General features: G+C 41.0%; 100 protein-coding genes, 19 pseudogenes and 3 other annotated features (1 of these 122 running past the window's edge). Of the genes and pseudogenes, 51 read left to right on the top strand and 68 right to left on the bottom strand.

The genetic code is table 11. The features are described from left to right. Window positions 1–236 carry the start of a response regulator transcription factor gene (locus tag FTU87_RS12125; protein WP_005093734.1) on the bottom strand. 439 nt of this gene lie to the left of the window's left edge, so 236 of the gene's 675 nt are visible here — the first part of the coding sequence; it begins with the start codon at window positions 234–236; the stop codon falls past the left edge of the window. A gap of 108 nt (window positions 237–344) precedes the next feature. Between FTU87_RS12125 and dsbD the strand changes: the two genes are divergently transcribed. The 4 genes and pseudogenes from dsbD to FTU87_RS15245 all read left to right on the top strand — a co-directional run bounded on the left by dsbD (window position 345) and on the right by FTU87_RS15245 (window position 4,263). After that, on the top strand, window positions 345–2,282 hold the full coding sequence (dsbD, locus tag FTU87_RS12120) for a protein-disulfide reductase DsbD (RefSeq protein WP_180097499.1): 1,938 nt from the start codon (window positions 345–347) through the stop codon (window positions 2,280–2,282). Then, window positions 2,279–3,127: a TlpA disulfide reductase family protein gene (locus tag FTU87_RS12115; RefSeq protein WP_180097497.1), complete on the top strand. Its 849-nt coding sequence runs from the start codon at window positions 2,279–2,281 to the stop codon at window positions 3,125–3,127. Before dsbD ends, FTU87_RS12115 begins: the two co-directional genes overlap by 4 nt. Before the next feature lie 19 nt (window positions 3,128–3,146). Next, entirely contained in the window at window positions 3,147–3,887 is a 741-nt protein-coding gene (gene dsbG, locus FTU87_RS12110) for a thiol:disulfide interchange protein DsbG (protein WP_016659404.1), read from the top strand. A 64-nt stretch (window positions 3,888–3,951) separates the two neighbouring features. Then, window positions 3,952–4,263 (top strand): annotated as a pseudogene (locus FTU87_RS15245) (DUF202 domain-containing protein). 8 nt (window positions 4,264–4,271) lie between these two features. Here the strand turns inward: FTU87_RS15245 and FTU87_RS12100 are convergent. Continuing rightward, window positions 4,272–4,580 carry a metalloregulator ArsR/SmtB family transcription factor gene (locus tag FTU87_RS12100; RefSeq protein WP_005247061.1) on the bottom strand — a complete coding sequence of 103 codons (309 nt, stop codon included), beginning with the start codon at window positions 4,578–4,580 and terminating at the stop codon, window positions 4,272–4,274. A 120-nt stretch (window positions 4,581–4,700) separates the two neighbouring features. Between FTU87_RS12100 and FTU87_RS12095 the strand changes: the two genes are divergently transcribed. From FTU87_RS12095 to pnuC, 11 genes are all read left to right on the top strand, one after another. Continuing rightward, entirely contained in the window at window positions 4,701–5,117 is a 417-nt protein-coding gene (locus FTU87_RS12095; RefSeq protein WP_016659403.1) for a YeeE/YedE family protein, read from the top strand. Window position 5,118: 1 nt separating this feature from the next. Further along, a complete protein-coding gene (locus FTU87_RS12090; RefSeq protein WP_053579073.1) occupies window positions 5,119–5,535 on the top strand; it encodes a DUF6691 family protein in 417 nt (138 codons plus the stop codon). A gap of 2 nt (window positions 5,536–5,537) precedes the next feature. Beyond that, window positions 5,538–6,410: an MBL fold metallo-hydrolase gene (locus FTU87_RS12085; protein WP_074382696.1), complete on the top strand. Its 873-nt coding sequence runs from the start codon at window positions 5,538–5,540 to the stop codon at window positions 6,408–6,410. Between the two features lie 68 nt (window positions 6,411–6,478). Further along, the gene (locus FTU87_RS12080; RefSeq protein ID WP_074382697.1) at window positions 6,479–7,261 is read left to right on the top strand and encodes a sulfite exporter TauE/SafE family protein; all 783 of its coding nucleotides are present in this window, start codon (window positions 6,479–6,481) and stop codon (window positions 7,259–7,261) included. Window positions 7,262–7,360: 99 nt separating this feature from the next. Further along, window positions 7,361–7,756 carry a rhodanese-like domain-containing protein gene (locus FTU87_RS12075; RefSeq protein ID WP_035337430.1) on the top strand — a complete coding sequence of 132 codons (396 nt, stop codon included), beginning with the start codon at window positions 7,361–7,363 and terminating at the stop codon, window positions 7,754–7,756. Between the two features lie 49 nt (window positions 7,757–7,805). Beyond that, window positions 7,806–8,141: a carboxymuconolactone decarboxylase family protein gene (locus FTU87_RS12070; RefSeq protein WP_005093752.1), complete on the top strand. Its 336-nt coding sequence runs from the start codon at window positions 7,806–7,808 to the stop codon at window positions 8,139–8,141. 28 nt (window positions 8,142–8,169) lie between these two features. Continuing rightward, window positions 8,170–8,790 (top strand): class I SAM-dependent methyltransferase, encoded by a 621-nt coding sequence (locus FTU87_RS12065; RefSeq protein WP_005093755.1) that lies wholly within the window; start codon window positions 8,170–8,172, stop codon window positions 8,788–8,790. 207 nt (window positions 8,791–8,997) lie between these two features. Further along, a complete protein-coding gene (locus tag FTU87_RS12060; RefSeq protein ID WP_005093757.1) occupies window positions 8,998–9,687 on the top strand; it encodes a GntR family transcriptional regulator in 690 nt (229 codons plus the stop codon). Window positions 9,688–9,948: 261 nt separating this feature from the next. Then, window positions 9,949–11,142 carry a phosphotransferase enzyme family protein gene (locus tag FTU87_RS12055; RefSeq protein WP_005093759.1) on the top strand — a complete coding sequence of 398 codons (1,194 nt, stop codon included), beginning with the start codon at window positions 9,949–9,951 and terminating at the stop codon, window positions 11,140–11,142. Between the two features lie 51 nt (window positions 11,143–11,193). Continuing rightward, complete coding sequence (locus FTU87_RS12050) at window positions 11,194–13,383, top strand: TonB-dependent siderophore receptor (RefSeq protein ID WP_180097495.1); 2,190 nt, start codon at window positions 11,194–11,196, stop codon at window positions 13,381–13,383. A gap of 28 nt (window positions 13,384–13,411) precedes the next feature. Further along, window positions 13,412–13,981, top strand: a complete 570-nt coding sequence (pnuC, locus tag FTU87_RS12045; protein ID WP_004281962.1) for a nicotinamide riboside transporter PnuC — start codon at window positions 13,412–13,414, stop codon at window positions 13,979–13,981. 177 nt (window positions 13,982–14,158) lie between these two features. Here pnuC and FTU87_RS12040 read toward each other — a convergent pair whose 3' ends face one another. Further along, the gene (locus FTU87_RS12040; protein WP_005093765.1) at window positions 14,159–15,670 is read right to left on the bottom strand and encodes an aldehyde dehydrogenase family protein; all 1,512 of its coding nucleotides are present in this window, start codon (window positions 15,668–15,670) and stop codon (window positions 14,159–14,161) included. Window positions 15,671–15,871: 201 nt separating this feature from the next. Here FTU87_RS12040 and FTU87_RS12035 point away from each other — a divergent pair, with 201 nt between their 5' ends. After that, window positions 15,872–17,053: a hypothetical protein gene (locus tag FTU87_RS12035; RefSeq protein ID WP_004647792.1), complete on the top strand. Its 1,182-nt coding sequence runs from the start codon at window positions 15,872–15,874 to the stop codon at window positions 17,051–17,053. Between the two features lie 505 nt (window positions 17,054–17,558). On the opposite strand, the gene FTU87_RS12030 is transcribed toward FTU87_RS12035, so the two are convergent. The 7 genes and pseudogenes from FTU87_RS12030 to FTU87_RS12005 all read right to left on the bottom strand — a co-directional run. Further along, window positions 17,559–18,731 (bottom strand): iron-containing alcohol dehydrogenase, encoded by a 1,173-nt coding sequence (locus tag FTU87_RS12030; RefSeq protein WP_004733137.1) that lies wholly within the window; start codon window positions 18,729–18,731, stop codon window positions 17,559–17,561. Between the two features lie 255 nt (window positions 18,732–18,986). Next, the gene (locus FTU87_RS15240; RefSeq protein WP_100358270.1) at window positions 18,987–19,259 is read right to left on the bottom strand and encodes a hypothetical protein; all 273 of its coding nucleotides are present in this window, start codon (window positions 19,257–19,259) and stop codon (window positions 18,987–18,989) included. Next, the gene (locus FTU87_RS12025; protein WP_004733135.1) at window positions 19,256–20,815 is read right to left on the bottom strand and encodes a PepSY domain-containing protein; all 1,560 of its coding nucleotides are present in this window, start codon (window positions 20,813–20,815) and stop codon (window positions 19,256–19,258) included. Before FTU87_RS12025 ends, FTU87_RS15240 begins: the two co-directional genes overlap by 4 nt. 3 nt (window positions 20,816–20,818) lie before the next feature. Continuing rightward, a complete protein-coding gene (locus FTU87_RS12020; RefSeq protein ID WP_004281957.1) occupies window positions 20,819–21,100 on the bottom strand; it encodes a hypothetical protein in 282 nt (93 codons plus the stop codon). A gap of 42 nt (window positions 21,101–21,142) precedes the next feature. Continuing rightward, complete coding sequence (locus FTU87_RS12015; RefSeq protein ID WP_005093768.1) at window positions 21,143–21,754, bottom strand: DUF4198 domain-containing protein; 612 nt, start codon at window positions 21,752–21,754, stop codon at window positions 21,143–21,145. A 71-nt stretch (window positions 21,755–21,825) separates the two neighbouring features. After that, the gene (locus tag FTU87_RS12010; RefSeq protein WP_180097493.1) at window positions 21,826–23,982 is read right to left on the bottom strand and encodes a TonB-dependent siderophore receptor; all 2,157 of its coding nucleotides are present in this window, start codon (window positions 23,980–23,982) and stop codon (window positions 21,826–21,828) included. 312 nt (window positions 23,983–24,294) lie between these two features. Beyond that, a pseudogene (locus tag FTU87_RS12005) lies at window positions 24,295–24,585 on the bottom strand (IS481 family transposase); the annotation flags it as partial. 522 nt (window positions 24,586–25,107) lie between these two features. Here FTU87_RS12005 and FTU87_RS12000 point away from each other — a divergent pair. The 4 genes and pseudogenes from FTU87_RS12000 to FTU87_RS11985 all read left to right on the top strand — a co-directional run bounded on the left by FTU87_RS12000 (window position 25,108) and on the right by FTU87_RS11985 (window position 28,619). Continuing rightward, on the top strand, window positions 25,108–26,091 hold the full coding sequence (locus FTU87_RS12000; RefSeq protein WP_159138861.1) for a putative oxygenase MesX: 984 nt from the start codon (window positions 25,108–25,110) through the stop codon (window positions 26,089–26,091). 50 nt (window positions 26,092–26,141) lie between these two features. Further along, window positions 26,142–27,185, top strand: a complete 1,044-nt coding sequence (locus FTU87_RS11995; RefSeq protein WP_180097490.1) for a methionine synthase — start codon at window positions 26,142–26,144, stop codon at window positions 27,183–27,185. 98 nt (window positions 27,186–27,283) lie between these two features. Beyond that, window positions 27,284–27,778: a flavin reductase gene (locus tag FTU87_RS11990; RefSeq protein WP_005093807.1), complete on the top strand. Its 495-nt coding sequence runs from the start codon at window positions 27,284–27,286 to the stop codon at window positions 27,776–27,778. Window positions 27,779–27,819: 41 nt separating this feature from the next. Beyond that, window positions 27,820–28,619 (top strand): annotated as a pseudogene (locus tag FTU87_RS11985) (sulfite exporter TauE/SafE family protein). A gap of 198 nt (window positions 28,620–28,817) precedes the next feature. Here FTU87_RS11985 and FTU87_RS11980 read toward each other — a convergent pair. The 6 genes and pseudogenes from FTU87_RS11980 to FTU87_RS11955 all read right to left on the bottom strand — a co-directional run bounded on the left by FTU87_RS11980 (window position 28,818) and on the right by FTU87_RS11955 (window position 33,412). Then, window positions 28,818–30,037, bottom strand: a protein-coding gene (locus FTU87_RS11980) for an IS3 family transposase (RefSeq protein WP_180097487.1) whose coding sequence is annotated in 2 segments (ribosomal slippage) — window positions 28,818–29,761 and window positions 29,761–30,037 — 1,221 coding nt in all. Because the reading frame shifts where the segments join, the coding sequence is not laid out codon by codon here. Next, window positions 29,646–29,762 (bottom strand) — a sequence feature (AL1L pseudoknot). It overlaps the preceding gene by 117 nt. Further along, a complete protein-coding gene (locus FTU87_RS11975; protein ID WP_373684777.1) occupies window positions 30,012–30,308 on the bottom strand; it encodes a LysR substrate-binding domain-containing protein in 297 nt (98 codons plus the stop codon). The genes FTU87_RS11980 and FTU87_RS11975 overlap by 26 nt, the downstream gene beginning before the upstream one ends. Before the next feature lie 704 nt (window positions 30,309–31,012). Then, window positions 31,013–31,474: a DIP1984 family protein gene (locus tag FTU87_RS11970; protein ID WP_004733111.1), complete on the bottom strand. Its 462-nt coding sequence runs from the start codon at window positions 31,472–31,474 to the stop codon at window positions 31,013–31,015. Between the two features lie 195 nt (window positions 31,475–31,669). Further along, window positions 31,670–32,033: pseudogene (locus FTU87_RS11965) on the bottom strand (IS3 family transposase); the annotation flags it as partial. Then, window positions 32,027–32,308: pseudogene (locus tag FTU87_RS11960) on the bottom strand (helix-turn-helix domain-containing protein); the annotation flags it as partial. The pseudogenes FTU87_RS11960 and FTU87_RS11965, both read right to left, overlap by 7 nt. A gap of 132 nt (window positions 32,309–32,440) precedes the next feature. Beyond that, window positions 32,441–33,412, bottom strand: a complete 972-nt coding sequence (locus FTU87_RS11955) for a GlxA family transcriptional regulator (RefSeq protein ID WP_004733159.1) — start codon at window positions 33,410–33,412, stop codon at window positions 32,441–32,443. Between the two features lie 132 nt (window positions 33,413–33,544). Between FTU87_RS11955 and FTU87_RS11950 the strand changes: the two genes are divergently transcribed. From FTU87_RS11950 to FTU87_RS11940, 3 genes are all read left to right on the top strand, one after another. Beyond that, window positions 33,545–34,429: an MBL fold metallo-hydrolase gene (locus tag FTU87_RS11950; RefSeq protein ID WP_180097484.1), complete on the top strand. Its 885-nt coding sequence runs from the start codon at window positions 33,545–33,547 to the stop codon at window positions 34,427–34,429. Between the two features lie 84 nt (window positions 34,430–34,513). Next, the gene (locus FTU87_RS11945) at window positions 34,514–35,056 is read left to right on the top strand and encodes a cysteine hydrolase family protein (RefSeq protein ID WP_005176773.1); all 543 of its coding nucleotides are present in this window, start codon (window positions 34,514–34,516) and stop codon (window positions 35,054–35,056) included. Between the two features lie 142 nt (window positions 35,057–35,198). Further along, window positions 35,199–36,533 carry an ISNCY family transposase gene (locus FTU87_RS11940; RefSeq protein ID WP_180097481.1) on the top strand — a complete coding sequence of 445 codons (1,335 nt, stop codon included), beginning with the start codon at window positions 35,199–35,201 and terminating at the stop codon, window positions 36,531–36,533. A gap of 489 nt (window positions 36,534–37,022) precedes the next feature. On the opposite strand, the gene FTU87_RS11935 is transcribed toward FTU87_RS11940, so the two are convergent. The 4 genes from FTU87_RS11935 to FTU87_RS11920 all read right to left on the bottom strand — a co-directional run bounded on the left by FTU87_RS11935 (window position 37,023) and on the right by FTU87_RS11920 (window position 40,292). Next, window positions 37,023–38,225 carry a 3-oxoadipyl-CoA thiolase gene (locus FTU87_RS11935; RefSeq protein ID WP_180097478.1) on the bottom strand — a complete coding sequence of 401 codons (1,203 nt, stop codon included), beginning with the start codon at window positions 38,223–38,225 and terminating at the stop codon, window positions 37,023–37,025. Between the two features lie 97 nt (window positions 38,226–38,322). Next, window positions 38,323–38,934: a glutathione S-transferase family protein gene (locus FTU87_RS11930; protein ID WP_180097475.1), complete on the bottom strand. Its 612-nt coding sequence runs from the start codon at window positions 38,932–38,934 to the stop codon at window positions 38,323–38,325. Between the two features lie 14 nt (window positions 38,935–38,948). Next, window positions 38,949–39,701, bottom strand: a complete 753-nt coding sequence (locus FTU87_RS11925) for an IclR family transcriptional regulator (protein WP_180097473.1) — start codon at window positions 39,699–39,701, stop codon at window positions 38,949–38,951. A 12-nt stretch (window positions 39,702–39,713) separates the two neighbouring features. After that, window positions 39,714–40,292 (bottom strand): VOC family protein, encoded by a 579-nt coding sequence (locus tag FTU87_RS11920; RefSeq protein WP_370982491.1) that lies wholly within the window; start codon window positions 40,290–40,292, stop codon window positions 39,714–39,716. A 78-nt stretch (window positions 40,293–40,370) separates the two neighbouring features. On the opposite strand from FTU87_RS11920, the gene FTU87_RS11915 reads away from it, so the two are divergent. The 6 genes from FTU87_RS11915 (at window position 40,371) to FTU87_RS11890 (ending at window position 46,813) form a co-directional block, all read left to right on the top strand. Then, the gene (locus FTU87_RS11915; RefSeq protein ID WP_180097470.1) at window positions 40,371–41,222 is read left to right on the top strand and encodes a fumarylacetoacetate hydrolase family protein; all 852 of its coding nucleotides are present in this window, start codon (window positions 40,371–40,373) and stop codon (window positions 41,220–41,222) included. 62 nt (window positions 41,223–41,284) lie between these two features. Beyond that, complete coding sequence (locus FTU87_RS11910; RefSeq protein WP_180097467.1) at window positions 41,285–42,769, top strand: bifunctional 3-(3-hydroxy-phenyl)propionate/3-hydroxycinnamic acid hydroxylase; 1,485 nt, start codon at window positions 41,285–41,287, stop codon at window positions 42,767–42,769. Between the two features lie 54 nt (window positions 42,770–42,823). Then, entirely contained in the window at window positions 42,824–44,188 is a 1,365-nt protein-coding gene (locus FTU87_RS11905; protein WP_180097465.1) for an MFS transporter, read from the top strand. Further along, a complete protein-coding gene (locus FTU87_RS11900; RefSeq protein WP_370982490.1) occupies window positions 44,181–44,864 on the top strand; it encodes a 3-oxoacid CoA-transferase subunit A in 684 nt (227 codons plus the stop codon). Before FTU87_RS11905 ends, FTU87_RS11900 begins: the two co-directional genes overlap by 8 nt. Window positions 44,865–44,866: 2 nt before the next feature. Beyond that, a complete protein-coding gene (locus tag FTU87_RS11895) occupies window positions 44,867–45,514 on the top strand; it encodes a 3-oxoacid CoA-transferase subunit B (protein ID WP_180097459.1) in 648 nt (215 codons plus the stop codon). Window positions 45,515–45,589: 75 nt separating this feature from the next. Continuing rightward, entirely contained in the window at window positions 45,590–46,813 is a 1,224-nt protein-coding gene (locus FTU87_RS11890; protein ID WP_180097456.1) for an OprD family outer membrane porin, read from the top strand. A 501-nt stretch (window positions 46,814–47,314) separates the two neighbouring features. Here the strand turns inward: FTU87_RS11890 and FTU87_RS11885 are convergent. From FTU87_RS11885 to FTU87_RS11835, 11 genes and pseudogenes are all read right to left on the bottom strand, one after another. Next, window positions 47,315–48,001: pseudogene (locus FTU87_RS11885) on the bottom strand (LysR substrate-binding domain-containing protein); the annotation flags it as partial. Between the two features lie 38 nt (window positions 48,002–48,039). Beyond that, window positions 48,040–48,603 (bottom strand): recombinase family protein, encoded by a 564-nt coding sequence (locus tag FTU87_RS11880; protein ID WP_180097454.1) that lies wholly within the window; start codon window positions 48,601–48,603, stop codon window positions 48,040–48,042. 183 nt (window positions 48,604–48,786) lie between these two features. Continuing rightward, entirely contained in the window at window positions 48,787–49,686 is a 900-nt protein-coding gene (locus FTU87_RS11875; protein WP_005028603.1) for a cation diffusion facilitator family transporter, read from the bottom strand. Window positions 49,687–49,772: 86 nt separating this feature from the next. Next, window positions 49,773–52,913 carry an efflux RND transporter permease subunit gene (locus tag FTU87_RS11870; protein WP_096902762.1) on the bottom strand — a complete coding sequence of 1,047 codons (3,141 nt, stop codon included), beginning with the start codon at window positions 52,911–52,913 and terminating at the stop codon, window positions 49,773–49,775. Further along, entirely contained in the window at window positions 52,903–54,132 is a 1,230-nt protein-coding gene (locus FTU87_RS11865; protein ID WP_180097451.1) for an efflux RND transporter periplasmic adaptor subunit, read from the bottom strand. The genes FTU87_RS11870 and FTU87_RS11865 overlap by 11 nt, the downstream gene beginning before the upstream one ends. Before the next feature lies 1 nt (window position 54,133). Continuing rightward, complete coding sequence (locus tag FTU87_RS11860) at window positions 54,134–55,459, bottom strand: TolC family protein (RefSeq protein ID WP_035269736.1); 1,326 nt, start codon at window positions 55,457–55,459, stop codon at window positions 54,134–54,136. A gap of 48 nt (window positions 55,460–55,507) precedes the next feature. Next, window positions 55,508–55,918 (bottom strand): cation efflux protein, CzcI-like, encoded by a 411-nt coding sequence (locus FTU87_RS11855; RefSeq protein ID WP_197704863.1) that lies wholly within the window; start codon window positions 55,916–55,918, stop codon window positions 55,508–55,510. Window positions 55,919–56,054: 136 nt separating this feature from the next. After that, window positions 56,055–56,318 carry a hypothetical protein gene (locus FTU87_RS11850; protein ID WP_180097448.1) on the bottom strand — a complete coding sequence of 88 codons (264 nt, stop codon included), beginning with the start codon at window positions 56,316–56,318 and terminating at the stop codon, window positions 56,055–56,057. A 609-nt stretch (window positions 56,319–56,927) separates the two neighbouring features. Beyond that, window positions 56,928–57,539: a recombinase family protein gene (locus tag FTU87_RS11845; protein ID WP_148334749.1), complete on the bottom strand. Its 612-nt coding sequence runs from the start codon at window positions 57,537–57,539 to the stop codon at window positions 56,928–56,930. A gap of 283 nt (window positions 57,540–57,822) precedes the next feature. Continuing rightward, window positions 57,823–58,524, bottom strand: a complete 702-nt coding sequence (locus FTU87_RS11840) for a VIT family protein (RefSeq protein ID WP_002058850.1) — start codon at window positions 58,522–58,524, stop codon at window positions 57,823–57,825. A 581-nt stretch (window positions 58,525–59,105) separates the two neighbouring features. Continuing rightward, the gene (locus FTU87_RS11835; RefSeq protein WP_180097445.1) at window positions 59,106–59,471 is read right to left on the bottom strand and encodes a MerR family transcriptional regulator; all 366 of its coding nucleotides are present in this window, start codon (window positions 59,469–59,471) and stop codon (window positions 59,106–59,108) included. 86 nt (window positions 59,472–59,557) lie between these two features. On the opposite strand from FTU87_RS11835, the gene FTU87_RS11830 reads away from it, so the two are divergent. The 6 genes from FTU87_RS11830 to FTU87_RS11805 all read left to right on the top strand — a co-directional run bounded on the left by FTU87_RS11830 (window position 59,558) and on the right by FTU87_RS11805 (window position 63,419). Further along, on the top strand, window positions 59,558–60,436 hold the full coding sequence (locus FTU87_RS11830) for an alpha/beta fold hydrolase (RefSeq protein ID WP_004282179.1): 879 nt from the start codon (window positions 59,558–59,560) through the stop codon (window positions 60,434–60,436). Continuing rightward, a complete protein-coding gene (locus FTU87_RS11825) occupies window positions 60,411–60,806 on the top strand; it encodes a hypothetical protein (protein ID WP_004282178.1) in 396 nt (131 codons plus the stop codon). The genes FTU87_RS11830 and FTU87_RS11825 overlap by 26 nt, the downstream gene beginning before the upstream one ends. 74 nt (window positions 60,807–60,880) lie before the next feature. Further along, complete coding sequence (locus FTU87_RS11820; protein WP_100358188.1) at window positions 60,881–61,405, top strand: PaaI family thioesterase; 525 nt, start codon at window positions 60,881–60,883, stop codon at window positions 61,403–61,405. A gap of 303 nt (window positions 61,406–61,708) precedes the next feature. After that, on the top strand, window positions 61,709–62,236 hold the full coding sequence (locus tag FTU87_RS11815) for a plasmid pRiA4b ORF-3 family protein (protein WP_000537573.1): 528 nt from the start codon (window positions 61,709–61,711) through the stop codon (window positions 62,234–62,236). A 531-nt stretch (window positions 62,237–62,767) separates the two neighbouring features. Next, a complete protein-coding gene (locus FTU87_RS11810) occupies window positions 62,768–63,124 on the top strand; it encodes a type II toxin-antitoxin system RelE/ParE family toxin (RefSeq protein ID WP_004668307.1) in 357 nt (118 codons plus the stop codon). Then, window positions 63,117–63,419 (top strand): helix-turn-helix domain-containing protein, encoded by a 303-nt coding sequence (locus tag FTU87_RS11805; RefSeq protein WP_001140620.1) that lies wholly within the window; start codon window positions 63,117–63,119, stop codon window positions 63,417–63,419. The genes FTU87_RS11810 and FTU87_RS11805 overlap by 8 nt, the downstream gene beginning before the upstream one ends. A 41-nt stretch (window positions 63,420–63,460) precedes the next feature. Here the strand turns inward: FTU87_RS11805 and FTU87_RS11800 are convergent. Both FTU87_RS11800 and cadR read right to left on the bottom strand, forming a co-directional pair. Further along, window positions 63,461–63,622 (bottom strand): annotated as a pseudogene (locus tag FTU87_RS11800) (IS6 family transposase); the annotation flags it as partial. A 93-nt stretch (window positions 63,623–63,715) separates the two neighbouring features. Next, window positions 63,716–64,108 carry a Cd(II)/Pb(II)-responsive transcriptional regulator gene (gene cadR, locus FTU87_RS11795; RefSeq protein WP_000550240.1) on the bottom strand — a complete coding sequence of 131 codons (393 nt, stop codon included), beginning with the start codon at window positions 64,106–64,108 and terminating at the stop codon, window positions 63,716–63,718. Between the two features lie 89 nt (window positions 64,109–64,197). On the opposite strand from cadR, the gene FTU87_RS11790 reads away from it, so the two are divergent. After that, window positions 64,198–65,478: a cation transporter gene (locus FTU87_RS11790; protein WP_004668302.1), complete on the top strand. Its 1,281-nt coding sequence runs from the start codon at window positions 64,198–64,200 to the stop codon at window positions 65,476–65,478. Window positions 65,479–66,093: 615 nt separating this feature from the next. Here the strand turns inward: FTU87_RS11790 and nadS are convergent. The 11 genes and pseudogenes from nadS to FTU87_RS11740 form a co-directional block, all read right to left on the bottom strand. Next, a complete protein-coding gene (gene nadS / locus FTU87_RS11785) occupies window positions 66,094–66,366 on the bottom strand; it encodes a NadS family protein (protein ID WP_180075627.1) in 273 nt (90 codons plus the stop codon). Between the two features lie 216 nt (window positions 66,367–66,582). Further along, the gene (locus FTU87_RS11780; RefSeq protein ID WP_180075626.1) at window positions 66,583–66,771 is read right to left on the bottom strand and encodes a YqaE/Pmp3 family membrane protein; all 189 of its coding nucleotides are present in this window, start codon (window positions 66,769–66,771) and stop codon (window positions 66,583–66,585) included. Between the two features lie 456 nt (window positions 66,772–67,227). Further along, window positions 67,228–67,425, bottom strand: coding sequence for a hypothetical protein (locus FTU87_RS15185; RefSeq protein WP_257220488.1), 198 nt, complete (start codon window positions 67,423–67,425; stop codon window positions 67,228–67,230). A gap of 171 nt (window positions 67,426–67,596) precedes the next feature. Beyond that, window positions 67,597–67,908 (bottom strand): annotated as a pseudogene (locus tag FTU87_RS11775) (S16 family serine protease); the annotation flags it as partial. 52 nt (window positions 67,909–67,960) lie between these two features. Then, window positions 67,961–68,665, bottom strand: a complete 705-nt coding sequence (locus FTU87_RS11770; RefSeq protein WP_166138368.1) for an IS6-like element IS1006 family transposase — start codon at window positions 68,663–68,665, stop codon at window positions 67,961–67,963. A gap of 97 nt (window positions 68,666–68,762) precedes the next feature. Further along, window positions 68,763–69,382, bottom strand: a pseudogene (locus tag FTU87_RS11765) (IS5 family transposase); the annotation flags it as partial. A 539-nt stretch (window positions 69,383–69,921) separates the two neighbouring features. Next, the gene (locus FTU87_RS11760; RefSeq protein ID WP_306669805.1) at window positions 69,922–70,281 is read right to left on the bottom strand and encodes a monooxygenase; all 360 of its coding nucleotides are present in this window, start codon (window positions 70,279–70,281) and stop codon (window positions 69,922–69,924) included. 102 nt (window positions 70,282–70,383) lie between these two features. Continuing rightward, window positions 70,384–70,494, bottom strand: a pseudogene (locus FTU87_RS11755) (IS5/IS1182 family transposase); the annotation flags it as partial. Between the two features lie 75 nt (window positions 70,495–70,569). Continuing rightward, the gene (locus tag FTU87_RS11750; protein WP_180000747.1) at window positions 70,570–71,019 is read right to left on the bottom strand and encodes a universal stress protein; all 450 of its coding nucleotides are present in this window, start codon (window positions 71,017–71,019) and stop codon (window positions 70,570–70,572) included. A gap of 165 nt (window positions 71,020–71,184) precedes the next feature. Beyond that, window positions 71,185–74,634, bottom strand: coding sequence for an MASE3 domain-containing protein (locus FTU87_RS11745; RefSeq protein WP_180097442.1), 3,450 nt, complete (start codon window positions 74,632–74,634; stop codon window positions 71,185–71,187). Window positions 74,635–74,829: 195 nt separating this feature from the next. Next, window positions 74,830–76,323 carry a sensor domain-containing diguanylate cyclase gene (locus tag FTU87_RS11740; RefSeq protein ID WP_286380590.1) on the bottom strand — a complete coding sequence of 498 codons (1,494 nt, stop codon included), beginning with the start codon at window positions 76,321–76,323 and terminating at the stop codon, window positions 74,830–74,832. A gap of 1,493 nt (window positions 76,324–77,816) precedes the next feature. On the opposite strand from FTU87_RS11740, the gene FTU87_RS11735 reads away from it, so the two are divergent. Genes FTU87_RS11735 through FTU87_RS11725 form a run of 3 tightly spaced genes read left to right on the top strand, consistent with a single transcriptional unit; the run spans window position 77,817 to window position 79,563 of the window. Then, complete coding sequence (locus tag FTU87_RS11735) at window positions 77,817–78,389, top strand: nuclear transport factor 2 family protein (RefSeq protein ID WP_071852190.1); 573 nt, start codon at window positions 77,817–77,819, stop codon at window positions 78,387–78,389. Continuing rightward, on the top strand, window positions 78,365–78,865 hold the full coding sequence (locus FTU87_RS11730; protein WP_071852189.1) for a chalcone isomerase family protein: 501 nt from the start codon (window positions 78,365–78,367) through the stop codon (window positions 78,863–78,865). Before FTU87_RS11735 ends, FTU87_RS11730 begins: the two co-directional genes overlap by 25 nt. Window positions 78,866–78,876: 11 nt before the next feature. Then, entirely contained in the window at window positions 78,877–79,563 is a 687-nt protein-coding gene (locus tag FTU87_RS11725) for a response regulator transcription factor (protein ID WP_071852188.1), read from the top strand. Window positions 79,564–79,586: 23 nt separating this feature from the next. Here FTU87_RS11725 and FTU87_RS11720 read toward each other — a convergent pair whose 3' ends face one another. The 9 genes from FTU87_RS11720 to nudC form a co-directional block, all read right to left on the bottom strand. Beyond that, window positions 79,587–80,909 (bottom strand): HAMP domain-containing sensor histidine kinase, encoded by a 1,323-nt coding sequence (locus FTU87_RS11720; protein ID WP_180075623.1) that lies wholly within the window; start codon window positions 80,907–80,909, stop codon window positions 79,587–79,589. A gap of 39 nt (window positions 80,910–80,948) precedes the next feature. Further along, window positions 80,949–81,998: a cyclopropane-fatty-acyl-phospholipid synthase family protein gene (locus tag FTU87_RS11715; RefSeq protein WP_071852186.1), complete on the bottom strand. Its 1,050-nt coding sequence runs from the start codon at window positions 81,996–81,998 to the stop codon at window positions 80,949–80,951. Between the two features lie 8 nt (window positions 81,999–82,006). Continuing rightward, the gene (locus FTU87_RS11710) at window positions 82,007–82,786 is read right to left on the bottom strand and encodes a DUF1295 domain-containing protein (protein WP_180075622.1); all 780 of its coding nucleotides are present in this window, start codon (window positions 82,784–82,786) and stop codon (window positions 82,007–82,009) included. A gap of 25 nt (window positions 82,787–82,811) precedes the next feature. Then, window positions 82,812–84,008 (bottom strand): cyclopropane-fatty-acyl-phospholipid synthase family protein, encoded by a 1,197-nt coding sequence (locus FTU87_RS11705; protein ID WP_100535551.1) that lies wholly within the window; start codon window positions 84,006–84,008, stop codon window positions 82,812–82,814. Further along, entirely contained in the window at window positions 84,005–84,799 is a 795-nt protein-coding gene (locus FTU87_RS11700) for a DUF1365 domain-containing protein (RefSeq protein WP_100535552.1), read from the bottom strand. Before FTU87_RS11700 ends, FTU87_RS11705 begins: the two co-directional genes overlap by 4 nt. A gap of 9 nt (window positions 84,800–84,808) precedes the next feature. After that, on the bottom strand, window positions 84,809–86,092 hold the full coding sequence (locus tag FTU87_RS11695; RefSeq protein ID WP_100535553.1) for an NAD(P)/FAD-dependent oxidoreductase: 1,284 nt from the start codon (window positions 86,090–86,092) through the stop codon (window positions 84,809–84,811). After that, window positions 86,089–87,075: an acyl-CoA desaturase gene (locus FTU87_RS11690; protein ID WP_071852181.1), complete on the bottom strand. Its 987-nt coding sequence runs from the start codon at window positions 87,073–87,075 to the stop codon at window positions 86,089–86,091. Before FTU87_RS11690 ends, FTU87_RS11695 begins: the two co-directional genes overlap by 4 nt. Window positions 87,076–87,205: 130 nt before the next feature. Then, a complete protein-coding gene (locus FTU87_RS11685) occupies window positions 87,206–87,754 on the bottom strand; it encodes a lipocalin family protein (RefSeq protein ID WP_100535594.1) in 549 nt (182 codons plus the stop codon). A 119-nt stretch (window positions 87,755–87,873) separates the two neighbouring features. Further along, the gene (gene nudC / locus FTU87_RS11680; protein WP_100535554.1) at window positions 87,874–88,647 is read right to left on the bottom strand and encodes an NAD(+) diphosphatase; all 774 of its coding nucleotides are present in this window, start codon (window positions 88,645–88,647) and stop codon (window positions 87,874–87,876) included. A gap of 356 nt (window positions 88,648–89,003) precedes the next feature. Here nudC and FTU87_RS11675 point away from each other — a divergent pair, with 356 nt between their 5' ends. Further along, a complete protein-coding gene (locus tag FTU87_RS11675) occupies window positions 89,004–89,156 on the top strand; it encodes a DUF2256 domain-containing protein (protein ID WP_159138906.1) in 153 nt (50 codons plus the stop codon). Here FTU87_RS11675 and FTU87_RS11670 read toward each other — a convergent pair. The 3 genes from FTU87_RS11670 to FTU87_RS11660 form a co-directional block, all read right to left on the bottom strand. After that, window positions 89,153–89,404: a TIGR03643 family protein gene (locus FTU87_RS11670; protein ID WP_373683532.1), complete on the bottom strand. Its 252-nt coding sequence runs from the start codon at window positions 89,402–89,404 to the stop codon at window positions 89,153–89,155. The genes FTU87_RS11675 and FTU87_RS11670 overlap by 4 nt on opposite strands. 407 nt (window positions 89,405–89,811) lie before the next feature. Continuing rightward, window positions 89,812–91,116, bottom strand: a complete 1,305-nt coding sequence (locus FTU87_RS11665) for an RNA-guided endonuclease TnpB family protein (protein WP_159138905.1) — start codon at window positions 91,114–91,116, stop codon at window positions 89,812–89,814. Window positions 91,117–91,309: 193 nt separating this feature from the next. Then, window positions 91,310–92,185, bottom strand: coding sequence for a LysR substrate-binding domain-containing protein (locus FTU87_RS11660; protein ID WP_100535557.1), 876 nt, complete (start codon window positions 92,183–92,185; stop codon window positions 91,310–91,312). 102 nt (window positions 92,186–92,287) lie between these two features. Between FTU87_RS11660 and trpB the strand changes: the two genes are divergently transcribed. Together trpB and trpA are read left to right on the top strand one after the other, a co-directional pair. Beyond that, window positions 92,288–93,499: a tryptophan synthase subunit beta gene (trpB, locus tag FTU87_RS11655; RefSeq protein WP_100535558.1), complete on the top strand. Its 1,212-nt coding sequence runs from the start codon at window positions 92,288–92,290 to the stop codon at window positions 93,497–93,499. Further along, window positions 93,496–94,281 (top strand): tryptophan synthase subunit alpha, encoded by a 786-nt coding sequence (gene trpA, locus FTU87_RS11650; RefSeq protein WP_180000711.1) that lies wholly within the window; start codon window positions 93,496–93,498, stop codon window positions 94,279–94,281. The genes trpB and trpA overlap by 4 nt, the downstream gene beginning before the upstream one ends. A gap of 115 nt (window positions 94,282–94,396) precedes the next feature. Here the strand turns inward: trpA and FTU87_RS11645 are convergent, their stop codons facing one another. Then, window positions 94,397–95,917: a catalase gene (locus FTU87_RS11645; protein WP_159138987.1), complete on the bottom strand. Its 1,521-nt coding sequence runs from the start codon at window positions 95,915–95,917 to the stop codon at window positions 94,397–94,399. A 141-nt stretch (window positions 95,918–96,058) separates the two neighbouring features. On the opposite strand from FTU87_RS11645, the gene FTU87_RS11640 reads away from it, so the two are divergent. The 3 genes from FTU87_RS11640 (at window position 96,059) to FTU87_RS11630 (ending at window position 99,005) form a co-directional block, all read left to right on the top strand. Further along, complete coding sequence (locus FTU87_RS11640) at window positions 96,059–96,823, top strand: AraC family transcriptional regulator (RefSeq protein WP_100535561.1); 765 nt, start codon at window positions 96,059–96,061, stop codon at window positions 96,821–96,823. Window positions 96,824–97,014: 191 nt separating this feature from the next. Then, complete coding sequence (locus tag FTU87_RS11635; RefSeq protein WP_100535562.1) at window positions 97,015–97,926, top strand: LysR family transcriptional regulator; 912 nt, start codon at window positions 97,015–97,017, stop codon at window positions 97,924–97,926. A gap of 86 nt (window positions 97,927–98,012) precedes the next feature. Then, on the top strand, window positions 98,013–99,005 hold the full coding sequence (locus tag FTU87_RS11630; protein WP_180097438.1) for a zinc-dependent alcohol dehydrogenase family protein: 993 nt from the start codon (window positions 98,013–98,015) through the stop codon (window positions 99,003–99,005). A gap of 368 nt (window positions 99,006–99,373) precedes the next feature. On the opposite strand, the gene FTU87_RS11625 is transcribed toward FTU87_RS11630, so the two are convergent. Then, entirely contained in the window at window positions 99,374–100,576 is a 1,203-nt protein-coding gene (locus FTU87_RS11625) for an integrase arm-type DNA-binding domain-containing protein (protein WP_159138989.1), read from the bottom strand. A gap of 335 nt (window positions 100,577–100,911) precedes the next feature. Between FTU87_RS11625 and FTU87_RS11620 the strand changes: the two are divergent. After that, window positions 100,912–101,336: pseudogene (locus tag FTU87_RS11620) on the top strand (transposase); the annotation flags it as partial. Continuing rightward, window positions 101,187–101,303, top strand: a sequence feature (AL1L pseudoknot). Its footprint overlaps the pseudogene before it by 117 nt. A 296-nt stretch (window positions 101,337–101,632) precedes the next feature. On the opposite strand, the gene FTU87_RS11615 reads toward FTU87_RS11620, so the two are convergent. Continuing rightward, entirely contained in the window at window positions 101,633–102,205 is a 573-nt protein-coding gene (locus FTU87_RS11615; protein WP_159139015.1) for an HdeD family acid-resistance protein, read from the bottom strand. Window positions 102,206–102,397: 192 nt separating this feature from the next. Then, window positions 102,398–102,832, bottom strand: a pseudogene (locus tag FTU87_RS11610) (transposase); the annotation flags it as partial. A gap of 39 nt (window positions 102,833–102,871) precedes the next feature. On the opposite strand from FTU87_RS11610, the pseudogene FTU87_RS11605 reads away from it, so the two are divergent. Next, window positions 102,872–103,812 (top strand): annotated as a pseudogene (locus FTU87_RS11605) (IS5 family transposase). Between the two features lie 27 nt (window positions 103,813–103,839). Here the strand turns inward: FTU87_RS11605 and FTU87_RS11600 are convergent. From FTU87_RS11600 to FTU87_RS11580, 5 genes and pseudogenes are all read right to left on the bottom strand, one after another. Further along, window positions 103,840–104,118 (bottom strand): annotated as a pseudogene (locus tag FTU87_RS11600) (IS66 family transposase); the annotation flags it as partial. A gap of 74 nt (window positions 104,119–104,192) precedes the next feature. Next, entirely contained in the window at window positions 104,193–104,528 is a 336-nt protein-coding gene (tnpB, locus tag FTU87_RS11595) for an IS66 family insertion sequence element accessory protein TnpB (protein WP_157799610.1), read from the bottom strand. Then, on the bottom strand, window positions 104,525–104,926 hold the full coding sequence (locus FTU87_RS15180; RefSeq protein WP_074382684.1) for a transposase: 402 nt from the start codon (window positions 104,924–104,926) through the stop codon (window positions 104,525–104,527). Before FTU87_RS15180 ends, tnpB begins: the two co-directional genes overlap by 4 nt. Before the next feature lie 75 nt (window positions 104,927–105,001). Then, the gene (locus FTU87_RS11585) at window positions 105,002–106,360 is read right to left on the bottom strand and encodes an NAD(P)-binding domain-containing protein (protein ID WP_074382685.1); all 1,359 of its coding nucleotides are present in this window, start codon (window positions 106,358–106,360) and stop codon (window positions 105,002–105,004) included. A 447-nt stretch (window positions 106,361–106,807) separates the two neighbouring features. Beyond that, window positions 106,808–107,067, bottom strand: a pseudogene (locus FTU87_RS11580) (IS1 family transposase); the annotation flags it as partial. 657 nt (window positions 107,068–107,724) lie between these two features. Between FTU87_RS11580 and FTU87_RS11575 the strand changes: the two are divergent. Continuing rightward, the gene (locus tag FTU87_RS11575; protein WP_159139022.1) at window positions 107,725–108,141 is read left to right on the top strand and encodes a hypothetical protein; all 417 of its coding nucleotides are present in this window, start codon (window positions 107,725–107,727) and stop codon (window positions 108,139–108,141) included. A gap of 198 nt (window positions 108,142–108,339) precedes the next feature. Here FTU87_RS11575 and FTU87_RS11570 read toward each other — a convergent pair. From FTU87_RS11570 to FTU87_RS11560, 3 genes and pseudogenes are all read right to left on the bottom strand, one after another. Further along, window positions 108,340–109,280: pseudogene (locus FTU87_RS11570) on the bottom strand (IS5 family transposase). Window positions 109,281–109,385: 105 nt separating this feature from the next. After that, window positions 109,386–112,679, bottom strand: a complete 3,294-nt coding sequence (locus FTU87_RS11565) for an EAL domain-containing protein (protein WP_159138995.1) — start codon at window positions 112,677–112,679, stop codon at window positions 109,386–109,388. A gap of 92 nt (window positions 112,680–112,771) precedes the next feature. Continuing rightward, a complete protein-coding gene (locus FTU87_RS11560; RefSeq protein ID WP_218944869.1) occupies window positions 112,772–113,125 on the bottom strand; it encodes a methyl-accepting chemotaxis protein in 354 nt (117 codons plus the stop codon). On the opposite strand from FTU87_RS11560, the pseudogene FTU87_RS11555 reads away from it, so the two are divergent. From FTU87_RS11555 to FTU87_RS11545, 3 pseudogenes are all read left to right on the top strand, one after another. After that, a pseudogene (locus tag FTU87_RS11555) lies at window positions 113,109–113,456 on the top strand (transposase); the annotation flags it as partial. The gene FTU87_RS11560 and the pseudogene FTU87_RS11555 sit on opposite strands and share 17 nt — an antisense overlap. Before the next feature lie 575 nt (window positions 113,457–114,031). After that, window positions 114,032–114,874 (top strand): annotated as a pseudogene (locus tag FTU87_RS11550) (reverse transcriptase domain-containing protein); the annotation flags it as partial. 51 nt (window positions 114,875–114,925) lie between these two features. Then, a pseudogene (locus FTU87_RS11545) lies at window positions 114,926–115,343 on the top strand (IS3 family transposase); the annotation flags it as partial. Next, window positions 115,215–115,331: a sequence feature (AL1L pseudoknot), on the top strand. (Overlaps the previous pseudogene by 117 nt.)

Genomic DNA, 115,343 nt, shown 5'->3' with positions numbered 1-115,343 from the left:
GTCAATACCAGTACCGGGAGATCAATCTGGTCGCGTCGCCAGCTGTGCAGCAAGTCCAGGCCATCCTGATCCGGCAGGCCTAAATCCAGTAAACACAAATCGACAGCACTATGCCGGATAAAATAATCTGCAGCACGTGCGTGACTGACATGCTCCACTGAAATATTCAGATAGTTCAGAGCAGCACAAATGCTCTGTGCGATATAGGGATCATCCTCAACCAATACAATAAACATAGAACATCCTGATCAAACTGCCATTATTTTATAAATGATTTGGGCTGTTAATGTTGTCTTAATTTTAGTTTTTCAATAATGCAGTCCTAACAGGAGGAGATCAGCTGGATGTTGAAGTGGATATTGGGTGCCGTGATCGGCGGTGGAATCATGACGGGAACTGCACATGCAGACTTTTTACCACCGGATCAGGCTTTTCAGTTTCAGGTGGTTTCTACAAGTCAGGATCAGGCAGAGCTTAGCTGGAAAATCGCAGAGGGTTATTATCTGTATCATGACCAGCTTAAAGTGTCTCATCAGCAGACCCCAGTCAAGTTGGCATTGCCCAAACCTGAAGACAAAGATGATCCCAATTTCGGTTTGACTCAGGTGCATTATGGGCAAGTCAAAACCAATATGAATGTCCAGCCCAACCAGCAGTTTGCGGTGCAGTGGCAGGGCTGTGCAGAAAGCGGTTTATGTTATCCGGTGCAACGCACCACAGTAAAAACTGATGCAGATGGTTTATTTCCAGCGCAAAACTTGAGCAAGCCTCAAAAGCTGCTGGCCAGCACTACACAGCCAGAAGCAAACGAAAAGATTTTGACTACTCAGAAAGATGAGCTCCAAGCTATAGGGCAAACTCAAAGTACAGATCAAGCACTGGCTGAAGAAAAGGTGGAGAAAGTGCAAGTCGCTGCAGTTTCCGACCCTGTCGTGCAGCCTGAGGTGGAATTAACAGAGAAAAACGACCAGCTTATTACAGACCCTAAAAATCAAACTTCATCAGCAGGCATGAATGACCAGTGGAACAATGACCAGTATTTTTTAAGTTTGCTGTCGGAACAAGGTCTGTTAATTAATGCACTGCTTTTTCTCGGGCTTGGCATTCTGCTGGCATTTTTACCGTGTTCCTTACCCTTGATTCCAATCTTAACGGGAATTCTGGTCCAGCAGCACCGGGGCTACCGTGCTGCGCTGATTGCGCTGGTCTTTGTTTTGGGTATGGCACTGGTCTATGCGGTCATGGGACTTGCTGTGGCACAGCTTGGTTATAGTTTTCAGCGCTGGTTCCAAAGTCCGGTATTCATCAGTATTTTCAGCATTCTGTTTGTTTTGTTCGCGCTTAATCTGTTCGGAGCATTTCAGCTGTCCTTACCCCAAGGCATGTTACAGCGGCTGGATCACTGGCAGCAAAAACAGAAGGGCGGCACGCTGATTGGTGCTGGTCTCATGGGCATGATCGCCGCACTGATTGTCGGGCCATGTATGAGTGCACCGTTGGCCGGTGCCTTAATCTATGTGTCTCAGCTCAATCAACCGATACTGGGTGCCAGCTATCTGTTTGTCTTAGGCCTTGGACTGGGCTTGCCGCTATTTATCGCAGCTGTATTTGGGTCCCATCTTTTACCCAAACCTGGCATCTGGATGGATCGCCTGAAGTTCAGTTTTGGTTTTGTCATGCTGGCGCTGGCCTTGTATTTCGCCCGTCCACTATTGCCCGGCATTTTATACCTGAGCCTTTTGGGTGTAGTACTGATCACCTGTTCAGGCTACTTCTTGTTCAAGATGCTGCCCCATGTGCATCGGTCTGTATCGAAAATAGTCCTGATACTGCTCAGTGGTTTACTGGTCTTTGCAGGAGGCATGCAGCTCTATCATGTCTGGAGTCAGGTAGAGGTCGCCCATGTGGAATCACGTCTTGAATGGCAGAAGGTCAGTACAGCCGCACAATTGCAACAGGTTTTAGCCAAACATCCTGCACAGCCAGTGGTAATTGATGTCTATGCGGACTGGTGTGTGGCCTGTCAACCGATTGAAAAGGAAGTGATTCCACGTAGTGATGTCCAGGCAGCTTTACAAAATGTGGTTCGTATCAAATTAGACCTGACCCACTATCATCCAAGTCAGGATGAGCTGCTAAAAGAATGGCAAATCCTGGGTCCACCTACTTTTATATTTTTAAATGCAGCGCATCAGGAACAGCGCGAGTTGCGCTTGACCGGAAGCTTTAGTGCGGCACATTTACTAGGCACATTGCAGCAACTACAAGGGGAGCAACCATGATGATTTCCAGTGATGCACTGCATCTGGGACCTTTGATGTTGCCCTGGACACTCATGATTGTTGCCACTGGCTTGATGCTGTTATCTGCCGTCCTGTTTGGATTAGCCAGAAAGTATTCATGGTCTAAACAGCAGCTTGGACAAAGTCAGGATTTGCTCTGGAGCAGTTTTTTGCTGGGGATGCTGGGTGCGCGTCTTGTTTTCGTTCTGCTCAATGCCGAGCTGTATTTTGCAGCCCCCATCGACATACTGAAAATTCAAGACAAAGGTTTTCATTTATGGGGCGGGGTGCTGATTGGTGCTGTGTGGTATGTCATTCGCAACAGACAGTTGCAGACCCGATTCAAAGCCATCTTGCTGATCATCTTTGTACTCTGGATCGGGCTTGGGCTCGCGTTCAAATCCAGTCTAAAAACTGAAGCAGCGTTTCCTGATCTAGCCTTTGCTGGACTAGAACAGGAGCGTCTGGGTACAGACAAGATTCCACTCAGCCAATTCGTTGGCCAGCCCACGGTGATTAATTTGTGGGCGAGCTGGTGTCCGCCGTGTCATCGCGAAATGCCGGTGTTGGCCAAAGCAGCCAAGCAGCATCCTCAAGTGAATTTTGTCATGCTCAATCAGGGTGAGGAGGTAGCCACCGTAAATGCCTATTTAAGAAAACATCAGTTTCAATTTAAACATGTCCTGCTGGACCCATATGGTGAACTGCCACAGCAGCTGAATAGTTTTGGCCTGCCAACGACGCTGTTTTTTAATGCTCAAGGCCAGCTGGTCGAGCGGCATATGGGGGAACTCAGTCCGGCCATGTTGCAGCAATATTTAAACATAATTTCAGATCAACCTTAAAAAAACGGAAGGACTTAGTATGAACAGAATTTACCGGGTACTGGGTGCAGGCATGTTCCTGATCATGAGCATGCACACGCAGGCGAATATTAAACAGAATATTGAAAAACAGGGTTTTGTGTTTGTAAAACAGATTCCGGCACCGCAAGGAATGACCGGTTGGGTGGGGCATGAAGACCAGTACTCCAATACAGTATTTATCTCCAACGATGACAAATATTATATCAAGGGCGAACTGTTTGATGCGCAAGGGAAAAGCCTGTCCAATGAGCAGATTGAAAAGCATATGAAAAAAGCGGTATTGGATGATGTCTGGAAAACCCTGGAAAAATCGACCTGGATTCAGGATGGCAAGCCGGATGCACCACGAGTGGTTTATGTCTTTTCCGATCCGAATTGTCCATATTGCTATAAATTCTGGCAGGCGGCTCGGCCTTGGGTCGAATCAGGCAAGGTACAGCTGCGTCATATTCAGGTCGGTGTGATCCGTGAAGAAAGCCGTGGTCAGGTGGCAACATTGTTAATGTCGAAAAATCCAGCAGCAGTTTTTAATGATATAAACAAGAATAAAGGCAAAAAGCAGCTCAAGAAAATGGCAAAGATTCCTGCAGAAATTGCTGCAAAAATTGATGCCAACCAGGCCCTAATGGGGAAATACGGCTTTTTCTCCACACCGTCGATGGCCTGGAAAAATAACCAGGGTGAATTTAAATCTACTCAAGGCCTGGCGATGGACGTCAAAGAAATTTTTGAACAATAAGATCGGATGAGATATGTCCACTTTGGATCATCCACGGGTATTGTTTGCTTTGGAATGAACCGCTCTGGCAGGGAACCGGAATGGTCTGACATTAATTGCATTTGGTTTTGTGATTGAAAAATCCAACCGGCTATTGTAATTAGTCGATCATGAACGTTATGCATAAAAAATAGCCTATGCACAGTGGATGGGGATTGCGGTGATTGTGTTTTGCATGTTGGTGAATATCGCCTCAATCCTGCAATATCGAGGGGGATGGACATCACTGGGACCGCCGGAATTTATTGAAGGTTATTATACCCAGCATCCTGTATGGCTAAACCTGTTTACTGCTTTTAGCGGGCTGCTTCTGATCATTTCTTTTTGGTTGCATTAAGAGGAGGGCTAGGCGCAATACAGCTCGTACAGCTTTTGCATCAGGCTCAAGACCTTGGGATCACTCAGACGATAGAAAATCTGCTTGCCCTCACGTCGGGTGCCAACCATGTTAGCCTTACGCAATACAGTCAGCTGTTGTGAAAGTGTAGGTTGATGAATGTCAGTAGATTCTTCAATTTCCTGAACATTCATTTCCCCATCGACCAGGACACATAAGATTTTCAGACGATCAGGATTGGCCAAAACTTTTAGGCATTGGCTGACGAAATCGACTTGAGAAAAATCAATTTTGGCATTTTCAGCAATCATATCCATAAATGTCCTCACAACTTTTGATGTAGCCCGTGCAGTTTACATAATTTACCATAAAACTGCTTGATTAATATTTTTTATTATATAATATAAAAAAGTATATTGTATAGGGATTAATTCATCATGCATGACTTCCTCATCGCATTTATTGGCGGCTTAATGCTCGGGCTTTCCGTAGTTGGTTATCTTTACGTCAATGGCCGTATTGCAGGAATCAGTGGTTTGATTGGGCAAGTATTAAACTCAAAAACCATGTTTAAAACGCCTGCAATCTGGTTTTTATTAGGCTTGATCCTCACACCGTTTATTTATGGTCTGTTTGTACAACCTGAAATCGAATTGAATGCCAGCCCACTGATGATGATTGTGGCAGGTCTGCTAGTGGGCTTTGGGACACGCTTAGGTTCGGGCTGTACCAGTGGTCACGGAATTTGTGGCATCAGTCGCCTGTCTAAGCGTTCTATCATCGCGACCATGACTTTCATGTTTGCAGGTTTTGTCGCTGTTTATATTATCCGTCATATCACAGGAGCATTCTAAAATGAAAAATGTGTTTGCCTTTTTATTTGGTGCGCTGTTCTCTGTGGGATTGATGGTATCAGGCATGTCCAATCCGGAAAAAGTACTCGATTTCCTGGATCTGTTTGGCGATTGGGATGCCAGTCTGGCCTTTGTCATGATGGGCGCGATTGCGGTGGCCTTTATTCCCTTCCAGAAAGCATTACGTACGGCGCAACCGAAAACAGTATTTAATGACCCTATTGATTTACCTAAAAATAATCAGATAGATAAAAAACTGATCACAGGTGCGGTTTTATTTGGTGCAGGTTGGGGCATTGCCGGCATCTGTCCGGCGCCAAGTTTCACCTTGATCGGTTTGGGCCACTATCAAGTGCTCTATTTTATTGTAGCAATGCTGGTGGGTGTATGGATTCACCGTAAATGGTCAGGAGCTTAACGATGTCAAACTTACCTATAGTAAAAGATTTTTTTCACGAAGATACCAATACCTTCAGTTATGTTGTACGTGATCCTGCAACCAAAGCCTGCGCCATTATTGATAGCGTTCTGGATTACGATCCGGCATCAGCAAGTACCTCAACTATTCATGCCGATAAAATTATTGCCTATATTAAAGAGCAGGGTTTAACGGTCGAGTGGATTCTGGAAACCCATGTCCATGCTGATCATCTGACTGCAGCGCAATACCTCAAAGCTGAGTTAGGTGGCAAGATTGCCATGAGCCAGAAAATTGGTATTGTTCAGGAAACTTTTGGCGCGATTTATCATCTGGATATTAAACAATGGAATGCCCAGCAGCTCTTTGATTATTTATTTGAAGATCATGAGTCGTTCCAAATCGGAACATTGAAAGCCTATAACATTCCAACACCGGGACATACGCCTGCTTGCCTGAGTTATGTGATTGGTGATGCGGTTTTTGTGGGTGATACCCTGTTTATGCCAGATTATGGTACAGCACGTTGTGACTTTCCGCGTGGCAGTGCAGAACAGCTTTATGATTCGGTACAAAGCCTGTTTCAGTTGCCAGAAGATACCCGGGTCTTTTTATGTCATGACTATTTGCCTGAAACACGTGAATCCTATGTGTGTGAATCTGATATACAGACACAAAAGACACAGAATATTCATATTCATCAGGGAATCAGTAAAGCTGAATTTGCTCAGATGCGCAACCAGCGGGATTCAGGACTGAGTATGCCTAAACTGATTCTACCGGCGATTCAGATCAATATGAAAGCAGGGCAGTTTCCTGAGCCAGAACCAAATGGTGTTTCTTACCTCAAGCTTCCTCTTAACTACTTCAAATAAGCTTGTGTCGTGATTCAACAAAAAGTTCAACCTTTATTGAATCATTTTTGTGGATAAGGGAGAGGGCGATGTGGGCATTAATACTGGAAGGATTGGCGATTGGTGGCTTGCTGGGTCTAACCGGTGCTGGTGGCGGCATTCTGGCTGTACCGGCACTGATGGCGAGTCAGGGTTGGACGGTAGCTCAGGCTGCGCCGGTGGGCTTGCTGGCAGTCACGCTGTCGGCCTTGGTTGGAACGTTCGAAGGTTTATTCAAGCGTATTGTACGTTATCGCGCTGCGCTCTGGATCGCGCTGATCAGTATTCCTTCAGCCCGTTATGGCGTGCATCTGGCTGATATCGTTTCTCCAGTCTGGCTGACGCTGGCTTTCAGTCTGGTCATGCTGATTGTTGCTTACCGGATCTTCTTTAATAAAGTCCATGATCATGGTAATGCACCGTGCAAGGTCAATCAAACGACCGGTCGTCTGATCTGGAATGTGAAAACGGCCTCCTTTCTGGCTGGTATTGGTGTAGTGGCAGGTTTATTAACGGGTCTGCTTGGCGTTGGGGGTGGTTTTGTTATTGTTCCAGCCCTGCGTAAATTCACCGATCTCGATATGCGCAGCATCGTGGCGACCTCTCTCATGATTATTTTCCTGATTGGTGGGGTCAGCATTTCTGCACACGTACTGGAGGGCTTTCAATATCCTGTTTCGGTCACACTGGCCTTTGTCCTGGCCTGTATTGTCGGGATGTTCATTGGACGCAGTCTGATGCATCGGATTGACAGTAACAAGGTACAGAAAATATTTGCCACAACCGTGGTTGGGGTAGCTATGTATTTAATCTATTCAGCGCTCATGGGCTAAAACAGACGATTAAGTACCTAAACTAAAGCGCTTTAATCTCCCTGAGCATCGTTTATGCAATGTGAATATCGTTTTAATGGCCGAGGAAGAATGAAAATGATGAAAACTGCAGAGCAATTGATCCGGAATGCAAAAAGCCGGATTCAGGAAGTCAGCGTAAATGAATTGTTTGAGGCGATGCAAAACCATAAAACCATACTGATTGATGTTCGGGAACCAGATGAATTCCAAGCAGCAGCGATAGACCGGGCGGTGAATTATCCACGTGGTATTTTGGAAATGCGAATTCACCAGCATCCCTTAGCCAGTCATCATTGTGATACCCAGCAGGCACTGGAACATCTTAAAGATCAGCCGATTTATTTGATTTGTGGTACGGGTGGACGTTCAGCACTGGCAACCGATACCTTACAGAATATGGGTTTTACCCAGGTCAAGTCGGTTCAGGGTGGTTACCAGGCCTGGCTGGAACAGGGCTATCCGGTAGAAAAATAAGCTATTGAATATATAAATGAATGCTGATTTCTTTATTTGAGGTGAAGCAATGAAATACAAAGAATTAACCCAGAACATTTCGGGCAGTTTAAGAACTTTAAGTCAGGATTCGCCTGATTTAATGAAAAGTTTTAACCAATTGTCACAGACTGCTATGCGTGATGGCGTGATTGATCCGAAAACCAAGGAGTTAATTGCCTTGGCGATTGGTGTGGCGGCACGTTGTGATGGTTGTATCGGTTTTCATGTTCGAACCTTAGTCAAAATGGGCATGACCCTACGGGAACTGGAAGAAGTTTTAGGCGTTGCCGTCTATATGGGTGGAGGACCTTCATTGATGTATGCCGCAAATGCCCTAGAGGCATTTAAAGAGTTTTCCAGCTGATTGAATCGTTTAGTAAATGGAGGCTGAAATGAGTCAGCACTGGAATGAATTGTATGCCCGGACGCAAGATCTGTATGGCACAGCAGCAAATCTTTTCATTCAGCAAATTTCGGACAAAATCCGAATAGAGGGTAAAACACTGGCAATTGCTGAAGGTGAAGGACGGAATATCTTATACCTGGCTGAGCGGGCAAGACAGCAGGGTTACCCTTTTTCAGCGGAAGTCTGGGATTATTCTGATGTTGCTTTGACGCATCTGTCCAGCAAGGCTGAAGCCCAAGGGATAAAAGTTGAACTTAAACATGTTGATTTAACAGTAGCTCAATGGCCATCGGAGTTTTATCAAAATGTGATCTGTGTATTTGGTCATTTCGATATAGAAACACAAAAACAGGTTTTAGAAGGCATAAGAAAATCCTTGCTCAACGGTGGATGGTTTATTGGTGAGCTATATTCAAAGGAACAGATCGACTATAAAACCGGTGGTCCTTCAAATGTCGAATATTTATACGATCCTCGTTGCATTCTAGAAGTCTTCGGACAGGACCACATCCATCACTTTTATGTCGGGGAGCAAGAAAGGCAGGAGGGAAAATTACATTGTGGTAAATGCCATGTTATTCAATTTGCGATACAAGTGAGGAAGTAGAGCATAAGTGAATTTAATACATTTTGCTGACGATAAGGTCCTGCATTCTCATCATCAATATTTTTAGGGGGGATTACCATTACCGTAAAAATTCTCATTAAGACTAGGGAATGTATCTTTTTACTGATCTGTACCTTTTTTAATTTTCCTCTGTTCTTTAATTTAGTACCATCAATATAACTTACGCTGACGAGCTGGATTCACTGAATGAAGTATATGGAAATCAGAGATTTGATTGAGGCTGAATTGAAAAAATACAGTTCTAATCAAATGATTCCATCGGAACGTTACTTGGCATTAAAGTTTAACTGTTCAAGGGAAACAGTGCGTAAGGCTTATGAACAGCTTCGTGCCGAAGATAAAATTTACAAACGGCAAAATCTCGGCTGGTTTGTGAGTAATAAAAAAATTCAATACTATCCAAACTCAATTGAAAATTTTCGTTCTTATATGAAGGCACAGGGTTTTAATGCCAGAACAGAACTGATCTCGACCAGACAGCTGGAGCGATTTGATCACAGTGATGTTTTTAGTGAAGCAACGAGAAGACTCGGCTTTATTGAAATTATCCGTTTACGTTATGCTGATGATGTCCCGGTACTCCTTGAATACAATTATCTGCCTGTTGCGCTATTTCCAGATGTGCTGAATTATGACGTGATTACTTCGGTCCAAGATGTCATTAAAAATCACTTTGATTATGATTATACGAGTAGTCAGTTAAAAATTAAAAATACCGGTGTCTCTCATTTTGAGAGCCAATATTTAGGAATTCCTATAAGCCAAACAGCAACTTACATTGAACGTATTTCAAAATCAAACGATCTGGTGATTGAATATGACATCGAAATCTGGTCTCAGGACAAAATTGAAATGACCCTAGATATTCACGCATAAGCTTATATTTATCTCCAATCCATTCAAATCCTAAAAACTTCTGTGTTTTTAGGATTTTTTATTTTTAAAATAATTTTAATTATTAAGCATTCTATTTTTATATTTAAAAGGCTAAACTTGCCTCCAATTTAATACTGGTATGTACCACTTAATTTTGGGACAAACCTTAAATATTAAATGTATTTGAAAATACTGTGTAGATGTTTGCTTAAATGATGACTCTCCATTACCACATGATGATCTGGCTCAGGGATATTGATAATGACCACAATGACTGATGATTTAGGTCATGGTATGGGCAATGCCTGGGAAAATAAAGACTGGGCACATATTTCTGATCCAGAATTACAAAGCCTGCAGCAGCAGTATTCCTGTTTACAAGGTCATATTCAGATTTTGTGGTGTAGTCCACGGCCATTTTCATCTGCAGTATTGGTTAAAGTAGAGCAGGATCTTGTGAGCAGGGATGAAATAGTCGCGCATCAGTATTTGATTAAGCGCAGCCATTGTTCCTTTCGTCGTGCCCGCGATATTTTACAGGAGCATGCCGTTCTTCAGCATTTAGCTAGCAAAGAAATTCCTGTTGCAGCATTGATTAGCTCAAATCAAGGTCTGACCGCTTTAGAGCTAGGTGACTGGACCTATGAAGTCTATGCAAAAGCAGCCGGCTTAGATCTGTATGCAGATCAGCAATCCTGGAAACCTTTTTTCTATGCTGAACATGCTGCGAAAGCGGGGCAATTACTGGCAAGCTTACATATGGCCATGCAGGATTTTCCTGAGCGGCAAGGCCGATCAGCATCTTATTTATTGTCCAATCAGCAGCTTTTAAACAGTGAAAATATCGTTACAGCCATTCAACGGCGCATTGTAAACAGTCCAGAATTAAGCCGTTACTGTGCCGACAAAAATTTAGATCCTTACTTTTTAGATCAAATCTTACAGGTTCACCAGCGTATTCAGCCTGTATTGCAACAGGCAAGCAGAATTTGGACCCATAACGATTTACACGCTTCTAATCTATTTTGGTCAGCACCGGATGCCAAAGCGGAGATTACTGCCGTAATTGATTTTGGTTTATCTGACCGAAATTCGGCACTTTATGATCTGGCTGTGACGATTGAACGTAATTTCATTGATTGGTTGGAATTAAAGCAGAACCCACATATTCCGATTGATGAAGCCGGTTTAACCGCTTTTCTCCATGCTTATTTTTCCGAGATACATCCACAAGAAGATTTTAGTATTTTGCCAGAACTGCTGAAAATCGTGCATCTGGATTTCGCTTTTTCAGAGCTGGAGTATTTTGTGGGCATTACCCACAACCTCAACCATGCAGATGCGGCTTATTACGACTGGATTATCGGTCATGTGGACTGGTTCTTTGGCGAACAAGGCCAACAATTTACCCAGACTTTAACCCGGCTCATTCAACACGAATTGCACTCTTCTTAGTTGCTCTCTAAACCCGGCATCATCACCCACTTCAAATACATAAGGTTTCGTATGAACAATCGTCAACTCAAACAGAATGTATTAACCCGATCTTTAAATATGATCATTCTGTCGCAGCTTTGTTTAGCCCCGCTGACTTATGCTGAAGACGATGTTCAACAGCTTGACACGATTGTCATTACAGCCGATCAAAGCATCCCTTACTCGAGTGCCAAAGTGAATGTCGAGGGATTTGCTACGGACAGTCTGCAAAAAATACCTGCATCGGTCTCTATCGTGACTGCCGATCTCATTGCTGAACAACATGCTCGCGTGCTGAGCGATGTGGTAAAAAATGATGCAGCCATCGGTGATGGCTATGCTGCAATTGGCTATTATCCAAACTTTGTCTCGCGTGGCTTTGAACTCGATTTGGCATCAAGCTACCTCATTAATGGCAATGTGATTCGTGGTGAACAAAACGTTGCACTTGAAAACAAAGAACGTGTGGAAATTTTAAAAGGCATTTCCGCGATTCAAAGTGGTATGTCGACCCCGGGTGGTGTGGTCAATTATGTCACCAAGCGACCCAAAGATATCCAGGCCCTGACATTCTCTGCCGATCAACACGGCCAGTTTTCAGTGGCAACTGATCTCGGTGGTTTTTTGGGTGATGAGCAGCAATTCGGATATCGCATCAATCTGGTGAATGAGCAGATTGAGTCTTATGTCGATCACGTGGATGGTGAGCGCTATTTAGCGGCATTGGCCTTAGACTGGAAAACATCTGAGCAATCTAAATTGGAATTTGATCTTGAAGCACAGCGTTCCGAACAAAAATCAGTGCCAGGTTATCAATTACTGGATGGTAAAGTCCCAGAAAATGTGAAATGGGACCGATTGCTTGGTTACCAGACTTGGGGCAAACCGGTCACGATCGATAGTCTGAATAGCAGTTTAAAATATAGTTATGCCTTGAATGATGACTGGAACTTGGGACTCGTCGCAGCCCACAGTAAATCCAGAGTTGATGACTATTCAAGCTTTGCTTATGGTTATTATCGGGAAGGCTGTCTGGAAGAGTATTCCTGTAACACGTTTGGTAAAGCTGGCGAGTATGATATTTACGATTATCAGAATCCAGATGAAACCTTTAAAACCAACCAATTTAAAGTCAAACTAGATGGGGTGATTGATACCAATTGGGCGCAACATTATCTACATTTTGATATTACACAAACCAATAAATCGCGAGATCGTTTTGCTGGTGTCAATGAATGGAAATGGATTGGTGTAGGTAATATTTATACAGAAACCATAGATTTTTCCCCAGTAACAGCGAATGCTGGACCAAAATATCAAGTACTTAAAAGTAAACAAACTGCATTTACAGCATTAGACCGTATTGAATGGAATAAACAGTGGTCTACTTTGATTGGCGGAAAATGGATCGAGCTTGATGAACAAGCACATGCTTATGATGCAGAGGGTAAGCAGGTAATAAAAGTTCGTGATACGGATTTAGACAAATTTTTACCACAGTTTGCAGTGAGTTATAGCCCGGTAGAGTCAACAACTCTGTATGCCTCTTATGCCAAAGGCTTGTCAGATGGAAAGACAGCACCTTTGTTTGCAGAGAATGCGGCTGAAACTCTAGCGCCGATCTATTCAGAGCAATATGAAATTGGCCTAAAACAACAGATCAAGCAGTTTTTATTGACTGCCTCGCTATTTGATTTACGCCAAGACAACCAATATAGCAAGCCGATTTCAGGACTTCGCTATTTTGTTGCGGAAGGCGAACAACATAGTCAGGGTCTGGAGCTCGGACTGAATGGTGCATTAACCGATCATCTGGCCTTAACTTCATCTTTAGCCTTGACTAAAGCCCGTTTAGAAAATGTAGAAGCGGTTGAATATGGCAATCATCAGGCGCAAAACGTGCCAAAAGTTCGTTTCGCAACACATCTTCGCTATAACGTACCGAGCATTGCAGGTTTCACTGTTCTGGCAGGTGGTCAATACAGTTCCAGCAAATATGCCAACAAAGAGGGTGCTGCGAAAGTCGCAGGTTATAGTGTGGTTGATTTAGGCGCTGCTTATCAATTTAAACTAAATACGACCGATGCATTGCTACGCTTGAATATTAATAATCTGTTCAACAAGAAATACTGGCGTGATGCAGGTGAATTTTTGGGTGACGATTATTTATTCTTGGGTTCGCCGCGTACAGCAACCTTGTCATTCAATCTGAACTTCTAAATTGGCTGCTTAATCAGGTTATATTGTTATGGAAAATATAGAAATTGCAGCGTTCATTTTAAACGTTTTAGGTGTCTGGCTGACCTCCAAACAATATAAAGTCTGCTGGTTGGTGAATATTGTCGCTGTATTTTTATATATGATTATTTTTTATCGTGTCAATTTATTTGCAGACGCAGCATTACAAGCCGTATTTATCTTGATGCAACTGTATGGCTGGTATAGCTGGTCGAAGAAAAATCATGACCAGGCTATCACCGTGCAGATTGGCTATTTGAATAAAAAAATCTGGGTATATAGCCTGATTGTGGGTATTGTCGCCGGTCTGGTGATTGGCGCCTTATTTGCTCATTTCACCACAGCATCACTCCCTTGGTTGGATTCCATGTTGGCTTCTTTTAGCTTGGTGGCAAGTTATTGGGCGGCAAAAAAATATATTGAAAGCTGGGGATTATGGTGTGTGTTAGATGTGATTTATGTCGGCATGTATAGCTATAAGTCATTGTATTTAACCGCCGTGCTTTATTTTATTTTTATTCTTCTGGCACTCAATGGCTGGAGAATGTGGCGAAATCTTTATAGAGTGAAATTATCTTGAAATGACACTATTGCAAATAGAAATTTGAGGTGATGCTCTTTCCTTTAAAAAAAGTATTTATAGACTAAAAACTTTATTTGAATTGGCCGCAGCTTGAAGATGTTGCTGATATTTTGTGAAAGCTAGCTACCATACATTCAAAGCGAACCGAAGTTCGCTTTGAATGTATTTCACTTCTTAAAAGAACCCGGCTGGTTTGGTCGAATAGCTGACTAGCAAGTTTTTAGTCTGCTGATAATGATCCAGCATCATTCTATGATTCTCACGCCCAATCCCTGATTTTTTATAACCACCGAAAGCCGCATGGGCAGGGTAGATGTGATAACAGTTAGTCCAGACCCGACCTGCCTGAATAGCACGGCCTGCACGGTAAGAGGTATGCGCTGAGCGTGACCAGACACCGGCACCGAGTCCATAAATCGTATCATTGGCGATCTTGATCGCATCATCAAAGTCTTTAAAGGTGGTCACAGCCAATACAGGCCCGAAGATTTCATCCTGGAAGGTCTTCATGTCATTGGTGCCTTTAAAGATAGTCGGCTCAATATAGAAACCTTGACCCACTTCCTGACGTGCTTCACCACCAGTCAGGATCTGTGCGCCTTCTTCACGACCAGTGGCAATACAGCCCAGAATCTTGTCCTGCTGTTCCTGTGAGGCTTGCGCGCCAATCATGGTGTCAGTATCCAGCGGATGCCCGGTTTTAATCCGTTTCACCCGTTCAACGGCACGCGCCAGAAATTCGTCAGCAATACTTTCCTGGATCAGCGCACGCGATGGACAGGTGCAGATTTCACCCTGGTTCAGGGCAAACATGGCAAAACCTTCCAGCGCTTTGTCCAGATAATCGTCTTCCTGATCCATAATGTCGGCAAAGAACAAGTTTGGTGATTTACCGCCAAGTTCCAGAGTCACCGGAATAATATTTTCAGTCGCATATTGCATGATCATCTGACCCACTGCGGTGGAACCGGTAAAGGCAATCTTGGAAATACGGGGATTGGTCGCCAGTGGACGGCCGACTTCGACCCCGTAGCCATTGACGATGTTCAACACGCCCGGTGGCAAAATATCCTGAATCAGTTCAGCCAGCACCAGAATGCTGACCGGAGTCTGTTCTGCAGGTTTCAACACAATGCAGTTGCCCGCAGCCAGGGCAGGTGCCAGTTTCCAGACAGCCATCAGAATCGGAAAGTTCCACGGGATAATCTGACCCACGACGCCCAACGGCTCATGAAAATGATAAGCAATCGTATCTTCATCAATTTCGGAAATGCCGCCTTCCTGCGCACGAATACAGCCGGCAAAATAACGGAAATGGTCAATAGCCAGCGGAATATCGGCAGCCAGCGTTTCACGGATCGGTTTGCCGTTATCCCAGGTTTCTGCCACTGCCAGCAGTTCCAGATTTTGTTCCAGACGATCGGCAATTTTCAACAGAATATTGGAGCGGGTGGTCGGCGATGCTCTGTTCCATTGTTCTTTGGCTTTGTGCGCTGCATCCAGGGCCAATTCAATGTCTTCTACAGAAGAACGCGGAACCTTGGTAAAGACTTTGCCATCTACCGGAGAGATGTTGTCAAAGTATTCACCTTTGACCGGAGCGACCCATTCGCCGCCAATAAAATTCTCGTATTGTGCTTTAAAATGAACTTTTGAATCAGGTTGATTAGGATCGACGTAACGCATATGTATTTCCTTTGCTTATTTTCGTATGGCAAAACCGCTTCTACAGCTTTGGTATAAGGTACTTCTGCATCTTATTTGATTAATATAACTGGTATAAGGTTGGAAAAAGGTTGGAGCTAGCATGTTCACGATATTTTCATCCATTTTAAAAAAATAACGATTACAGCGGATGTAAATCATGAATTGTTGTGAGAATAAGGAATGATGACAAAACAAGATTTGATGGAAAAAAGGCACAATACTGATCAGCTTCGGCAAAACAGCAGTTTGTCTCCCTTACATGCAGAACAGCTGGGACAGAGTATTGCCAGCTCCTGGCAACGTTCATCCTCGGCTGAAATCCCGAAGAATCGTTTAGCAGCACCGCTGACGGATTTAAAAAAGACCACTTCTTCCTCAACTTTAGCCCAAGCCCTGCAACATTGTGCTCAGGATTTAAAACATATTGCCGAGCAATCTTCTATGGTGCTGGCGGTCGGAGATATCGGCAGCACCATCATTTGGGCAGCTTCTAGCCCACAAATGCAAAGTGCCGCAGAAAGTGTACATTTTATTGAAGGTGGGCAATGGCGCGAAGAGCTAGTCGGAACCAATGCATTGGCATTATCCTTAAAAACTCAACAATCCAGCTGTGTCTTTTCCAGTGAACATTACATGTCCTCCATTCATGATTGGGTTTGTTACGCTGCCCCGATTATTGATCCCTATTCAAAACAGGTCTTAGGTGTCATTGATCTGTCGACTACCTGGCCAAAGCATAACAGTTTAGCACTACTAGCTGCGGAGCGCTGTGCTACGATCATCCAGTCGGCTCTACTAGAATGCCAGAAGCAGCGCCTGTTTATTCGAGCTTTTTCAGTACCTCAAGTGCTGTTTAATGGCAAGATGCTGGTTCTGACTCCTCGACAGATTGAAATTCTGACCATTCTAGCCTTATGTCCGCAGGGTCTGAGTCTAGATACATTGCATCAAGCCTTATATGGCGAGCGCAAGGTCAGTATGGGTACTTTAAAAGCAGAAATGTCACAATTACGCGATTTATTAGGTGGTATGCTGGGTTCCAGACCCTATCGTTTATTGGCGCATGTAGAGGCTGATTTTTTAATGACAGAGCAATCTTTAGATGCTGGGTATATCGATTCAGCCTTGAAATTATGTACCGGCGTATTTCTGGCCAAAACAGAAAGTCCATTTCTATGCGCCTGGAGAGATTGTCTGGAATCACGCCTGAGCGATGCCATTTTCAAGGCTAATGAAACCGATGTCTTGCTGAAACATGTGGCACATTTTCCTGAAGCGATTGATGCTGTAGAACGCCTGATTGAACTGATGCCCAAAAACCATCCCGTTCATCAGACTCTGTTAAAATATAAAAATCTTTAAAGCTGATGTAACTGTCGGTACAAAGCTAAACAGTTAAAATAGGAATATTCTGGAATATTAAGTATTATCCTTGCTTACTGTGAGTTTACTTATTAATTTAGACTGAACCTGATCCTAAAATTTTTATCAGTGGCTACCCAGTTTGCCGTTTGCCTAGATGCTTGATATCAGCTACGCTCACCTTCATGTCATTTGAAGGACGCGCAGTTTATTCCTCAGGGATCAAATATAATCGTAAGATAATACGCTATGAAATTTTATTTGTGGCTAGAACGGGCTAAAAAAATAGTGGCATTTTTCTACCATGGGATTAATGTCGATATTCATAATGAAGGGGACTTCATAAAAAAGAAACACCCCCCGCTTTTATCCTCTTATGAAGGCAAAAGGATCAGCCAGGAACAGGAAAATGCATGTCTGCTCTTGGCACACTTCCTCAGGAAGTGAAACAGGGGCTGTTAAAAATGTAAGTCAGATGCTTGGAGAGAAGACTTACATTGAGGCACTACATCGCCGCTTTAAAAATATCTACCACTTGGGCATGGCTGGCTTTACGTGGATTGGTCAGCATGCAGGCATCTTTTTGTGCATTTTCCGCCATGATGGCCAAGTCAGCTTCTTTTACATTCAATTCCGTCAGCCCAGATGGAATACCAATTGAAGCCGAAAGCTGACGAATGGCGCCAATCGCTTCATAAGCTGCTTCAGTTACGGTTAAGCCTTCTGTATTCACCCCCATCAATTGGGCAATTTTGGCATAACGTTCAGGACAAGCAATCAGGTTAAATTCACAAACATGGGGGAGCAGAATTGCATTACAAACACCATGCGGCAAGTTGTAGAAGCCTCCGAGCTGATGTGCCATCGCATGCACATATCCTAAAGAGGCGTTATTAAAGGCCATTCCGGCAAGATATTGAGCATAGCTCATGGCATCCCGTGCTTCTAGATTATCCCCATTCGCCACTGCGGGACTGAGCCATTCACTGATCATGGTGATCGCCTTTTCTGCACAGGCATCAGTGATGGGATTAGCAGCCGTAGATACATAGGCCTCGACCGCATGTGTCAGAGCATCCATCCCTGTTGCCGCAGTCAGGCCGGCAGGTTTGGCCAACATCAGTTTAGGGTCATCAATCGCAATGAGTGGTGTGCAACGCCAATCTACAATCGCCATTTTCACATGGGTATCGGTATTGGTAATGATACAGAAACGTGTCATCTCCGAAGCCGTCCCTGCCGTGGTATTGATTGCAATCAGTGGTGTCATCGGAACGGTACTTTTATCAATCCCTTCATAATCACGGATATGTCCGCCACCTGCAGTGACCAGACCGATGCCTTTGGCACAGTCATGTGATGAGCCCCCACCTAACGATACAATAAAATCACAGGCATTTTCATTATAAGCTTCAACTCCATGATGCACGTTAATATCAGTTGGATTGGGTTCCGCACCTGGGAAAATATAACTGTCAACACCTGCCTCTTTCAAATAATCTGCAATATCATCTGCAACACCAAATTTAAACAGGCCAGCATCAGTTACAATCAGTGCTTTCTTGGCGCCTAAATTTTGTGCTTTTATCCCGATTTCTTTAGCACAGCCCGGACCAAAAAGTGAAACGCAGGGAATATAAAAACCGTTAGTTTGATCTGCAATATTTTTAAAAGCCATGGGGTGATTCCTTCTACCATTGATTGATTATTTTATCGGTGACCCTCACCGTAATATGAGTATTGGATGAAGCTAAAAAGAATCCTACCTACCAAATACCTACCAATTTAAATTTCTGATTCTAGCCAAAATAATGCATTTGAGGTATTTAAAAGCAGATTGGCAAGGTTTAGCAGATACTGGGTAGATTGGTTTAATAAAGGGCGTGTGAATAGCACACTAGGCTGTTTACTACTTTCTGATTTTAAATAAATACTAAAATGCTTTATTCATTTTTAAGATAAAGATAAAAAGTACGGGGCTTAGAAATACCCATAGAGCCACAAAGCTGATACTGTAGCTAAACCGGGTCCGTAATAAAACCATTACGACGAATAAGAAAATACCTGCAGCGAATTTAGTGTACGTAGGAAAATTCGCTAAAAAAGCGTACCGAGATTTTCGGGTTTTTAGGATCTGCTTTGCACTTACCGCATAAAAACCAAAACAGCTTAGCCATAAAAGCCCCATGATTGCGATCCATATCATATGGAAGACTCCTGCTGTACGGCTTTCAGTTTGGTCTGGATTTTCTTAATAGCCTTTTGCTGAATGGGCGTAATTTTCTGGTGTAACAATAGGGCAAGCAGTGCCAAGGTCCATAACATCAGATCAATACGCAAAAAAGGCCAATAAGTCGCAAAAGAATCAACATATTGCTGGGAAACTAAATAATAAATATCAATCAGGGGAATTATAAAGGCAGCACAAATCAGAAGTTTAAGCTGCATTCTCCATATATCTTGCTGTGGGGTTACACATGCCAGGATAAAACTGCCAAGCCAGATAGAGAAAAAACTATAAATTTCATAATTTGGTGCACCTACAGGAATACTGATAAAACGATTCGCATAGAGATATCCCAGCATGGCAAGCGGCAAGCCAATAATTATGGTGATATTCAAGCGGTTCACTAAATAGTGTCCGAGATGAAACCGCACTGATTTTTTCTGCATCTGGCGTTTCAGGCTCCACAGCAGCAATCCGGATGCAATCATTGCGCAGCCTAATATGCCGGAGAAAAATAACCCTAAACGTAAAACAGGTTCGGCAAAACGTGCCATATGTAAACCATACATGCTGGCATTTAGTGTGGCAATTGCACTTTCATTTCGTGTATTTTCAAGCAATTTTCCGGTAGCAGCATTTAAAATAAGCTGTGCCTGATTTCGTGTAATGGAATGATCTTTGAGCTGAGTTAAGGTTATGTGTGCCAGCTGGGTATTGGGCTGCTTGACCGTGATATTGTCAAATTCCGCATATCCCCAGTGTTGCTGTGCCGTGGTGATAAAATGTTGAATTGGCAGCATCTGGGTTTTCACAGGAACTGAGTGGGTGGCTGATGTATTGATTGTGCGAATTTCTTCAAAATATTGAAAGGGATTGTCTGGATAAAGTTTTTTCATACCGGAAGGCAGCACGATATAAAAGAAAATCGCCAACCCGGTAAATGTCATGGTCAAAAAGAACGGCAGGGCAATCACTGAACTGACATTATGAAAATCCAGATAAGAGCGCTGTCCTTTAAAGGCTCTTAGGGTAAAAAAGTCTGTCAGGATTTTTTTATGGGTAATGATTCCTGAAATCAGAGTCAATAACATGATAAAGGCAGCAATCGTCACAATCAGCCGACCAATGGTGTAGGGCATACCATAGAGCTGAAAATGAAAATTATAGAAAAAATCTCCCCCTTGTGTGGCTGAAAGCTGTAATTCTTTTCCTGTCGAAGCATTCAGGGTTTTGACTTCATAGCCACCATCCGCTTTTTGCCAGTAGACTTTATTCACCGGTGAGTCTTGATTGGCGACTCCGATATACCAGTTTTGGGCGTCCGGTGCATGCTGCTGTAAATAGCTGTAAGCAGATTTTAAGGCAGTTTCCTGATTGACTTGCATTGTGGCAAATTCAGGCTGCATCCATAGACTGATTTCATGTCGGTAATAGGTGACCGCGCCTGTTAAAAAGATCGCAAAGAGTAACCAGCCAAAGCTTAAACCCAGCCATGAATGTAAACATGCCATGGATTGACGGACAGATTTATGCATGGTTTAACCTATGAAGCGGGAGAAGAGAAATAAAATAAGTAAAGGAATCAGGCTATAGATAGAAAGCTTTTTTAAACTTTGGATACAGAAGATTCCAATCACAAAACAAACATAAAAAATCAGGGCAGTAAATGCAGCCAAATAGACAGACTCAGCTTTAGGCAGAAAAGCCTGTAGAAAGTAAGCCAGATCGAGTGCGATTAAATAACTGCACAAGTAGCCAATGCCAAAGGTCATGCCTAAGCGATAGAGAATGGCAAGTGGCTGCACTACAACAGACATCATATTTGGCCTTGAATAAATCTATACTGATGAAAATCTAAAAACTTAATAAACAAAACTTAAAGTCGTTACCAGATACTGTTTTTTATAGGCCTGCTGATTCAATTTTCCTGCCTTGTCTGCTTCTTTGCCAACTTCAATGACATATTGACCTTTCCATGGCGTGGCGATCGTAATCTGGCCTTGGCCGTTGGTGGTGTATTTTTTTAGCCAGAATTGCGGGGAAAAGACTGTGACTTCAACATCCGCAGCAGCTTTACCCTGATACAGTACCGTAAATGTATTGCTGTTGATCTGGGTCGGGACAATATCTAGTTCTGACTCTGCTTTCAAGTTTTGTCTGCCGGATTTGGCATGATAGCTCAACAATGATTCTCCATAGATCAATTCATGACTGAGCTGGACATCTGTCTGGCCTTGGGTCGCATAAAGCAAATGATCTTGTTGCATTTGAGGACTAAAGCTTTTTCTAGACTGAACGGCCTTTGCTTGATTAAAAGACTTCAAGGCACCTTGCTGCGTTTCTTTAAGCTGTTCACTATATTCACCAAAGAACGCATGAGTCTGCTTATCTGTATCACGTTCCAGCCAAAGCATATGCGCCTGAGCTGAAAGTGTCATAGACAGTCCGAGGGTCAGAGCGATCATTTTTTTCATTTGTTTTACCTGTTTTTGTGTATGTAGTGATGATTTAGCCCTGAACATGTCGTCAAGGCTAAGTTTGAAAATCAGTATTTAAATTTCACAGCAACGCTGTAATTTGCTGGTGCACCATAAAAACCTTGCTGATTCGGGAAATTGAACAGATATTTTTCATTGGTCAGGTTATTACCATTGGCTTGCAAGGTCATATGCTCATTCAGCTCATAGCTGGCCATTAAGTTCACGAGCGCATAAGCATCCTGCTCAATGATTCCAGCTTTCTGGGTAATCACTCCATTGGCGGTTGCTTCAGGCACATCTAGATAGGTCTGATCTTGCCACTGCACACCAAGGCCCAGTTTCAGTTTTGGAAGTTGCGGCACCTGATAGGTAGTTAAAAGATTAAAAGACTGGGTTGGATTGAAGGTACGCGCATCACCGCCATTGATCAGATCTTTCAGGCTAAACTGGGTATAACCAAAGCTTAAGTTAAAATGGTCGGTCAGTTGTCCCGCCAAGCCAAACTCGTAGCCTTGGGAACGCAGGTTACTGACCTGAGTTGTGCGTAAAGTCGGAATACCATCAGAATCACGAAGCGGATAATTACTTTGCTCCGTTCTGAACACAGCCATGGTGGCGGTAAGCTTGTCATCTAGCCAAGAACCTTTGACTCCGACTTCATAGCTTTCACCTTCGATCGGTTTGTTAATGCTGCCATCATCTGCTCTGGTGGTTTGCGGACAGAAAATCGAGGTATAACTCAGATAGCCTGTATATTCAGGGCTAAAGTTATAGGTCAGACCGGCATAGGGTAAAACTTTATCTTCATCATAAATGGTGTCGGTCCCATAACTGCTACCACTGCTTTCAGCCTGAACATAGTTCGCACCTAAAAGCAGTTTCAGATCATCATTCAGATGCAGTCGGGTCGCAGCATAAAGGCTCTGGTTCTTCTGCCGGATATGCATTTCACCACTGGTTTTCGACATATCCCAGCTTGGTTCTTCGGGTGTAAAACTGGCTAAATCTGTGGTCAGCGGATTGACAAAGCTGCCAGCATAACCCAATTCATCCAGACGATTTTTGGCCCAGACATAGCCCAATGAGGCTTCATGGCGTTGTCCCCAAAGCGGATAGGTGCCGCTAAAACTCAGGCTGGCTTGTTGTTCTTTATTGTCATCAATATACATGCCTGGGTAGAGGAAGATGCCTGAAGTGCCATTTGCGCCAGGTTTGCCGGACAGAAACAAGAGCTTTGAATCGCGTTGTGTACGTTTTTCATCATAGGTCAGTTTGGCTGTCCAGTCGCCACCCAGTTTTTGTTCAAGCTCGGCAAAGTAGCTTTTAATATTGCTATCCCAGTGGGCCCAGCTTGGACTGTAATTATAATTCCGTGAGTAACTGAGCTGCTCGCCTTCAGTATTGATCAGTGGATTAGAACCCCAATTGACACCATTCGGCTTGTGATTGGTTTCGGTATAGCCAGCAGTCAATAGAGTTGTGTCAGTTACATCTGCCTCCACAACAGCACCTATGCCGTTCTTTTCCAGTTCATAACGATCCAGATAACTGTCGCCTGTTTGTTGATAGCCAAATACACGACCTCTGACTTTTCCATCTTGGGTGAGAGGAGAGGATACATCTACTTCATAGCGCTGCGTATTCCATGAGCCATAACTGGCATTAAAGGCTGTTTGAAGGTCGGATGTCGGGCGTTTGCGAATCATATTAATAGTTGCGCCGGGATCGCCAATTCCATTATTTAAGGCATTCGCGCCTTTGACCACTTCTACACGGTCAAACAAAAAACTGTCTGGATTATCATTATTATAATTATAGCCTTCGAGTGGAATACCAACGCCATCGACTAAAACATTTGAAATCTCGAAACCTCGGGCAAGGTAGGAGGTCCGTTCCGTTTCCTGATTGCTGACGATAATGCCAGGGGTATTGCGCAGTACATCCCGTGTATTATCCAAAGCAAAGTCATCCAGCTGCTGGCGGGTAAGGACATTGACTGTTTGCGGCGTTTCCTTAAGTGGAATATTCAGTTTTGAGGCGGTTGACGAGTTTTGGATGATATAGGCTTTACTCTGTTCAGAGCTGAGCTCACTCTGTTCTGATTCCGCTGTAACGGTAATCGTCGGTAATTGCTGAGTATCATCGGCAAAACTTTGTTGTGTAACTAAAATCGAAAAACTGAGTAAAGATAGTTTAAATGATGAAGGAACGGTAGAAGACATTTTAGTTGATGTAAATGATAATAATTATCACTAATGTTATTGTTTAAATATTTTTAAAGCAATCTTAAATTTAACAGGAAATATGAATGAAAAATGGGTTAATGATAGGTAAATCTACAAATAAAACTTTGATGTACGGAGTAGGGAGGACAATAAAATATCCCTATTAAAAAAGATGTTATTACCTTACCTTTGTGTTCCTGAACGGCTTTGCTGCACGAATACCTAACACTATGATTTAATTATATTTATTTTTTATTAAAATTTTATAAAACCCCTTAAAAATCAGTATCTTGCAAAATATTTATGCAATAAAGCCACGAAGAGATAAAGCTTACCCTGTGCTGTTTGCATCTCAGCGATGTCGATATGAAAGTAACCATTGAAGCGCTTCCTGTCAGGGCGATCACCTTGTACCTTAGGCAGTCGTGAAATACCATGCCGCTGCAAGCAGCGGTATAACGACGAGCGTGTCAGATAAGGAATACTTGGCTGCAATGCATAAAGGCAATCGTCTAGCGGCAACAAAGTGCGTTTTTGAAAAGCAACAATTGCCGTCTCATCTTCAGGCGATAACACGCTTGAGCGAGGATTCTTTGGCCCGGTTGTAAGATAAACCAACCTTGGTAAGAGTCACCAACATAAGATACACTAAATAACATAATTGGTATGTTAGTAAACTCTATATATAACAGTTATATAGAGTTTTTATTTTGTGTGGTGTAATTTAATGTAGGGTGGGGTAATTTGATTTTTGGTCACTAATTTATTGTGATAATCAACAATAATAACCAACATACACATGCTTAATCTAAAGGTATTTTACTGACTGGTATAATTTTATGATGAGAGGGGTGTTGCCTGGGGCTACGGTTTCTGTTTTGCTTTTTGACGTAACACGTACAAATGGTAGAGTTGCAAAAAACATTACCAATTTCAGATAAAGATTTTAGATAGCCGCTTAGCTTACTGAATAACTAAAAATCCTCAGCATCTTTAATTTATTAAGATGAGTATTTCTCATCTTAAGCTGAATTTATATCGTTTTACTCACTTTCTTATTCACGTTTAAATATAGCCATTCAGAAATTTAACTTTTTATAAAATTTTTAGGTGGCAATCTCCATGAGTACAGCATTTGAGTGTTCAATTAAACGTATCCGTTTTGATGAGAATTATACACCAGCAGAAAACACACGTTTAACCACAAACTTTGCCAATTTGGCACGTGGGGAAAGCCGTGAAGAAAACTTGCGTCGTACCCTTGCGATGATCAACAACCGTTTTAATAGCTTGGCAACCGTTGATAACCCGAAAGGTGATCGCTATTCACTTGAGATTGACATTATTTCTGCGGAAATTGATATTGAAGGTAATGGTCAAACTTTCCCATTTATTGAAACACTTAAAAGTGTTGTGATTGACCATCAAACAGGTGAGCGTATTGAAGGCATGATCGGCAATAGCTTCTCATCTTATGTGCGTGATTACGACTTCAGCGTGGTATTGCCACAATTGGGTTGTGGTGTAGGTGAAAAACCTGAAGATTTTGGCAATCTACATGGCAAGCTTTATCAACATTTAGTCAATTCAGATGTATTTAAAGCAGAATTTAAAAAACAACCTGTCATTTGCTTAAGCGTTTCAACCTCTAAAACGTATTTCCGTACAGCCAACGTACATCCTATTTTGGGTGTGGAATACAAAAATGATGAATATTCACGTACCGATGAATATTTTGCCAAAATGGGTTTACGTGTACGCTACTTTAAACCAGAAGGTGGTAATGCACCATTAGCATTCTATTTCGCTGGCGATTTAGTCCGTGATTATACTGATTTTGAATTGATCAGTGCTATTGCGACCATGGAAAGTTTCCAACGGATCTATCGTCCTGAAATTTACAACACCAACTCTCCTGCAGGTGTGGTGTATCAACCAAGTCTAAGCTATGGCGATTATTCACTTACACGTGTGGTCTATGACCGTGTGGAACGTGGTGAGCTTGCAGTTAAACAAGGTAAATGGACGGAAGAAAACTTCATTAAGCCTTATCAAGACATTTTAAATGAATGGGCTGCAAATTTCGAAGTCGAAACAGCTGCTTAATCCATTAAATTGATAAACAGATTTACGAATTTAGACAAAGAAGATTAGACATGGCGCTTACACAACCGAAACTTTTACTCCCAACTTCAACTGCGGGTAGCTTGCCAAAACCGTCTTGGTTAGCTGAACCTGAAAAATTATGGTCTGCATGGAAGCTTGAAGGCGAAGAATTATTAGAAGCTAAACGTGATGCTTTGAAATTATCATTACATGAGCAAGTCACTGCAGGTATCGATATCGTGAGTGATGGTGAGCAAACCCGTCAGCACTTTGTAACCACGTTTATTGAACATCTTGAAGGTGTAGATTTCGAAAAGCGTGAAACCATGCGTATTCGTAATCGTTATGATGCAAGTGTACCTTCAGTTGTGGGTGAAGTTTCTCGTAAAAAAGCAGTGTTTGTAGACGATGCGAAATTTTTACGCAGCCAAACCAGTCAGCCAATTAAATGGGCGTTGCCTGGTCCAATGACCATGATTGATACACTTTTTGACGGACACTACAAGAGCCGTGAAAAACTGGCTTGGGAATTTGCCAAAATTTTGAACCAAGAAGCTTTAGAACTTGAAGTAGCAGGCGTAGACATTATCCAATTTGATGAACCTGCGTTTAACGTATTCTTTGATGAAGTGAATGACTGGGGTGTACCAACCTTAGAACGTGCACTTGAAGGTCTAAAATGTGAAACTGCAGTTCATATTTGCTATGGTTACGGCATTAAAGCCAATACAGATTGGAAACAAACTTTAGGTAATGAATGGCGTCAATACGAAGAGTCATTCCCGAAACTACAACAATCTAAGCTCGATATTATTTCACTTGAATGCCAAAACTCACGTGTACCAATGGATTTGATTGAATTGATCCGTGGTAAGAAAGTGATGGTGGGTGCCATTGATGTAGCAACTAGCAAAGTTGAAACTGCAGAAGAAGTGGCGAATACCTTACGTAAAGCACTTCAATTTGTTGATGCAGATAAACTCTATCCTTCAACCAACTGTGGTATGACACCACTTTCTCGCCAAGTTGCACGTGGCAAGCTTGAGGCTTTAAGCGCAGGTGCTGCCATTGTTCGTAAAGAGCTAGAAGCTTAATCAAACGTAGTCTCGTGCGAAGCAGGGGCAAATTATTGCAAGATGATTTGTTCTACTTAAAGCACGAGCACGTGATATGTACATTTGAGATGAAAGAGATGATTGAAGCAACAGACTTTAGAAATGCAATGTCTTTACTCACCACAGCAGTGAATGTTATTACGACTGCGAGTAAAGCAGGTATGCATGGATTTACTGCATCTGCCGTATGTAGCGTGACGGATACACCGCCAACGTTATTGGTCTGTATGAATCAATCCTCCCGTTCACATGCCCATTTTGTTGAAAATAAAGTCTTGGCTGTAAACGTACTAAGTACTCAGCATGAACAGCTTTCAAATGCTTTTGCTTCAAGTAAATTCAGTTCTGAAGAGCGTTTCAACTTAGGTGAGTGGAGTGCGTTGGAAACTGGTTCACCTATTTTGCAAGATGCCTTGGTCAGTTTTGACTGTGAAATTCAGGACATTCAGCAAGTGGGTACACACAGTATTTTCATGTGTCGTGTGCTTCAAGTTCAACAAAGCGATCAAGAAGAAAGCCTGGTGTATTTTAACCGTGCTTATCATCAAGTGGGTCAGTTGGAACACGCTTAATTCAACGCCTTAATCCTTTCATTTTTTAAAGTTAGTCTATTGTGGAACTTATAACCTTTTTAGTCATCGGTGCTTTTGCTGGTTTTGCAGCAGGGCTGTTTGGTGTCGGCGGTGGTACGATTATTGTGCCACTGCTTTTTATTGTCTTTACTCAAGTGGGTTATGACCCGATGTGGTTATGCACCTCGCATTAGGCACATCTTTAGCAACCATTGTTGTTACTTCGATTAGCTCATTGATGGCGCATCATAAAAATGGGGCTGTGATTTGGTCGGTATTTAAAAATCTAGCACCACCCATGGCGATTGGTTGCTTTTTTGGGGCGGGTATTGCAGGTTTGATATCAGGATTACATCTACAAATCATTGTTGGCTTATTTCTGATTTGGGTTGCCTATACCATGTTTACAGGTGCCAAAAAAGTAATTGATCCAACGAAAAATTTACCTTCATCAGGTCAACAAATTGCTGCTGGTAGTGTGATTGGAGTTGCATCAGCAATCTTTGGGATTGGTGGCGGTAGCCTGACGGTTCCGTACCTGAATCGCTATGGTGTGGTCATGCAGAAGGCGGTTGGAACATCTGCGGCATGTGGACTCCCCATTGCTGTTGCTGGTGCATTAGGTTTTATTATTTTTGGTATAAATGCTGAGATTAATGTACCTAATACCATTGGTTATGTGCATATTTATGCATTTATTGGCATTAGCATCATGAGTTTCATTACGGCTAAGTTTGGTGCGAAGGCGGCACATGCTTTATCACCAGCAATGTTAAAGAAATGCTTTGCAGTTTTATTGGTCATTGTAGCAAGCTTCTTCCTTGTGAAGGGATTAATTTAATATTGGACTTCGCATAAGAGATTTTATGCTAAATGTAATTTTAAAGACTTATTTCATGACTATATTTATTTACTAAATTTAACCAGGCTTTTGTTGCATGAGAGATCTCTAATCCTTTATGCCAAGCCATATGTAATTGCCAGGTCATATCATCACTATTGAACCGTACCGGGTTTGTCGGAGACTTTTTTATTTAAGTTAGGCCACCTGACCTAACGGGTTAATCTTATCATAGTACATTGCTTCAAACTCAAAAGGCGATACATAACCCAGTGCACTATGTACACGCTTTTTATTGAACCAATCTACCCAGTTTAGTGTCGCAAGTTGTACATCTGCTAAACCTTGCCAATCTGCTTTTAAATATTCAATCACCTCTGTTTTGTATAAGCCATTCACCGTTTCAGCCAGAGCATTATCGTATGAATCACCAGTTGTACCGACTGATGCTCGTAAATTTACAGCTTCTAAACGATTGGTATAGCGAATAGAAAGATATTGAACACCTCTATCGGAATGATGAGTCACATTCTTTGGCATGCCTCGATCGTGCAATGCTTGCTCAAGTGCATCGAGTACCATATCTGTATTCATCCGTGTAGATACTTTCCATCCAACAATTGCTCGTGAGAACACATCAATAATAAAGGCGGTATAGACCCAGCCTGAATTTGTTTGAATATAGGTAAAGTCAGCAACCCACAAGTGATTAGGCTGATCAGCTCTAAAATTCCGTTTCACCAAGTCAGGTGCTCGTTTTTGGTCATCTCGGCTACGGGTGGTTTGTTTATTCTTACCTCGCCAAACACCTTGTATACCTAGCTTTTTCATTAATCGAGCAACAGTACAGCGTGCAATAATATAGCCTTCACGTTTCAGTTTTTGCCAGACTTTACGTACACCATACCGACCTGAACTTTCCTTCCAAATTCGTTTAATCTCCTCAGCATGATACAAGTCATGTAAATCTCGCTTTGCTCGATGTTCTGGATTTTCACAGAGATCTAGAGTCCGGTAATAGGTTGAAGCTGCGATCGGTAAAATCCTACAAATCGCATCAACACCATATAAGTCTTTATTGTTATGGATGAAATCCACCATTATTTGTGTGGGCGGTCGAGCTCCGCCTGGGCGAAAAAAGCGGCTGCTTTACGTAGAATTTCATTGGCACGCTTTAATTCTTTAATTTCACGTTCCATTTGCTTCATTTTTTCTTGATCAGATATCTGTTGTACTTTAATAGGATTTTGCTGATCTAAATGCTTTTGATGCCAGGCACGAAGTGTTTCAGGAGTACAACCAATCTTAGGCGCAATTGCTGTGATTGCAGCCCAAGTAGAAGGATAATCTTTTTCAGATTCAATCAATAATTGAACCGCTCTTTCTCTGATTTCAGGGGTATATTTTAATTTTGTCATCGGGATAGTCTCTCAGAATATTGACTCTCCGACAAACCCGGTACGGTTCACTATTGAAGTATATTTTTTTTAAGTTACTAAATTTTCTACAGTAAATTTCTGGAAGAATAGCTATGCCCATATTTGCCTCTACCATTTTTACTATGAAATCCCATTGGCTACTTTTACAGACAATATTAGGTTCAAATCCTGCTTTTTGAGCTTCACTTAATATGATGGGGGTTAAACTGAAATCATCTGTATAAAATAGACCTCTTGCGAAAGTCGTTATTACAAGTTCATTCGGTTTACCAGTGCAGCGATTAAGTTAGCCACTGATGTATCTGGCTGCTGGCATTGCTGAATAAGTTGATGTTTAAATTCAGCCGTGAAGGTTCGACGGGGCTTTTTTAGCATTGGTGTGCTGTCTATAACTGTCTTTAAATCCATAAATAGGTGTCCACTTAAAGTTTAGTGGACACTATCGTGGTATTCATGAGTGAGGAAAAGTGGGGCTCAGCGGATGCTTACTTTCATCTTGAGAGAGTTGGGTGTATTTCTTCATTGCGTGCTTTCCAATTGCGAGTTGAAAAAGTCTAATGATTCTACGAATACACCTAACTTTTTCACCTAACTACAAATGTGTCGCACTTGTGATTTGAATCCGCTATTTTCAAAATCTGTCTTTCAGCTCGTTATGCAACAAAGCCGAACCGAATTAAAAATAGGAATGTGCTTCAGCTGATGCTTGCTCATTTCTTTATTTTTAGTAATTGAGGTGAACATACTGTCAGTACATGGTAGTTATAAGTAACGTGTAACTTTGTTTGCACAAAGATTTGAGTTCTGCCAAGTGATGGATTGATTTGTACTTAAAATTTTAAGCTTATCCACTTGCTTTGCAAGCCACTACACTTTATTTACAATCCTATGTTGTGGAAGTAAGGGATCTTGTACTCGCCCAGTATGTTCAACTTGATTATATCTAAAGGACTATTAGGCTTCAATCAAATCAATTTTCCAATTATTCGACTGAATTAACACATTTAAATCACGTAATTTAAGACTAATATCATCAGCTTGTTTTTGTAATGATGAAACTGGAATAACTTTATGCCACTTTATTTCCCGCGTACTATAACGATCAGATTCACGAGATGTATTACTTATTGCTGCAGTTAGGGTTTTGTGCTGTTCTACAAATTCATCACGCAAAGACAATAAAGCAAGTAGAGAACGACCATCATTTAATTTTGTTAAAGCATTAGTTTCATGAATTGCATAACTTAATTTTTGAAATTCTTGAATTAAAGAAAATACTTGTTTTAATAGTTCATTAGGATCTTCAGATGGTTTATCACCATCTTGTACCAATACATTTGCATTGATACGTTGTTTTAGTGAAATAATTTTTTTTTGTTGATCACTTCGAAGTAAGAGAGCTTCTGCTAATTTCATTTTTCACCTATTAACCAATTAGAATTAAGTTTTAAGCAGCTAAGTAATTTCACAAATACTATATCCTCATTCTTTAAAGATCAAAACAATTGATTTTTTATAATTTTCAGAGGTAGAAGTCTTATATTTTGTCATTAGTCGAAGCTCAGAATTAAGCTAAAGGCCTTTTTCAGATGCAGAATCCTTTATCTGATCCTAGACAGTATTGTGGACAGTCGATCCCTCTAAATTCTTACAATATTTTTGTTCAAAGGCTTCAGGACTTAACCAGCCATTTGCAGAATGTCTTCTGATTCGATTGTAATAAATCTCGATATAGTCAAACAAGACAGCATTCGCTTCTTTTCGAGTGGCAAACACACGCCATGGATTACATGACCTTTCAATGTATGAAAGAAGCTTTCAGTCACTGCATTGTCCCAACATGAGCAGTGTACTGCGCAAGACTGCGTGACATACTTTGAATACAGTTATTCGTCAATAATAGTGCTCTAAAAGCACGACTACAGTACTGACTGCCTTGGTCAGAATGAACCATAACTCCTGTTGAATAAGCTTTTCATGCGCCAAGGTTGGTCCGAAACCATGCAGTTGATCAGAAACAATATTGAGGCACTTGAGTCTGAGTTCTTAAGAAAGCCTGGAATTGCTGGTTTGGCCACGACCCGTATGGGCTAATGCAGCTGGACCTTGAACTTTGTATTTCTGCAGTAAGCGTCTGACCTGACATTCTGAAATATGAAGTAGAAGTAGCTGAGCAGCCTGGGATTGAGTTATGCGTTGATCGCAGATTTCCTGCAAGACCGACAATCGTTTAAGTTCTTTATCCGACATAGTGATCAGCATCTATATTTTATATCCAGTCCATGGTGATAAAAACCATCATAAACTAGACATTTTTATTGGTGAGAATATAGACATTTTGAATGGTGAGTAACATTTCAATTTCGTATAATATCCATTATGTTAAATGGGTGGATTATTTTCATTAATGATCCCAAAAGCTTTTCTCCATGCCTGAGGGCTGGTGCCATATTTTTCACGAAAATTTTTTCTAAATGACACGGTATTATTAAAACCTGAAAGCTCGGTTATCTTTTCGATAGACAAGTTTGTCGTTTCTAAAAGTTCACAACTTAATCTGATTCTTTCAGTATTCAGCCAATCGACTAGGGTCATGCCTGTCGCTTTCTTAAAATGCCGTGTGAACGTCCTGCGTGTCATATGTGTCCGTTCAGCGAGGCTTTCAATATTATGTTGTAAAGCTAAATTCTTTCTTAAAAAATCAAGTAATACATTAATTTGTGCATCTTGGCTCGATTCTGCGACTGGCTGTTCAATAAACTGAGCTTGCCCACCTTCACGGTGAGGCGGGATCACCATTACTCTAGAGACTTTATTCGCAATTCGTGCATTATAGATTTCACGTACCAAGTACAAGCAGCAGTCTAACGCTGCGCCTGTTCCAGCAGAGGTTACGATCCTTTGGTCCTCTACATACAGGGCGTCATTATCAAGCTGAACCTGTGGAAATCGTTCACTAAAATCTTGTTCAGCCATCCAGTGCGTAGCTGCTTTTTTATGGTCAAGCAGCCCTGCATATGCCAATGCATAAGTTCCATAGCATAACCCTACAATTCTAATTCCAGTCTGATATGCACAATTTAGGGCATTGATAAGTACTTCTTCAGGCTCATGATTAAAATCATCCCATCCAGGAATAATAATAAGATCCGACTCTTTAATGAGTTCGATCCCCCCATCAGGGATAATCATCATAGACTGTTCTGTTTTTACGGGTTGGCCATCTATAGAAAAAATTTTCAGATCAAATAAGCGTTTATCTTCAATCCTGATATTGAAAATGATATGGGGGATAGAGAAGTGAAATGGATTTATATTGGGATAAACGAACAATCCAATCACTGGTATAGCCATTCGGTCTACCTCTCTAAAATAATAAATATAGCATGTTGTCCCAATAGTTTCGATGATTGTCCTTAAAGACAATTTTATTGCTTAATTTTTCCTATCATGATTCGAGTATGACTAAATGATTGGATCTGGAACATGAATAAAATTTTAAGTAGCTCTGTTATTGCACTCTCTCTGGCAATGGCTTCAGTCCATTTATATGCGAATGATAAGGTGGTTCAGCTAGATACTTCTAAAGTTACGCATATACAAGAAATTCGCAATGCAACGATTAAAGTAACCTATGCTGATACGACTTTTTTAATTGACCCAATGTTTGCTAAAAAAGGATTCTATGAAGGTTTTCCTGATACTCATCGTAGCTATTTACGGAACCCATTAGTCGATTTGCCTATCAAGCCCGAAACGATTTTAGAAGGTGTAGATGCGGTAATCGTGACCCATACCCATTTAGATCATTGGGATGATGCAGCACAAGCGACTATTCCGAAAAACATGCCGTTGTTTGTACAGAATAAAGAAGACCAGAAAATCATTCAGTCACAAGGCTTCAAAGATGTTCGTGTATTAACTCAAGCGACCTTTGAAGGGATTAAGCTCACTAAAACTGGTGGTCAACACGGTACTGATGCCATGTACCGTATTCCTAAGCTTAAAGCTGGATTAGGTGAAGCAATGGGTGTGGTATTTGAAGCTGCTGGCCATGAAACTGTTTATGTGGCAGGAGATACCATCTGGCGTTCTGAAGTTGATCAAGCGATTCAAACATTTAAACCTGATGTGATTGTCTTGAATACAGGTAACGCCTTGGTTGATGGCTTTAAAGAATCCATTATTATGGGCAAAGAAGATACTTATCGTGCAACTCAGAAAGCACCAAATACTAAAGTGGTTGCTGTTCACATGGATGCAATTAACCACATGTCAGTAACACGTGCTGAGCTTGCAGAGTACGTAAAAGACAAAGGGATTCAAGATAAGGTTTTAATTCCTATTGATGGTGAAACGCTTTCTTTCTAAAGAAACTTAAAGAAGTGGAATACTTCCACTTCTTTAAAATCCTAAGCAGAACAAAACAAATATTAGTTAAGTAAAGGAATAGATATGTCAAAATCAGCTTTATTAGTTATCGACTTACAAAATGAATATCTACCTACAGGTAAATTACCATTGGTAAATATTGAACAAGCTGCTGCTAATGCAGTGAAAGTAATTGCGAAGGCCCGTAAACAGGGTACTCAAGTGATTCATGTCCAACATATTGCTGATGCTGAATCTCCTATATTTGAACCTAGCTCAAATGGTATTGAATTTCAGGACACAGTTAAGCCGCAAGAAGATGAATCTGTGATCATTAAAAATCACATCAATGCGTTCTTAAACACGAATCTCAAAGAAATTTTAGATAGCAATCAAGTGACTGAGTTAGTCGTGATTGGTGCTATGAGCCATATGTGTGTTGATGCTGCTGTTCGTGCTGCTTCTGATTTTGGTTATAAGGTAAAAGTTATTCATGATGCTTGTGCAACACTAGACTTGGAATTTAATGGCGTTAAAGTACCTGCTGGTCATGTCCATGCAACATTAATGGCCGCTTTTGAATTTGCATATGCTCAAGTGATATCAACTGAAGATTATGTTAGTTAAAGATTAAGATTTTCTAAAATTAACATAATACACCTTATACGTAATGCTTGTGTTACTCACCATTCAAAATGTCTATATTCTCACCAATAAAAATGTCTAGTTTATGATGGTTTAAACATCATGGACTGGATATGAAATATAGATGCTGATCACTATGTCTGACAAAGAAATTCAACGTCTTGCTGTTCTGCAAGACGTTCGAGATCAACGTATTACCCAAGTCCGTGCTGCTGAAATCCTCAATCTTTCAACCCGTCAAATTACCCGGTTATTACAAAAGCTCAATCAAGATGGTGTCTCAGGTATGGCGCATGCCAGTCGTGGTCAACCAGGTCATCGTCGCCATGATGATTTATTAAAATCAAAATGTCTTTCCATTATTTCTGAACATCTGCTTGGATTTGGACCCACCTTGGCCCATGAGAAGCTCAGCAGCATATTTGACCTGAATATCCCGGTAGAAACGCTTCGGCGCTGGATGACTGCAAATGACCTCTGGATTCCGCGATCCAAGCGCCTTAAACGCCCATATCAGCCACGCTATAACCGTGATTGCTTCGGTGAGCTGATCCAGATTGATGGCTCATATCATGACTGGTTTGAAGGTCGAGCCCCCAAATGCTGCTTGTTGGTTTATATCGATGATGCCACTGGAAAGCTGTTGCATCTGCGCTTTTGTGAGGCGGAAACGACCTTTGACTATATGCTTTCAACCCGAGCCTACATTGAACAATACGGTAAGCCTCTGGCCTTTTATAGCGATAAACATTCGGTATTCCGAATGAACCAGAAATCGAGCCAGGACAGCGAGATCACGCAATTTGGCCGGATTCTGAACGAGTTAAACATTGATATTATCTTTGCCAACTCACCCCAGGCCAAAGGTCGAGTGGAACGTGCTAACAGGACACTTCAGGATCGTCTGATCAAGGAGATGCGTCTGGAAGGTATCAGTTCGATTGCCGAAGCCAATGCCTGGCTACCCTGCTTCATTGAGCAGTTCAATCAGAAGTTCGCCAAGTGTGCGAGAAACCCAAAGAACTTGCATCGCTCTTTAACGGAATCTGATGCTGAGCTGGAGGATATTTTTACCTGGCAGGAACCGCGTAAGGTCACTAAGAACCTGACCATCACCTATGACAAGTGTATCTATATGCTTGAGCCAACAGCACTGAATCATAAGCTTGTTGGGCAATACATTTCATTTCTGGAGTACCCGGATGGAACTATCGCCATCATGTATGAGGGACGGAAGATCAACTATAGCGTCTTCAATAAACTGGCTGGACTACAGCAAAATGCAGTGGTTGAGAATAAAAGATTAGGCTCGGTTCTGGCCCATATCCAGCAGCAACATGAGGAATTGGAGAAACAGAATAAACGTTCCCGTCTCAAGAAAAGTATGCCGAGTCGTAAAGCTCAGAAAGCTGTTATTGAACAAAGAAATTTAAATCCTGTTCTTGACTCTTGCAGTTAAAAACAGGACATTTTAAATGGTTTATCGCATAGACATTTTAATTGGTGAATAACATATTTCTTGATAAAGTTCAGTGTTTTATGTTGGTGTAAAAAGCCCAACTCAGCTGAGTTGGTCTTTTTTAATGATTCTTCACGTTCAACGGTCAATAAATAAACAATGTTCCACGGTTTTAATAAGCCTAGGTGAACAATCAGATCAGCCCTATGGCTTAAAGGATAAATTTCGTCATTTTATTATGGCCAGTCTCAGGGTGAAGTGTGTCTAATTAACAGACTTTCGGTCTCTAAGTTTTTTGAAGCGAATATCATCGACTCAAATTTCTATTTGCAACAGTGCCAGAATATATCAAAACCTCTTATAAAGAACCGACTTGTTTCCAAGTCGGCTTTTGATGGTTTTTGTACCAATTTCTTATATCTTAAATTTATGAAATTTAATACTATTTCAATGCTTTCATTTACACATTCTTACATGATCAAGTATTTTTTACATACGTTCAATCACCATTGCCAATCCTTGACCAACACCAATACACAAACTAATTACAGCATATTTTTTTTTACTACGTTGTAATTCACGTGCAACTGTGAGAGTTAAACGGGCACCAGAAGCACCAAGTGGATGTCCCAAAGCAATTGCGCCACCATTTGGATTTACACGTGAATCGTTGAAATCTACATTTAGACCTTTTAAACAGGATAATACTTGAGAAGCAAAAGCTTCGTTAATTTCAATAATATCCACTTCATCTAAGCTCAATTCTGCACGTTTTAGTGCGAGTTTTATGGCTTCAATTGGACCTGCACCCATAATGCGTGGTTCGATTCCCATTGCAGCAGAAGCTAGGATTTTTGCGATAGGTTTACGACCGATAATTTTTTCAGCATCTTTTGATCCAATAATAAGAGCAACCGCACCATCATTTATCCCAGAGGCATTCCCCGCTGTTACAATACCACCTTCAAACAAGGGTTTTAGTTTAGTCAATGATTCAATTTGACTGTTCAAACGTGGATGTTCATCTTCAACTACATCCACAAGAGGGAGCTTCTTTCCTTGATTAATTTGTATAGGAGTAATTTCTTCATCAAAAAAGCCTGCTTCTTTAGCTTTTTGATATTTATGTTGAGATGCTAATGCAAATTCATCAGCTTGCTGACGAGTAATGCGAAATTCATGAGCAACGTTATCCCCTGTTTTCGGCATGGTGTCATCACCAAAGGAATATTCGATCTGAGGATTTGAAAAGCGTGCGCCAATAGTTGTATCAAATACTTTTATATCACGAGAGAAAGCTTGCTCTGACTTACCCATAACAAAGGGAGCACGTGACATACTTTCTACACCACCCGCAATATAAATATCACCTTCACCACAAGTAATTGCACGAGCAGAATCAATCACAGCAGCCAAGCCACTCGCACATAAACGATTCACTGTTTGAGCAGGTGTCTTAACATCTAAACCTGCAAGTAATACTGCATGACGTGCAATATTACGACTGTCCTCACCTGCCTGATTCGAATTTCCGAAAATCACATCATCAATAGAATCTTTAGGTAAATTATTTTTTTCAATCAAAGCTTTAATGACTAAAGCAGCCAAATCATCAGGGCGAACTTTTGCAAGGGATCCTCCATGTTTTCCAAAAGCAGATCGTAATCCATCGTAGATATATGCATTTAACATTTAGCCTTCCTTTAGCTGGGGATGTAATAAAGATAAATTTAAAAATTATGTAGATTTTGTTGATAACGTAATTAATGCTTTTGTCTGAAAATCAATCTCACGCTGGGATTGTATTTTTAAAAGCATCACGACTGATTAATGCTGCATACCACCGTTCTATTGCGGGAAAATCATTATTTTTTTTCACCTTAACTTTATTCCAACTATGAAAATAACTTCCCAATGCTATGTCAGCCACTGAAAAATTTTCTCCTGCAATCATCTTGTTATATTTAAGATATTCATTTAGCAGTTCTAATTTTTGCTCAAATAGTAAAATTGCTTTGGATAAGGTATTTGCATTCTGTTGATCTTTTGGAAGCTTAATTTGCAACATGATGATTCTAAAATTTGGAACCAAAGTGCTTAAACACCAATCCATCCATCTTTCAGCAGAGTAGCGACTCTCTATATCAGATAAATAAATTGATTCCTTTCCGTACTTCTCGACTAGAAATCGGAGAATGGTATTTGACTCCCAAAGTAAAAAGTCATTATCTTTCAAACACGGTACTAAACCATTAGGATTCATACTTAAGTATTCACTACTTGTGGTCAACCCATATTGCCCCCCTGCCAAAATATGCTCAAATGGTAAATTTAACTCATGTAAACACCAAATAACTTTACGTACATTGGTGGAATCTGGACGTCCCCAAACCGTAATCAAACGCACCTCTTTAACTAATCGGAATCTATTTTTTTGAATTCACTTTCAATAAATTTTGCAGATTGACTCAATATATCAACAATGGTTTCCACATTTATAAGATTGAAACGTTTTACCGACCCAACAATACTGAGTGAAATTGGAAAAGCTCTATTTGAATAAATGACTGGAACAGCAATTGCCCCTAAATGCGATTCCAACTCACCTTTTGAAAAGTAATAACCTTGCTTTTTAATTTCATTCAACTTTTGAATAAACGAGGCTTCATCTTGCGCAAAATCTGATGTAAGAAATTGTTCATTATATTTTTGAAAAATTGATTTTTGAATTTTCGTGGCAGTATTGGCTAGGATAACTTTTGGTGCTGCACCCACATATGCTGGTCTTGGTCGACCCCGTCCATATGCTAATAAAGTCGTTTCTTTACAACTTTCATGATAGATATCTAAACAATAGTCTTCATAAAATTGTGTTAAACAGCAATTGAATTCAGTCTGCTCCACAATATCTTTCATCAGCGGAATACTTAACTGAATAATAGGATTAGAGCGTTGGGCAATATAATCCATTACTGAAATACGTGGACCTAAAGTATATTGTCCCCCATACAAACGTTCTAAAAGACCATGTACCACCAAGTCTTTAATATATCGGTAACCTGTAGGCTTTGAAAATTCCAATTTTTCACAAATCGTGTCTGCATCCAAAACAGGTTGTTCTATTGTGAATAACTTCAAAATTTGCAACATATTGTTGGATGTAGACATTGTTTCCTCTGTTTAGCTAGCTGACATTAATTGTTGCATTCTACCTTCCCACTCCGCTCTTGGGCAAAAACCTGGTAGTTCCCGGGCATGATCTTCCACAATACTCATGATTTTTTGAGCATCTAATGTTAAATCTAATGGAACTTTCATTGGTTGTGAAACATACCAAGGTGTATCAATAAATAATTCTAAGCGATTCCCTTCAGGATCTGGTGCATAGAATGAGATTGCATTGCCATGGGTAATAGCATCAATATTTGGGACATTCAATGCTTTAAAATTCAAAAATAATTCTTGCAAGGTTTCTAAAGAATCTGCTTCTAAAGATATTTGATTTATCGGATTAAAAATATTTTCTTCTGGACGTCCACTTGCCAACACAATTTGATGATGTGTTTTTGGATCACGACTTAAAAACACTAATTGTACTGTACCTCGTGGTGTATCTAGATTACCTCGATCCGTCACAAAAAAATTTAACACATTAGTGTAAAAATCTTCCATTTTTTCAAGATCTTTCACATATATTCCAATATGGCTAAAGCTGAGTCCTTTCATATTTTTCTCAATATTTGATAAAAGTGTTGACACAACATTATATCTTTGGAATTATTATGTCAACCTTTATCAACTAATGATAATTATTTTAAACAAACAAGGACGACCCTTATGAAATTATTAAGTTTTAGCGTAAATGGCGAACAATCTTTCGGTTTAATCAAAAATGACTCTGTCATTGATTTAAAAAAGAAATTAAATGGCAAATTTGAAGATTTAAAAAGCTTACTTGCAGTAGAAAATTTAGCTGAAACGATTCAGTCGATTGAAAATACTGAAAGTGATTACGCTTTAACAGATATTCAGTTTGAACCAGTGATCCCTAATCCAGGTCAAATTTTCTGTATCGGTTTGAACTATGGTGAACATGTAAAAGAAACTCAACGTGAAGTTACTGAAAAACCAATGATCTTTATGCGTTTGGCACCATCACAAATCGGCCATAACCAACCTCTATTAAGACCTGTTGAAGCTGAGCAGTTTGACTATGAAGGTGAAATTGCCATTGTGATTGGTAAAGGTGGTCGTCGTATTTCAAAAGAGAATGCATGGGATCATATCGCTGGTTACTCCTGCTACAACGATGGTTCAGTACGTGATTGGCAACGACATACTGCACAATGGGGACCAGGTAAAAATTTCTTCCAGACTGGTGGCTTTGGTCCATGGTTAGTAACAAGTGATGAAATCAAAGCCAATGAAACGATGACTTTAATTACTCGTGTTAATGGACAAGAAGTGCAACGTGCACTCACCACACAGTTAATTCACGATATTCCTTCTTTAATTAACTACATCTCAACGTTTACCCCACTCAGTGCAGGTGATGTGATTGTCAGCGGTACACCAGGTGGTATTGGCTTAAAACGTACCCCACCTCTTTTGCTCAAAGAAGGTGATGTTGTTGAAATTGAAGTGGATAAAGTTGGAATACTTAAGAACATTGTTAAAAATGATGCATAAATAAGAAATGAGGATTTTTAAATTTATTTAAAAATCCTCAATAATCGTAAAGGAAATCGAAAATGGATTTACAAAAAAATTATGATATTGCAATTGTAGGCTATGGTCCTACTGGAGTCACACTTGCAAACCTATTGATTAAAATGGGACTTGAAGTTCTTGTTATTGAACGTGAACCTGCCATTCTACAACTCCCACGTGCTATTCGTTTTGACGCTGAATGTATGCGTGTTTTCCAAACGATTGGCATCACTGAAAAACTTCTTGAAGAAATTGCACCTGGTCCAGGTATGAAGTTCGAAGATGCTGAAGGTAATTTATTAATTACTTGGGAGCGGCCTACTGCAAAAGGTATCCATCAGTGGAGCTCGGCATATCGAATCCATCAACCTGATCTAGAAGCTGTCTTACGCGCTAAAATTCATGACCATAATTTACTGGATCTGAAAGTACGCCATGAAGTGTTTAAAATTGATGAGCATGCCGATGCTTGTACAATCCATTATGAAAACTTAGCCAATGGCACGTTGCACCAAGCTCAAGCAAAATTTGTGGTTGGGTGTGATGGTGCTCGCTCATTAGTACGTCGTTTGATTGGCACAACATTTGAAGATCTAGGCTTACATAGTAAATGGCTGGTAGTCGATTTTATTAGTAAGAATAATACCAATGATATTGGTGATTATAGTATCCAATTCTGTGACCCAAAACGTCCAATGAGTTATATCAAAGGTACAGGCATGCGTCGACGTTGGGAAATCATGGTTATGCCTGAAGATGATGTACAGCAACTTGCTACACCTGAAAGTATCTGGAAGCTTTTGGAAAAATATATTCGTCCAGAAGATGCAATTATCGAGCGTTCTGCTGTTTATACATTCCATGCACTTATCGCAAAAAAATGGTGTAAAAATCGGTTAATCATTGCGGGTGATGCTGCTCATCAAACCCCACCATTTATGGGCCAAGGTATGGCAGCAGGTATCCGTGATGCTGCAAACTTGGCATGGAAGTTAAATGAATCAATTCAACACAACAACCTTGGCTTGATTAAAAGCTATCACTCTGAACGTCTTTCACATGTCACAGAGTTTGTAAAAGGTGCGGTTAATTTTGGAAAAATTATTCAAAATTATTGTGAAGATGCTGAATTACAACAACAAGTGAATGAGCTGAAAAACTTCATCACTCCTACACCAAAGCTTGGTCAAGGATTTTATACCACTGGAAATGAGTTAAGTGGACAGATTTCACCACAATTTCTCCTTGTAAATGATCAATTGAGTGATGAAATTGTGGGTTATCGATATGCACTATTTATTCATCCGGAATTCAAACATCTTATCGATGATCTTCATCTCGATCATACAGAAAACCTAGTGACCTTGATTGCTGATTCCATTCCATCAAAACAATGGCTTGAAGATAATCAGGCTATTGCCATTTTGGTACGTCCCGATCGATATATATTTGGGCAAGCCAATAACCGCGAAACTTTAGAAGAGTTAATGAAGGCTGTAAACCTATACGATTTAGCAATGATTTAACTTTAATTAGGCGATTTATTCGCCTATTCCATATTGTGTTCAAAGGAAGAAACGATGGAATCAAATCAAAATAATGCATCTTTTAATGCACATGGTAAACAAGACCAAGACAAACTGAATTTTGTTATAAAAAAAGTTCATAAAAAACTGCTCTACTTTCTCTTAATTTTATTTATTTTTTCTTTTCTCGATCGAATTAATATCGGTTTCGTTGGCAAACAACTAAGTGCGGACTTAGGACTAACTGCATTAAGCTTTGGCCTAGCTAATACCATTTTTTATATCTTTTATATTTGTTTTGGTATGCCAAGCAATTTGATGTTGCGAAAATTAGGTACTCGAATTTGGATTGGATTTATCATCATTGTTTGGGGAATTGCTTCAAGTTGTACTGCCTTTGCTACAGATGAAAAATCACTCTACATCATACGAGCGATTGTGGGTATTGCGGAAGCAGGTTTTATGCCTGGCATGCTACTTTATCTAACGCAGTGGTTCCCCTCTAGCCATCGCTCTAGAGCAAATGCAATCTTTATGTTAGCTATGCCATTTACTGCAATGTTTGGTTCTGTGGTGACTGGTTTTATTTTAAATATGCATGACTTTCAAGGGCTGGCAGGATGGCAGTGGGTCTTTTTACTGGAAGGCTTACCCTGTGTTCTACTCGGATTAATTGTATTTGCTAAACTTCCAAATACGCCTAAAGAAGCAAAATGGCTAAATGAGGATGAAAAAAATATTCTCATAAATGCACTTGAAAAAGAACAGACAAATGAAAAATCTAAATCCACGGTAAAAAGTAGCTCGTTCTCTTTTATTAACTCTTCCGTTATCCGCTGTGCATTAGTCTATTTTTGTATCGTAACCACGTGTGGCATGGTCAATATATGGGTGCCTCAAATTGTTTCAACGGCTTTACCTAATGCTAGTACTGTAATGACTGGTATTGTTGTTGCAATTCCTCATCTTGTTACTATTTTTGCCCTGTTTTTTCTATGCAGTCATTCCGATAAAAAACAAGAACGCTATTGGCACACCTTTATTCCAATGCTGTTAGGCGGTATAGGTTGGCTCATGGCAGCATATCTTCAGATAGGAAGCCTACAACTGATTGGTCTATGTCTAGCATGTATGGCAGGTTTCAGTACCATGGGTATTTTCTGGGCTTTTGCTGATGAAAGCCTTGATAACAGTGCCAAATTCCTAGGGATTGCGTTTATTAATGCTGTTGGTAATTCAGCAACCATTGTTAGCTCATTCTTAATCGGCTTCTTAAAAGATCTAACTCAATCATTTGCAACAGGCATGCTTTACGGCAGTACTTTAATGTTTATTGGAGCTGTCATCATGTTGAGTTTTGCAATGAAGAGAAATCATCAAAGAAAAAAATTAGCAAATGGAATTTATATTAATGAATAAAATCACACCTTCAATTGTGGATTTAATGCAGAACATCAAAGATGGTTCGACCATTCTAATTGGCGGATTCGGTACCGCTGGACAACCTGCGGAGTTAATTGATGTTCTCATCGAAACTGGGGCAAAAGACCTCACGATTGTTTGCAATAATGCCGGCAATGGTGATTATGGGCTTGCCAAATTGCTCAAAGCAGGTTATGTCAAAAAAATGATCTGCTCCTTTCCACGCCAAGCTGATTCTTATGTATTTGATGAGCTGTATCGTGCAGGGAAAGTGGAACTTGAATTGGTTCCACAAGGAAATTTAGCTTGCCGAATTCAAGCTGCAGGTATGGGTCTTGGTGCTATCTTCACCCCAACTGGATTTGGAACATTGTTGGCTGAAGGCAAAGAAACTCGTGCAATTGATGGAGAAGACTATGTTTTAGAGCATCCAATTAAAGCAGATTTTGCTTTAATCAAAGCGCATAAAGGTGACCGTTGGGGCAATTTAGTTTACAACAAATCTGCACGTAATTTTGGTCCTATTATGGCAATGGCAGCCGAAGTCACAATTGCACAAGTGAATGAAATTGTTGAATTGGGTGCTTTAGACCCAGAACACATCATCACACCAGGAATATTCGTACAACATGTTGTACAGCTAAATCCTGTAGAACTTAGCAAGGCAGGTTAACAATGAGCTATAGCAAACTTTCTCGTGATCAGATTGCAGCACGTGTTGCACAGGATATTCCTGATGGAGCCTATGTAAACTTAGGCATTGGTTTACCAACTAAAATTTCAAATTATCTACCCAATGATAAAGAAATTTTTCTACATTCTGAAAATGGCTTATTGGCCTTTGGCCCTGCTCCAGAAGCAGGCTCGGAAGATCAAGATCTGATTAATGCTGGCAAAGAATATGTCACCATGCTCACTGGCGGAAGCTTTTTCCATCATGGTGATTCTTTTGCCATCATGCGTGGTGGACACTTAGACATTTGTGTATTAGGGGCTTTTCAAATTTCTGAAAATGGAGATCTTGCGAATTGGCATACCGGTGCATCCGATGCAATCCCTGCAGTCGGTGGAGCGATGGACTTGGCTGTCGGAGCAAAAAAAGTTTTTGTAACGACAGAACACACCACTAAAACAGGTGAGCCCAAAATCGTTAAAGAACTGAGCTATCCAATAACTGGGAAAACCTGTGTCGATCGAATATATACGGATCTTTGTATCATTGATGTAGATGTAGACGGCTTAAAAGTCATTGAAAAGATAGAGGGGTTAACCTTTGATGCTCTACAGGCAATGACAGGTGCACCACTAATCGATATGACTTAAAAACTATGGGCTGTTTTTTTAAAGAGGAATATTAACAGCCCTAATCAAAAATAAAATGTTTTCAGGACGAAACCAATGAAATTAAATACTATCCTTATTGGGGTATTAGCATCCTATTGTCTAAATTCAACCAGTCATGCAGATTTAATTGAAGATACGACTGCTAATCTATATTTTAAAAATTTTTATTTTGATCGAAATTTTGATGATTCAAAAAGTAAAGATCTTAATAACTGGTCTCAGGCTGTAAGTTTTACTGTAACTTCAGGATATACCAGTACGCCAATTCAGGTGGGTTTAGACCTTTCTGCCCGTTATGCTTATCGCTTAAGTGAGGAAAAAAATATTATTGATAATGTTATGCCTTACGATAAGGCAAAACAAGAACAAGCTCAAGATCAACTTAAACTGGGCGCAACAGCAAAATTTAAATATGCAAATACTGAACTAAAAATTGGTGAAATCATTCCTAAATTACCGATCGTTCATACAGACGTAGCCATGCAATTGCCAACGACCTTTTTAGGAGGAATGATAGAGTCTACTGATCTTAAGAATACTAAAGTGACTGCAGGTCGTATGACCAAAGTAAGTGGTCGTAACGCCGAAGATTATTCTAAATTTCAACTCGTAAATGGGAAGAATAAAGCTCAGTCCGATGCTCTTGATTTTATTGGATTAGATTACAACTTTAATAATCAGCAAGTTCGATATTTCTATGCAAAATTAGAAGATATTTATGACCAAAACTTTTTAAGTTATGAACTGAGACACAACTTCAATACGAATAGTAATTTAAAATCTAATTTTTATGTTTTTGATACACGAGAATCAGGTGATGCTTTAGAGGGCAATATCGATAACCAAGTTTATGCAACCATTCATATGTTAAATTATGGAAATCATACACTTGGACTGGGATACAAATATGTTACTGGTGATGATGCTTTTCCTTTACTCTCTAATTGGATTCCTCAAGTCTATTCAGCCAATTGGTCTGTTGGAACCTATATGCAACAAGATGAACGATCTTGGCAAGTGCGTTACGATTATGATTTTAAGGACACGTCATTAAATGGCTTAAAGAGTACAATTCGCTATTTTTATGGTGATCATATCAAAACAGGAAATAGCCATGATGGCACAGAAAAAGAGTTTGATTTCATATTAAATTATGAATTTCAACAACCGAAATTGAAAGGTTTAGCATTTTCATGGTTATTCGCAGACTATAAAAATTCCGTATCAAAGGATTATATAGAAAATCGTTTAGGGCTCACTTATAACTATAAATTTTAGTGGTGAGTGGACTGCTCCTAGTATCCTAGACATGAGACAGCTTTCAAATAAAGCTGTCTCAATCCATATTAAAATCAGAACGAATATTAAAACACAGCAGTGAAAATGAGCAGATGCATTTTTTCTTTCCCCCCATCACGCAGGATTTGTGTTTTAAAATCGAGGGGCTGGTACTGTTGGGACAATGCTACGCCGGATTTGAAAATTTTTTGCTTGATTAACATTTCAAGTGTGAGACCAAGATCAATTAACAGGCCTTTGCCGGTCTAAACAAAGATACCGCGTTCACTCTGGATGATAAAAAATGGAAGCCTGTAGCTCCCAACTGAATTGGCCAGCAGCACCAGCGAATTGTATCTTTGGATGGAGATACTTTAAAACAGGCCCCAGCTTCACCAATGATGTCGAACTACCTGATAAGAGTTAAATCCTTCTAATACAGCGTCCGCTACCAATAGAACGATATGTTTGGCAGCATGGTTTTCTGGCATGTGGCATGCTTTATTCCGAAAATAACTGGAAACACACTTGTCGTAACCAATGGTTCCCAGGGTTGTGATGCACACGGGCGTGCCAGTGCTGCTTGACACTATAGGTCGGAAAATCATAGGGTGGTTGCAGGATTTTCAGCCCGCCCCGATTGAGTAGCACACGACTGAGATAGTTCGGAATCGTGGCAATCGCATCGGTATCCTGTACCACCAGCCCCACGCCTAAATAACTGGGCAAACGGATCAGAATATTGCGGTTAACCCCTAAATTTTGTAGTGCATGCTCGAGTACATAATGCCCACCGGTTGCCAAAATATCGACATGCAGTTCTTGGCGAAATTGCTGATCAGACAGACGGTCATCGCCTAGACGGGGATGGTCTTTACTGGCAATACAGATATAGTGCTGCTGAAATAAAGTCTGCTGGTAAAAACCAGCTTCAAGTTGCGGTAAGAAACCAATCGCTAGGTCGATTTCACCATTCGACATCTTGAGTGCCGTATTCACATCAATTGGGTGGATATCCAGCCGAACATTCGGTGCATGGACTCTGAGGTAGTTTATCAGTTTCGGTAATAACACCAAGTGACTGATATCGGTCATGCTGATTTTGAACTCGTAATTTGAGGTCAACGGATCAAACGCGATGTTATATCCCTGAATGACTTTTAACTTGTTCAGCACTTCCACGACGATCGAGTCAAAACAGAAGATGATGGTAATCCACCCTAAAACTAATTCTTCGTCAAATACCGATAAACAGCCTGCCGGCTGATACCAAAGGCTTTTGCCAGATCAACTTTGGATGAATACTTCCTTTCTTTCCAGGCTTGTCGTAGGGATTCAGCTTGCTCAGGATTTAATTTATGGACACGACCTTTATATTTTCCTTGAGCAGCTGCGATCTTAATCCCTTCTTTCTGACGTTCTAAGATAATTTCCCGCTCAAATTGGGCAAAAGCTCCCATTAACTGCAGCATCAAGTTATCCATCGGAGTAGCCTGAGCAGTGAAGGTAATATTTTCTTTGACAAACTGGATGGCCACTCCCCTCTTTACGAGCTGATCAACTTCAGTAACTAAATCTTTCAGACTACGAGCGAAACGATCCATGGAGTGAACAACAATCATGTCCCCTTCACGCACATAGCTGAGCATTTCCTGAAATTTCGGGCGGGCAGTATTTTTTCCAGAAGCCTTATCAACAAAAATCCGGTCGACGTCAATTCCTTCAAGTTGTCGTCCAATATTTTGGTCAACAGAGCTCACTCTGACGTATCCCACCTTATGACCTTTCATTTTGCACTCTACCAGACGCTTATTTCTATTTATTGTAATAAATAAATTTAATATTTAAAAGTTACATGTAACGTATGGCCAATATTTATTTAAATGAGACATAAATTTTAGGGTATTTCAAATGTTACTTTAGGGTATACTTTAAAGTTACACAAAACATCTATATGAAGACTAAAGTCCAAATTAGTGTTTATGTTGGTTCAATGTATTACATTTCGTATTTTCTATTTGTAACGTAATTTCAGTAATATTATGATTATGTTTTAGAACTTCTAAGGCCTTTTGATAGAGTTGATCTGTATTGCTATTCGGAGCAACCAAATGAGCAGTTAAATGAATATTTCTTGAGGATATAGCCCAGACTTTCAACTGATGAATCCCTTCAACGCCCTCTAGCTTCAATAAATCATTTCTTAACGACTCAATATCAATCTCATCAGGAACTCCTTCAAGCAGAATATGAATACTTTGTTTTAATAAAATCCAAGTTCGAGGTAAGACCCAGAAGCCAATTAACACAGCGATTACGGTATCAACCCACATCCACTGGGTAAAATAAATAACTATTCCTCCGATAATCACGCCTATCGATCCTAGAGCATCACTAAGAACTTCTAAATATGCACCTTTTATATTTAGACTTCCTTCAGCACTAGCAGAAAGGATTTTCATTGAAATCAAATTTATGACCAAACCAATGACCGCGACAATCATCATTCCAACACTTTGAATTTCAGCAGGATTCGTAAAACGTTGATAAGCTTCATATACAATATATATTGCTACCACAAAAAGCATCACCGCATTAAACAGAGCCGCTAAAATTTCAAATCGCTGATAGCCAAAAGTTCTTTTATCATCTGCGGCTTTTTTACCAATTTTGATAGCGGCAAGAGCAATAGCTAAAGCGGCTACATCAGTAAACATATGAGCTGCATCAGATAACAAAGCCAAACTTTGGGTAATAAAAGCAGCGACAACTTCTACTATTAAAAAAGTAGTCGTTAAACCTAAGGCAACCATTAACTTCTTACTATTTTCTTCAGTAACAACCGCATGGCTATGATCATGATGTTCTGACATAAAATATTTTCCTTATTCTATTTATGATGAGCAGAGATATTGGATAACAGCCAATATCTCTGCTGTAAATCGACTAATCTATTGGATTAAGAAACTTTCTTTTCATTTATCCAACGATAAAGCACGGGTAACAGCACCAAAGTTAGTAATGTTGAAGAGATAATCCCGCCAATCACTACGGTTGCCAGTGGCCGTTGAACCTCAGCCCCTGTTCCGGTTGCCAGCGCCATTGGTACAAAACCCAGTGAAGCCACACAAGCTGTCATCAACACTGGTCTTAAGCGCAAAATAGCCCCTTGCCACACGGCTTTATGCACTGGATATTTGTCCCTTAATTCCTTAATAAAGGTCAGCATTACCAGTCCATTGAGGACTGCAACACCAGATAAGGCAATAAAGCCAATTCCAGCTGACATCGATAATGGAATATCCCTTAGCCAAAGGAACAGCACACCACCGGTCAAGGCAAAGGGTACCCCGGTAAAGACCAATAGACTTTCTTTGACATTGTGAAAGACCGCCATCAGTAAAATAAAGATAGTGATTAAAGCCAGTGGAATCACGATTTGCATCCGTGCTTTGGCTGAAGCCAAATTTTCAAACTGACCGCCATATTCTATCCAATAACCACTTGGCAAAGTGTATGCTTTGAGCTGTGTCTGTACATCAGAAACAAAAGACCCTAAATCACGCCCTTCAACATTCGTTGTAACCACAACTCGGCGTTTACCATTTTCTCGACTGACTTGGTTGATTCCTTCAATGGTCGAGACTTGCGCGACATCCGACAATAAAATACTGCCACCATTTGGAAGCTGAATAGGTAACTGGGAAACAGATGCGACACTACGGTCTTGCTCTCCAAGACGGATAACAAAATCAAAACGACGATCGCCTTCTAAAATCTCTCCCACGCTTTGTCCACCAATACTTGCAGCCACCACATCCTGAATAGATTTCACACTCAAGCCATACTGGGCAGCTAAAGCTTTATCAATCTCTACATTGAGTAAAGGCAGACCCGAAGTTTGTTCAACTTTCACCGCACTGCTACCTGCGACTTGCTGAATGATTTTCGCGATTTTTGCAGCCTCAGTATTCAAAACCTGCATGTCATCACCAAAAACCTTCACCCCCACATCACTGCGTATACCTGAAATCAGTTCATTAAAACGTAGCTCAATAGGCTGAGAAAACTCACTGTTATTGCCGGGAATTGTCGCAAGATAAGCTTCCATTCGGGTTCGAAGTGCATCTAGGCTTTCTTTTGAATCTGGCCATTCCTCACGTGGTTTCAGCATGATATAACCATCGGAAATATTCGGTGGCATCACATCTGTCGCCACTTCAGCAGTCCCGGTACGGGCAAATATAGCTTTAATTTCGGGAAAGTTTTTCAGTAAAAGCTTTTCGGTATTTTCCTGAATACGTAAAGACTCTTCCAAGCCTGTGCTTGGAGAACGTAATTGCTGTACCGCAAAATCACCTTCACTCAGCTGGGGTGCAAACTCACTGCCAATCTTCGTGCTGAGCAGACCCGTAATGACCAGGAGACAAATGGCAAAAGTTAAAACCACCGCTTTGTAATGATAGGCTCCATCCAATATCTGTTGATATCGGGTTTTGAGCCAGATCATCCAACGGCTTTCCGTTTCTTTGATCTCCCCTTTAACCCATAAAGCAACTGCAGCGGGCACAAAGGTGATCGATAAAATAATAGCTGCCACCAGTGCGAGAACAACGGTTAAAGCCATCGGATGAAATAGTTTTGCTTCTACACCACTTAAAGCAAAAATCGGCAAATACACCACCAAAATAATAAGCTGACCAAAAATAAGAGGACGACGTGCTTGGCGGGCAGCCAGAAAAACTTCCTTAAAGCGTTCACTTTGTGTGAGAGGTCGTTTTAACAGTTGCTGTGTATGGGCTAAACGCCGGATACAGTTTTCGACAATCACCACAGCACCATCGACAATGATGCCGAAATCGAGTGCACCTAAACTCATCAGATTGGCACTGATATTTTTCTGTGCCATCCCGGTTAAGGTAAACAGCATAGAGAGTGGAATGACACAGGCAGTAATCAAGGCAGCACGGATATTCCCTAAAAACAGGAACAGAATGATGATGACCAGGATTGCTCCCTCTACCAAGTTTTTCTGAACGGTTTTAATCGCCTTCTCAACCAAGGTAGTACGGTCGTACACCGTTTCAATCACTACCCCTTTAGGCAAACTATTCTGAATATCTTGAAGCTTGGCATCCACAGCTTTAGAAACAGTCCGGCTATTTCCACCCATCGCCATCATGGCAATCCCTAAAACGGTTTCTTTGCCGTTATAGGTTGCCCCACCGGTTCTTAAATCATGCCCAATAGAGACTTGCGCAATATCACCAACCCGAATTGGGCTGCCATTTGGGCTACCCAGCATGGTGTTCTCAATATCAGAAAGCCCATTGAATGTACCCGGTACACGTACCGTCAGTTGCTGACCATTGTCTTCAATATAACCTGCACCTCGGTTCTCATTATTTTGCGCTAAAGCCTGTTGCAGTTGTTCTAATGAGATATTCAGTTGCTGCATCCGGTTTAAATCGGGAGAGACCACATAGGTTTTTTCAAAACCACCAATACTGTTGACCTCTGCAACTCCCTTAACACGTTGCAGTTGAGGACGCACAATCCAGTCCTGAATCTCACGCAAATCCATCGGCGTGTATGCAGTTCCATCCGGCTTTTTCGCATTCGGATCTGCCTTCAGTACCCATTGATAAATCTCACCGAGACCCGTAGAAACGGGGGACATCGTCGGTGCGATTTGTGCAGGCAACTCAGATTGCGCCTCCTGTATCCGTTGGTTAATCTGCTGACGGGCCCAATAAATATCAGTCCCATCTTTAAAGACAATGGTGACTTGAGAGAGTCCATAACGGGATATGGAACGGGTAAGCTCCAGATCCGGAATGCCAGCCATGGCATTTTCAATGGGATAGGTAATCCGCTGTTCGACTTCAAGCGCAGTAAAACCCTTGGCTTGAGTATTAATCTGGACTTGGGTATTGGTAATATCGGGTACAGCATCAATCGGGAGTTTCTGATAGCTATACACCCCGACCGCAATCCAGGTACAGACAAAGAGCAACACCCAAATCGCATTTTGTATGGAAAACTGAATGATTCGTTCGAATAAACCTTCTGGTTTTGGCAGATCAGAATTAATGTTCATGGCCTGCCTCGTCTTTTTCTAATTCAGATTTCAACAAGAAACTGCCTTGAGCGATATACTTCTGCCCTTCAGTCAGCCCAGAAATCACTTCAAGCCATTGTCCATCACTTGAAGCCTGCCCCAATTGCACTTTCTGTGCTTTTAAGTGGACTTGACCTTTTTGTTCTGAATCTACGATGAAAATACTGTCTTCACCTTCAATACTTTGCAGCGCAGACTTTTGAATCCGAAGGGCTGATTTTGCTGTAGCTTCCGGAATCAACACTCTCACTAACACATTAGAACGCAACTCAGTAGCTTGCGCATCGAGTTTTGCGCGCACCACCAGACGCCCTGTTTGTACATCTGCCTGAGAGGTTAAGCTTTGTACAGTAGCTTTATAGATTTGATCTGAATCATTCACTTTAAAGTCAATTTTTTGCCCGGCTTGCAGTTGACCTGAGAATTGATTCGGCAAATTAAACTCAAGCCATAAATCTTTCAGCTGTTCAATGACAAAGAGCTGATTAGCCAGTTGCACATTTTCACCGACCACAATATCTTTTTGACTGATCACCCCAGAGATCGGTGCTTTAATCAGAAAACGCCCATTGTTATTGCCACTTGCACCTAATGCATTTAAACGTGCTTGTGAGGACTGGACAGTAATCTGCGCTTGACGGTAGGCATTTTCGGCACGCTGGTAATCCTGTTTGGCAGAAATCCCCTGTGACCAGAGTTGCTGTTCGCGCTGGTAATCTTTACGGGCCAAATCCAGATTCACCTGTGCCATACGCAGATTTGCCTGTTGGTCGATCAGTTCAGGCACGATTAGTACAGCCAGCGTTTGTCCTTTTTGCACGCTCTGTCCTAAAGCCACATTGACCTGCTCGACATGACCACTAAAATTAGGCGATATATGCGCTTGTTGATCGGTATTCACCACCAATTTACCTGGCAGGGTTGTCAGCTTTTCAACCAATCCTGTGGATGCAACAGCAACTTTTAAACCTTGTTCAACCATTTGTTGGCTGGTCAGTTGTATTTCGCCTTCTTCAGCATGTCCTTCTTCAGAACTATCTTCATCAGAATGTTCGGCATTTCCCTCATCATGACCATGCCCCTCAGATTCAGTTTTTTTTGAACTTAACCAAATAACCAGACTGACCAAGACCGTAATCATAATCAAAATTGCAATCATGAGAGACTGGGATATTTTTCCGTTTTGCTTGGCGTTCATTTTATCGTGCTCCCCCATTGATTAAATTTTGCGATGCTTCGACTGCCTTTTTATTCAGTTGTGTATAGGCATCCGAACGGCTAATTTCTTCATAACTTGTGCCAATACTGAGTGCCTCAGCTGCGAGGGCAGTTTGCCAAGCTTGACGTAGAATTTGTAATTGACCCAATCGAAGATTCTGCAGTTGGGTGGTTGCTTGCTGAACGTCGGTAATGGACAGTTTCCCTGCCTGAAACCCTTGTAAAGTACGGCTCTGAACTTTGGTCGCCAAAGTAACTTGTGCTGTTGTGGCATCGAACTGGCTACGTAAACCTTTGAGCTGATGCATGCTGTTGGCAATATTGAGTATTTGTTGCTTCAGCTCACGCTGCTGCTGTTGGTTCAGCAATATTTGCTGTTGCTGGACCATCGGGATCGCATATTGCTGGCGGTTGAAAATATTCAGTGGAATAGCCACGCCGATTGCCAAAGTCGTATCGTTGCTTTCATTAGGGGTTTTGCTACGTTTCATGCCTACATTTAAAGTCGGATTGGGACGTGCCTGAATTCTTAAATTTTCAATTTGATGATCCGATTGCTGAATGTTCAAGGCATAGAATTTTTCTAGCCACCCTTCAGCAATATACCGTTGCACAGTTTGGAGACTTTGCTCTGGCCAAGGGATAGCGGTTTTATTCAATTGAAGATGTGAAGATGTTTCTCCCCCCCACAAATTAGACAGCTGACGACCGGCAGCTTGTTTATTCAGCATCGCTTGCTGATAAAGTCGTTGGATTTCTAGCGCTTCAATTTGGGTACGCTCAAAATCAACCAGGGCAATACTGCCTGCCTGATAGCGTTTCTGGGCACTGTCCAGATTGGCTTTACTTGTTTTTAACTGTACTGAATAAGCAGACTGCTCAACCTCAGCAAGTGCAAATTGCGACCATGCAAATTTAACAATCAGTTGGCTTTGTGCCTTCCATAATTGCTGTTGCAATTGGATTTGTTGATTCGAGGTATTGGCAATCACCCGGTTCAGCTTACGCTGACCAAATAGATCTAGAGGTTGACTAACGCCAACATTGAATTCCTGTTCTTGACCTGAGCCAAAGCCAGACTGTTCTAAACTTATACTTGGATTCTGCCATAACCGACTTTGCTGAATATTCAATTCAGATATTTGCTGAACTTGTTGCCACAGCTTGTCTTGAGTCTGGTAACTTTGTACTTTTGCTAAAGCGGATTCAAAGCTGGTAACGTTTTCAGCATAGCTATATTGCATAGCCGCTGCACATATACAAGCAACCAAGCTATGACGCAAGAGTATAATTGATTGTGAAGACATGATTTTTCCCACTTATTTAAATAATAAAAGTGGTGGGAATGTTTTAGGCTACCCCACCATGAGCGGGGAAAATTCGGGAGGTGGGCTTTGTTGAAACAGGTCAGGAGCCTGATAGCTGTTTTTCCAATGAAATTGTGGATTCACTTTAACTTCAGAGCTTGGATGAAACACATCTACTTTTTCATTTTGTACAATCAAATGCGTCATCGATGGTAGATGATCTTGATGATCTTCACCGATTTCTAAATCGCTACTGAATGTTTTTATGTTTTCTGACTGTCCATTATGATCGTGTTGACGACTATCGCTGGCACACAAGGTATTTTGGTGATGACCAAAATGATAACTCTGCTGTGATTGAGGCTGTTGTTCATGGACACAAAAGGCCGCCGCCACATTCCAAAAGCTTTGGAACATGAACAATCCAACCAAGACTGTAATCCATGTAGTAGAACGCATCATCATAACAATCGAAAAATTTGTACCAAGTATAAGGCTTAGAGCCACTCCAAGGTCAAGCTTAATAAATTAAATTAAACATTCAATGAACACTGAATAGCCGGCACTTTTGCAAATTTACCTTGTCTCTATAAGCTCACATCAATTTCAGGTAAGAATAACAATAGATTGACCAAGGTAATGATGGATTTCTGGATAAATTAGACCAATCCCATTTATGCTCATATTCTTTAATTAACTCAACAGACCAATCAATAGAAGTTAATGATGATATTAATTTTTGCATTGCTTCTGGGTTTAACTGATTAACAATACTCGTTAAACGTGATTCATCTAACAGATGAATTGCACTGATACCACAAGAAAAGTTCATTCTAGTCTCTAATAAAATACTATTCATTATTTCTTCTATTAATACAAAAGTTAAATCTAAAAATTAGTTAATATACAATAAAATCAGAAGACTATGTTCGATTAGATAGTGGTTTAACCCTCAACTTTTGATAAGATTTTCATATAGAATTAATCATGTCAGAAGTCATAAACTGAAATTTGCAACTAAATAATCATCTATTTAACATAATGGCGGTTATGCGAAATTCCTAGCATATTAATCTTTTGTCTTATAGCTTTGTATTTTACCAATAGGTAGAATATATTCACAACCTACATCGGAAAAGTAGGTAGTTAAGAAAAAAGTTGCAGAGATTTATAAGCCTTATAGTAACGGGAGAGACTATAGGGCTTTTTATTTATCTTAATATTCATATATCTATGATAAAGTCATGATGCTCGACGATATAAAAGACCGGCTTGAAAATAGGCCGGTCTTTTAATTTAATACTTGCCCTTTTTTATGATCATTATTGATCTTAACAACTAGAGCTAAAATAAAAACCAGGAAAATCAAATGCTTTCTCATTATTAATACCTTCTTCTAATCTTTAAGAATGCCTTTTCCCACTACAAATAGATATGACATAAGGGTAGCACTGATACAAGCCATTTTTTAAATGGCCTTAGCAACTCGATAAACAGTTGCAACTCCACAATTCACTGCTTTGGCAATTTCTTCCTTAGTCATATTGCCAGCTGCTAGCAATTCTTTTATTCGTTTGTGCTTAGCCTCATTGGCTTTCTTACCTGTTGGCTTGTAACCCGAACGCGCTAAGCCCTGCTTAATACGTTCTATACGTTTCTCATTGTCCAGGCGGGCCATTGTTGCCAGGAGATCAATCAACATATTGTTGATGAGTTCCAAGATTGAATGAGTAATGCTGTCACTGGTTTGAATCATTTGGTAGGTAGTAGGAAGATCTGCCACAATTAATCGAAGTCCCTTCTCCTGAATCCTGCGCTTCAGCTCTTGAAAATCCTGTTGGGTTAGGCGTGATAATCGGTCAATACTTTCAACCAACAAGGTGTCACCTTGATTTGCTTCTGACAGTAGCTTATTCAATTCAGGTCGGTCTAACTTCGTACCACTATAGTTTTCCACGTACACAATAGTTTCTCCAAAATTCAAGTTTTGGTTTAGATCCTGAAGAATCTGCAAAGCCCTTTCTGCATCTTGATCTTTAGTTGAAGCTCGTAGATAAATACGTGTATTCATTTCTATCATTTAATCTTAATTCTATTAGATTAATGATAACACTATCATTTAATTATTACATTAAGTCTAATAATAGATATTGTATGCGATTTGGCTCGCTATCATTCAGCTATAGTTAAATAATAAAAATTATAGATAAGATATGGCAGAGTATCTTAGTTTTGACCTCTAATCAGGTTAGATCATATGTAATATAAGTATCTAAAAGTTAGGAGAACTCATGAATAATAACTACTCAAAACCTATAATAATTTATTGGATTAAAATATTGTGATCAGATACACAAAGTATATTAGGTCACAGCAACATTAAATAGTGATCCGATCCAAGCACTGAATAACATTGCGACAATTCCCCAAATCATAACCCGAACAGAACCTCTCCAGATACTTACACCGCCAGCATAACTCGCCAATGCTCCCATAATTCCGAGAGTTAAAACTCCAATCAGCATGACACCTTTATCTAAATATTGTTCAGGCAGAAGCATCATTGAAATTAAAGGAAATAATGAACCTACAGAAAATGCGAGGGCTGAAGAAGATGCCGCTAGAAATGGCTTGGCAGAGGTATGAACTGAAATGCCAATTTCATCACGAGCATGTGCATCTAAAGAATTATGCATAGTTAGTTGTTTAGCGACATCTTCAGCTAAAGTTGGTTCTAAACCACGTTGTATATAAATATTTTTTAGTTCCTGCAGTTCATGTTCAGGATGGAGTTTTAACTCACGTGCCTCCATTTTCAGATCATTTTTTTCAATATCTTGTTGTGATTTAACGGAAATATATTCACCTGCAGCCATTGAAGCCGCCCCAGAAATTAATCCCGCAACACATGTTACTAATAATGTTTGAGAAGAAGCACCACTGGCTGCTATTCCGACTACTAGGCTTGTTACAGAAATAATCCCATCATTAGCCCCTAGTACAGCCGCACGTAGCCACCCTGACCGTTCAATATAATGTTTTTCGATATGATAAGAATGGCGCACAATATAGTCCCTTGCTGTTATCAGAATGTGATGTGGTTCCGTTAATTAGACCACTCAATCTAGTTTTATAAGTGATAAATCCGCTCTAAATATTTAAATTATGCTGCCATTACTTTTGGTAAATGTCGATCATAAAATTCATTTGGTGTTGCCTTATTCAAGCTTGAATGAGGACGTATCGTGTTATAAAAATCCCAATATTCGCTACTGGAATAGAGATAAAAGAGGCTTATCATCAAAAGAGATACGGAAGTCCAGCTATAGCTGTATCATTGGTGGCAGATGTAGAGGCTAAGCGGGAGCTGGAAGTTGCTAAACCAGCCCCTACAGAAAATTATAGCCCAAGTTCTAGACCAGGATTTTGATAGGTATTCAGTACCCTAGTGAGGACTAGAACCTTAAGCTGTAGGCTAATGGTATTAAGGTTTCAACTTGCTGAGATAGCCACAGTGTACTTCATGATGTACTTACCATAGATATTCTATCTATGATCGGTGCTCTAGTGAGGACTTGAAGAGACCATCCCAGATTCTGTGTAACTGACGTTTAGATTAAATACTTACACAAAATTTAGGAAGGTCTCAAAGCGCCAACTGATCCTTATATTCACACATGCCTTTTAATGCATCATCTATCAACGCTTTCATTTTAGATAACTCTAGAATCTTAACTTCAATTTGCTTGTTTTTTTCTAGAAGCTTTTCACCCATTTGTGATTGGGTCAGGTTGTTTGTATACAGTAGCTCTGTTAACTCTTTAATCTCTTTTAAGGTAAAACCTAACTCTTTCGCCATGGAGATCATATTAAGCTGGTCGACTGTCTTATTAGTATAGTCTCTATAGCCATTAGCTGTTCTAGATGGTGGCAATATCAACCCTTCTCTCTCATAAAAACGAATTGTATCTCTGCTTAATCCGACTATTTCAGTTAATTCTTTTGTATTCATTATCGAGCACGCTCACTTAACGTTTGACTGTGGAGTAATATCCATAGTTTATAGTAGCCATTAATTAACAACAAGTAGGGTTTTTTATGGATATTAATATATTGACGGATGATAACGTCGAGCTGCGTGCAACTCTTTATAAAGCTGCTAATCCTAAAGCCGTTGTTCTAATAAACCCAGGAACCGCTACCAATACTTCTTATTATTTACCTTTTGCTAAATATTTAAGAGAGCATGGTTTCCATGTCATTCTATGGAATTACAGAGGGTTTTGCGATTCTAAAGTGAGTCATCTAAAGGATTGTCATTATCAGTATTCTGATATCGGACGGTACGACATTCCAGCTGTTATCGATACAGCCAAGCGCCTGTTCAATGACTTACCCTTGTATTGCGTAGGGCATAGCGCTGGAGGTCAACAAGTTGGCCTTGCTCATAATGCTGATCAATTGGATGCTTTAATCGCAGTGGCTGTCTCAGCAGGATACTTTAGCTATATGCCGCTTCGCTATCGTCTTAAGGCTAACTTCTTTTTCCGTTTTTTAGCACCGCTTAGTAATAAAGTCTTTAATTATGTGCCGGCTAAAAGCTTCAAACTCATGGAAGATTTGCCAGCTGGTTTTACAGAGGAATGGGGTGCTTGGTGCCGAGAAAAAGAGCTGTTTTTCTCGGATAAATTCTATGGGAAAACCATTCCTCTTGGGACTTACAAGAATTTTAATGTGCCAACTTTCGTCTTCACTGCCGATGATGATGAAATCTGTACTGAACGCAACCTGCATAATTTTTGGAAAAATGTGACTAGCGATCAACCCATCACTTTTAAACGCTATACCATTAGCAAGGGATCAGACCAATCAATTGGGCATTTTGGCTATTTTAGAAGTAAAAACACTCATATTTGGCAAGATATTTTAGAGACGATCAACAAGGTACACCATGATAAATCGTTACAAACATTGTAAAACCTTGATTTTTATTGTATTACTTAATGTGTTCTCGAGCATTTTGCACTATGTTCATAATGTGGTTCATTTTGATCACTATCCTGAGCCTGATTGGTTATCCCCTCATCTGGTAGATGCTTTTTGGTTCGTCATGACACCAATCGGTATCTACGGCTTGATCGTGGCTGTCAAAAGCCAGATGAGCAAGGGGCATTGGTGGCTTTATTTGTATGCCTTGATGGGTTTATTGTCATTACTACACTACAACGTTAAGACTGATAATATTATGACGATCACCATGCACAGTCTTATCTGGTTTCAAGCAATATGTGCTTTTTGGTTAATCGGCTATGTAACGATGTATTTTAAAAATAAAAGTGGGCATTAAGAACACTAATTGATAAAACTTTGGTCTTTATAAGAATGAGCTAACATCTTATTTATCGTTTTAAGGAATTGAAAATGAATGTTGAAGAAACTATAGCAACATGGGAAAGAGAAGAAGCACTCATTAGAGAAAAGCTAGGTGACGCTGACGTCATTCCATTATCAGACTTAACCACTCGCAGCGGTATGGACATTTTTAATGCTATGTTTGCAGGAGAGCTGCCTCATCCTCCTATTGGTCTAACGCTCGACTACACTCCTATTCATATGGAAAAAGGTATTGCCGTTTTTCAAGGGCGTCCAAAGCTTCATCATTACAACCCATTGGGTACAGTCCACGGCGGCTGGTTCTGCACGCTTTTAGATTCCGCTGTTGGCTGCGCTGTCCATACCCTTTTGCCAGCAGGAAAAACCTACACAACTTTAGAGATAAAAGTAAATATGGTGCGAGCTTTGACAGTGGCAACACCTTTAGTACGGGCTGAAGGCAAAGTCATTCATGCTGGTCGGAGAACAGCGACTGCTGAAGGCAAAATTGTAGGGCCTGATGGCAAATTATATGCCCATGCCACCACAACCTGCATCATTCTTGATGTTTAGATAAAATTTTTGATCGTTAATAGCTTTTAAACCAAAGAAAAATGCTAAGAATATAATGGATATTATATGGGTATACCCCAACGGAGATCGACATTTACCAAAAGTAATGGCAGCATAATTTAAATATTTAGAGCGGATTTATCACTTATAAAACTAGATTGAGTGGTCTAATTAACGGAACCACATCATTTTTACTTTGGAGAAACCGGACATTTCTATTTTGGGCTTACATGGTAAGTTCATATAACGTGTATTATGTTAATTTTAGATTTACTAAAACTATTTTTTGAGAACTAGGCTGTTATGGGAACTGTAAAGCTCAAATCTTCTGATGAAGTTTTTCAATTAAAAATTAGTCTTCTAGGCAGTGATCCTGAAATCTGGAGAACTATTCAAATTTCATCGGCAGCTACTTTATCTACGCTCCATAAGGCAATTCAATCTGCTTTTGATTGGGAAGATAGCCATTTACATGAATTCACGACTATTAAGCATGAAAAGATCAATAAAAGACAAAAATTGAAAGAAGTTCTACGTGTAGGTAAAAAAATTATATATACATATGATTTTGGCGATTGTTGGGAACATTTGATTACTGTAGAAAGCAGACAATCTCCTGATTTAAATAAAAAATATCCATGTTGTATAGATGGTCAAAATCATGCTCCATTTGAAGATATTGGAGGAATTTTTGGATATCTTGATATTTTAGATGCATTACAAGACCCTAAACATCCAAGATATGACGATTACATGCAAATTATCGAGGATGAAATAGGAGAGATAGAGTTTGATCCGACCTACTTTAATTCACATGATATTAAGTTTTAAACCTGATTTAACATAATGGATATTATACGCAATACACTTGTATATTAATTTTAAAATCAACAACTTAAAAATTTCACCCTGACCACAAAATGCACAAAAATTGGCTTTTGTAATAAGTTGGTGAGTTTTTAGGCGGATCTGTAACATTTTGCCAAGAAATTTGATTAATAAATGATCAATTTGGTAATCAGTGCCCATTTCATACGGATCTAGGTTCCAAAACTATCCCCAATTGCTGGGGATAAAATTTAGGCTATTTTGTACGCTTTGGCGCACATCAATCTCGGCCCTTTGCTACTACCTGGAACAGTGGAATTTTCCTATGATGAACTCATCAGGAACAGGAAGTTCCATAACATAAAACAAAAATTATAAGTTATTGCACATGGACCAGAGGGTACAACAGCACAATCAGCAACAATAAAAAACCCCGGCAGGATGCTGGGGTTTTTTATTGCCTATCCTTTCTCATTTGCAAAACAAACATAATGCCCCTAAAATATAGACTATAATCTATATTTTGGTTGTGGTATGTGGACAGTCATTACGACAGATCTATTTAATCAGTGGCTTGAACAGCAAGATGAACCTACACAAGAGAAGGTCCTAGCTGCCCTGGTTGTTCTACAGCAGCAGGGACCGAGTTTAGGCCGTCCTTTAGTAGATACTGTGTATGAGTCTAAATTTACCAATATGAAAGAACTGCGTGTTCAACATCGCGGTAGACCCTTAAGAGCTTTCTTCGCATTTGATCCCTTACGACAGGCTATTGTTCTATGTATTGCTGATAAAGGCGGTAAAAAGCGTTTTTATAAAGACATGCTGGATATTGCAGATGAACAATACCAACTTCATCTCACTACCCTAGGAGATAAATCTAATGGCTAAGACTCTGCAAGAATTGTTAGCTAGCCGCTCTCCAGAGAGCCAAGCCCGTATTCAAAAAATGGCTGATGAATTACTGCTAGAAAATCAGCTTCATCTTATTCGTGAAGAACTCGAAATTTCTCAAAAAGAGCTTGCTGAAACTTTGGGAATAAAACAGCCATCGCTTTCAGCAATAGAAAATCGTGGCAATGATCTTAAGATTTCAACCATGAAAAAGTATGTTGAGGCAATGGGTGGGAAGCTCCGTATTGATGTAGAGCTTCCAACAGGAAAACATATAGGATTCAACGTTTAACAATAAAAATGGGAGCTATAGGCTCCCATTTTTAGATTCGTATAACGTTGAACCCAACGGTAAATATTCGTGTGATCAACATTCACACCCCGTTCGGCCAGCATTTCCTGCAGTTCACGATAGCTAATGCCATATTTACAATACCAGCGCACAGCCCAAAGAATGATTTCGCCCTGAAAATGCCGACCATGGAAAGGATTCATATGCTGCACCTTTAGCTAAAACAGTCTTCAGCTTACCATTCGTGGTTATTTGCAACAGTGCCGATTTTTTGAAAAAAGCATAGGTCTAGATAATCAAGCTAGATTTTTTAAAACTCCACATTGGTCAATTGTACATAAACCATCACAAGTACCTCTTAAATCAGATAGTTGTTCAATAAGCTTTTGTTGCTTGATTATATTTTCTCTGATAGCACTGACATGTAAGTCAATTAATTCATTCACATCTGAACAATTTTTCTCAGGTTTGTCTTTATAGGTAAGTAATTGACGAATTTCATTCAAACTCATATTTAAAGTTCGGCAATTCAAAATAAATTTAATTCGCTCAACATAGCCTACATCGTAAAGGCGGTAATTTCCTTCCGTTCTTTCCGGTTCCGGAATTAAACCTTCCTTTTCATAAAACCTAATTGTTAATACTGAACATGAGGTTTTTTTAGAGAGTTCACCAATTTTTAAATGCATTGAGTTAGTATTTCCAAAGATTCTTGACTCTATAGTAACTATAGGGATTCTAATATTCAAAGTTTATAATTTTTTTAATGGGTATAATTATGAGTGGTTGTGGATGTAGTAAAGAAACACCATGCGAAGATAAGAAATCTCAACAAGAAAATCATCCATCAATTGCAGAAGCAAACAATTCAAAGAATTGTGATAATACGCTTAGCTGTTGTGGTGAAGAGGAAGAAAAAAAATCTTCATCTCCTTGCTGTAACACTTCAAACAGTTGTGAAGATACCGCTCAATCCTGTTATGGTTCTGATCCCAAAGAAAATTTAAGCACTGAAGACGTTTTAAAAGATTCGCACTACATGAGTGAATACTTAGTTCCCAAAATGGATTGTTCTGCGGAAGAACAGATGGTTCGTATGGCGCTATCTTCAATTGATGGTGTTCAAAAACTCATCTTTGATTTACCTAACCGTTCTTTAAAGGTTCTACATAATCAAAAAGATGAAAATATAACCACCAAACTTGAAGCTTTGGGTTTTGGTGCAAAGCTTGTGAAGACTGAAACTTATATAAGCAATCAACAGGCTAAGCAAACAAGTACCTACACCATTCCTAAAATGGATTGCTCTGCTGAAGAGCAAATGGTCCGTATGGCTCTTGCAGATATTGAAGCAGTTAAAGGTCTTACTTTTGATCTTCCCAATCGAAAACTGAAAGTCTTCCATAATGAAGGGATTCAGCAAATTACGGCTAAACTCGAAGGACTGGGTTTTGGGGCGAAACTTGATGAAACACAGCTTTCTTCAGGCGATATACCTAATGAACCTGATCCTGTGAGACAAGCTAAAGTACTTAAACTGTTATTAGGTATTAATGCTCTACTTTTCTTTATAGAATTCATCAGCGGTATTATTGCTGCGTCTACAGGATTGATTGCTGATTCTCTAGATATGTTTGCCGATGCAGCCGTTTATGGTATTGCGCTATATGCCGTCGGAAAAGCTGCGAAATATCAAATAAAAGCAGCCCATTTCGCAGGTTGGATTCAGTTATTACTTGCTGTTATCGTGATTGTTGATGTCATTAGACGATTCATGTTTGGAAGCGAGCCAGAATCAACGCTCATGATTGTTATTGGCCTGCTCGCACTTATAGCTAACGTGACATGCTTATATCTTATTTCTGGTCATCGAGAAGATGGCGCACATATGAAAGCCAGTTGGATTTTCTCGGCGAATGACGTTGTCGTAAATATGGGCGTTATATTTGCCGGTGTACTCGTGGCGTGGACGGGATCAGCTTATCCAGACTTAATCATTGGCATACTGGTTTCTTTATTCGTACTTAATGGTGCCCGAAAAATTTTGGCTTTGAAGTAAGAGTATCGAAAATGAATCTATTTGGCACTATTGCAAATAACCACGAATGGTAAGCTGAAGACTGTTTTAGCTAAAGGTGCAGCATATGAATCCTTATGTCTTAAAAGCATGTAATTTTTAGTATTAAAAATAGCCCTCTGTTGAGGGCTATTTAACATAAAATCTCATATACGAAATTCAGCATATTTTAAACACATAAAAATCAAATACTTGTGTTATAGTGATAATGCTCGACGATGTCGAAAAGCTGACTTGGAAACAAGTCGGCTTTTTTATGAGCGGTTTTGATAGTTCTTGCCAATAATTTTGTTTAAAAAGTAATCAATTTTGAGATTTTTCAAATTTTATCAATGCCCCAATGTCCAAAATTATCCACATTTTTTGTGGATAAAATTTAGGCTATTTTGTACGCTTTAGCTTACATAAATTCCGGCCCTTTGCGGCTATTCGGAATAGTGGAATTTTCATATGATTGAATGGTTAGGAACAGGAAGTTCCATATAATTAAAAATAAGTACCAGGATGGCGCTATATAAGACAGGCAAAAGCACAGAGACCTAATGTTCCAATAAAAACCCCCGGCAGGATGCTGGGGTTTTTTATTATCTTAAATATTTAAATCAGAGTTGGATGAGCATCCAGAATGCGAATTAAAGTCGCTGCAGGACCAGTCGGATAGCGACGGCCTTGTTCCCAGTTTTGTAGAGTTCTGGCACTGATATGCAAACGTGCAGCAAATTCAGCTTGGGTTAAGCCTGTTTTCTCACGTACTTCTTTAATATCTGGTAATTCAAGCTCAGTCACTCGGCTTTCTTTCATCTCATTGCGTTTGATGGCACCAGCTTCTTTAATCGAAGCAACTAGGTCATCAAATAAGTTGTTATCCATGAAATTACTCCTTCACTAATTGACGCAGGATCGAGGTTTCTTTGTCTGTCAGATTATCTTTCACGGACTTTGGATAATTCATAAAAAATGAGTTCTTTTCTAAATGATATCTTTAGGCTAGGTAAAAATAAAAAACCACACTTAAAAGTGCGGTCAATTTGGAGAACGTCTCAGGTCTAAAAAGAAAAAAATAGTTAATTTTCCTCTTCACAGAAATTAGTAGAGCAATGCTTTCCTGATCTTTTTATCTGTCTTATACTGCGACAAAGCATATACAGCCCAGATTGCGGCCGGAATCCACCCTAGAATCGTAATCTGAAGAAATAAGCACATCATTCCTGCAAATGGACGACCTATCGTAAAAAACAGCAGCCAGGGAAAAATTAAAGCAACCAAAAGTCTCATATTACGGTCCTACTGATACGTTATTTCAGGTGAATTAATTTTCATTGAAGGGGTAAATTAAACAATTTTCGATCACGTTCGTCTGTTAAATACTTATCCATTTGTGTAATTAATTTGGCTCTAGCCTTTTCATCATCTCCGGTAATTTTCAACAGCAGGATCCGATTAAAATCTTGCGTCTAATATCACTGAGAAAATCCACGATTTGATGCATTTGTATCATCATCTTGATTAAGCCGGTTTTTCTTGCCGAATGGCTAAGAGACTTGTTTAGGTGTACTAATCAAAGTCGTGAAACTTTGATTAAAGAATAAGCGTGGAACGTGAAAAATCATAAAAAAAGCCCGGTCATGGAAACTCGGGCTATCAACTAGGAATTACAGCATTGATTTATATAGATAATTATAACGCATTTTGTATAACGTGTATTATGTTATTTTTAGGAAGTCTTTAGAGTTATCTTTCAAGTAACTGACCTATTTCTAACCTGGTATAGCCACGTTCTTTAAAGATCAAAATAATTGCTTTTTTATAGTCTTCAGAAGTAGAACTCTTATATTTAGTTATCAGTTGATTCTCAGAATTCAGCTCAAGATCATTTTTGATGGTCAATACTTCGCTAGAGATCTTGTTAAAGATATTTAGGTTAAACATACAGGCACTCGTCATCCGTATTATAGCGGCCCGACTATAACGAATACCTGTCTTAGCTACGCTAGACACCCTTGGCCGCAAGGATTACAAATTAAGAGAAATTCCGCAAGTTTTTGTCTATTGAAAGAATAAATAATCTCCTAACTGTTATCTATTTAGACAGATATGAAATTAATCCACCCCTAACCCTTTAAACACCGCATCCACCGGATCTGCATAAAAGCTGGTCTGGAACTTGGTAAACAGTTCCACAGGAATCGTTGGGATATCTGCCGCACTACTCATTGGTAAAGCAACCTTCTTGGCACCCGCATCAAAAGCAACTTGCAGACATTCGGCAATACTTTCCACCGGTGTCACTGAACCACCCAAGCTCATATCACCCAGTACCACCATCTGACTTTGTACCGATCGTCCTAAGAGGCCAGAAGCGAAAGCCACTAAACTTGGCAGAGCAAGATGGCTGAGCGGGCCGGTATTCTGGGCACTGTTGCAAATAGAAATTTGAGTCGATGATGTTCCCTTTAAAAAGTGCTTAGAGACCGAAAACTCTATTCACCAGATAGACTTCACCCTGAGGCTGACCATAATAAAATGACGAAGCTTGGCCTTTACGTAGTGCACGCATGACTTCAATACCTTTAATTGTGGCATAAGCCGTCTTCATAGATTTGAATCCTAATGTGGCCCTGATGATCCGCTTTAGCTTGCCATGATCACATTCAATCACGTTATTTTTATACTTAATCTGCCTGTGCTCAAGGTCTGGTGGACATTTACCTTCCCGTTTTAACCGTGATAAAGCACGTCCATATGTGGGTGCTTTATCCGTGTTGATCACTTGTGGAATTTGCCACTTCTTCACATTATTTAAAATTTTTCCAAGAAAACAATATGCTGATTTGGTATTACGTCTAGAAGAAAGATAAAAATCAATGGTATCGCCACGTTGATCGACTGCACGATACAGATAAGACCATCGTCCATTCACTTTTACATAGGTTTCATCAATATGCCACGAGCTCAGATCTGTAGGATTACGCCAATACCAGCGTAAACGTTTTTCTATTTCAGGAGCATAACGTTGAACCCAACGATAAATCGTCGTGTGATCAACATTCACACCACGTTCGGCCAGCATTTCCTGCAGTTCACGATAGCTAATGCCATATTTACAATACCAGCGCACAGCCCAAAGAATGATTTCGCCCTGAAAATGCCGACCATGGAAAGGATTCATATACTGCACCTTTAGCTAGAACAGTCTTCAGCTTACCATTCGTGGTTATTTGCAACAGTGCCCTTCAGCTTACCATTAGTCGTTATTTGCAACAGTGCCTGCAGCACTTCGTGTCGTACGCCCCATCGGTATAGACAGAATCTATTCGCTCATTTGGTGGGATTTGATCCAGTAAATCACCTAGTACTTGTGAATCACTGACATTATTTGTCGTAAGCTGAACGGCACGTATTTGCAGTGTTTCAGCATCTATACCAATATGCAGTTTACGCCATTGCCGACGGTATTCAGGCTGATGTTTCTTACGCTTCCATTCACCTTCACCTAAAAATTTTAAACCCGTAGAGTCGACGAGTAGGTGTAACCCATCACGACTTTTCTGATAGCTTATCGCAATATCAATATGCTTTTGTCGTCTACAGAGGGTGGAGTACGAATATCACTGATATTCGGGGCTGCTCAGCCACAGAGTTTAATCAGGCTTTGAGCAAAGCCAGTGACCATACGTAAAGAAAGACGGAATAGAGATTTGATCATTAAACAGCATTGAATCGCTGTATCGGAATAAGTTTGATTTCGTCCGTGCTTGCCTTGTGGTTGTGCATACCATTGGGTCTTAGGATCAAACCAGATTGAAATATTTCCTCGCTTGATTAAAGCTTGGTTATACGAGGACCAATTGGTTGTACGGTAAGTTTTAGGTGCAGGCTTCTTCATCTGGAAATTATATTGCTAAAGAAGCCCTCAAGAATAGCTTTGTGCAACAAAGCCATCTTTCTCTAAAAATCTAAGATGAGTTGAATATAGCATACATTCAACTCAACTAATGAGCCGAATGTGTTGGTTAATTAGCTCATCTATTTATCTAGGACAGTTTTAGAATTTTTCCTGATTCCATCAGATCTCTAGGGGAAAAGTTATCCCCAATTGCTGTAGATAAAAGCGGGACAACTTTTAGCCTTTTTTGTACGCCCTGGCGCACAGACATTTAGGGATTTTGCGGCTAGGGGATCTGTGCTTTTTTACTTATGATGAAATCATGCAGGAACAGGAAGTTCCGGAACAGAAAACAACAACGATAAGTTCTAACACTAGGATAGTGAGGGTAGAATAGCAGCTACCAAAGATCGCACTGTAAAAAACCCTGGCAGGATGTCAGGGTTTTTTATTGCTTGGATTCTCAGACGAAATGCAACAGAGATTAATTTAGGTAGGAAGTGGGATGAGATAGTATCTTGCTTCCAGACCGACCAAAGTCAAAGTTGCACAATGAAGTGGGATTGATTAATAGCAGACAGTGGTAAATTAATTTGGAAAATTTTCCCCCGAATATCTTTTATTCCAAAATTTTTCAGGCGTGCAGTATGCATTTTTAAATACTTTTCTGCATTATCTTGACTATCAAACAGGTAAATTCCCCCTGCTTCCTGAGCATCGCTATTTTCTGTCCATATTTTCCAGATCATGCCAGCTTCCTGATTAATACTTTCTGCAAGTGTTTGATAGGCGCGACTCATCTCTTCTCCAAATGGGCCTGGCGTCGGAAAGTCTACCTGAAGAATAACAGCCATGGTTTTATCCTCTACCGTCCAATAGCAATCTTCATACTCTAGCATTTTGCTAATGATTTTAAAGAAAAATTAGTCCTAAAATTGACTATTAAAAATTTTTGAATTTACTAGGCACCGTTGATATTTACTATTTATAATTAAAACTATGAGAATAGCTTCAATAAAATTAAGTAAATTTGAATTATGATGAATGGATAAATTACGCAGAATAACTTTTAAATTTTGCCAGTGTTGATCTTTCAGCATGGTACGAGGCATATCGAATAGTGAAATTAGGTTTGAAGATTTGATTTTACTACTTCGCTATTTGTTAAGCTAAAATGTCAACACACCCTAATATTTCATGATCATCACTGGTAATTCGGTTGAGCGAAGTACAGCTGTGGCCACACTTCCGAGTCTCCATTTTTTAAAACCTCTGCGACCATGCGATCCCATCACAATGAGATCAGCCTGTATCTGTTTGGCAGTTTTCACAATACTTTCTTCAAACACTACACTTTTTAGGACTTTAGTTTCAACTTGAACGCCCGCTGCATATGCAATTTCACTTGCTTGTTTTAATACCTCTTCTGCATTCGCATAAGCTTGAATAAAGTGTTCTTTCATTGGAGCAGAGACATAATAATAATAGAAATCTGCATCTGTAAATGGATCTTCAGAAACCAGACTGATGAAGGTCAATCTGCTATCGAATACCTGAGCAATTTCGACCGCATGTTTTACCGCGGAGAATGAAACTTTTGAACCATCAACTGGTACTAAAATATTCTGGTATGACATCGATAATGCTCCAAATACGAACTTTCTATTCAGTTATAGATAACATAAGCATGTTAGCGCTTCAATTTAAAGCATTAAACAATATCAAATTTATCCGGAATACTACTTAACTAAAAAATAAGTGAATAGCTTTTTGGCTGCTATTCACCTGATGATCAAGACTGCTTAACTTGGCAAGACGTATCCCTTTTCCCTAATTAAACGTACTGCTGCATCACATACTTCTACATCATAAATCGTTCCACGTCCTTTTAAGATTTCTGCAAGCGCAACCTCTATGCCTAAAGCAGGACGGTATGGGCGATGCGTAGCCATTGACTCGATCACATCGGCCACCGTCAGAATACGCGCCTCAGGATGAATCTCATCACCTTTTAATCCTTTAGGATAACCTGTCCCATCCATGCGTTCGTGATGCTGACCAATGATTTCAGCAATTGGAATATTGAAAGGAACATCCTTGAGAATTTCATAACCAGCCTGCGCATGACCTTTCATCATTTCCATTTCCAGATAGGTCAGACGAGTAGGTTTGGTCAGAATTTCGGAAGGAATTGAAATTTTACCAATGTCATGTACCAATCCAATCTCTTCCATCTGCAGACAGCGTTTTTCATTCCAGCCCATTTCCTTGGCAATCGCACTGGCAATCAGCCCGACACGGCGTTCATGTCCCGCTGTATAAGGGTCGCGTAATTCCACCATGATCGATACGGCTTGTAACGTACCATACATGGTAGCTTCCAACTGCTCAAGCTGTCGGGCAATCTGGTCCTGTGCCTGCTTTTGCTCGGTAATGTCCTGTGCCATCACAATCGAGGCTGGCAAGCCATCATCCCAAGTGATGCGACGGCTATGCAGGGCAAATTCCCGGATCTGGCCATTTTGATGTCGGAACGGAACCACACAGGATAGGCTCGAATATTCTGCAGCCTGATCCTGCTCTTGGTTAATCAGTGCCGGTGTGTCTGCGGCCATGGTGCTAAATTCCAGAATATTATGTCCAATGAGTGCTGCAGCAGACCTGCCCAGCATATTGGCATAACTCGGGTTGACATACAGATAGTGATTGTCGCGCAGCACATACATCCCGACCACGGTTTGTTCCACCATACCCCGGAAAAGCTGTTCACTGTCTCGTAATGCCTGTTCAGTTTTGCGGATGGTGGTCAGATCATTCCAAGCCAGAATCACATCATTGCCGACAATCGCCAGTGTTCGCTGAGCAATACGCTGACTACCATCTTTAGCTAACAGAGTAATTTCAGGAAATTGCACCTGTTTACCGTTTTTTGCCAGTTGCAATGCCTCTTCCCAGTTCTGCTGCATAAACTGTCTTTGCTCTGGATTAGGCGCCACTTTTTCCAGCCAGGCTTCCCGATTTTGAAAATCTTCCAGACTATATCCCAGCCATTTTTCATAGGCCAAATTAACCGCAAGAATTCGTTCATCCTGTACGGAAATAATATGCATTGGCACGGGAGACTGCAAAAATACCTGTTGGAAACGTTGTTCCATCTGCTGAGAATAGGTCTCGGCAGTTTTACGCTGTTGCTCCGCTGAAAAACGCTCCAACGCAGAAGAAATGTCCCTAGAAAGATTTTGCAACAGTAGAATTTGCTCCTCATCAAATTCTACTTGCCTTGTAGTATACACCCCCACTAGCCCCCAGAAATGTCCATCAAGCAACAACGGGATTAATGCTGCCTGACTTATCTTTTCCTGTTTTAAGTACTGTCTCCATGCCTGGTATTCTGGTGAAACATTCTCGTCCGCGTCATTGATCAAGGAATAGGCATAGACATCTACCTCTGGACTGGTATTTTTCACCTGATGCAATGGAGTATTTTCATCTTGCTGTAAGAGAGTGCGTAAAGTGGGCATAATATTTGCGCTAATATTATGATGGAACTGAATCATCAATGGACTGTCAGCTCGATCCTCTGCTTTGATTGCAATTAAAATTTTAGCAAAACTACCCAGATTCAACAGCACCTGCTGCAACTCGGTTAGCAAATCTTGCCGATTCTGGCTATGCGCAATCACCCGGTTGGTTTCAATGAGCAGCTGATAGAGATAAGTCAACCGTGCTACACGCCTTTGTGACTGTATCCGGGTATATACATCGGTAATCTGACCGGTGATATGATCGATTAAACTCTGCTCTTCATCTAGAAAAGTCGGGGCATCCGCTGCCGGATCATACCAGATGCTTAAGGTGCCGAATTGCTGAGTCTCATTGGCAAAGACTGATTGCAAAAAAGGCATCTGAGCCGGAGGGGCTGTACCAAAAACACCCCAGTCACTATCAATCTGCAGCTTAACCCGCTCCGGAGAAGATAAGCCGGAAGGGATTGTCTGCATCACTTTGTGCAACAGCTCGCTCATGCCGGTATGGGTATTATTGCAGAGTTGATTGATCTGATTCAGACATCGCACTTCTTTTACACGTTCCTGCAGATCCTGCAGCAAAAACTGGCGATCGGTAATATCGTGTACCACCATGACCCAGACGGTTTTTTTACCCAGGCGTTCTGCAAAAGGTGCCACATGACACTCAACCGTTTTGTGATCCGGCAAGGTCAACTGGACTAAAAACTCTTGCGGAGCCTGCTGCAATCGGGAGCACACCGGGCAATCTTCGGCCTTTACCCGAGGATCATGCACCAGTTCATGCACAGAGCGTCCGCTCAATTGTGTCGCTGGAATGCCGTGCAGCTGGGCTGCCGCCAAGTTGACCTGCTGAATCATTTGGCTAGAAGTGACAATATAGGTTGGATCAGGAATGGTGTCATAAGTGCTGGCAGCCTTGGACAACATGCTAAAAGGCTCTTTAATGGTCGACTCGACCAATGCCATATAAATGAACCAGTACGAATAGACTTTCAGAATATGCCCCAGCAGATTGGCATCGGCATATACGGACACATATTGGGTAAAGGCAAATTCAGAAGCCATCATGGTCAGCATGGACAGGCTGACCCCAAACGTCAGTTGAGGCGATAAATATTCGCGGCGCTGCCAGACCAGCACCAGTGCTAACGCCAGAACCGCAATAATCAGATATTCACTGTAAATTTTAAAAGGGGTCAGGCCTTGCTCATCAACAAAGGCGGTTGGAAAGAAACCCAACATCACAGCGCTGACAATCCCCACACTGAACAGACCAAAAAACAGGTTCAATGCAAGAGGCTTGATCGCCCGTGTCAGCATAAAGGGCGCAGCGAGCATGGCAAAGGCCTGCAATAACCGGGCACCAATCCATAATTGAGTGGCCTGATTGGCACTGTCCACCGGAAGAATTTGCATGCCTTTATATAGCAGGGTGTGGAACAGGTCAATAAATCCACACCAGCCAAGCGCGATGGCAATGAAAACCACAAAATAATTTTTAGTAAAATGCCGTGACACCACGGTCACAATCAGCGCTGTGAGCGCGATAATGATTGAAATCAGTTCTGCCACGGTATGGGTAAATAGGAAACCAAAACTTTGATTGGTCCACCAGATCAGCAAGGCAAAAATCGTCGGTGGAATCAGCATCATATAAGGAGAAATAAACGACTTGAGGTCGAATACATCTGGTGAAAATAAGTCACGAGATGATTTTGGCATAAAATTCCCCAATGAAATTCACAAATAGCCTTATACAATAAGGTTATTCAAGGTTTTTTATTTGTTGAAAATTCACATGTTTATTATAACATTGAGCCAAGGTAAATATTCCGTAAATATATTCATAAAATCCTTTACTACTAAAAAAATACGCTAGATCTCTCTATGCAATTTTCATCAGTAAAGGTCTAAAAATCAACGCGTACAGTTGCGTCCTTCACGCTTGGCCTGATACAGTTTTTGATCTGCCATGCGCAATACTTCCTCTACATCGTTAGAACTATTTGGCCAGTAAGCAATCCCAATGGAAATGGTCACTATACCAATTTCTCCCATTTCAGTGAGCTCAACCGCTTTTCGTAACCGCTCCGCTGCCTGAAAAACTTTTATAGGATCTGAAGCAGCCATTAAAATAATAAACTCCTCTCCTCCCGAACGGCAGCAGACATCATTGTCTCGGAAATGATATTGCATCACGTTCGCTAGCCTTTGTAAGACAATATCGCCTTTGTCATGCCCATAGGTATCGTTCACCTTTTTAAAGAAGTCGATATCTGCCGCCAGCACAGCAAAATCGGTACGCATACGCACAAACTCTTCGATAAACAGGTTCATTCCACGGCGATTGTATAAACCAGTTAGGGGATCAGTATTCACTGATTGATTCAACTCATCAATTTTTTCATTGAAATTTTGACAGCTCAGCATCAGAGAATTTTTGAATTGATTGACTTCAAAATACGAAGGTTTAATTTCGTTGATTTTATCCTGAACATCCTGCCGACTGAGCATACTGGCCATTTTCGCCAAATGGTTTAAAGGCAGTGCAATCAAGCCCGATAAACGCCAGACCACAAAGAAAATGAATAAATAGAATAGGCTAATCCCGATTGATACCTTGATAATAATACTGTTGGCTTGAGCAAATAACTCATTAATCGGCTGCTGTGATACCACAATCCAGCTCACGCTGGGAATATGCGAGAAACCGACCAGGCTATCTATGCCTTTACTGTTCATCAGACGGAAAGCACCAGCCTGTTGATGAAGCATCGTGGTCAATCCATCACCGGTCTGGACTTTCTGTCCGATTTGCCGAGTATCGGCATGAAAAATGATCTGTCTTTGATCATCCACGACGTAAGTATAATTTTTCTTGTAGCCATATTTGGATGCCAGCATTTCACTTACCAGATTCTTGCTTTGCAGGTAAATCGTTCCCGCAATAAAACCTAAATATTTTCCTTGATCATCAAAAACCGGCTCAGAAACAATGACGATCAATCTATTGGTTGAAGACCAGTACGGTGAAGAAATATAAGTTTGCTTACGTTTAATCGACTCGGTAATACCGTGGGTTCTATGAATTTTTCTAGAATCAATTTTCAAGGTTTTTGGGGAAAATGAAATGATCCGTCCTTCCCGGTCAGCTAAAAAAACACTGTTGAAATTGCCTGACTGACTTTTGAGACGTAATATTTCGTTTCTTGTTAAATTTTCATTAGAAAAGTTTTTTCCCAACAGATTGGCGCTAAATCTTAAATTTTTTAGGATTTCTTCAAACTGATAATTAGTGTGTGCAGCAATTCTGGAAGAATATTCGGCATTCAGGGCCAAAGAATTGTCGATCAGGCGCTCTTTGACCGTATAGTTAACAAAGAATAAAGAAAAGACAAACAGACAGGTCACGCTTAAGATCGTTAGCAATAATATTAAGCTGCGCAAGTTCAAATGGAGCGCTGATAGAACCTGTCTCAATAGGTCAATCCTAAGTGTTGATTTGTGATACTTATATCATAAAAAACCTTAAATCGATTGCTTGTTTCATGAACATTAGTGTCAGCAACATAACCAACAAATTGCCTCCCTTCCATTGACCTCTTTTCACAAAGTAACTGTGATTAAAAAATACTTATATCCAAGTACCAATGCATACTTTAGGCACTAAAACAACATAATTTTCCCGAAATTACCCTTCAGTAAACATCAATTAGCCTTGTTAATACAGACGTTATGCATAATTTTCCACAAGTTATTCTTAAATAGACACTCACTACCCTTATTAATACAAAAAATTCACATAATTTGTCCAAAAATTATTCTTGAAAAAACATCTATCATCTTTATTAATGTACAAATTCTACATAATTTTTCCAGAATTATCCAAGAATAGACATTCAGTTCCATGATTCATACATAAATTTCGCAAATTTTTACCTTAGAAAATTTAACTTTTAGATCATAATTTATTTACATATATATGATTCAACATTAACTCATATGAAGTTCTTTATTTTTAATAATTATTTTGGAACTTAATAATTATCATAAGATTAATTTTTTATTCAAATAAGAAGATTGTATTTATGATTAATAATTAAATTTATAAATAAATTATTTCTTATACATATATATTAAAATTCAAATTTATTTTGAATAAAAATTAAGCAATCTATTTAATTATAAAATAATAAATTATATATAAAAAGTCTAAATAAAATAAAAATACAGGTTTTGATGTGGTAACAGCCTATAAAAATACAGGTTTTGATGTGGTAACAGATCATGAAAATACAGATTTTGATGTGGTAACAGAATTTAAAAATACAGGTTTTGATGTGGTAACAAGCTTTTTTTGATGTAGTAACATAGGCCAAGTATATAAAATGATCAAAAGTACGGACATGTACCATACACTTGATCAAGATGAAATTTATTTATTGTTTTTATGTATAATAGAAATGAATTTATTAATATTTATGATAATTAAAAGGAAGATGAAATAATATTCAGTTTTTGAATATTTAAATAAGAGTGGTTATATATTTAGTATAATTTAAATATTTTTTTTATTTTGATGAATAAATTGGATCATTATAATCATATTTATTTCCTAAAAAGATCTCTGTTAATGATTTTCATGAACTTCCCCACTCATTGAAGACAATCCACATACATCTCATTTTTTCGTACTTCTTAAATTATGAAAAGTTAGCTCAGACTACTTTAATACCACTCAACCTTATCGCCTTGATGTTCATGTTCAAACTCTCCTTAATCTATTAATCAGTCAATAAGTGCTTTTTTTGAGAAATTTCCTTGAAGAATCTTTCATCCTCTTCACATTCTGTTCACGACTTTCGGCCTAAAGTATCAGCATAGACCTAATACGGATAGCCAATATGAAACATATCAAAAAAATACTGCTAGCTACCTTGTCCTTACCGCTACTAGTTTTAGCAGGATGTAAAAGTATTCCCAGCTATTCAGGTGATTATGCAAAATCCAGAAACCAAATTCAGGGAACTGCGCTGGATCAGGCTAAAGCCCAAGACATCGGCATTCGCTTTACTTCAGCTTTTAATACTTTAGGTACACCTGCATTTATTGAACGAGCCGGATCACTCTATGCCGATCAGCTGTTTATTAACGATACCCTATCGCAATTTTCATCACGTCAAAATCTACTCCAACATTTTCAAGGGATGAACAAGCGTGTCAGTAACGTGAATGTCAAACTATTAAATACCTCCTATTACCAAGACTCTGCCTACGTGCACTGGCATATGGCCTATGACTTTAAAATGTTTGGCACGACTCGAACTATGGATTCTTTTGGTATCAGTGAAATCAAAGTCAACGGAGACAAAAAAATTATTTTCCAGCAGGATTTCTGGGATCCGGCCAATGGCCTGTATCGTTCTTTACCTTATGTTGGAGGAGCCTATTCATGGGTACTGCCATTCAAAAAGTAGTATTAAATACGGGACTACTGATGCTCTGCAGTTTCAGTTCATGGGCACATGCCCAGAATATGAATCAGTGTGGTCGTGGTCCACTTCTGGTAGCTCAGAAACAGGTTGGCGTCGCCCGTTATTATGCTCAGAACTGTACAAAACCCTGGCAAGGCCAGAATATGCAGATTGATTTTTCTTATACACAAAATATTCCGGAATGGGCTTTCAAGCGTGCAGCGACCCATTTTCTGAAGCGCAATGAGCGAGAGTCTAAACATTTAATAGTATTAGATAGAATCACCCAGCTTTATAAGCCGGTAAAACCGGGTGATCTCTATCGCTTAAGCTATCAAGCCGAGACTCAGACCCTGACCTTGATGCTAAATCAGCAGGTGTTAGGCAATCTTCAGCATCCGCTAGCACAACAATATTTTAATATCTGGCTGGGATCGCAGCCATTTAGTGCTAAATTAAAACAGCAATTATTGAATTAGTCTCTGCCGTTATGTCCAAACATTTTATCCTGATGGTCGAAGACCATTATGAACTAGCCTCTACCTTATGCGAGTTTCTGGAAGAACATGATTTTGTGGTGGATCATGCCCGCAATCTGAACGCTGCACGCCAATTACTGAAACAGCAGCGCTATCATATTTTGCTTCTAGACATTAATCTGCCTGATGGTTCGGGTTATGAACTGTGTGAATGGCTGCGTCATGACGAAGGGTTGGATTTACCCGTACTGATGTTGACGGCGCGCGATACTCTGGATGACAAACTCAAAGGCTTTAATTCCGGCACGGATGATTATCTGGTTAAGCCCTTTGATTTTAATGAGTTGGTGGTTCGGGTCAAAGCCTTAATCAAACGCTCATTGGGTGAAGTTTCCAGTAGTCGCCTGCAAATTCATGATTTGATTCTGGATCCCGCAAGACAGCAGCTGACTCGGGCTGGACAGACGATTGAACTGCCCCCGATTCAGTTCAAACTGCTGAAACTGCTGATGCGTCATTCACCTAAAGTCCTCACCAAACAGGAAATTATGCTGGAACTCTGGGGTGATGAAGAGCCGGAAAGTGATGCCTTGCGCAGTCACATTTATAATTTACGTAAAATGGTCGACAAGCCTTTTGAGCAGAAACTGATTCATACCATTTCTGGTGTAGGTTTAAAGATTGCTTTGGAAGCTTAAGTCTAAACGTACAAAGCTGAAACTTAGTTTAAATACACTACCACAATCAGACCGGTCGTCATTGCCAGATCAATCTCTGGATGGGTACTGAGATAATACTGCCGGTCAAAGAGTTCGACCCGCCAGCCCAGCTGTTTGCACAACTTCTGTACCAGTTGCAGGCCAATACCATGCCCTTTGATCTCCAGTTGCAACTGCTGGCCAGACAGCTCCTGAACTTTAGAATTATTTGGCAAAGAGATGCCGATTCCATTATCAGCGATCAATACTGTATTTTTCTGTAGAATCACATCAATTTCTGTACCTTGCGAATAATTCAGCGCATTGCGCAAAATATTGCCAAAGACCATTTTGGTCATCGATGGATACAGTTTACGTGGCTGCTCATCGAGGTCTTTTTGTAGGTCGATCTGCATGCCTTTGTTGTGGCTGACACTGTCCAGATCCTGTACCAGATTCTCCAGACATTCTGACAGCATAGTGGGCTCGGCCGTCAGGGTGTTGGTGGTATTTCGGGCGATAGCCAGTAAGGTATCGACCAGCAGCTGCATGTCTTCAATAGTATTGTGCAGGCGGGTAAAGGATTTGTTGTCACCATAGCGTGCCTGACACAGTTGCACATTGCCTTTTAAAATCGTCAATGGCGTGCGCAGTTCATGACTGACATCACCGGTAAACTCACGTTCGCGCTGAATGAACTCGCTGAGCACCTGATGATATTTTTCCAGTGCCTGCTTGAGATATTCTGCTTCCAGATTGGAGTCAGTACGGATGTCCTGAAAAGGCGAAGCCTGATTTTTCTGATGCTCCCAGTCGATATGTTCCAGTGCATTGGCCAGCCGGGTAATCGGAGAAAAATAACGCCGGGCGCGACGGTTCCACCACCACAATACGCTATACAGCACGAACAGGCTGACCATTAGTGGTGCCAGACCAAACAGCCAAACCAGCTTGTTCACGTTACTTTCGCCAAAGACCAGCAGCACATGCTGCCTGTCTTTTTCACCGTAGACGGTCATGCGCTCTTTACCATCGACAAAATGCCGATTTACGCCTTGCTCGAACTGCATGTGCTGAAACTGCACAGGGGGGGTATCATACCAGCGATAACCATACAGGTTTTTGGTGTCGGGAAGTTCGGCGGCCGGATTGCGTTCCAGCCGCTGCCAGTAATGTGACATTTCCTGTTCCAAGGCGGTGCGCAGCAAAAAGCCTTTGATCACCCAGGCACTACAGGCAATGCCGATCACCACCGACAGGGCAATGAATCCGATTTGCAGCCAGTAATAGCGGTTAAACACCTCACCCAGAGGATGATCGCGTTTGTCCCTAAACAGCTTTAACATTGATCAATTCCCCGCTGGCGCATTCGATTCATCGTTCAATTATACGGCTTTCTTTTTAAACAGAAAGTGGCCGATCATCCACTCGCGTCCATGCTCATAACCGAACAATTCGGCACAGGCCATAAAGAAAATCCGCCAGCGTTGCCACCAGATGGCCGCATCTGCGCCATAGGTCTGCTGAAACAGGGGCTGCAGCTCAGCCTGCTTTTGGTCCATATTCTCCAGCCAAGCATTTGCCGTGCGTTCATACTGGGTACCGGCCCATTGCCAGTGCTGCTCCAGCTGCAAATGCTGCTGAAAATGCAGGAAAGTTGAGGCTGCCGGCATCAGGCCGCCACTAAAGAAATATTGCGACATCCAGTCAAATTCATTTTTGACTTCAAACGGATAATGCAGGAAACGGTGACAGAAAATATGGCACCAGAGCAAGCCATCAGCTTTGAGCCAGCTGCTGATATTTTCAAACAGTTTCTGGTAGTTGCGCACATGCTCAAACATTTCCACCGAAACCACACGGTCGAAAGCAGCCGATTCCAGTTGCAGTACATTGACATCGCAGGTGATCACCGTCAGGTTTTCCAGTTTTTTCAGACGGGCCTGTTCCTGAATATACTGACGCTGGGTCGAGGAGTTCGACACTACAGTGATGCGGGCTTTGGGATAATGCTCTGCCATATACAGACTGAGTGAGCCCCAGCCGCAACCAATTTCCAGAATATCCTGTCCATCCTGTAACTGTGCACGCTGACAATAGCTGGCCAATGCTGCTTCTTCTGCCTGATCCAGTGTAGTATGCGCCTGTTCAAACAGGCTGGCGCTGTACTTCAGCCGCTTGCCCAGCACCGCCTGGAAAAATGCGGTGGGCAGTTCATAGTGCTGTTCATTGGCTTTGTCGGTCTCGATGGCAATTTCGCTGTTTTTCAGCATATGCAGCACATCCATATAACGCTGTGCCGCCAGTGCCGGGTCAAAGCGCCCTTCCTGTGCCAAACGTTTTTTGCTTAAAGTGCGAATGCCTGCGCGAATCACCGGGTCGGGCACTTTGCCGCTTTCGATCAGTTTTAAAGATTTTTGAATCATAAAGTCCATGTATTTACCTACTCTTTGGGTGGCCACGGAATAAACATTGAAGTTCGTCGTTGATAGTCTTTATAGTTGTCGCCGCGATGTGCCAGCGCCTGTTGTTCACTAAATGGAATTCCGGTGATGTAGTACAGAAACAGCCACATCAGCAGCGGATAAACCCATAATCCATACACACCTGCTGCCAGACCGAGAACCGGATAGGCAAACCAGTGCAACCATTCAAAAAAATAATTCGGATGACGTGAATATTTCCATAAGCCTTGGTCCAGGGTTTTTCCTTGGTTTTGTGGATTCAGTTTGAAACGGTAGAGTTGCTGGTCGGCTGTGCTTTCCCCGATCAGCGCCAGCAGCATGATTATGCCAGCCACCAGCACTGTAGCCTGTGTCCAGTCATTCCACTGCTGGACCGGAATATTGAGCAATTCCAGCATCGGGTAGGAAAACAGTGCCACCAGCCCGGCCTGAAACATAAAAAAGGCCAGAAAACCGAGATGCTGATAACTGCCCATGGCACGGCGCATATTGGCATAGCGGGTATCTTCCCGGGTTTCATTGGCATAACGGCGCAGCAGATGCCAGGTTAAGCGTAAAAACCAGATGCCGCTAAATACACCCAGAAATACCCGAACCAGCAGCGGTGCAGTTTCCATGACCCAAGCCGCAATGATGACATTAAGCGCAATACTGAAACTCCAGGCCACATCCACCAGACCCGCTCTGCGGTTATAGGTCACCAGTACCCAGCTACACAGCATGATGAAGACATTCAGCAAAAATAAATCCAGCAGCATATCAGTCCTCCTGTTTTATCGTGGCCTAGTAAGCACTGGCTTCAAACAGCAGATGTACATCACTGATGACGCCTTCGCGGAAACCACCCTCGCAATAGCATAGATAAAAATCCCACATACGGATAAAGCGCTCATCGAAGCCGAGTTGCAGTACCTGTTCACGTTGTTCCAAGAAGCGCTGACGCCAGCAGTGCAAGGTTTGGGCGTAACTTTGGCCGATATCTTCAAGATGCTTGAGACGCAGTTTTTGCTCGGAAGCGGACTGGGTCATGATACTGATGCAGGGAATAAAACTTCCCGGGAAAATGTAACGCTTGATGTAGTCCACGGTATTCAAGGCTTTGGCATAGCGGGCATCTTCAATGGTGATGGCTTGAATCAGGGCCAGACCATTCGGTTTCAGCAATTCACGGCATTTGTTGAAATAGGTCGCTAAGTATTGCTCACCCACGGCCTCGATCATTTCTATCGAGACCAGCTTATCGTATTTGCCTTTCAACAGACGGTAGTCTTTCAGCTGGACATCCACGCGATGGGATAATCCTGCTGCCTCTATTCGCGCGACCGCTTCATCATATTGTGCTTGGGAGATGGTAATGGTGGTGACTTTACAGCCATAATGCTGCGCGGCATAAATGGCAAAACCACCCCAACCGCTGCCAATTTCGACCAAATGATCCATTGGTTGCAGCTGCAGTTTCTGGCAAATCAGTTCTTTTTTATAATCGGAGGCCTGTTCCAGGCTCATGCCCGGCTCTTTAAATACCGCGCTGGAATACATCATGCTGGAATCCAGGAACAGCTTGAAAAAGTCATTGCTCAGGTCATAATGCTCGGCAATATTCTTACGGCTGCCATCAATCGAGTTTTTGCGGGATTTGTACCAAGTCTTTAGGAAGAATTGGCTGGCTTTCGCCAAGGTGTTCTGATTCATCCGGTCCAACACATCGCGATTGCGCGCCAGAATGCGAATCACATTGACCAGATCTTCACTGCTCCAGTAGCCGCGAATGAAACCTTCTGCAGCACCGAGTACACCATTGCGGAACAGTAGATCCATCAGGCGGCTATCATGCACCTGAATCACGGCATACAGATCACTGCTCTCTCCCACAATCCCGTTCCAGACGCCTTTAAAAATCAGCTGACCATGACGTAATTTCAGTAGATGGCGCAGTACCACCGGCAGTGTGCTTTCTTCTCCCATAAACAGTGTTTTCATAACAAGGTGTTTCCTTTTTCTTTGCGAGGATGCCGGTAAAATGGAATTTTTTTCTTCCATAAGCGAAAGGCATGCAGATAAATTCCACCGACCATCCTGAAGGGCTCAAGAACTTTCAGCACAGCATAGCGATGCTGTTGTGAAGGAACTGTGATGGCTTGCAACGAAAATTGCATGGTGGCATCAAATTGCAATATTCCCTGTTGGAACAGCTGCATATGAATCACATTGCTTTGATCGGAAAAGCTGAATCGCCAGCGGTAATCCAGCGCCATCGGCATGAAGGGCGATACATGAAAGGCCTTTTTGAAATCAAACTGGTGGCTCTGGTACGGCGTATGTTCGGTCACATTGTTCCGGCAGTCATGGATATAGACCTGACGTTCATTCCATGGCGTATTGGTAATTTCGCTGAGGATAAAGATCAGCTGGTCGGTGGCATCAAAGACCAGATAAAACACCACAGAATTAAAGCGAAATCCGAGTGTACGTGGCAAGGCCAGAACCCGGATGGACGCAGCATGCGCTAGCAGATAATTTTCCCGCTTGATCAGCAGACGTGCGACCTTCTGCCGAATCGAACCACATTCCATGGTCAGAAAATCACGTTCATCCAGGGTCAGGAAATTCCAGCGATTGCAAGACCAGAGCCAGGATTTTTCAGTAAAGCTTGAGAGCTGATCAGGATCAAAGTATAGATAGTTCAGCCGGGTCTCAAAAGCATGCGCTTTGGGCAAGAAACGGCGATGCCGGATTTCGGCAGAGGCAATCGCCAGTGGATACATTTGCATCATATCCTCCTAGGCGGCCTGCTCGGCCTGTTTTAAGAGCTGATCGACCACCCATGCAGCGCTACGGGCACCATCTTCATGAAAGCCCCAGCCCCAGTAAGCGCCACAGTATGAGGTGCGGTTCTGGCTATTGATTTCAGCCCAGCGTTGTTGTGCTTCAATCGCGGAGGCATCAAACACCGGATGTCGGTAATGCCGTTCTACCCAGATTTTTTTCGGATCGAGGGTGAAATTAGGATTCAGAGTGGCAAAGACCTGAGTCTTGCATTGCAGGTTTTGCAACTGGTTCATCCAGTAACTGAAACCATAGTGCATACCACTGTGCTGGAAAGGTGTCTGTTCAGCTGCCTGACTCGGGGTCACATGCACATGCCAGCTGGCCCACTGACGTCTGGATTTGGGCATGATGCGGGTATCTGAATGCACCACCATACGGTTAGCCTGATAGCGGAACTTGCCCAGCACGTCCAGCTCCTGCGCTGTCGGGTCTTTAAGCAGTTTCAGGCTGTCGTCAGCATGACTGGCAAAGATCACCCAGTCAAAACGCTCACTGCCCTGTGCTGTTTCAACCAGTACATCATTGGCACTACGGGATACATGGAGCACACCCGTTTTGCGGAAAATAATATTCGTCTGGGACTGAATCGCACGAACGTAGCGAGCCGATCCACCTTTCACCGTGAGCCATAACGGCCGGTCTTTCAGTTGCAACATGCGATGGTGCTGGAAAAAGCTCACCACAAATTTATAGGGAATCTGTCCAGCCTGTTCCACCGGACAGGACCACAGCGCTCCACACATCGGATAGAGATGTTCCTGACGAAAGGCATCGCTATAACCATGTTGATTTAAATAATCATCAATACTGAGCTGTGTATCGACCTGTTCCACATCCAGATCTTTATTGGCTGCATAGAAACGGAACAGATCCGACAACATCGCGCGAAAATCAGTATTAAGAAAGTTTTGAGGTCGGAACAACAGCGAGAATTTTTTTGAAGGATTGTACTGTAAGCCACTGACCTGATTATTCACCGAAAAGCCCATGTCACTGCTTTGCGATTGAATCCCTAGTTCTTTTAGCATCGAGCAAAACAGCGGATAGTTATGCTCATTAAACACAATAAAGCCACTATCCACCGCAACCTGTTCACCCTCGATATTCAGCTGATGGGTATCGGTATGACCACCAAAGTAGTTATTCTTTTCAAAGACTGTGACTTCATGCACTTTGCTGAGTTTCCAGGCAGCGTACAGACCGGAAATACCTGAACCAATAATTGCAATTTTCATGGTGATTCCTTCGATTGAATCGTGTGAGTGTCGGCAGTAGCAGCTTTTTTATGTTTTCGAGCCTGAGCGATTTTACTGGCTTCATAAATCCGTGCCGGAATGGGCTTGAGGCCCCAGACCAGTCCCAGCCAGGACATGAGTTTCAGCAAGTAATAGGTCACATCAATCTGCCACCAGTAAAAACCCTGCCGGGTACTACCAGCATAGTAATGATGATTGTTATGCCAGCCTTCGCCTAAGGTGATGAGTGACAGAAATAAATTGTTACGGCTGTGGTCATCCGTCTCAAAATCACGGCTGCCATAATGATGCGCCAATGAATTGATGCACAAGGTCGCATGGATCAATAACACCGTGGAAACCACAAAGCCCCAGACCAGCAATTGCAGGCCGGACGTCCCGAGTTGCGGCCAAGTGATGGCCAGCCATTCGCCTAGTGCATAAATCCCGCCCGCAGTCAGCAACACCACAATCAAACTAAAACGGTCCAGCCAAATCAGTTCTGGATATTTCAGCCAGTCCTTGATCACCTCTTTACGCGTAGCAAAATTATATTCATTCAGAAACCAGCCGACATGGCTATACCAAAAACCATGCGTGGATGAATGTGGGTCTTGCAAGGTATCGGTATAGCGGTGGTGATAACGGTGATGAGCTGCCCACCATAGCGGGCCACGCTGCGCACTCATGGTGCCGAGCAATACAAACAGGAACTGTATCGGGCGTGAGGTCTGAAAAGTTTTATGCGACAGATAGCGATGAAAAAAAGCCGTGATGGAAAACATGCGGATCAAGTAGAACGCGACCATAAAGCCAAGCGCAAACCATGACACACCGACCCAGAACACAGCGAAACAGGCCAGATGCAGCAGAATAAAGGGTAAAATCCGGACCCACTGAATCTTGCTATTTTCAGCCGTCAGTGTTTCGGTTGGTGTCGATATAGACCAGCTATCTATCCATCGCATCAGACTTTTCAACATGGACTCATCCTATTTCGAGCAACTGTCTTTATTCCATTTGATGAGTCTAATCAGTCAGATATGAATTTTATGTGAAGTGAAAAAAAGCCGAACTGTAAGAGACTAAGCAGTTCGGCCAAAGGGTAGCAGATTAATGCGGTAATTTGATTAACTTTGTGATGTCGTAGCCATAGTGTCTCGCAGTCTCCAGATAGGACTGATAAGTTGCTTCGTCCAGTTGTGGTTCACGCGACAAAATCCACAGGTATTTGTTACTTGGTCCACCGACCAGTGCCACTTTATATTCTGGATCCACGCGTAATACCCAGTAATGACCTTTAGTAAACGGGATCCACCTTAAACCTGGAGGTAAAAAGCTGACCTTGAGTTTACTGTTGCCCTTATTTTGCGGATAAGCCACTCCTTCAGAGCTAATCATCTCACCATTGGCAATCCGACAACTATTTAACACACTCATGGTCTGATCGGCATTGACCTCATATTGTGCAGAGATATCCGATACACATTTACGCTGAAAATACATCGGTAAATGCGAAATTTCATACCACTTGCCTGCATACTGCTGGATATCCACCTGATCGACTGCCTGAGGCGCAACCGTTTCCGCTCGAGTCAGCATGCTTAAGCTCATGAGGGTCAGTGCCGTAACCGCAAAAACTGACTTGAATAGAGTATTCATTTTTAAGCCTTGAATGATTTCAGGACTAAGATAACCCAGGTGGATGTGAACAAAGCGTGAAGACAAAATCATGTGATCTAGCAGGCGTGCTGCTGAAAAGCCCTAGGCTATTTTCTAGGTTAAAGCCATTCTTTGCTGTCATCTGCTACAGGGGTATCATGCATCACATGCTGAATCATGGCATAAGCGATACTGCCCTTGAAGGGAATCTCAGGTAACTGATCAAACTTGAAAAATTGCGCGTCGCTCAGTTCATCTTCCTGAATCTGAATCTCACCCGAGTGATACTCTGCCCTGAAGGCCATCATCAGGTTGCTGGGAAACGGCCACGGCTGGCTGGCCAGATATTGAATATTCTTGATCTGCAGGCCGACTTCTTCCTGCGTCTCACGGCGTACTGCCTCCTCCAAGGTTTCGCCGACTTCAACAAATCCAGCAATCAGGCTGTACATCTGGGTTTTATTGCGGGCATTTTTCGCCAGCAGAATTTCATCTATACCCCGGGTGATGATGGTAATCACGCAGGGATTCACCCGGGGATACTGGTTATAGCCACAAGATGGACAGACCATGGCATACTGGCTGGCGTGCTGCTGGGTGGCATGGCCACATTTGCTGCAAAAGCAGTGATTACGGCGCCACTCCAGTAACTGTACGGCACGGCTGGCCTGTTCAAACTGCGGCCTGCTCCAGACCTGCACCAGTTGCCGAATCGGGATCAGTTGATAACCCTCGGGTACTGGTTCATCTTCTTTTAGATCCCGTGCAATGACCTGGCCATTTTCCGACAGGTTCAGGTCGTGCTGCAGTCTTTCCACTTGCGGCAACTGGAAATGATCATCCACCAGCAATTGCTGCTGTCTAAAAATATATGCTTTTGAATGCATGCTCATGACAATCCCCGGATTAAAAAAAATCCCATACAGAGGGGTGTATGGGACAAAACTAAGGAAGCTTACATGGAGTAACTTCATGGAAGATACTAGGCGCAGGCTGCCTGAATTACAACTATAATAATTTGTATCTTTTTGATTAAAATCACATAATTTTCACATCGTTTATGAGTTAAGAAATCATTAAAAATAAGGCTTATAAAATGAGTAAGATTTTAGCTAGATAAATGAACTTGCGTTCACGTGAGGACGATTTGCTAGTGATTTCTATCGGCAGCGGGATAAACTTAAAGTTGCGGAACAAATAATCCACCCATGCCCAACAGCTTCTTAGCCAGATAGATGAGTTATAAACCATGAAAAAACAGCATCTCCCTGAAAAAACCTGTATTCACTGCTTGCGCCTTTTTACTTGGCGCAAAAAATGGCAACGCTGCTGGGAGGAAGTCAGATACTGTTCTGAACGATGTAAACGTGAGTCCAAACTGCGTTCAAAACAAAGCGCTTAGAAACGTTTATACTGCCGCGCACAATAAGCCCGAATGACATCGGGGGAACGCAGTTGCAGATGTTTAGTTTTTCGGCCGGTGACTCGTTCACGCCACATTTTAAAACTTGATGCTTTCATATTTTTCCGCATCAAGCGAATCACTGCAGTTTCATTCAAGCCAAACTCACGCTGGATGGCTTCAAATGGGGTGCGATCTTCCCAGGCCATTTCAATGATCCTTGACAGATCTGCTCCCACATATTCAATTACTTGACGCACCACATACCTCTGTTTACTTTCATTTTTAAAATAAAAATTGAGCGATAAAATTTAACGCTATCTCTCTCTGTCTGGGTCAGATCAAGCTGACCAAACTCATCTTAAAAAAACGAAGATGAAGATTTTGTGATTTTTTGCGTGGATTGTATTTTGTTGCTGTCCTATCGGGCCTTCGATCTCAGCGTGTGGTCCAAATACCTGCTACCAAAGCCTATGCCTGGGATTGTTGTTAATGACATCGCCTAGATCAGACGGTATGCTGATGCTAAAAACACCTTGGGGAAATTGTGCTCGAAATTATTGCCCAGCTCTGCGGCGGTATTGGTCTATTCTTGTTGACATACTCCCACCACTTTCGCTTTACCTCAAGTGGGGGATTCTAAAAGCAAAAGCTCTTAGGCGACTTCCTCACGGATTTCGCTTGCTTTCTGCTTCGCAGGGCGACCTTTACCGCATCGACCCTCCACAGACAAAACGGTATGTCCTACCGCTAAAATGTTGCGAGAAGCGTTAATATCTGCATTCGCAACATATCCACACGAAACACACTCAAACTTTGCCTGAGTGAGCCTATTTTCCTTTGCAATGTGACCGCATGAGCTACAAGTCTGACTTGTATATCTAGGGTCAATTTTAACGAGTAAACCACCTCGCCATTGCTGTTTGTACCCCAACATGCCAACAAGCATTGACCAACCTTGATCTAGGATTGACTTGTTCAAGCCTGACTTGGCTTTCACATTCTTTCCTTTTTTCTCGATTGAGCCTTGTGCTGATTTCGACATATTGGCTACCTTTAAGTCCTCAACTACGATCATTGCGTGTTTTTTGCTGAGAGTTGTGGTGACTTTATGCAAGTAGTCATGCCGAATATTGGCAATATGATGGTGCAGTTTATTGATCTTTAAATTGAGCTTTTTCCAATTTTGGCTGAACTTGGTTTTCTTTCTCAACTTGCGTTGGAATTTGGCTATTTTTACCTGATTGGCTTTAAAACTATTGATCGGGTCGAATACCTGACCACTAGACGCTGTAATTAACTTTTTAACACCTAAATCAATGCCAATCGCTGATTTCGATGGATGGATTGGTGCGTCTATTGTGTTTTCAACACCAAAAGAGATATACCACTTACCAACATGCTTTGAGATTGTGACGTTCTTAATCTCGCCTAAAATATCTTGTGATTTTCTGAATTTCACAACGCCAATGTCATTAGGCAACTTAACCTGATTACCTTTAACCCAACAATATCTGCCAAATTGAACAATACGGATTGAATCATAACCATCAGATTTCTTTTTAAATCTTGGCATGAGTGGTCTAAGCTGAATTTCACTGCCATCGGTCAATTTAAAGAATTTTGGCTTCTTCGCTTTGAATGGTTTTTGCTTTAACTTGGCTTGTTCTTTTTTATCAAAAAATTTAGCCCAAGCATCACCAAGATCACGGACTTTTTGTTGAAGTGAAACGCCATTCGAGCTGTTTTCTAAAAAAGCACATTCAGGTTTTTTGCGTAATTCAGGAATTTTATTGACTAAATTAACTTTGTTGATTCGCTCATTTCTAGCAAGCATCTCAAATGATACAGCTAAAATTTGATTCCAAACAAAACGTGCAGAGCCAAGCAACTTGTTTAAAACAAGCTCCTGCTCTGCATTAGGCTCAAGCCTAAATTTGTACGCTTTGTTGATCTTCATTTCGCATTAAAGCTATTTAGATACAGAAACTTAATGCAAATTATTCTATCATATTGCACTGAAAAAACACCAAAAAAATTCGTGAAATTCACCTCCACCCTGACTGTCGGGTGGAGTCCTCTTTCACACTAAAGATAGGGTATTTTCACTTGAGAATAAGAAGCGATAGAAATGGCTTTTGATTGGGATCCTCTCAACATTGGGTCTGTAACCAATTTACAATATTGATAATCTCTTGATTTGAATTATTTTTCCTAACGATTGCATAGAAGTCAAAGTTGCAATAGGTAAATTCAAACGGCGCAATAATTCTGCCACTTAATATTTCCTTTTCTACCAAAATCTGGGGCGCTATAGCAATCCCCAATCCTGAAACAGCCGCCTCTATCATTAAATTGAGACGATCAAAATATCGATCATTCGATTTAGTCTCAAGGTTTAGATGGGATCGTTCAAACCAGATCTGCCAGGCATTCTTATTGGAATAAGTGTGAAGTAATGGGTGCTCAAAAAGATCATGAATACTAGTGAGAGCATAGCTTTCACCTTTACAAACTGGTCCCATGTTGTCCGGAAATAAAAGAAATTTATCCAAAAACTTAGGCAGCATTTCATCTACATTCAAACTATTGATAAAAATATCAATTTTTTCTTTTTCCAGTAGCTTTAGGTCGTTACAGGTCATCAATTTAATAGAGATATTAGGATAAAGGCTCTCTAGTTTTTCCAGTCGTGGAATTAACCAGTTCGCCATAAAGCTATGAGAGGCACCGATTACGATTTCTACTTCTGACGCTTTGTGAGTTAATTCAAATACACATTCTTCCAGCTCATTGAAGAAGTGAGTACAAAGACGGGATAAGTCTTCTGCATCCTGAGTGAGAGTAATCGTTGATGAATGCCGAATAAATAATTTTTTATCCAACCATTCTTCGAGCTGTTTGATTTGATGGCTGATTGCACTATGAGTGACACACAGTTCTTCCGCAGCCAAGCTGAAGCTTTGATGTCTAGCGACCGCTTCAAATGCTTTAAGTGAATTTAAAGGCGGTAAGGTTCTACGTTTCATGCTGTAAATTTTTCTAACATCATAAATCAAAAATATATCAATTATCAGGAAAATGGAAATCTTTTAAGATCCAATCAATGTTGAAATTTTAAGAGAAAGACAATGACAACTCCTTATATCGGTCAGGGTCCTGATCAAGGTGGTTTTTTCGGTAAATTTGGTGGCTGCTATATGCCTGAAAGCCTGATGCCAGCTCTACAAGATTTAGAACAAGCCTTTAATACCATACGGAATCAACCTGAATTTTGGGCTGAATATCGACAGATTTTAACCGACTTCGTGGGTCGCCCTAGCCCGCTATTCTATGCAAAAAATCTAACTTCCTACGCAGGGGGAGCCAAAATATATCTCAAGCGAGAAGATTTGAACCATACCGGCGCCCATAAGATCAATAACTGTGTGGGGCAAATATTATTGGCTAAATTCATGGGTAAAACCAGAATCATTGCTGAAACAGGTGCAGGACAGCATGGTGTTGCCACAGCAATCGTCTGTGCACTCTTTAAGATGAAATGCACGATCTATATGGGTAAAACAGATATTCAACGTCAGCAACCGAATGTTGAACGTATGAAATTACTTGGTGCTGAAGTACAAGGCGTAAAAAAAGGCCGTGGAACCCTGAAAGATGCTATGAATGAAGCCTTACGTGACTGGATCAGTCATGTCGACACGACTTACTATCTGCTAGGAACTGGTGCTGGCCCGCATCCCTACCCGACTATTGTGAGAGAGTTCCAGAAAATTATTGGCATCGAAGCCAGAAACCAGATTCTTCTTAAAGAAAATAAACTCCCAGATGCTTTGGTTGCTTGTGTCGGTGGGGGTTCCAATGCATTAGGACTCATGCACCCCTTTCTAGAGGATACCAATGTCAAAATGTTTGGAATTGAAGCTGGCGGGAAAGGCACTGATAGTCATGAACATGCTGCCTCGATTTCCAAAGGTCGAGTCGGCGTCTTGCATGGTAATTTGACTTACTTACTGCAAGATTCAGACGGGCAAATTCTAGAGGGACATTCCATATCCGCAGGACTGGATTACCCTGGGGTTGGCCCTGAGCATTGCATCCTGTTTGAAACAAGCCGCGTGACTTATGCAGCAGTCAAAGATGAAGAGGCTGTACATGCCTTTCAACTACTGAGCCAGCAAGAGGGCATTATCCCAGCGCTGGAAAGTTCTCATGCTATTGCCTATGCCATCAAACTTGCGAAAGAAATGCATCCGGAACAGACAATTATCATCAATTTAAGCGGTCGAGGTGACAAAGACTTAGACACAGTCAAAAAGTATCTTGCAGGAGCACGCGCATGAACCGTTTAGATCAAAAACTAATGCAATTAAAACAGGAAAATCGCAGTGGTTTAGTCTGTTATTTTACTGCCGGAGATCCTGATTTTAATGAAAGTTATCGTCTATTTAGTCAATTGGGTCAAGCTGGAGCTGATATCATCGAAGTGGGCATCCCATTTTCTGATCCTGTGGCAGATGGAGAGACCATCCAGGCTGCTCATGTTAGAGCACTCGCTTCTGGTCAGACCGTGCATCGAACCATTGAGCTCGTGAAAGCTATCCGTTTACAGGATGAAACCACCCCGATTATTTTAATGACCTATTTAAACCCGATCATACAATATGGTTTCGAGAAGCTGGTTGCGGATACCGAAAATTTGATTGAGGGGATTCTGATCCTAGATGCCCCTTATGAATATCGGGAAAAATTTAAACAGATATTAAATGAAAAAAATATGCATTTAATTGCAATGAGCGCACCCACTACTCCAGTTGAGCGATTGAAACAAATCTCAGCCAGTGCGACAGGATTTTTATATCATGTTGCGGAAAATGGTCTCACCGGCGGTACTTTAAATCTGACCAATCTTGAAAAAAAGATTGCTGAAATCAAACCAATTTTTAATATCCCGATTGCTATTGGCTTTGGGATTAAAGATGAAAGTCATGTGAAAGCCTTAGCCAATAAAGTTGATCTGGTGGTGATCGGTTCGGCACTGGTGGATACCTTTTTTAAGCAAGGTGTAGACGCCACATTAGAAAAAGTTAAAATTTTTTCACAAATTCTGAAAGAGAAATCTTAGTTTTTCTTTATGATCCTTAATAGAGAATTTATGGCATAAGGTTTTCACCTTCTTATGCTATATTCCATAGTTTACCTCCTCTCCCCCTTAAAAGAGGAAGAGAAAGTAAAATAAATTAAAGAAAGCTTGGCAAACCTTTAGCAGGATCTGTTTCACGTGCCGCTTGAGCATCTGCTACAGTCATACCTAAGGCCTTAGCAACGCCTTGCCCATAAGCTGGATCGCAAGCATAACAGTTGCGGATATGACGGTATTTGATGAAATCTAGCGCATCACCCATCGCTGCGGCCGTGTTATTAAACAGGGCCTGTTTCTGCTCATCATTCATCAAATTGAACAGGGCACGTGGCTGGCTGAAGTAATCATTGTCATCTTCACGGAAGTCCCAGAAATCAGCATCACCGGTAATCTTTAATGCTGGTTCTTTAAACTGAGGTTGTTCCTGCCACTGGTTAAAACTGTTCGGTTCATAATGTGGCAATGAACCATAGTTGCCATCCATGCGGCCCTGACCATCACGACGATTAGAGTTTACAGGGCAGCGTGCAGCATTGACCGGAACCTGTGAATGATTTACACCAACACGGTAACGCGCTGCGTCGGCATAGTTCACTAAACGTGCCTGTAACATACGGTCCGGTGAGTAGCTGATGCCCGGTACAAGATTACTAGGTGCAAAGGCTGCCTGTTCTACATCCTGGAAATAGTTTTCCGGATTGCGGTTCAGCTCAAATTCACCGACTTCAATCAGTGGATAATCGCCCTTCGGCCAGACTTTGGTCAGGTCAAATGGATGATAAGGCACTGTTTCGGCTTCCAGTTCTGGCATGACTTGAGCGTACATTTTCCATTTTGGATAGTCGCTACGTTCGATGGCATCAAACAGGTCGGTCTGGCTGCTTTCACGGTCTTTGGCAATCAAGTCTGCTGCTTCAGCATCGGTCAGGTTCTGGATGCCTTGCTGGGTACGCATATGGAATTTCACCCAGAAGCGTTCATTTTGGGCATTGATAAAACTGAAGGTATGGCTGCCAAAACCATGCATATGACGGTAGCCAGCAGGAATACCGCGATCCGACATGACAATGGTCACCTGATGCAAGGCTTCAGGCAATAATGTCCAGAAATCCCAGTTATTGGTGGCACTGCGCTTGTTGGTTTTCGGGTCACGTTTGACTGCTTTATTCAGGTCAGGGAACTTGCGGGCATCCCGCAGGAAAAATACCGGAGTATTGTTGCCAACTAGATCCCAGTTGCCTTCTTCAGTATAGAATTTCAGGGCAAAACCGCGAATATCACGTTCTGCATCGGCCGCACCACGTTCACCCGCCACCGTTGAGAAACGCGCAAACATTTCGGTTTTTTTGCCGACTTCAGAGAAAATTTTAGCGCGGCTATATTGGGTAATATCATTGGTCACGGTAAAGGTACCGAAAGCACCTGAACCTTTGGCATGCATACGACGCTCTGGAATCACTTCACGGACAAAGTTGGCCAGTTTTTCATTCAGCCATAAATCCTGGGCAAGTAAAGGTCCACGCGCACCTGCCGTCATACTGTTCTGATTGTCGACCACAGGGGCACCAGCTTCAGTAGTCAGGTGGGTAACAGGACATTTTTTAGGGTCTTGACTCATACTATTAACTCCCGTTTCTTTTCATTTAAATTGCCGAGAGAAACTTAAGATCTCCATATTCTAGTTTACGCTTAACTAGCGTATTAAAATATTAAACTAAAGAGTGTCTACAAAATCGGTGGCTATTCAGTACATGGTGCCATGGGATTCTTGGTCAACAGTAGCCCAAATTTATTGATAGCACTGAAAGCATTTCAGGAATTTATTCCCACCCGTATCAGCTTTGCACGTTTAAATCTTGAATACACCGAACATTCAGTCAATATATCACTGTATTTTGATTTTCAACTGTCTGAACAGGTACATCGTCTATTGGCTGAAACCTGTGCCGTGATTTTATTTGAGTGTGCTGAATTTATTGTTGGACGCCCTCTCCATGACGCTCAAATCTGTTTTGCGCACGCAGAACCCGACTATCACCAAGCCTATGCGCAGTATTTATCGGGCGCTTATTCTTTTTCCGCACCTGCAATCAAAGCCACCTTTCCTTTCAGTCTATGTCACATTCCGAATGCCTCGGCCAATCAAGACAGTTATTTACTCGCGATGCAACAATGCGAAAGCATGCTACAGCAGCTCAAACCGGGCAAGCAAAGCTATGTGTATATGATAAAAAAAATGATGCTGTCGAGTTCGCTACATGAACTGAGTGAAGACCAAATTGCAGCGGCATTGTTTATGAGTAAACGGACATTGGCACGTCAACTTGCCGCAGATGGCACAAGCTTTAGGGAGATTCGAGATGCAATTTTGTCGGAGCAAGCACGTCGTTATTTAACAGACAGTACTTTATCTGTCGATGCGATTGCAACGCTATTAAACTATCATGACAGTTCTAACTTTAGACGCGCATTTAAGCGTTGGTTTAACGTTACACCGAGCCAATATCGTAATCAATATAGTTAAACTTTGGGTAAAGTTCATTGCATAAGCAGGTGAAATATTTTTTATCATTCAAAATTGACCTGATTGAAGATTAATTTTTTTCTGTATTCATGACCATCCCTGATCGGACGGCTAAACATCATGTCGTTCGAATAAGACCTTTAAATCAGCCATTTGTTATAATTTCGATATTCAATGAATGGCAAAATTAAATGGATCATTTGCAGAAGTTACAGATATATGTGCGTGTGGTTGAAACCCAAAGCTTTACTCACACTGCTGAGACATTGGGTGTGCATCGTCCACTGATTTCCAAAGCCATCAAACAGCTTGAACATGAATTGGGGGTGAGATTACTCAATAGAACCACCCGTAAAGTCAGCATGACTTTAGAAGGTGAAGCTTTCTATCACAAAGCATTGCAACTCCTTAAAGACTTCGATGCTATTTTTAATAGCTTTCAGCCAAATCTACAGACTCAAAATATATCGGGTAAACTGCGCATCAACGTACCCATCACCATTGCCAAAGCCATTCTGATTCCTCATTTGGCAGAGTTTAAACAACAATATCCAAATATCGAGTTGATTCTAGAATCCTCTGATTCCTTAGTGGATCTCATTGATCAAGGTGTCGATTTTGCAATTCGACTCGGCTACTTAGATGACTCAACCCTCATTGCAAAATCACTTGGACAAGTTGAAATGATCACTTGTGCTGCCCCTTCTTATTTAAAAAAATATGGCACACCGCATACCTTAGATGATCTAAAACACCATCAAGCCATCAATTATTTTAGCGGTAAACAACGTAAGGTTATGAATTGGCAATTTATTGTGAATCAGAAACTTGAAGAATATAAATTGGATTCAAGTATTTTAGTCAATGATTCAGAATCATTTTTAAGCGCAGCCTTACATGGTTTGGGCTTAATTCAAGGGGTTCGTCATGCAATACAGCCGTATCTCGAGAATGGCCAACTCATTGAAGTGTTATCAACTTATCAAAATATGCCTAAACCTATTTCTTTGCTCTACACTCACCGTGAACATTTACCTGCACGTATGCAAGTCTTTATAGATTGGATTGAAAGGATATTTGCAAGAGATTGTGATAAAAAATAGAACCAATCTATAAATAGATTGTTTATTTATCTGATCTGTTTGAACCACTATGCTAATTCCATCTGTTAAACATATGGAAAAGAAACATGTCTAAAACTGTGGTGATGCGTGCTATCGGTGGTGCTGAGGTCCTACAAATTGAAGATCTAGAAATTCCTGCTCCCAAAGCACGTGAAGTACAAATGGCAGTCCATGCGATCGGCTTAAATCGGGCTGAAATCATGTACCGTACCGGTAATTATGTGATTGAACCCACTTTTCCTTCTGTACTTGGCTATGAAGCCGCAGGTATCGTTACAGCGATTGGCGAAGGTGTTTCAGAGTTTAGTATTGGCGATGCAGTGAGTGTCATTCCATCTTTTGGTTTTGATGAATATGGTACATACGCAGAACTCATCAATCTGCCAGTCCATGCTGTTGTAAAACATCCTAAAGATTTGACATTCCAACAAGCGGCTGCAAGCTGGATGATGTTTGTGACGGCTTATGGTGCATTAGTACATTTTGGCAACTTACAGAAAGACCAATATGTTGTTATTGGTGCTGCATCTAGCAGTGTTGGCGTGGCAGCAATTCAAATTACTAATATGTTAGGCGCTACCCCAATCGCATTCACTCGTACTAGTGCTAAAAAGCAGCAACTGATAGATCTAGGGGCTAAATATGTGATCGCTACTGAGGAGCAAGATTTAGTAAATGAATTGAATCGTATTACCAATCACCAGGGGGTAAATATGGTGTTTGATCCTGTAGGTGGTCCAGCTGTAGGTAAAATCATGCAAGCTATGGCTAAACAAGGCACATTCTTCCAATATGGTGCGCTTGATACACGTGATATCCAAATGAGTGTTATGGATGTTTTAGGCAAACATTTAACATTACGTGGTTATGAGCTCTTTGAAATTACCACTGATTCCAATGCGCTAGAACAGGCAAAACAATTTGTTTATCGTGGTTTGGAGTCAGGTCAGTTATCACCTTTAATTGACCAAGTCTTTAATTTTGAGAATATCCAAGAAGCTCATAAATACATGGAAACAAATGCCCAAATCGGCAAGATCGTAGTTAACGTTCAGTAATTTAGATGCCCTATACTGCCATCTATAGGGCATTTTAGTTCCAATACAATATTTTTGGTTAGCCGAGTTTCATCATAGATCTGACCACACTCGATGCCGTGATCGGGTTATTTAATGCTGTTTTACTAGAGCATTAAATAACTCAAATCACGGATAATTAGTTTCAGCGGGCATTTACTTTACTAGTTTTCTGTCAATAGATCATGGTTAATATATTAAAAAACTAAGGCTCTTATAAATCGTATAAAATAAATAATACAGAATATAAGTAGTTTACTTTACAATATTTCAGTCTTAATAATGCTTGAATCTAATTTTATATATTTACTAATATATTCTAATTAAAACTTGGATTTCATAACCATTAACTATACAGTACAACTATCAATAAAATCTCCCCACCATTGCATCATTTCCACGCGCTGATTGAAATATTCTGCATGATTATAACTTGCACGGGTTTTATTTTTATCAGTATGAGATAGCTGTGCTTCAATCCAATTTGATTGAAATAAACCAGATTCATTTAATATGGTACTAAATGTTGAGCGTAAACCATGAGATGATAGTTCATTTTTAGTATATCCCATTTTTCTAATAATCAAGTTCAGGGTATTAAAATGAATAGGTTTATGATTATTACGGGGGCTAGAAAATACATATTTTTCGCCATGAGACCAAGCGAGTGCTGATTTCACAACTTCAAGTGCTTGATCAGATAGTGGAACTAAAAAGTCAGGAATATCATGACCTAAAATAACTTTTCTTCTATATTGTTTAATATGTAAGGCCGGTATTTTCCATATTCTTTTATCCAGATCGAAGTGATGTGGTTCAGAAAGCAGTAATTCTCCACCACGTACGCCTGTATATAACTTAAATAATAGGGCTTTTTTAATGATAGGATCTGTATTAATCTGATTCAATCTAGCTAAGAAATTAGATAGTTCATCTGAGTTCAAATGAGGATAATTTTTCTTAATCTTATTATTAACTAATATTTTATGAAGCCCATTTGCAATATTATATTCACAATACCCCATTGCTACAGCATAATCATAAATCTGATTTAAATAACTGTAAGCTTTCTTTACAGGTTCTTTTACATTTCTAGATTCTATATTTTTAATAACCTTAACCAGATCATATCTTTTAACTTCAATAAATGGCGTTAGTCCAATATTTGGATAAATATCCTGATCTAAACATTTTTTTGCAAGCTGAATTACACCGCATCGTGGTTCATCTTCAAAGGAATTTTTAATTTTAAATTCTAACCACTCTTCACAAATATCCTGAAAAGTTTTGATGTCTTTTTTATGCAGCAGTTTATTTTGATAATCATTAAATTTATATTCATCCCGGACTGATCTGGCCTCTTTCAAGGACATTACAGGATATTCGCCCAACTTCATGCGAGGACGTTTATTTGTCCCTACAAGTGAATAGCGGTAACTCCAAGATTTACGTCCATTTGGTTCTATCTTTAAACTTAAGCCGTCATCATCTGCCAGAAAATAGACTTTTTCCTTTGGTTTAGCCTGGCGTACCTTAATTTCCGTAAGACTCATGAATATTTAACCTAACCACAAATGACACTGCGCAATTCAATTATAGCAAATTTAAGCAATTTTCATATGATGCGTATCATACGCATCATATATTTTTATAAGTTATTGTTAAATCTGTTTTATATTTAGAGTGATTGCTTTTTAGTAACCATTTAATTAACCATTGATTCTACAAGTTAAATAAAAAAACCGGCTTAAAGCCGGTTTTTTATCTTAAATATTCAGATCATGATTTCTTCACATCAAAACGGTCTGCATTCATCACTTTTGTCCAAACACAAACAATGAACCGTACCGGGTTTGTCGGAGACTCAATATTCTGAGAGACTATTCCGATGAAAAAACCAACCTATACCCTCGAAATTAGAGAAAGAGCGGTTCAATTACTAATTGAATCTGAAAAAGATTATCCTTCTACTTGGGCTGCAATCACAGCAATTGCGCCTAAGATTGGTTGTACTCCTGAAACACTTCGTGCCTGGCATCAAAAGCATTTAGATCAGCAAAATCCTATTAAAGTACAACAGATATCTGATCAAGAAAAAATGAAGCAAATGGAACGTGAAATTAAAGAATTAAAGCGTGCCAATGAAATTCTACGTAAAGCAGCCGCTTTTTTCGCCCAGGCGGAGCTCGACCGCCCACACAAATAATGGTGGATTTCATCCATAACAATAAAGACTTATATGGTGTTGATGCGATTTGTAGGATTTTACCGATCGCAGCTTCAACCTATTACCGAACTTTAGATCTCGCTGACAAGAGATGGCTCCGTAAATTTGAACAACACCTATAAGTGATAAAATTGCTGGTTCAGTTATTTGGGGTAACTGTTCTAATAACCAGTCTGGTAATTTTTTTAATTCAGTCGGTTGCATTTTTAGTTATCCTATTTTTAATAATTTCAACTTGTTACATACGTTACACAACATAATTTATGCAAGTTCAGTATAAGGAACCCGGCGCAAGTACAAAGATTTTTGACATAAACTGATCACACTTATATTCATCACAAGACATAAAAAAGAGCGCACGGAGCGCTCTTGATGCGAGCTTTTAAAGCTCAGCTGAACTTTTCGGGACTTCATACCGGATATAAGACGCAAATGTCAGGTAATTAATCCCCTGAAATAAAATATCAATCGCCAGAAACAGGCCCAGGACCCAAAACGGTGCATCTGGGGATTGCAAAATCACAATCCCTGCCAGCAGGGTCAAGATGCCTGAAAATAAAGTCCAGCCCCATCCACCCAGAGCGCGAAACAAAAGGCTATTCAAGATCCGGATGATACCTGCAATAATTAGAATAATCGCCAGAATATGGGTCAGGACCACCGCGGTCTGTAGCGGTGTACTGAACGCATAATATCCGGCAAGCAAGTATAAAAGACCGAATAAGGCCCAGAACCAGCGAAAACCGCCATGAAAAATTTTAAATGCAGCAACAAAATGCAGAATCCCGCCGATCATCATCAGTACGCCAAACATGAATACCACGGACAAGGTTGCAAAGGGTAAAGTCGCTAGCAAGACCAGACCAAAAATCACTAGTAAAATGCCCAGCCCCAGATACCATTTTCGCTTTTGATGCAACTGACTACGTACCAAGTCATTGCCTACTGTTTTCATCTTTTCTTCTCAAGTGATGTCTTATTTGACTGATCATACTTTAAAACTTGATTGGCTTTAGAAGAATCTTACGTTTCCTCTTGCATAAAAAAATAAAATTATGTTTTAGTAGCCGATTAACATCGATATAAAGAGGTGGTCCCACTTGTTTGAACAACTAAAAGCTTATTTATAAGTGATATTCTGCTCTAGTTAAGCTACCTTATTTTGTTGTGGTAGCTGGTCATAGTAAAACTCATCTGGAGTCATTTTGTCCAGACTCGAATGAGGTCGTTTCAAATTATAAAATTCAAAATATGCACTCAATTGCTTTTTCGCATCGGTGACACTGCTATAAGCTTTGAGATACACCTCTTCATATTTAACGCTTCTCCATAACCGTTCAACCATCACATTATCAATCCATCGACCTTTACCATCCATACTGATTTGAATGCCATTTGATTTCAATACATCAATAAATGCATCACTGGTGAACTGACTGCCCTGGTCTGTATTAAATATTTCAGGTGATCCATATTTTTCAATCGCTTCATTTAAAGCCGAAATACAAAAATCCACCTCCATACTAATCGATACCCTATGCGCAAGTACCTTGCGGCTATGCCAATCGGCTTTGTTGCACAAACCTATCTGTAAAGGCTTTTTCAGCGATATAATTTCCAAATGAATAAGCCTACACAGAAAATCTACCGCACAACCAATTGGCCCGCATATAACCGAGCACTCATGAGTCGCGGAAATATTGCCATTTGGTTTGATCCTGCTACGCAATGGTATGCGCCATCAAAAGGCAAACAAGGGCGAAATCAAACCTACTCCGACGCAGCCATCCAATGCTGCTTAATGATTAAATCCTTATTCCGTTTGTCTTTACGTATGGTCACTGGCTTTGTGCAAAGTCTGATTAAACTTTGCGGCTGAGCAGCCCCGAATATCAGTGATATTCGTACAGTACGCTTTGTAGAAGACAAAAGCATATTGATATTGCAATCAGCTACCAAAAAAGTAGCGATGGGCTGCATCTACTCGTAGACTCTACAGGCATGAAGTTTCTAGGTGAGGGCAAATGGAAACGCAAGAAACATGGAGCTGAATATCGTCGCCAATGGCGTAAACTACATATTGGTATAGATGCCAAAACCCTACAAATACGCGCTATTCAGCTCACAACCAATAATGTCAGTGATTCACAGGTGCTTGGTGATTTACTTAATCAGATTCCACAAGATGAGCAGATTGACTCTGTTTATACCGATGGAGCTTATGACACCAAGCAATGCCGTCAGGTCATTGCAGATCGGCAAGCACATGTGGTGATTCCACCTAGAAAAAATGCGAAACCATGGAAAGATACAAAGAGTAGCTCGCTAGAGCGAAATGAATTACTTCGAACAGTTAAACGTTTAGGCAGGACATTATGGAAAAAATGGTCAGGCTATCATCGCCGCAGTTTGGTGGAAACCAAGATGCATTGCATCAAATTATTAGGCGATAAATTAATGGCAAGAAGCTTTCTTAGTCAGGTGAATGAAATTCATGCACGTGTAGCAGTCCTCAACAGATTTACGGAATTAGGTCGACCACTTACCCAAGTTACGCCTTAAATTTGGCTCAATTAGGGGCGCTTTGCATTTCAAATCTTTGTGCAACAAAGCCCTGCCGAATTTATGCTTTTTAAACAGAGCCAGTTCATGCTCGTATTTTTGAGTGAGAATAGAGAGATGTTGGTTGCATGCTTCCAGATGTTGAACTTTGCCATCTAATTGTTGATTGGTGACTTCCAGATGTTGAACTTTGGCATCTAATTGCTGATTTGATTGTGCCAAAGACTGATGCTGCATCGCCAATTGCCGGGTAAATTCCAGCAGTTGCTCATGGGTCAGTTGGTTTAAATCAGGCAGCGTTTTCATGACCGCAGTATGCCTGAGGTCATGAAGAGAATGAAATAGAACGTTTGGAGAATAGCAGAATGTACGAGCCTGGTTTAGAGCATCGTCACCACCTGCTGTCGTCCAATTCTCTGCCAGGGTAAACCCTGGATCAGTGCCTGCAACTGCTCTGGGCTGAGGGCTACGGTTTCACCCTGGTGAATCTGAGCCCAGTGAAATTTACCCTGTTCCAGCCGCCGGGCACACAGCCAGATGCCCAATCCATCATGCACCAGCACTTTCATGCGATGGCCACGCTTATTACAGAACAGGTAGGCGCAATGCAGTTTGATCGAGCCAAAGGCTCTCAGCACCTGAGCCATGGCAGTATCCATACCCGCACGCATGTCCATCGGCTGGGTAGAGAGCCAGATTTCATCGATATGGATCATGTTGCAAGTGCCTTGAGTAATTCTGCTAAAGCAGATATTTCTGATACTTGCCATTTCAAGCCAATTTCTGCTTTTGAGTGGGGTAAAGTAATTTGAACCGTTAACATGTCAGTAGGAGTAGGATCTAATGGTGCAGAGCAAGATAAGGCAATAAATGCAGGTTTATTCGGTAGTGGTGAGCGATCATTCCCTGGCTTACCATCAATTAAGCGAATCCATTTGGATACAAGATTTGTATTCAATCCATGTTGCAAAGCGACCGAAGCAATTGAAACGTTCGGTGCTTTAAGGCAAAGGATTTCTTTCTTTGCTTCGAGAGGTTCATGTTCATCAGGGTTGTTACGTCGTAAAGGCTGTACGGCCTTATTTGTCTCGGAGAGTGGTGGCAGTCCAAACAACAAACCCCATGACCATAACTTATGGGGCTTGTTGGCTATTTTGCTGCGTATTGTGTGGCTTTTTGTGATTAAGCCTTACATCGCTTCACGTTGTGCTTCATCTTCCAAATAGTTTTCTAAAGAATCATCTAGCGCATATAACCATGGCGTGTGATGTGGCTTAGCCATTTTTCCAGTCATTACTGAGCGATAGACTTTATCTCTAAAGCCCATAATGTTTTCTTTTTTATGCTTTTTCCATTGCATGAAAATATCATGCACTGCATCAATATTGAATGATGGATAGTCCGTCTGCGCAATCAGGCGTTTGATGTAGTCACCTTGGAAGCGGGCAGATTGTTCATCGTTCAATAGGCGCTGCTCTTTTTGATGTAAGGTCTGCGTATGGCTCTGCATTTCTGCCGTGCTTGGTAAAGCAATTTTGCCCAAAATCACATCACGGACAAACCATGCTTGCGCATCGAACATATTGAAGGTGTACCATTGATCTTGCATGCCCAAGTAGAACAAGCGAGGATTCTTTTCCCACACCACACCCTGATATAAACCCTGCGGATAAAGGCAGTTATGTGTTCTGAGGCGTAGGTTATCTTCAATAAATGGGAAGTGGTGCAAATAGCCTGTGCATAAAATAATGGCATCAATTTTGGCAGATGTTCCATCACTAAAATAAGCAGTATTTTCATCTACACGCAGTAATTGTGGCTTTTCAGACCAGTTTTTAGGCCATTTAAAGCCCATGGCTTTACTACGATAGCAACTGTAAATTTGCTTAGCACCGTATTTATAACATTGCGAACCAATGTCTTCGGCAGAGTAGCTGCTGCCAACCAATAACACAGACTTGCCTTTAAATTCCAGCGCATCACGGAAGTCGTGTGCGTGTAAAATGCGACCATGGAATTGATCAAAGCCTTCATAAACAGGAACGCGTGGGGTAGAGAAGTGTCCAGATGCAACGACAACATAATCAAATTGTTCTGAATAATGCTGTTGTTGTGCATAATCTTCGACATCTACCGTGAATTTTTGCGTTGTTTCATCATAGGCAATATGCTGAACGGCACTATTGAAACGAACTAAATCTTTGACCTGTGCTTTTTCTGCACGGCCTTTGATGTAATCCCACAGTACTGCACGTGGTGGATATGAAGCGATTGGTTTTTTGAAATGTTCATCAAAAGTATAATCGGCAAATTCTAGCGCTTCTTTGGGGCCATTTGACCATAAATAGCGGTACATACTGCCGTGGACAGGTTCCCCATGTTCATCTATACCAGTGCGCCAAGTATAGTTCCATAGCCCGCCCCAATCATTTTGTTTTTCGAAACATACAATTTCAGGAACTTGTAGACCTTTGGCCTTTGCTGACTGAAACGCTCTTAATTGGGCCATGCCACTTGGGCCAGCACCAATAATTGCAATTCGATCCATTGCTATCTCCATTAGTTTTGAGTTCTTAATTACCTCTCCAATTTTGAGTGTCACAATTTAGGATTTGAAATATAAGCATTATAAAGATAAGCAAATACAATCCTAAATTGAGCGATTAAAAATCTGTTCAAAATAGGATGTGAATTAAAAAAAAGAAAAAATAATAAAATGTGCTAAAGACAGTAAAAATTACCTAAGCAATTCATCTTTATAAAAAATACATTTTTTAAGAAAGCTGATCTTATCATAATTTCTGATTAATTGTGGCTTTGCTTAGTTATAAAAGTGAATTTAAAGTCATTCCATTAATATTTAAAATTTTATCATTTGGTATATGTTCTTGATTCTTATTAGGTTTTTCCTATAGATTCTAAAGAGAATTTTTTTAGATTTTTTCTTAAAATTTGTTTGAATTGAAGTGGTGGTGTTTCAAAAAGTATGCTGGGATTAAATGCAGCCATTATTGATGTGGAAGAAGGTTAAATCGAAAGCCTTAAAGTGGTTTTCTAACTTTTTCGAAAAATTACAGCTTCTCCTAAATCCACGCCTGAGCCGATGCCTGATTCTGCAATTATTACCTTCAATACCTACAGTAAAGAACTTACCAATCGATTGCTTATAATTTTAAAAGCAGTGACAAAACTGTCCCATAAATTACTCGAAATTCGCCTCCGACAAACCCGGTACGGTTCACCTAACTTTTTCAACTAACTACAAATGTGTCGCACTTGGGATTTGAATCTGCGTCGATAAAAATCATCTGCTACCACAGAGAATCTATAAATAATAGTGCGTAAGTCCTATAACTTTACTGAATGGCCTAATGTAATTTTAGAGCACACGCCAAAGTAAGGTCATGCCAGTCAAAATCCTGAACTTTAAATCAATGGTTTAGAAGCCGTGAAACATCATCTTAGCAACGATTAAAACAATTCTTAGATTTATATACGTGACACTAAAAAGCCAGTACATATTGAACTGGCTTTTTTCTCAATTTGTCTAACGTGCGTTATGTAAATTTTAGCAAATCTAAACTGGCAGCCTAACTTAAATAACTGATGTTACGCAATAAGTGTATTTTTGAGCATCTTCGCCACTACATTTTGCGGTCGATTTTTTTAAAATTTACAACATATAGAATGGATGCGTAACATCAGTTAAATAAACTGTCTCCGATATATTGGTCCCAAAATCCTTAAAGATCTGACTGCATATTTTCCCACTGTGGAACAGCATGCCCATCAGAGTGAAACAAAAAAATGAGATTTTATCTCCAAACCCTTTATTATTTTTAAGATCGTATATGATTTTAGAAATTTGAAAGAAACTCAAACTTTAAAATATTCGAATCATGGGGATACAATATGAAAATCAAGTTAATCACGCTGACATTAGCACTATCCGCAGCATCACTGGCAAACGCACATAATCATGAACAGTTAATCAGTAATGATTACCAACTGTTTAGTCCAGAAATCACCTCTAAAATCACTGAGCACAAACCTGTTTCATTAGATTTTATTGCTAGTGCAATTAGCACCCCAACTCAGGCGGTATTAAAAGAAAATTTAGGTGAGACTAAAAACGTCGTAGTGATTAGCGATGCGGAAACCTGGTATTACGGTGTTCAAATCACCGATCAGGAAAATCAAAAATGTTCTGTCTCTTTTATTTTCGACCGTGAAAATGGCAAGTTAAGTACATCGGCAGATCTGGTCAGCTTCCACCAATTAGAATGTGAATTAGCCGTTGCCCAAAAATTAGAAAAGAAAAATAACTAACTCCAAACCAGACATTAAAAAGCCCGCAAATGCAGGCTTTTTAATTCGTCCAAATTTTCCATATATCACCCTGCCAGAATCCGGTTTAATGACAATTAAATAGAATATTTGAACTCTTATTGGCACTGTTGCAAATAACCACGAATGGCTTTGTTGCACAAAGATTTGAAATGCAAAGCGCCCCTAATTGAGCCAAATTTAAGGCGTAACTTGGGTAAGTGGTCGACCTAATTCCGTAAATCTGTTGAGGACTGCTACACGTGCATGAATTTCATTCACCTGACTAAGAAAGCTTCTTGCCATTAATTTATTGCCTAATAATTTGATGCAATGCATCTTGGTTTCCACCAAACTGCGGCGATGATAGCCTGACCATTTTTTCCATAATGTCCTGCCTAAACGTTTAACTGTTCGAAGTAATTCATTTCGCTCTAGCGAGCTACTCTTTGTATCTTTCCATGGTTTCGCATTTTTTCTAGGTGGAATCACCACATGTGCTTGCCGATCTGCAATGACCTGACGGCATTGCTTGGTGTCATAAGCTCCATCGGTATAAACAGAGTCAATCTGCTCATCTTGTGGAATCTGATTAAGTAAATCACCAAGCACCTGTGAATCACTGACATTATTGGTCGTGAGCTGAATAGCGCGTATTTGTAGGGTTTTGGCATCTATACCAATATGTAGTTTACGCCATTGGCGACGATATTCAGCTCCATGTTTCTTGCGTTTCCATGCGCCCTCACCTAGAAACTTCATGCCTGTAGAGTCTACGAGTAGATGCAGCCCATCGCTACTTTTTTGGTAGCTGATTGCAATATCAATATGCTTTTGTCTTCTACAAAGCGTACTGTACGAATATCACTGATATTCGGGGCTGCTCAGCCGCAAAGTTTAATCAGACTTTGCACAAAGCCAGTGACCATACGTAAAGATAGACGGAATAAGGATTTAATCATTAAGCAGCATTGGATAGCTGCGTCGGAGTAGGTTTGATTTCGCCCTTGTTTGCCTTTTGATGGAGCATACCATTGCGTAGCAGGATCAAACCAAATGGCAATATTTCCGCGACTCATGAGTGCTCGGTTATATGCGGGCCAATTGGTTGTGCGGTAGATTTTGTGTGTAGGCTTCTTCATTTGAAAATTATATCGCTGAAAAAGCCTTTACAGATAGGTTTGTGCAACAAAGCCCCCATAAACTACTAAATTAAAACCCGCTTAATGTACCTTACTAATTATCTTTTAAAAATGCAGCTCTTCTATCCGACACGGTTTTCCGTATAAATAGCCTTGATAGGTGTGACACCCCATACTCTGCAATAACGCGCGCTGGGCTTCTGTTTCAACACCCTCAGCTATGACTTGCAGTTCCATTGAGTTGGCTAATGTTATAACTGCCTGAGCGATGGCCCTATCATTACTGCTATTGATAATATCTCGAACAAACCCTTGGTCAATTTTCAACTGATTTATAGGCAATTGTTTTAAGTAGGATAAGGATGAATAGCCTGTACCAAAATCATCGATTGAAAAAGTCACGCCGTGCTGCTGCAACTCTTTCATCTTAGCTTTAACATCAGGAATGTTATTTGCGAGCAACGTTTCCGTAATTTCCAGCTTTAGCAACTGTGGATTTGCACCTGAGGTTTTCAATGGATTTAAAACAGTCTGAACAAAATTATCTTTGCTAAATTGAACTACGCTTATGTTAACCGCAATGCTTAGGTGTTGTTTTTCGGATTCTAAAGACCATTTTGCCAGAGTGGCGCAAGCTTCCTCTAGCACCCACTCGCCAATCGGTACAATAAGACCTGTTTCCTCCGCTAATGGGATAAATTGCAGTGGCGACACCATGCCTTTTTCTGGGTGTATCCAGCGTAACAATACCTCAACACCAATACACTGCTTCAGGTGATTGACCTGTTTTTGATAGAAAAGTACAAATTGCTGGCTTTGTATTGCAGAGTATAAGTCGCTAATAATTGCTGCTCTTGAGCTTACTGCAACTTGCATTTGCGGGTCAAAAAACTGCACACCATTTCGGCCAGCATATTTAGCCTTGTACATAGCCATATCAGCTTGCTTTAACAAATCTTCTTTTGACAGATTTTCACTGTTAAAAAGTGTTACACCAATGCTTGCCGAACTATTGTAAGTTAGACCGTCAAGATTATATTCCCTTGTTAAATTACTCACGATTTTTTGTGCAAGTCTCTCAGCCTGGTTCGCTGCTAATGTTGGTTCATGACTTAAATCTGATGCCATAATAACAAACTCATCGCCGCCTAAACGCGCTACGGTATCACCTTGTCTCACTGAGTTGACAAGACGCTCAGCGACCTGACACAACAGCAAATCACCTTTATTATGACCAGCACTATCATTAAGGTTTTTAAAGTTATCTAAATCAAGAAAAAATAATGCTGAGAAGTTCCTTGTACGAACGCTATGATTTATAGCTCCCGTCAATCTGTCCAACAACAGACGTCGATTAGGTAGCAATGTTAATGGGTCATAAAATGCTAACTGGTGAATTTCATTTTCACGTTGTTTACGCTCAGTGATATCCCTGACAACACCGATAAAGTTAACTTCACCAGCCATTTGAACTTCAACTACACCAAGCTCGATTGGAAACATAGAACCATCTTTGCGCAAGGCCTCAAGCTCACGAATACGCCCAGTAATGTCACTGACACCACGTTCTATATAATTTGATAAGTAGCTATCGTGATGCTCTCGATGAGGTGACCCCATCAACATGCTAATATTTTTGCCAAGCGTTTCATCTTCCGTATAGCCGAAGATTTCCTGTGCGGCTTGGTTAAATGTCAGAATTTTACCACGACCATCAATAGTAATAATGCCATCAAGCAACCCTTCAACAACAGCTTCCATCTGCCTTGACTTATCACTAAGCGCTTTTTCTGCAATTATTTGGTCATTGATATCAAAGTGTGTACCCAATAACCATAGAGCTTTGCCATCATATGTCCTTGAAGAAATACGCCCTCTGGTGTTTATCCATTTCCATTCACCATTTTTGTGTTTCATACGAAGATTGGCTTCATATATGGGTATTAGGCCTGACATGTGCTTTTCAAGAATAGTTGCACAATAAGCCAGGTCATCAGGATGCGTTAGCCTTTCCCACGTGTATCTGTTTCCCGGTAATAACTCAGAAAGTGTGTAACCCAGTAATGCGGCCCATTCATCATTGATAATCAACTCGCCTGTTTGAATATTAAAATGCCATGTGCCTATATTGTTAGCGTCTATTACGGCCTTAAGTAAATTCTGACTGTTCCTTATGAGCTCTTCATCCTGTTTCTCTTTTGTAATATCTGTTTCAATTGCAATATAGCCGCTCAAACTACCACTTTCACTAAACAGCGGGTTACAAGCTATTCTCACCCAGTAGGAATTTTGCGCTTTTGAATAATTTACAACATCAACATTAAAGCCGTTCTGTTGAGCAAGCGCATCTCTCATTATTGCAACAGTGGCAGGATCAGTGTCGGGCCTTTGTAATAACTCCCCAGGCTTTTTACCCTGCATTTCTTCAATGCTATATCCTGTAAGAAAGGAGAAGGCTTCATTAATCCATATAATTCGACCTTTGACATCAGTTATTACCACACCATTGGTTGTCTGCCTTGCAACTTCAGAAAGGCGTCTTATTTCTGACTGCGCTTCAACTTGTGCAGAGGTATTACGAATGACCACTAATACTTCATTATCATCAATCTTTTTGTATCGGGCTTCGAACGATTGATTTGACTTTTCAAACGTGTAGTTATGATGAATCACATCGTTGTTACAAAAGGCTTGCTTGAGGCACTCTACGAGTTGATGACCTAGCTCATTGGGTAGTATCTCATGAACGGTACGCCCCAAAATCGCTTGTTGAGGTTTAAGTAAGTCAGGATGCTCTTTGCAAACCAAAAAACGAAAGTTTCGGTCAATAACAAATACCATATCAGGCAGTGTTGCCAGTATTGAGGTTGTTTTTGCCATGCCTTTTAAAAACTGCTCTTGAAGTCGAGCTTGATCTTCTTTGGCAATTTCATACTCAACCATGTCTGCAAATTCGCGCAGTTCTTGCTGCTCTTTTGCTGAAAAGTCTCTGGCCACGGAGTCAATGAGACATAGAGTGCCGATGGGTTGCCCACTTGTCTCTCGCAGCGGTGCACCCGCATAAAAACGAATATGCGGCGCGTGGGTTACTAAAGGATTTGACGAAAAGCGCTCATCTTTTGTTGCATCTGAAACAATTAAAATATCCTCATGCAATATCGCATGGCCACAAAATGAGATATCACGGCCTGTTTCACAAGCGTCAAGACCCACTTTAGATTTAAACCATTGCCGGTCACTATCCACCAAAGAGATAAGGCATATTGGCACTTTAAATACAGACGCTGCTAATCTTGTAATGCGGTCAAAGCGCTTCTCTGCTGGCGTATCCAGCAAATTAGTTCGCTGTAATGCAAGTAAACCAGCAGCTTCATCAACAGGGAATTCAGGTGCGTTCAAAACGTTACTCCAATAATTTGCTGCTTAATCGATTATTATCAATTGTACTGCAAGAATACACTGTTAAATGTTTTAGGCTTTCACTTGAAAGATTACCGCTTAAACCGTACTACCAGTTTATGAAGCTCATCAGCAATCTTGTTCAAATAAATAATCGTCTCTGAAAGCTGCATCGAGCTGTCATTACTTAAATCGGCAAGCGTTGAAATATTTACTATTTGCAGGTTAATGTCTTCAGTAACATGGGCTTGCTCTTCCACTGCTGCAGCCATTTGGGTCGACATAGAAGCGATTTGACCTATGGATTCTGAAATACCGCTTAACATTTTGCCGCTTTCAATAACATTAGAGAGTCCCTCTTCGGCATCAATAGCGCCTGCATCAGCGATTTTTACTGCATCACCTGCTCGATGAGTTAACTCGGTGACGATTGAGGTGGGCTGCATGGCACATGCACGTCGTAAATTTCATGAACTGCATGTGACCGGGAAAAGTCAGATCGCTGAACAGGCATTAGTGCTGATTCAGAAACTGTATGCCATAGAAGCAGAACTCAGGAAAAAGACCGATGGTACAGCAGAACATCGCCGCGAATATCGGCAAAAGCATAGTCAACCGGTGATGCAACAACTGTATGAATGGCTCAGCCAACATTATCTGACGGTGCCATCGAGTTCTCCAACTGCCAAGGCGATCAATTACAGCCTAAAACGTTGGCAGGCACTCTGCCGCTATCTGGATGATGGCAATTTGCCTATAGATAATAACTGGATTGAAGTGCGACACGAAGTCGCTTAATGAAGTTGTTCCCCCTGCGGGAACCACCCGTGTCACCGGGTGAATCTAGAAGGCTGAATAAAGAGCGCCTTCGACAATGTAACGAGGCACCGCAAGGTGCGGGGTATCAATCGTGAGAGGCGTACCCTTCTGGCAGCCATAGCCGGACAAGGGCTAGATAATCGGTATGGTGAACACATGTGAATCTGCGTAACGATCGTTAAGTTGAACGAGCGGAAATGGCTGATACGCTCGAACCAAAACGGTAATGGAGGTGGAAATTGCGTCTTTCGATTACGCATTCGTGACCCATACGCCTCCCGGTCGATAGCAGGCACCTAAGCCGATGTACTTCAGTAAGCGGAACGTGGAAATCCCGTATTACTCCCATTGGGAAAGCAGTTTGCAAAAACTGCCCATGGTGATGCGGGCGAAGGAACGAGGAAAAAGCGAATGCCAGTCTGTAATGGGTTGGATAGAGGTTGAAACATTACCCCACGCGAAAGCGGGCTGACGTCCTTATGGTCTCTCATCACAAGAGAGTGTGTAGAACCCTTTTAATGGAGGGAGAGCAAATGAATGCAGCAGTATCAGCGTGTGCACCTTCCAGCACATCGTGGGACAGCATCGATTGGATTGCTGTACAGCGTCATGTCAGAGGGCTGCAAGCGCGTATTGTGAAGGCGGTACAAGACGGCAGGCATAACAAGGCGAAAGCTTTGCAATGGCTGCTGACTCACTCGTTTAGTGGCAAAGCATTGGCCGTCAAACGAGTGTCTGAAAACAAAGGCAAAAACACGGCTGGGGTCGACAAGGTGACTTGGAATACACCCAAGGCCAAGACCGGTGCGATGATGTCGTTGAAGAGGCGAGGTTACACGCCCCTTCCGCTTCGGAGAGTCCTTATTCCGAAGAAAAATGGCAAGATGAGACCTCTCGGGATACCCACGATGAAATGCCGGGCCATGCAGGCGCTCCATCTGCTGGCTTTGGAACCCATCGCGGAGACCATCGCTGATCGGAACTCTTATGGGTTCAGACCGCAACGCTCAACCGCGGATGCTGCAGCACAGTGCTTTGGTGTGCTGTCAAGAAAAGTAAGTGCGGAGTGGGTGCTAGAGGGTGACATTCAAGGCTGTTTCGACAATATCAGCCATGACTGGATGATCGCCAACCTCCCAATGGACAAGGTGATTCTACGGAAATGGCTCAAAGCCGGTTACGTCTACCAAAGCAAGCTGTTTCCCAGTCTTTCCGGAACACCGCAAGGAGGTATTATCTCCCCGGTGCTGGCCAACATGACCTTGGACGGACTGGAAACGATGCTGGCGAAGAGGTTCTCTAACGCCAAATGGACAGGCAAAAAGCTGCAACTGGTACGGTATGCGGATGATTTCATCATCACGGGGTATTCTAAAGTGAACCGTACCGGGTTTGTCGGAGACCAAGCTTTCTGAGAGAATGTCCCGATGAAAAAAGTAAAATATACCCCTGAAATCAGAGAAAGAGCGGTTCAATTATTGATTGAATCCGAGAAAGATTATCCATCGAATTGGGCTGCGATCACCGCTATTGCTCCCTGAGCAGTATACTGCGCAAGGGTTGTACTCCTGAAACACTACGTGTTTGGTATCAAAAATATTTAGATAAACAAAATCCAGTTAAAGTACAGCAGCTTTCAGACCAAGAACGTATCAAACAACTCGAACGCGAAAATAAAGAACTGCAACGCGCCAATGAAATTCTACGTAAAGCAGCCGCTTTTTTCGCCCAGGCGGAGCTCGACCGCCCACACAAATAATGGTGGATTTTATCCATAATAATAAAGAGCTGTACGGAGTCGAGGCGATTTGTAGAATTTTACCGATCGCACCTTCAACCTATTAC

Origin of the sequence: Acinetobacter sp. YH12156 (genome assembly GCF_013418235.1) — a bacterium.
Taxonomy (GTDB): domain Bacteria; phylum Pseudomonadota; class Gammaproteobacteria; order Pseudomonadales; family Moraxellaceae; genus Acinetobacter; species Acinetobacter pseudolwoffii.
The sequence above is the reverse complement of the archived record's forward strand: the minus strand, read 5'-3'. Positions and strand labels throughout refer to the sequence as shown.

What these genes read in the sequence shown, in the direction of transcription:
- dsbD (WP_180097499.1), top strand. Translation starts at nt 345, where the DNA reads ATGTTGAAGTGGATATTGGGTGCCGTGATCGGCGGTGGAATCATGACG.
- FTU87_RS12115 (WP_180097497.1), top strand. Translation starts at nt 2,279, where the DNA reads ATGATGATTTCCAGTGATGCACTGCATCTGGGACCTTTGATGTTGCCC.
- dsbG (WP_016659404.1), top strand. Translation starts at nt 3,147, where the DNA reads ATGAACAGAATTTACCGGGTACTGGGTGCAGGCATGTTCCTGATCATG.
- FTU87_RS12100 (WP_005247061.1), bottom strand. Translation starts at nt 4,580, where the DNA reads ATGGATATGATTGCTGAAAATGCCAAAATTGATTTTTCTCAAGTCGAT.
- FTU87_RS12095 (WP_016659403.1), top strand. Translation starts at nt 4,701, where the DNA reads ATGCATGACTTCCTCATCGCATTTATTGGCGGCTTAATGCTCGGGCTT.
- FTU87_RS12090 (WP_053579073.1), top strand. Translation starts at nt 5,119, where the DNA reads ATGAAAAATGTGTTTGCCTTTTTATTTGGTGCGCTGTTCTCTGTGGGA.
- FTU87_RS12085 (WP_074382696.1), top strand. Translation starts at nt 5,538, where the DNA reads ATGTCAAACTTACCTATAGTAAAAGATTTTTTTCACGAAGATACCAAT.
- FTU87_RS12080 (WP_074382697.1), top strand. Translation starts at nt 6,479, where the DNA reads ATGTGGGCATTAATACTGGAAGGATTGGCGATTGGTGGCTTGCTGGGT.
- FTU87_RS12075 (WP_035337430.1), top strand. Translation starts at nt 7,361, where the DNA reads ATGAAAACTGCAGAGCAATTGATCCGGAATGCAAAAAGCCGGATTCAG.
- FTU87_RS12070 (WP_005093752.1), top strand. Translation starts at nt 7,806, where the DNA reads ATGAAATACAAAGAATTAACCCAGAACATTTCGGGCAGTTTAAGAACT.
- FTU87_RS12065 (WP_005093755.1), top strand. Translation starts at nt 8,170, where the DNA reads ATGAGTCAGCACTGGAATGAATTGTATGCCCGGACGCAAGATCTGTAT.
- FTU87_RS12060 (WP_005093757.1), top strand. Translation starts at nt 8,998, where the DNA reads ATGAAGTATATGGAAATCAGAGATTTGATTGAGGCTGAATTGAAAAAA.
- FTU87_RS12055 (WP_005093759.1), top strand. Translation starts at nt 9,949, where the DNA reads ATGACCACAATGACTGATGATTTAGGTCATGGTATGGGCAATGCCTGG.
- FTU87_RS12050 (WP_180097495.1), top strand. Translation starts at nt 11,194, where the DNA reads ATGAACAATCGTCAACTCAAACAGAATGTATTAACCCGATCTTTAAAT.
- pnuC (WP_004281962.1), top strand. Translation starts at nt 13,412, where the DNA reads ATGGAAAATATAGAAATTGCAGCGTTCATTTTAAACGTTTTAGGTGTC.
- FTU87_RS12040 (WP_005093765.1), bottom strand. Translation starts at nt 15,670, where the DNA reads ATGCGTTACGTCGATCCTAATCAACCTGATTCAAAAGTTCATTTTAAA.
- FTU87_RS12035 (WP_004647792.1), top strand. Translation starts at nt 15,872, where the DNA reads ATGATGACAAAACAAGATTTGATGGAAAAAAGGCACAATACTGATCAG.
- FTU87_RS12030 (WP_004733137.1), bottom strand. Translation starts at nt 18,731, where the DNA reads ATGGCTTTTAAAAATATTGCAGATCAAACTAACGGTTTTTATATTCCC.
- FTU87_RS15240 (WP_100358270.1), bottom strand. Translation starts at nt 19,259, where the DNA reads ATGATATGGATCGCAATCATGGGGCTTTTATGGCTAAGCTGTTTTGGT.
- FTU87_RS12025 (WP_004733135.1), bottom strand. Translation starts at nt 20,815, where the DNA reads ATGCATAAATCTGTCCGTCAATCCATGGCATGTTTACATTCATGGCTG.
- FTU87_RS12020 (WP_004281957.1), bottom strand. Translation starts at nt 21,100, where the DNA reads ATGATGTCTGTTGTAGTGCAGCCACTTGCCATTCTCTATCGCTTAGGC.
- FTU87_RS12015 (WP_005093768.1), bottom strand. Translation starts at nt 21,754, where the DNA reads ATGAAAAAAATGATCGCTCTGACCCTCGGACTGTCTATGACACTTTCA.
- FTU87_RS12010 (WP_180097493.1), bottom strand. Translation starts at nt 23,982, where the DNA reads ATGTCTTCTACCGTTCCTTCATCATTTAAACTATCTTTACTCAGTTTT.
- FTU87_RS12000 (WP_159138861.1), top strand. Translation starts at nt 25,108, where the DNA reads ATGAGTACAGCATTTGAGTGTTCAATTAAACGTATCCGTTTTGATGAG.
- FTU87_RS11995 (WP_180097490.1), top strand. Translation starts at nt 26,142, where the DNA reads ATGGCGCTTACACAACCGAAACTTTTACTCCCAACTTCAACTGCGGGT.
- FTU87_RS11990 (WP_005093807.1), top strand. Translation starts at nt 27,284, where the DNA reads ATGATTGAAGCAACAGACTTTAGAAATGCAATGTCTTTACTCACCACA.
- FTU87_RS11970 (WP_004733111.1), bottom strand. Translation starts at nt 31,474, where the DNA reads ATGAAATTAGCAGAAGCTCTCTTACTTCGAAGTGATCAACAAAAAAAA.
- FTU87_RS11955 (WP_004733159.1), bottom strand. Translation starts at nt 33,412, where the DNA reads ATGGCTATACCAGTGATTGGATTGTTCGTTTATCCCAATATAAATCCA.
- FTU87_RS11950 (WP_180097484.1), top strand. Translation starts at nt 33,545, where the DNA reads ATGAATAAAATTTTAAGTAGCTCTGTTATTGCACTCTCTCTGGCAATG.
- FTU87_RS11945 (WP_005176773.1), top strand. Translation starts at nt 34,514, where the DNA reads ATGTCAAAATCAGCTTTATTAGTTATCGACTTACAAAATGAATATCTA.
- FTU87_RS11940 (WP_180097481.1), top strand. Translation starts at nt 35,199, where the DNA reads ATGCTGATCACTATGTCTGACAAAGAAATTCAACGTCTTGCTGTTCTG.
- FTU87_RS11935 (WP_180097478.1), bottom strand. Translation starts at nt 38,225, where the DNA reads ATGTTAAATGCATATATCTACGATGGATTACGATCTGCTTTTGGAAAA.
- FTU87_RS11925 (WP_180097473.1), bottom strand. Translation starts at nt 39,701, where the DNA reads ATGTCTACATCCAACAATATGTTGCAAATTTTGAAGTTATTCACAATA.
- FTU87_RS11915 (WP_180097470.1), top strand. Translation starts at nt 40,371, where the DNA reads ATGAAATTATTAAGTTTTAGCGTAAATGGCGAACAATCTTTCGGTTTA.
- FTU87_RS11910 (WP_180097467.1), top strand. Translation starts at nt 41,285, where the DNA reads ATGGATTTACAAAAAAATTATGATATTGCAATTGTAGGCTATGGTCCT.
- FTU87_RS11905 (WP_180097465.1), top strand. Translation starts at nt 42,824, where the DNA reads ATGGAATCAAATCAAAATAATGCATCTTTTAATGCACATGGTAAACAA.
- FTU87_RS11900 (WP_370982490.1), top strand. Translation starts at nt 44,181, where the DNA reads ATGAATAAAATCACACCTTCAATTGTGGATTTAATGCAGAACATCAAA.
- FTU87_RS11895 (WP_180097459.1), top strand. Translation starts at nt 44,867, where the DNA reads ATGAGCTATAGCAAACTTTCTCGTGATCAGATTGCAGCACGTGTTGCA.
- FTU87_RS11890 (WP_180097456.1), top strand. Translation starts at nt 45,590, where the DNA reads ATGAAATTAAATACTATCCTTATTGGGGTATTAGCATCCTATTGTCTA.
- FTU87_RS11880 (WP_180097454.1), bottom strand. Translation starts at nt 48,603, where the DNA reads ATGAAAGGTCATAAGGTGGGATACGTCAGAGTGAGCTCTGTTGACCAA.
- FTU87_RS11875 (WP_005028603.1), bottom strand. Translation starts at nt 49,686, where the DNA reads ATGTCAGAACATCATGATCATAGCCATGCGGTTGTTACTGAAGAAAAT.
- FTU87_RS11870 (WP_096902762.1), bottom strand. Translation starts at nt 52,913, where the DNA reads ATGAACATTAATTCTGATCTGCCAAAACCAGAAGGTTTATTCGAACGA.
- FTU87_RS11865 (WP_180097451.1), bottom strand. Translation starts at nt 54,132, where the DNA reads ATGAACGCCAAGCAAAACGGAAAAATATCCCAGTCTCTCATGATTGCA.
- FTU87_RS11860 (WP_035269736.1), bottom strand. Translation starts at nt 55,459, where the DNA reads ATGTCTTCACAATCAATTATACTCTTGCGTCATAGCTTGGTTGCTTGT.
- FTU87_RS11855 (WP_197704863.1), bottom strand. Translation starts at nt 55,918, where the DNA reads ATGCGTTCTACTACATGGATTACAGTCTTGGTTGGATTGTTCATGTTC.
- FTU87_RS11850 (WP_180097448.1), bottom strand. Translation starts at nt 56,318, where the DNA reads ATGAATAGTATTTTATTAGAGACTAGAATGAACTTTTCTTGTGGTATC.
- FTU87_RS11845 (WP_148334749.1), bottom strand. Translation starts at nt 57,539, where the DNA reads ATGATAGAAATGAATACACGTATTTATCTACGAGCTTCAACTAAAGAT.
- FTU87_RS11835 (WP_180097445.1), bottom strand. Translation starts at nt 59,471, where the DNA reads ATGAATACAAAAGAATTAACTGAAATAGTCGGATTAAGCAGAGATACA.
- FTU87_RS11830 (WP_004282179.1), top strand. Translation starts at nt 59,558, where the DNA reads ATGGATATTAATATATTGACGGATGATAACGTCGAGCTGCGTGCAACT.
- FTU87_RS11825 (WP_004282178.1), top strand. Translation starts at nt 60,411, where the DNA reads ATGATAAATCGTTACAAACATTGTAAAACCTTGATTTTTATTGTATTA.
- FTU87_RS11820 (WP_100358188.1), top strand. Translation starts at nt 60,881, where the DNA reads ATGAATGTTGAAGAAACTATAGCAACATGGGAAAGAGAAGAAGCACTC.
- FTU87_RS11815 (WP_000537573.1), top strand. Translation starts at nt 61,709, where the DNA reads ATGGGAACTGTAAAGCTCAAATCTTCTGATGAAGTTTTTCAATTAAAA.
- FTU87_RS11810 (WP_004668307.1), top strand. Translation starts at nt 62,768, where the DNA reads ATGTGGACAGTCATTACGACAGATCTATTTAATCAGTGGCTTGAACAG.
- FTU87_RS11805 (WP_001140620.1), top strand. Translation starts at nt 63,117, where the DNA reads ATGGCTAAGACTCTGCAAGAATTGTTAGCTAGCCGCTCTCCAGAGAGC.
- cadR (WP_000550240.1), bottom strand. Translation starts at nt 64,108, where the DNA reads ATGCATTTAAAAATTGGTGAACTCTCTAAAAAAACCTCATGTTCAGTA.
- FTU87_RS11790 (WP_004668302.1), top strand. Translation starts at nt 64,198, where the DNA reads ATGAGTGGTTGTGGATGTAGTAAAGAAACACCATGCGAAGATAAGAAA.
- nadS (WP_180075627.1), bottom strand. Translation starts at nt 66,366, where the DNA reads ATGGATAACAACTTATTTGATGACCTAGTTGCTTCGATTAAAGAAGCT.
- FTU87_RS11780 (WP_180075626.1), bottom strand. Translation starts at nt 66,771, where the DNA reads ATGAGACTTTTGGTTGCTTTAATTTTTCCCTGGCTGCTGTTTTTTACG.
- FTU87_RS15185 (WP_257220488.1), bottom strand. Translation starts at nt 67,425, where the DNA reads ATGTTTAACCTAAATATCTTTAACAAGATCTCTAGCGAAGTATTGACC.
- FTU87_RS11770 (WP_166138368.1), bottom strand. Translation starts at nt 68,665, where the DNA reads ATGAATCCTTTCCATGGTCGGCATTTTCAGGGCGAAATCATTCTTTGG.
- FTU87_RS11760 (WP_306669805.1), bottom strand. Translation starts at nt 70,281, where the DNA reads ATGCTAGAGTATGAAGATTGCTATTGGACGGTAGAGGATAAAACCATG.
- FTU87_RS11750 (WP_180000747.1), bottom strand. Translation starts at nt 71,019, where the DNA reads ATGTCATACCAGAATATTTTAGTACCAGTTGATGGTTCAAAAGTTTCA.
- FTU87_RS11745 (WP_180097442.1), bottom strand. Translation starts at nt 74,634, where the DNA reads ATGCCAAAATCATCTCGTGACTTATTTTCACCAGATGTATTCGACCTC.
- FTU87_RS11735 (WP_071852190.1), top strand. Translation starts at nt 77,817, where the DNA reads ATGAAACATATCAAAAAAATACTGCTAGCTACCTTGTCCTTACCGCTA.
- FTU87_RS11730 (WP_071852189.1), top strand. Translation starts at nt 78,365, where the DNA reads ATGGGTACTGCCATTCAAAAAGTAGTATTAAATACGGGACTACTGATG.
- FTU87_RS11725 (WP_071852188.1), top strand. Translation starts at nt 78,877, where the DNA reads ATGTCCAAACATTTTATCCTGATGGTCGAAGACCATTATGAACTAGCC.
- FTU87_RS11720 (WP_180075623.1), bottom strand. Translation starts at nt 80,909, where the DNA reads ATGTTAAAGCTGTTTAGGGACAAACGCGATCATCCTCTGGGTGAGGTG.
- FTU87_RS11715 (WP_071852186.1), bottom strand. Translation starts at nt 81,998, where the DNA reads ATGGACTTTATGATTCAAAAATCTTTAAAACTGATCGAAAGCGGCAAA.
- FTU87_RS11710 (WP_180075622.1), bottom strand. Translation starts at nt 82,786, where the DNA reads ATGCTGCTGGATTTATTTTTGCTGAATGTCTTCATCATGCTGTGTAGC.
- FTU87_RS11705 (WP_100535551.1), bottom strand. Translation starts at nt 84,008, where the DNA reads ATGAAAACACTGTTTATGGGAGAAGAAAGCACACTGCCGGTGGTACTG.
- FTU87_RS11700 (WP_100535552.1), bottom strand. Translation starts at nt 84,799, where the DNA reads ATGCAAATGTATCCACTGGCGATTGCCTCTGCCGAAATCCGGCATCGC.
- FTU87_RS11695 (WP_100535553.1), bottom strand. Translation starts at nt 86,092, where the DNA reads ATGAAAATTGCAATTATTGGTTCAGGTATTTCCGGTCTGTACGCTGCC.
- FTU87_RS11690 (WP_071852181.1), bottom strand. Translation starts at nt 87,075, where the DNA reads ATGTTGAAAAGTCTGATGCGATGGATAGATAGCTGGTCTATATCGACA.
- FTU87_RS11685 (WP_100535594.1), bottom strand. Translation starts at nt 87,754, where the DNA reads ATGAATACTCTATTCAAGTCAGTTTTTGCGGTTACGGCACTGACCCTC.
- nudC (WP_100535554.1), bottom strand. Translation starts at nt 88,647, where the DNA reads ATGAGCATGCATTCAAAAGCATATATTTTTAGACAGCAGCAATTGCTG.
- FTU87_RS11675 (WP_159138906.1), top strand. Translation starts at nt 89,004, where the DNA reads ATGAAAAAACAGCATCTCCCTGAAAAAACCTGTATTCACTGCTTGCGC.
- FTU87_RS11665 (WP_159138905.1), bottom strand. Translation starts at nt 91,116, where the DNA reads ATGAAGATCAACAAAGCGTACAAATTTAGGCTTGAGCCTAATGCAGAG.
- FTU87_RS11660 (WP_100535557.1), bottom strand. Translation starts at nt 92,185, where the DNA reads ATGAAACGTAGAACCTTACCGCCTTTAAATTCACTTAAAGCATTTGAA.
- trpB (WP_100535558.1), top strand. Translation starts at nt 92,288, where the DNA reads ATGACAACTCCTTATATCGGTCAGGGTCCTGATCAAGGTGGTTTTTTC.
- trpA (WP_180000711.1), top strand. Translation starts at nt 93,496, where the DNA reads ATGAACCGTTTAGATCAAAAACTAATGCAATTAAAACAGGAAAATCGC.
- FTU87_RS11645 (WP_159138987.1), bottom strand. Translation starts at nt 95,917, where the DNA reads ATGAGTCAAGACCCTAAAAAATGTCCTGTTACCCACCTGACTACTGAA.
- FTU87_RS11640 (WP_100535561.1), top strand. Translation starts at nt 96,059, where the DNA reads ATGGGATTCTTGGTCAACAGTAGCCCAAATTTATTGATAGCACTGAAA.
- FTU87_RS11635 (WP_100535562.1), top strand. Translation starts at nt 97,015, where the DNA reads ATGGATCATTTGCAGAAGTTACAGATATATGTGCGTGTGGTTGAAACC.
- FTU87_RS11630 (WP_180097438.1), top strand. Translation starts at nt 98,013, where the DNA reads ATGTCTAAAACTGTGGTGATGCGTGCTATCGGTGGTGCTGAGGTCCTA.
- FTU87_RS11625 (WP_159138989.1), bottom strand. Translation starts at nt 100,576, where the DNA reads ATGAGTCTTACGGAAATTAAGGTACGCCAGGCTAAACCAAAGGAAAAA.
- FTU87_RS11615 (WP_159139015.1), bottom strand. Translation starts at nt 102,205, where the DNA reads ATGAAAACAGTAGGCAATGACTTGGTACGTAGTCAGTTGCATCAAAAG.
- tnpB (WP_157799610.1), bottom strand. Translation starts at nt 104,528, where the DNA reads ATGATCCATATCGATGAAATCTGGCTCTCTACCCAGCCGATGGACATG.
- FTU87_RS11585 (WP_074382685.1), bottom strand. Translation starts at nt 106,360, where the DNA reads ATGGATCGAATTGCAATTATTGGTGCTGGCCCAAGTGGCATGGCCCAA.
- FTU87_RS11575 (WP_159139022.1), top strand. Translation starts at nt 107,725, where the DNA reads ATGAAAATCAAGTTAATCACGCTGACATTAGCACTATCCGCAGCATCA.
- FTU87_RS11560 (WP_218944869.1), bottom strand. Translation starts at nt 113,125, where the DNA reads ATGCAGCCCACCTCAATCGTCACCGAGTTAACTCATCGAGCAGGTGAT.